The 85,756-nt window shown below is 67.5% G+C and carries 91 protein-coding genes and 1 pseudogene (1 of these 92 running past the window's edge); 55 read left to right on the top strand and 37 right to left on the bottom strand.

All coding sequences use genetic code 11. From position 1 onward, the window contains the following. A protein-coding gene (locus ACRXBZ_RS41120) for a LysR family transcriptional regulator (RefSeq protein ID WP_433884127.1) crosses the window boundary here: on the top strand, nucleotides 1-801 show its 3' portion. The gene continues 114 nt to the left of window position 1, outside the view; 801 of the gene's 915 nt are visible here — the last part of the coding sequence; its start codon lies off the left edge, out of view; it ends in the stop codon at nucleotides 799-801. Nucleotides 802-807: 6 nt separating this feature from the next. On the opposite strand, the gene ACRXBZ_RS41125 is transcribed toward ACRXBZ_RS41120, so the two are convergent. Next, the gene (locus ACRXBZ_RS41125) at nucleotides 808-2,238 is read right to left on the bottom strand and encodes an aldehyde dehydrogenase family protein (RefSeq protein ID WP_433884128.1); all 1,431 of its coding nucleotides are present in this window, start codon (nucleotides 2,236-2,238) and stop codon (nucleotides 808-810) included. Between the two features lie 194 nt (nucleotides 2,239-2,432). Between ACRXBZ_RS41125 and ACRXBZ_RS41130 the strand changes: the two genes are divergently transcribed. After that, nucleotides 2,433-2,633 (top strand): hypothetical protein, encoded by a 201-nt coding sequence (locus tag ACRXBZ_RS41130; RefSeq protein ID WP_433883682.1) that lies wholly within the window; start codon nucleotides 2,433-2,435, stop codon nucleotides 2,631-2,633. A 49-nt stretch (nucleotides 2,634-2,682) separates the two neighbouring features. Here ACRXBZ_RS41130 and ACRXBZ_RS41135 read toward each other — a convergent pair whose 3' ends face one another. Beyond that, nucleotides 2,683-2,823, bottom strand: a complete 141-nt coding sequence (locus ACRXBZ_RS41135; RefSeq protein ID WP_433883683.1) for a hypothetical protein — start codon at nucleotides 2,821-2,823, stop codon at nucleotides 2,683-2,685. Between the two features lie 127 nt (nucleotides 2,824-2,950). On the opposite strand from ACRXBZ_RS41135, the gene ACRXBZ_RS41140 reads away from it, so the two are divergent. The 4 genes from ACRXBZ_RS41140 to ACRXBZ_RS41155 all read left to right on the top strand — a co-directional run bounded on the left by ACRXBZ_RS41140 (nucleotide 2,951) and on the right by ACRXBZ_RS41155 (nucleotide 6,534). Then, complete coding sequence (locus ACRXBZ_RS41140) at nucleotides 2,951-3,661, top strand: GntR family transcriptional regulator (protein ID WP_433883684.1); 711 nt, start codon at nucleotides 2,951-2,953, stop codon at nucleotides 3,659-3,661. A gap of 641 nt (nucleotides 3,662-4,302) precedes the next feature. After that, nucleotides 4,303-4,923, top strand: a complete 621-nt coding sequence (locus tag ACRXBZ_RS41145) for a dihydrofolate reductase family protein (RefSeq protein WP_433883685.1) — start codon at nucleotides 4,303-4,305, stop codon at nucleotides 4,921-4,923. Nucleotides 4,924-4,978: 55 nt separating this feature from the next. Next, nucleotides 4,979-5,302 carry a YciI family protein gene (locus ACRXBZ_RS41150; RefSeq protein ID WP_433883686.1) on the top strand — a complete coding sequence of 108 codons (324 nt, stop codon included), beginning with the start codon at nucleotides 4,979-4,981 and terminating at the stop codon, nucleotides 5,300-5,302. Continuing rightward, nucleotides 5,299-6,534: an RNA polymerase sigma factor gene (locus ACRXBZ_RS41155; protein ID WP_433883687.1), complete on the top strand. Its 1,236-nt coding sequence runs from the start codon at nucleotides 5,299-5,301 to the stop codon at nucleotides 6,532-6,534. The genes ACRXBZ_RS41150 and ACRXBZ_RS41155 overlap by 4 nt, the downstream gene beginning before the upstream one ends. A 478-nt stretch (nucleotides 6,535-7,012) precedes the next feature. Here the strand turns inward: ACRXBZ_RS41155 and ACRXBZ_RS41160 are convergent, their stop codons facing one another. From ACRXBZ_RS41160 to ACRXBZ_RS41170, 3 genes are all read right to left on the bottom strand, one after another. Then, a complete protein-coding gene (locus ACRXBZ_RS41160) occupies nucleotides 7,013-8,161 on the bottom strand; it encodes an SPFH domain-containing protein (RefSeq protein ID WP_168588838.1) in 1,149 nt (382 codons plus the stop codon). A 16-nt stretch (nucleotides 8,162-8,177) separates the two neighbouring features. Beyond that, the gene (locus ACRXBZ_RS41165) at nucleotides 8,178-8,609 is read right to left on the bottom strand and encodes an NfeD family protein (protein WP_433883688.1); all 432 of its coding nucleotides are present in this window, start codon (nucleotides 8,607-8,609) and stop codon (nucleotides 8,178-8,180) included. Between the two features lie 75 nt (nucleotides 8,610-8,684). Beyond that, complete coding sequence (locus ACRXBZ_RS41170) at nucleotides 8,685-9,491, bottom strand: DUF3097 domain-containing protein (protein WP_433883689.1); 807 nt, start codon at nucleotides 9,489-9,491, stop codon at nucleotides 8,685-8,687. Between the two features lie 140 nt (nucleotides 9,492-9,631). Between ACRXBZ_RS41170 and ACRXBZ_RS41175 the strand changes: the two genes are divergently transcribed. Then, nucleotides 9,632-10,405 carry an Rv1486c family protein gene (locus ACRXBZ_RS41175; protein WP_433883690.1) on the top strand — a complete coding sequence of 258 codons (774 nt, stop codon included), beginning with the start codon at nucleotides 9,632-9,634 and terminating at the stop codon, nucleotides 10,403-10,405. A gap of 205 nt (nucleotides 10,406-10,610) precedes the next feature. Here the strand turns inward: ACRXBZ_RS41175 and ACRXBZ_RS41180 are convergent, their stop codons facing one another. The 4 genes from ACRXBZ_RS41180 to fabG all read right to left on the bottom strand — a co-directional run bounded on the left by ACRXBZ_RS41180 (nucleotide 10,611) and on the right by fabG (nucleotide 13,694). Further along, complete coding sequence (locus ACRXBZ_RS41180) at nucleotides 10,611-11,630, bottom strand: ferrochelatase (protein ID WP_433884129.1); 1,020 nt, start codon at nucleotides 11,628-11,630, stop codon at nucleotides 10,611-10,613. A 66-nt stretch (nucleotides 11,631-11,696) separates the two neighbouring features. Continuing rightward, on the bottom strand, nucleotides 11,697-12,464 hold the full coding sequence (fabI, locus tag ACRXBZ_RS41185; protein ID WP_168588842.1) for an enoyl-ACP reductase FabI: 768 nt from the start codon (nucleotides 12,462-12,464) through the stop codon (nucleotides 11,697-11,699). Between the two features lie 35 nt (nucleotides 12,465-12,499). After that, nucleotides 12,500-12,922 carry a zinc ribbon domain-containing protein gene (locus ACRXBZ_RS41190; protein ID WP_433883691.1) on the bottom strand — a complete coding sequence of 141 codons (423 nt, stop codon included), beginning with the start codon at nucleotides 12,920-12,922 and terminating at the stop codon, nucleotides 12,500-12,502. 67 nt (nucleotides 12,923-12,989) lie between these two features. Continuing rightward, nucleotides 12,990-13,694, bottom strand: a complete 705-nt coding sequence (fabG, locus tag ACRXBZ_RS41195; protein WP_433883692.1) for a 3-oxoacyl-ACP reductase FabG — start codon at nucleotides 13,692-13,694, stop codon at nucleotides 12,990-12,992. A 176-nt stretch (nucleotides 13,695-13,870) separates the two neighbouring features. Here fabG and ACRXBZ_RS41200 point away from each other — a divergent pair, with 176 nt between their 5' ends. Together ACRXBZ_RS41200 and trxA are read left to right on the top strand one after the other, a co-directional pair. Next, nucleotides 13,871-16,732, top strand: a complete 2,862-nt coding sequence (locus ACRXBZ_RS41200; RefSeq protein ID WP_433883693.1) for an FAD-binding and (Fe-S)-binding domain-containing protein — start codon at nucleotides 13,871-13,873, stop codon at nucleotides 16,730-16,732. 92 nt (nucleotides 16,733-16,824) lie between these two features. Beyond that, on the top strand, nucleotides 16,825-17,175 hold the full coding sequence (gene trxA, locus ACRXBZ_RS41205) for a thioredoxin (protein ID WP_168588846.1): 351 nt from the start codon (nucleotides 16,825-16,827) through the stop codon (nucleotides 17,173-17,175). A gap of 232 nt (nucleotides 17,176-17,407) precedes the next feature. Here the strand turns inward: trxA and ACRXBZ_RS41210 are convergent, their stop codons facing one another. From ACRXBZ_RS41210 to ACRXBZ_RS41245, 8 genes are all read right to left on the bottom strand, one after another. Next, entirely contained in the window at nucleotides 17,408-18,130 is a 723-nt protein-coding gene (locus ACRXBZ_RS41210; RefSeq protein WP_433883694.1) for an MgtC/SapB family protein, read from the bottom strand. Nucleotides 18,131-18,167: 37 nt separating this feature from the next. Then, nucleotides 18,168-18,767 carry a class I SAM-dependent methyltransferase gene (locus ACRXBZ_RS41215; RefSeq protein WP_433883695.1) on the bottom strand — a complete coding sequence of 200 codons (600 nt, stop codon included), beginning with the start codon at nucleotides 18,765-18,767 and terminating at the stop codon, nucleotides 18,168-18,170. Nucleotides 18,768-18,781: 14 nt separating this feature from the next. Beyond that, a complete protein-coding gene (locus tag ACRXBZ_RS41220) occupies nucleotides 18,782-19,762 on the bottom strand; it encodes a VWA domain-containing protein (RefSeq protein WP_210435788.1) in 981 nt (326 codons plus the stop codon). A 2-nt stretch (nucleotides 19,763-19,764) separates the two neighbouring features. Beyond that, complete coding sequence (locus ACRXBZ_RS41225; protein WP_433883696.1) at nucleotides 19,765-20,718, bottom strand: DUF58 domain-containing protein; 954 nt, start codon at nucleotides 20,716-20,718, stop codon at nucleotides 19,765-19,767. Nucleotides 20,719-20,732: 14 nt separating this feature from the next. Continuing rightward, nucleotides 20,733-21,872, bottom strand: a complete 1,140-nt coding sequence (locus tag ACRXBZ_RS41230; RefSeq protein WP_168588851.1) for an AAA family ATPase — start codon at nucleotides 21,870-21,872, stop codon at nucleotides 20,733-20,735. Nucleotides 21,873-22,412: 540 nt separating this feature from the next. Beyond that, on the bottom strand, nucleotides 22,413-22,997 hold the full coding sequence (gene mobA / locus ACRXBZ_RS41235; protein ID WP_433883697.1) for a molybdenum cofactor guanylyltransferase: 585 nt from the start codon (nucleotides 22,995-22,997) through the stop codon (nucleotides 22,413-22,415). A 57-nt stretch (nucleotides 22,998-23,054) separates the two neighbouring features. Continuing rightward, entirely contained in the window at nucleotides 23,055-24,383 is a 1,329-nt protein-coding gene (locus tag ACRXBZ_RS41240; RefSeq protein WP_433883698.1) for an NlpC/P60 family protein, read from the bottom strand. A 171-nt stretch (nucleotides 24,384-24,554) separates the two neighbouring features. Further along, complete coding sequence (locus tag ACRXBZ_RS41245) at nucleotides 24,555-25,382, bottom strand: SIR2 family NAD-dependent protein deacylase (protein WP_433883699.1); 828 nt, start codon at nucleotides 25,380-25,382, stop codon at nucleotides 24,555-24,557. A 175-nt stretch (nucleotides 25,383-25,557) separates the two neighbouring features. Between ACRXBZ_RS41245 and ACRXBZ_RS41250 the strand changes: the two genes are divergently transcribed. From ACRXBZ_RS41250 to ACRXBZ_RS41260, 3 genes are read left to right on the top strand one after another with little or no spacing between them, the layout of a single operon-like run. After that, nucleotides 25,558-26,958 carry a nitrate/nitrite transporter gene (locus ACRXBZ_RS41250; RefSeq protein ID WP_433883700.1) on the top strand — a complete coding sequence of 467 codons (1,401 nt, stop codon included), beginning with the start codon at nucleotides 25,558-25,560 and terminating at the stop codon, nucleotides 26,956-26,958. Next, nucleotides 26,951-29,026, top strand: a complete 2,076-nt coding sequence (locus ACRXBZ_RS41255; protein WP_433883701.1) for a molybdopterin oxidoreductase family protein — start codon at nucleotides 26,951-26,953, stop codon at nucleotides 29,024-29,026. Before ACRXBZ_RS41250 ends, ACRXBZ_RS41255 begins: the two co-directional genes overlap by 8 nt. Beyond that, the gene (locus ACRXBZ_RS41260; protein WP_433883702.1) at nucleotides 29,023-30,408 is read left to right on the top strand and encodes an FAD-dependent oxidoreductase; all 1,386 of its coding nucleotides are present in this window, start codon (nucleotides 29,023-29,025) and stop codon (nucleotides 30,406-30,408) included. The genes ACRXBZ_RS41255 and ACRXBZ_RS41260 overlap by 4 nt, the downstream gene beginning before the upstream one ends. A gap of 47 nt (nucleotides 30,409-30,455) precedes the next feature. On the opposite strand, the gene ACRXBZ_RS41265 is transcribed toward ACRXBZ_RS41260, so the two are convergent. After that, complete coding sequence (locus tag ACRXBZ_RS41265) at nucleotides 30,456-31,484, bottom strand: RNA-guided endonuclease InsQ/TnpB family protein (RefSeq protein ID WP_433883703.1); 1,029 nt, start codon at nucleotides 31,482-31,484, stop codon at nucleotides 30,456-30,458. Between the two features lie 98 nt (nucleotides 31,485-31,582). Between ACRXBZ_RS41265 and nirB the strand changes: the two genes are divergently transcribed. From nirB to ACRXBZ_RS41290, 5 genes are all read left to right on the top strand, one after another. Continuing rightward, nucleotides 31,583-34,096 carry a nitrite reductase large subunit NirB gene (gene nirB, locus ACRXBZ_RS41270; RefSeq protein ID WP_433883704.1) on the top strand — a complete coding sequence of 838 codons (2,514 nt, stop codon included), beginning with the start codon at nucleotides 31,583-31,585 and terminating at the stop codon, nucleotides 34,094-34,096. After that, the gene (gene nirD / locus ACRXBZ_RS41275) at nucleotides 34,093-34,416 is read left to right on the top strand and encodes a nitrite reductase small subunit NirD (protein ID WP_168588857.1); all 324 of its coding nucleotides are present in this window, start codon (nucleotides 34,093-34,095) and stop codon (nucleotides 34,414-34,416) included. The genes nirB and nirD overlap by 4 nt, the downstream gene beginning before the upstream one ends. Continuing rightward, nucleotides 34,413-35,555 (top strand): uroporphyrinogen-III synthase, encoded by a 1,143-nt coding sequence (locus ACRXBZ_RS41280; protein WP_433883705.1) that lies wholly within the window; start codon nucleotides 34,413-34,415, stop codon nucleotides 35,553-35,555. The genes nirD and ACRXBZ_RS41280 overlap by 4 nt, the downstream gene beginning before the upstream one ends. Next, on the top strand, nucleotides 35,534-36,223 hold the full coding sequence (locus ACRXBZ_RS41285; RefSeq protein WP_433883706.1) for a sirohydrochlorin chelatase: 690 nt from the start codon (nucleotides 35,534-35,536) through the stop codon (nucleotides 36,221-36,223). The genes ACRXBZ_RS41280 and ACRXBZ_RS41285 overlap by 22 nt, the downstream gene beginning before the upstream one ends. A gap of 121 nt (nucleotides 36,224-36,344) precedes the next feature. After that, nucleotides 36,345-36,722 carry a hypothetical protein gene (locus ACRXBZ_RS41290; RefSeq protein ID WP_433883707.1) on the top strand — a complete coding sequence of 126 codons (378 nt, stop codon included), beginning with the start codon at nucleotides 36,345-36,347 and terminating at the stop codon, nucleotides 36,720-36,722. 670 nt (nucleotides 36,723-37,392) lie between these two features. Here the strand turns inward: ACRXBZ_RS41290 and ACRXBZ_RS41295 are convergent. Then, on the bottom strand, nucleotides 37,393-38,325 hold the full coding sequence (locus tag ACRXBZ_RS41295) for an EamA family transporter (RefSeq protein WP_433883708.1): 933 nt from the start codon (nucleotides 38,323-38,325) through the stop codon (nucleotides 37,393-37,395). Nucleotides 38,326-38,575: 250 nt separating this feature from the next. Between ACRXBZ_RS41295 and acnA the strand changes: the two genes are divergently transcribed. After that, nucleotides 38,576-41,392: an aconitate hydratase AcnA gene (gene acnA, locus ACRXBZ_RS41300; RefSeq protein WP_433883709.1), complete on the top strand. Its 2,817-nt coding sequence runs from the start codon at nucleotides 38,576-38,578 to the stop codon at nucleotides 41,390-41,392. Between the two features lie 399 nt (nucleotides 41,393-41,791). On the opposite strand, the gene ACRXBZ_RS41305 is transcribed toward acnA, so the two are convergent. The 9 genes from ACRXBZ_RS41305 to ACRXBZ_RS41345 form a co-directional block, all read right to left on the bottom strand. After that, nucleotides 41,792-43,000, bottom strand: coding sequence for a methyltransferase domain-containing protein (locus ACRXBZ_RS41305; protein WP_433883710.1), 1,209 nt, complete (start codon nucleotides 42,998-43,000; stop codon nucleotides 41,792-41,794). Continuing rightward, the gene (locus ACRXBZ_RS41310) at nucleotides 42,997-43,119 is read right to left on the bottom strand and encodes a hypothetical protein (protein WP_433883711.1); all 123 of its coding nucleotides are present in this window, start codon (nucleotides 43,117-43,119) and stop codon (nucleotides 42,997-42,999) included. The genes ACRXBZ_RS41305 and ACRXBZ_RS41310 overlap by 4 nt, the downstream gene beginning before the upstream one ends. Nucleotides 43,120-43,276: 157 nt before the next feature. Next, nucleotides 43,277-43,693 (bottom strand): hypothetical protein, encoded by a 417-nt coding sequence (locus tag ACRXBZ_RS41315; RefSeq protein WP_433883712.1) that lies wholly within the window; start codon nucleotides 43,691-43,693, stop codon nucleotides 43,277-43,279. Nucleotides 43,694-43,870: 177 nt separating this feature from the next. Beyond that, nucleotides 43,871-45,100 carry a helix-turn-helix domain-containing protein gene (locus ACRXBZ_RS41320; RefSeq protein ID WP_433883713.1) on the bottom strand — a complete coding sequence of 410 codons (1,230 nt, stop codon included), beginning with the start codon at nucleotides 45,098-45,100 and terminating at the stop codon, nucleotides 43,871-43,873. A gap of 367 nt (nucleotides 45,101-45,467) precedes the next feature. Then, nucleotides 45,468-46,025 (bottom strand): class I SAM-dependent methyltransferase, encoded by a 558-nt coding sequence (locus ACRXBZ_RS41325; RefSeq protein WP_433884130.1) that lies wholly within the window; start codon nucleotides 46,023-46,025, stop codon nucleotides 45,468-45,470. Nucleotides 46,026-46,440: 415 nt separating this feature from the next. Next, on the bottom strand, nucleotides 46,441-46,590 hold the full coding sequence (locus ACRXBZ_RS41330) for a hypothetical protein (protein ID WP_168584137.1): 150 nt from the start codon (nucleotides 46,588-46,590) through the stop codon (nucleotides 46,441-46,443). A gap of 265 nt (nucleotides 46,591-46,855) precedes the next feature. After that, the gene (locus ACRXBZ_RS41335) at nucleotides 46,856-46,993 is read right to left on the bottom strand and encodes a hypothetical protein (protein WP_433883714.1); all 138 of its coding nucleotides are present in this window, start codon (nucleotides 46,991-46,993) and stop codon (nucleotides 46,856-46,858) included. Between the two features lie 132 nt (nucleotides 46,994-47,125). Next, on the bottom strand, nucleotides 47,126-47,335 hold the full coding sequence (locus ACRXBZ_RS41340) for a ferredoxin (protein ID WP_168588866.1): 210 nt from the start codon (nucleotides 47,333-47,335) through the stop codon (nucleotides 47,126-47,128). A gap of 11 nt (nucleotides 47,336-47,346) precedes the next feature. Continuing rightward, a complete protein-coding gene (locus ACRXBZ_RS41345) occupies nucleotides 47,347-48,555 on the bottom strand; it encodes a cytochrome P450 (protein WP_433883715.1) in 1,209 nt (402 codons plus the stop codon). 140 nt (nucleotides 48,556-48,695) lie between these two features. On the opposite strand from ACRXBZ_RS41345, the gene ACRXBZ_RS41350 reads away from it, so the two are divergent. Further along, nucleotides 48,696-49,349, top strand: coding sequence for a TetR/AcrR family transcriptional regulator (locus ACRXBZ_RS41350; RefSeq protein ID WP_433883716.1), 654 nt, complete (start codon nucleotides 48,696-48,698; stop codon nucleotides 49,347-49,349). Nucleotides 49,350-49,356: 7 nt separating this feature from the next. On the opposite strand, the gene ACRXBZ_RS41355 is transcribed toward ACRXBZ_RS41350, so the two are convergent. The 5 genes and pseudogenes from ACRXBZ_RS41355 to ACRXBZ_RS41375 all read right to left on the bottom strand — a co-directional run bounded on the left by ACRXBZ_RS41355 (nucleotide 49,357) and on the right by ACRXBZ_RS41375 (nucleotide 54,011). Further along, nucleotides 49,357-49,737, bottom strand: coding sequence for a VOC family protein (locus ACRXBZ_RS41355; RefSeq protein WP_433883717.1), 381 nt, complete (start codon nucleotides 49,735-49,737; stop codon nucleotides 49,357-49,359). A gap of 85 nt (nucleotides 49,738-49,822) precedes the next feature. Next, entirely contained in the window at nucleotides 49,823-51,163 is a 1,341-nt protein-coding gene (locus ACRXBZ_RS41360; RefSeq protein WP_433883718.1) for a uracil-xanthine permease family protein, read from the bottom strand. A gap of 101 nt (nucleotides 51,164-51,264) precedes the next feature. Next, nucleotides 51,265-52,263 (bottom strand): TIGR03842 family LLM class F420-dependent oxidoreductase, encoded by a 999-nt coding sequence (locus tag ACRXBZ_RS41365; RefSeq protein WP_433883719.1) that lies wholly within the window; start codon nucleotides 52,261-52,263, stop codon nucleotides 51,265-51,267. 19 nt (nucleotides 52,264-52,282) lie between these two features. Further along, nucleotides 52,283-53,224: pseudogene (locus tag ACRXBZ_RS41370) on the bottom strand (amidohydrolase family protein); the annotation flags it as partial. 463 nt (nucleotides 53,225-53,687) lie between these two features. Beyond that, nucleotides 53,688-54,011, bottom strand: coding sequence for a helix-turn-helix domain-containing protein (locus ACRXBZ_RS41375; RefSeq protein WP_433883720.1), 324 nt, complete (start codon nucleotides 54,009-54,011; stop codon nucleotides 53,688-53,690). A gap of 380 nt (nucleotides 54,012-54,391) precedes the next feature. Between ACRXBZ_RS41375 and ACRXBZ_RS41380 the strand changes: the two genes are divergently transcribed. The 35 genes from ACRXBZ_RS41380 to ACRXBZ_RS41550 all read left to right on the top strand — a co-directional run bounded on the left by ACRXBZ_RS41380 (nucleotide 54,392) and on the right by ACRXBZ_RS41550 (nucleotide 81,946). Further along, nucleotides 54,392-55,132 carry a hypothetical protein gene (locus tag ACRXBZ_RS41380; RefSeq protein WP_433883721.1) on the top strand — a complete coding sequence of 247 codons (741 nt, stop codon included), beginning with the start codon at nucleotides 54,392-54,394 and terminating at the stop codon, nucleotides 55,130-55,132. Nucleotides 55,133-55,188: 56 nt separating this feature from the next. Next, nucleotides 55,189-55,716 carry a hypothetical protein gene (locus ACRXBZ_RS41385; RefSeq protein ID WP_433883722.1) on the top strand — a complete coding sequence of 176 codons (528 nt, stop codon included), beginning with the start codon at nucleotides 55,189-55,191 and terminating at the stop codon, nucleotides 55,714-55,716. Between the two features lie 96 nt (nucleotides 55,717-55,812). Further along, entirely contained in the window at nucleotides 55,813-58,266 is a 2,454-nt protein-coding gene (locus ACRXBZ_RS41390; RefSeq protein ID WP_433883723.1) for a phage/plasmid primase, P4 family, read from the top strand. A gap of 421 nt (nucleotides 58,267-58,687) precedes the next feature. Next, nucleotides 58,688-59,227: a hypothetical protein gene (locus tag ACRXBZ_RS41395; protein WP_433883724.1), complete on the top strand. Its 540-nt coding sequence runs from the start codon at nucleotides 58,688-58,690 to the stop codon at nucleotides 59,225-59,227. A gap of 103 nt (nucleotides 59,228-59,330) precedes the next feature. Continuing rightward, nucleotides 59,331-59,546, top strand: a complete 216-nt coding sequence (locus tag ACRXBZ_RS41400; RefSeq protein ID WP_433883725.1) for a hypothetical protein — start codon at nucleotides 59,331-59,333, stop codon at nucleotides 59,544-59,546. Between the two features lie 77 nt (nucleotides 59,547-59,623). Then, on the top strand, nucleotides 59,624-59,953 hold the full coding sequence (locus ACRXBZ_RS41405; RefSeq protein ID WP_433883726.1) for a hypothetical protein: 330 nt from the start codon (nucleotides 59,624-59,626) through the stop codon (nucleotides 59,951-59,953). Beyond that, nucleotides 59,950-60,531, top strand: coding sequence for a WhiB family transcriptional regulator (locus ACRXBZ_RS41410; RefSeq protein ID WP_433883727.1), 582 nt, complete (start codon nucleotides 59,950-59,952; stop codon nucleotides 60,529-60,531). Before ACRXBZ_RS41405 ends, ACRXBZ_RS41410 begins: the two co-directional genes overlap by 4 nt. Further along, nucleotides 60,528-61,118, top strand: a complete 591-nt coding sequence (locus ACRXBZ_RS41415) for a hypothetical protein (RefSeq protein WP_433883728.1) — start codon at nucleotides 60,528-60,530, stop codon at nucleotides 61,116-61,118. Before ACRXBZ_RS41410 ends, ACRXBZ_RS41415 begins: the two co-directional genes overlap by 4 nt. Next, nucleotides 61,105-61,791 (top strand): hypothetical protein, encoded by a 687-nt coding sequence (locus ACRXBZ_RS41420; RefSeq protein WP_433883729.1) that lies wholly within the window; start codon nucleotides 61,105-61,107, stop codon nucleotides 61,789-61,791. The genes ACRXBZ_RS41415 and ACRXBZ_RS41420 overlap by 14 nt, the downstream gene beginning before the upstream one ends. Beyond that, the gene (locus tag ACRXBZ_RS41425) at nucleotides 61,788-62,195 is read left to right on the top strand and encodes a hypothetical protein (protein WP_433883730.1); all 408 of its coding nucleotides are present in this window, start codon (nucleotides 61,788-61,790) and stop codon (nucleotides 62,193-62,195) included. Before ACRXBZ_RS41420 ends, ACRXBZ_RS41425 begins: the two co-directional genes overlap by 4 nt. A 119-nt stretch (nucleotides 62,196-62,314) precedes the next feature. After that, nucleotides 62,315-62,971: a DUF6378 domain-containing protein gene (locus ACRXBZ_RS41430; protein ID WP_433883731.1), complete on the top strand. Its 657-nt coding sequence runs from the start codon at nucleotides 62,315-62,317 to the stop codon at nucleotides 62,969-62,971. Continuing rightward, nucleotides 62,968-63,399 (top strand): hypothetical protein, encoded by a 432-nt coding sequence (locus tag ACRXBZ_RS41435; protein ID WP_433883732.1) that lies wholly within the window; start codon nucleotides 62,968-62,970, stop codon nucleotides 63,397-63,399. The genes ACRXBZ_RS41430 and ACRXBZ_RS41435 overlap by 4 nt, the downstream gene beginning before the upstream one ends. After that, nucleotides 63,392-64,207 (top strand): hypothetical protein, encoded by an 816-nt coding sequence (locus tag ACRXBZ_RS41440; RefSeq protein WP_433883733.1) that lies wholly within the window; start codon nucleotides 63,392-63,394, stop codon nucleotides 64,205-64,207. The genes ACRXBZ_RS41435 and ACRXBZ_RS41440 overlap by 8 nt, the downstream gene beginning before the upstream one ends. Then, nucleotides 64,200-64,448 carry a hypothetical protein gene (locus ACRXBZ_RS41445; RefSeq protein ID WP_433883734.1) on the top strand — a complete coding sequence of 83 codons (249 nt, stop codon included), beginning with the start codon at nucleotides 64,200-64,202 and terminating at the stop codon, nucleotides 64,446-64,448. Before ACRXBZ_RS41440 ends, ACRXBZ_RS41445 begins: the two co-directional genes overlap by 8 nt. Continuing rightward, a complete protein-coding gene (locus ACRXBZ_RS41450; RefSeq protein ID WP_433883735.1) occupies nucleotides 64,441-64,806 on the top strand; it encodes a hypothetical protein in 366 nt (121 codons plus the stop codon). Before ACRXBZ_RS41445 ends, ACRXBZ_RS41450 begins: the two co-directional genes overlap by 8 nt. An 857-nt stretch (nucleotides 64,807-65,663) precedes the next feature. Then, on the top strand, nucleotides 65,664-65,939 hold the full coding sequence (locus ACRXBZ_RS41455) for an HNH endonuclease (protein WP_433883736.1): 276 nt from the start codon (nucleotides 65,664-65,666) through the stop codon (nucleotides 65,937-65,939). Between the two features lie 360 nt (nucleotides 65,940-66,299). Next, entirely contained in the window at nucleotides 66,300-67,790 is a 1,491-nt protein-coding gene (locus tag ACRXBZ_RS41460) for a hypothetical protein (RefSeq protein ID WP_433883737.1), read from the top strand. Then, nucleotides 67,787-67,945, top strand: a complete 159-nt coding sequence (locus tag ACRXBZ_RS41465; protein WP_433883738.1) for a hypothetical protein — start codon at nucleotides 67,787-67,789, stop codon at nucleotides 67,943-67,945. The genes ACRXBZ_RS41460 and ACRXBZ_RS41465 overlap by 4 nt, the downstream gene beginning before the upstream one ends. Before the next feature lie 128 nt (nucleotides 67,946-68,073). Beyond that, nucleotides 68,074-69,309 (top strand): phage portal protein, encoded by a 1,236-nt coding sequence (locus ACRXBZ_RS41470; protein WP_433883739.1) that lies wholly within the window; start codon nucleotides 68,074-68,076, stop codon nucleotides 69,307-69,309. After that, nucleotides 69,269-71,353: a phage major capsid protein gene (locus ACRXBZ_RS41475; protein WP_433883740.1), complete on the top strand. Its 2,085-nt coding sequence runs from the start codon at nucleotides 69,269-69,271 to the stop codon at nucleotides 71,351-71,353. Before ACRXBZ_RS41470 ends, ACRXBZ_RS41475 begins: the two co-directional genes overlap by 41 nt. Nucleotides 71,354-71,425: 72 nt before the next feature. Continuing rightward, the gene (locus tag ACRXBZ_RS41480; protein ID WP_433883741.1) at nucleotides 71,426-71,671 is read left to right on the top strand and encodes a hypothetical protein; all 246 of its coding nucleotides are present in this window, start codon (nucleotides 71,426-71,428) and stop codon (nucleotides 71,669-71,671) included. A gap of 3 nt (nucleotides 71,672-71,674) precedes the next feature. Next, nucleotides 71,675-72,235: a phage head-tail connector protein gene (locus tag ACRXBZ_RS41485; protein ID WP_433883742.1), complete on the top strand. Its 561-nt coding sequence runs from the start codon at nucleotides 71,675-71,677 to the stop codon at nucleotides 72,233-72,235. Nucleotides 72,236-72,243: 8 nt separating this feature from the next. Then, on the top strand, nucleotides 72,244-72,657 hold the full coding sequence (locus tag ACRXBZ_RS41490; RefSeq protein WP_433883743.1) for a hypothetical protein: 414 nt from the start codon (nucleotides 72,244-72,246) through the stop codon (nucleotides 72,655-72,657). Further along, nucleotides 72,638-73,360: a hypothetical protein gene (locus tag ACRXBZ_RS41495; RefSeq protein ID WP_433883744.1), complete on the top strand. Its 723-nt coding sequence runs from the start codon at nucleotides 72,638-72,640 to the stop codon at nucleotides 73,358-73,360. The genes ACRXBZ_RS41490 and ACRXBZ_RS41495 overlap by 20 nt, the downstream gene beginning before the upstream one ends. 9 nt (nucleotides 73,361-73,369) lie before the next feature. Next, nucleotides 73,370-73,780 (top strand): hypothetical protein, encoded by a 411-nt coding sequence (locus tag ACRXBZ_RS41500; RefSeq protein ID WP_433883745.1) that lies wholly within the window; start codon nucleotides 73,370-73,372, stop codon nucleotides 73,778-73,780. A 12-nt stretch (nucleotides 73,781-73,792) separates the two neighbouring features. Further along, nucleotides 73,793-74,299 carry a hypothetical protein gene (locus ACRXBZ_RS41505; RefSeq protein ID WP_433883746.1) on the top strand — a complete coding sequence of 169 codons (507 nt, stop codon included), beginning with the start codon at nucleotides 73,793-73,795 and terminating at the stop codon, nucleotides 74,297-74,299. Next, nucleotides 74,296-74,685 carry a hypothetical protein gene (locus tag ACRXBZ_RS41510; protein ID WP_433883747.1) on the top strand — a complete coding sequence of 130 codons (390 nt, stop codon included), beginning with the start codon at nucleotides 74,296-74,298 and terminating at the stop codon, nucleotides 74,683-74,685. Before ACRXBZ_RS41505 ends, ACRXBZ_RS41510 begins: the two co-directional genes overlap by 4 nt. Before the next feature lie 23 nt (nucleotides 74,686-74,708). After that, entirely contained in the window at nucleotides 74,709-74,834 is a 126-nt protein-coding gene (locus ACRXBZ_RS41515; RefSeq protein ID WP_433883748.1) for a hypothetical protein, read from the top strand. Nucleotide 74,835: 1 nt separating this feature from the next. Further along, nucleotides 74,836-76,452, top strand: a complete 1,617-nt coding sequence (locus tag ACRXBZ_RS41520) for a phage tail protein (protein WP_433883749.1) — start codon at nucleotides 74,836-74,838, stop codon at nucleotides 76,450-76,452. Nucleotides 76,453-76,457: 5 nt separating this feature from the next. Further along, nucleotides 76,458-77,291 (top strand): hypothetical protein, encoded by an 834-nt coding sequence (locus ACRXBZ_RS41525; RefSeq protein ID WP_433883750.1) that lies wholly within the window; start codon nucleotides 76,458-76,460, stop codon nucleotides 77,289-77,291. Continuing rightward, on the top strand, nucleotides 77,292-79,787 hold the full coding sequence (locus tag ACRXBZ_RS41530; RefSeq protein WP_433883751.1) for a hypothetical protein: 2,496 nt from the start codon (nucleotides 77,292-77,294) through the stop codon (nucleotides 79,785-79,787). 4 nt (nucleotides 79,788-79,791) lie between these two features. Then, nucleotides 79,792-80,463, top strand: a complete 672-nt coding sequence (locus ACRXBZ_RS41535) for a hypothetical protein (protein ID WP_433883752.1) — start codon at nucleotides 79,792-79,794, stop codon at nucleotides 80,461-80,463. Nucleotides 80,464-80,559: 96 nt separating this feature from the next. Next, complete coding sequence (locus ACRXBZ_RS41540; RefSeq protein ID WP_433883753.1) at nucleotides 80,560-80,883, top strand: hypothetical protein; 324 nt, start codon at nucleotides 80,560-80,562, stop codon at nucleotides 80,881-80,883. Beyond that, entirely contained in the window at nucleotides 80,883-81,665 is a 783-nt protein-coding gene (locus tag ACRXBZ_RS41545) for a hypothetical protein (protein WP_433883754.1), read from the top strand. Before ACRXBZ_RS41540 ends, ACRXBZ_RS41545 begins: the two co-directional genes overlap by 1 nt. Then, on the top strand, nucleotides 81,662-81,946 hold the full coding sequence (locus tag ACRXBZ_RS41550) for a hypothetical protein (protein WP_433883755.1): 285 nt from the start codon (nucleotides 81,662-81,664) through the stop codon (nucleotides 81,944-81,946). The genes ACRXBZ_RS41545 and ACRXBZ_RS41550 overlap by 4 nt, the downstream gene beginning before the upstream one ends. A gap of 109 nt (nucleotides 81,947-82,055) precedes the next feature. On the opposite strand, the gene ACRXBZ_RS41555 is transcribed toward ACRXBZ_RS41550, so the two are convergent. Continuing rightward, nucleotides 82,056-82,529, bottom strand: coding sequence for an NUDIX hydrolase (locus tag ACRXBZ_RS41555; RefSeq protein ID WP_433883756.1), 474 nt, complete (start codon nucleotides 82,527-82,529; stop codon nucleotides 82,056-82,058). A gap of 550 nt (nucleotides 82,530-83,079) precedes the next feature. Between ACRXBZ_RS41555 and ACRXBZ_RS41560 the strand changes: the two genes are divergently transcribed. Next, nucleotides 83,080-83,481 (top strand): hypothetical protein, encoded by a 402-nt coding sequence (locus tag ACRXBZ_RS41560; RefSeq protein ID WP_433883757.1) that lies wholly within the window; start codon nucleotides 83,080-83,082, stop codon nucleotides 83,479-83,481. Between the two features lie 392 nt (nucleotides 83,482-83,873). On the opposite strand, the gene ACRXBZ_RS41565 is transcribed toward ACRXBZ_RS41560, so the two are convergent. The 3 genes from ACRXBZ_RS41565 to ACRXBZ_RS41575 form a co-directional block, all read right to left on the bottom strand. Then, nucleotides 83,874-84,122, bottom strand: coding sequence for a hypothetical protein (locus ACRXBZ_RS41565; protein ID WP_433883758.1), 249 nt, complete (start codon nucleotides 84,120-84,122; stop codon nucleotides 83,874-83,876). Between the two features lie 90 nt (nucleotides 84,123-84,212). Next, nucleotides 84,213-84,686 (bottom strand): hypothetical protein, encoded by a 474-nt coding sequence (locus ACRXBZ_RS41570; protein WP_433883759.1) that lies wholly within the window; start codon nucleotides 84,684-84,686, stop codon nucleotides 84,213-84,215. Between the two features lie 76 nt (nucleotides 84,687-84,762). Continuing rightward, nucleotides 84,763-85,656, bottom strand: a complete 894-nt coding sequence (locus ACRXBZ_RS41575) for a tyrosine-type recombinase/integrase (RefSeq protein ID WP_490885437.1) — start codon at nucleotides 85,654-85,656, stop codon at nucleotides 84,763-84,765. Nucleotides 85,657-85,756 lie beyond the last annotated feature (100 nt).

The following is an 85,756-nucleotide window of genomic DNA, read 5'->3' on the forward strand; positions in this document are numbered from 1 at the left end:
CTCAGCCGGCTGGAGCGCCAACTCGCCCTACCGCTGGTGGAACGCACCCGCCAGGGCTGCACGCTCACCCCTGCCGGGGTCATGGTCTGCGACTGGGCCAAGCAGGTCCTGGCGCACGTCGACGGCCTGATGAACGGCGTGCGCGCGCTGCGTGCCCAGCACGAGGCCAAGCTCCGCGTCGCCGCCAGCATGACCGTCGCCGAATACCTCGTTCCCCGCTGGATCAGCCAGCTGCGCCGCACGCTGCCCGACGTGCACCTGGAGCTCGACGTGGCCAACTCCTTATCCGTGGCCGAAGCCGTCCGCCACGGACACGCCGACCTCGGCTTCATCGAAACCCCGGTCCCGCCCGAAGGCGTCTCGGTGCGGTTCGTGACCCGCGACCGCATGGTCGTCGTCGCGCCGCCAGAGCACCCGTGGGCCCGGCTGCGCCGTCCGCTGACCGCCACCGAACTCGCCGCGACCCCGCTGATCGTGCGCGAACACGGCTCCGGCACCCGCGAAACCCTCTACCGCGCGCTCGCCGGAGTCGGTGCCGACCCGGTCACCCCGCTGCTGGAGCTTCGCTCCACCACAGCTGCCCGCAACGCCGTCGTCGCCGGCGCCGGGCCCGCAGTCCTCAGCGTCCTCGCGGTCGCCACCGACCTCGCCGAGAAACGCCTCGTCGATGTCCCCGTCGCAGCGCTCGACCTGCACCGCCCCCTGCACGCGGTCTGGCGCTGCGGCCTCCAGCTCACCGGCTCCGCCGCGGCCCTGCTGGCCACCGCCATGCGCACGCCTGAGGCGAGCCCCGCCGGGTAAGGACCGCTATTCCTCGTCCCAGGCCGACATCACGTGCTTGATCCGGCTGTACTCCTCCAGGCCGTAGCGGCCGAAGTCGCGAGCAGACGCCGAATGCTTGAACCCGCTGTGCGGCATCTCCGCCGTGAACGGGTGGTGCGTGTTGATCCACACCGTGCCGGCCTGCAACCGCCGCGACACCCGCATCGCCCGCGCGTGGTCGCGCGTCCAGATGCTCGACACCAGCCCGTAACGCACGCCGTTGGCCAGCTCGACAGCCCCCTGCTCGCTGTCGAAGCGCTGCACCGTCAGCACCGGCCCGAGCACCTCGTTCTGCACCAGCTCGTCGTCCTGCTCCACACCGGCGACCACCGTCGCCTCGTAGAAGAAGCCCCGCTCCCCCTTGCGCCGCCCACCGACGACGATCCGCGCGTGCTCCGGCAACCGCTCCAGATGCGCCTGCACGATCTCCAGCTGCCCCAGGCTGTTCAACGGCCCGAACGCCGCGTCCAGATCCTGCGGCGGCCCCGGACGCATCGCCTCGGCCCACTCGGCCAACGCCACCACGAGCTCGTCGAACACCGCCGGACCCGCCAGCACACGGCTTGCCGCCGTGCAGCTCTGCCCCGCGTTGCCGAACGCCGCAGCCGCGATCCGCCGGGCCGCCCGCGGCACGTCCGCGTCGTCGAACACCACCGCCGGGGCCTTGCCGCCGAGTTGCAGGTGCGCCCGCTTGAGGTCGGCGGCCACGGAACCCGCGACCTCCATCCCGGACCGGACCGTGCCGGTGATCGAGAACATCCCGGGCACTTCATGCGCCACCATCGCCCGGCCGCTGTCGCGATCCCCGCAAATCAGGTTCAACGCGCCCGCGGGCAAGAACTGGCCCGCGATCTGCACCAGCAGCGCGGTGCTCACCGGCGTCGTCTCCGCGGGCTTGATCACCACCGTGTTGCCCGCAGCCAGAGCCGGCGCGAACTTCGCCGCGGCCAGCAGCAGCGGATGCGTCCACGACGTGACCTGCGCGCACACCCCGATCGGTTCGCGCCGCGAGAACGACGTGTGCCCCGGCCGGTATTCGCCGCCGGCCCCGTCCTCCTGGACCCGCGCCGCCCCGGCGTAGAAGCGGATCAGGTCCACCGCCGTCGGCAGCTCGTCGTCGCGCACCACCGACCAGGGCTTGCCGGTGTTGCGGCACTCTGCCACCACCAGCTCATCGGCCCTCTCCTCGACGGCGTCGGCGACGTCCAGCAGCACCTGCTGCCGCTGCCGGGGCGTCGTCTGCGACCAGGATTCGAACGCCGACGCGGCCACCGCCATCACCGCGTCGACGTCCATCCAGCGCGTCAGCGGAGCGGTGCCGTACTCCTCGCCGGTACTCGGATCCACCAGCGGTAGCGTCTCGCCGGCCAGGGTGTCGGCGGGCTCGCCGTCGACGAAGTTGTGTAGTTCCAACACCGTGGTCAAAAGACAGGCCTCCATCGCCGGGCCGACCGCCGTTGGCCGACCAGGTGCTACGTCCGCCAACCGACCCTATCCCCACGGCCGAGCGTGTGAAGGCGGCTCGCCGGGGCAGCTCGTCTTCGGCCGCCGCAGCCACTGCAGCACCGCGACGACCAGCAGCTGGAAGCACCGCCGCGCTGAATCCGCCCATGTTCACCACACCCGAGGCGGTTCCGCAGCGGTGCGCCGCGTTGGCCATCCGCGCCCCGTCGAAGGCCAGCATGGCCCCGCCACCGCCAGCGCCGATGAACACCAGCGCCACCACCAGCAGCGGCATCGGCAACGTCCCCGGCCAGAGGACCAGTACCGCCCACACCAGCACCACAGCCGTGGACAACCCCAGGGTGTAGCGCCACCGGTTCGGTCGGCCAGCAGCCCCGACGGCACCTGCAGGACCAATTAGACACCCAGCTGCAGCGCGGAGAACAGCGCCAGGACCGCCGGGCCGGTGTCGAAGCGCCGCAGCGCCTCCGGTGCCGCCACGCCGAGGCTGGCGGGTGGAAAAGCGCCGCGCAATAGCAGAGCGCGCCGACTCGCCACACCAGCCACGCCACCTTCGACGATCTGGGGCGATCGCCCTTCTCCCCGATGAGTGACGCGGTCATGACGGTCTTGGAGAATCTTGTATTCACCATAGATACAAGATGCGCGGAAGTAGGATGACCTCGTGTCGAGCGCAACACCACGCGACCCCGTGTCCTCCGCCACTCCCGCCGTACCCGGGCCGCCCGCCGCGGACCGCGCGTATCAGCACGTCAAGGCCGGCCTGCTGGACGGCAGCTACCCCGACGGCGACCTGCTGTCCGAGGGCGAGGTGGCGAACGCGCTGCAGATGTCGCGCACCCCGGTGCGCGAGGCGTTCCTGCGCCTGCAGACCGAGGGGTTCCTGCGGCTCTACCCGAAGCGGGGTGCGCTGGTCGTGCCGGTGACCCCCACCGAGGCCCGGGCGGTCGTGGAAGCCCGGCTCGCGCTGGAGACTTTCGCCATCGACAAGCTCGCCATGCAGGGCCGGGACGCGATGGCCGCCGTCGGCGAGCAGTTAGCCGCGCACCCCGCGTGCGATGCCGCCGAGCTCAGCGACGCCGGGATGCACGAGGCCGACCGCGCATTCCACGCGACCCTGGTGGCCGCGGCAGGAAACCCGGTGGTCGCCGACCTCTACAACGCCCTGCGCGACAAGCAGATGCGGATCACCGCCACGGCCCGCACCCACGCCGTGCGCCCTCGCATCACCCAGCAGCACGCACACCTCGCGTCGGCGATCCGGGACGGCGACCCGGAGCTGGCCAAGGCCCGGCTGCGCAAGCACCTGCTCGGCACGGTCCGCGCTTTCGGGGTCGCCGGCGGCCCCTATCTCGACCCGGAATCGGACCTCTGAGGCTGTTCGGCTCTCCCCTCAAGCCTTTGCGACGTCGCTGAGGGGGGACTTAATTTCGATCAACACTGAAATAATCGTGATTGCAAAACTGACGAGCTGCGGCAGTTTCGCCGGATTCGCCCCGCTGGTGTTGGACCTGCCGCCTAGCCTCGGGACGTGACCGAGACGCAGTTCGGGGGCGCGACTGGCCGACCTGGTGGGCGAGGTCGGCCAGGCCCTCGGCGTCGGGTCCGGTGCGGGTGGCCATTGCTTGGCTTCGTTGTCGCTCGTCAGCGCAACGAATGATGATCATCATCGTGTCCGTTGTGGACAATGCGTGCGCGGAAGCGGGGTTTTTGGGGGCCGTCGGTGACACGACAGGGGGCTGGTCGCCCTCGCGCCCGAGCCGTTCGATGCCCGCCACCACTGGTCCGGATCTTCGCGATCGATCTGGTCCAAGAGCTTGTCCGCACTGGGCGCGCTTGAGGAAGTGGAGCGCGGTCGCCGCGAAACTGCCGTGCTGCCGGATCGCTGACGACCGGCGTCGGCGGAAAGTTCTCCGAAAGAAATCCGGGAGGCGGTGTCGGATCGGGGCGGAGGTGTTCGTAGCAGGGGTGAGGCCGCCCGCAAAGGGGCGGCGCCAAGGTAAAGGAACCGCGATCATGAAGCTGACGACCATGACTCAGGTCACCCTCGATGGAGTGATGCAAGGAAACGGCGGCGCGTCGGATGAGGACCGCAGGAACGGATTCGAGCGCGGCGGATGGGCCCGGGGGAAGGGCGACCACGAGACCGTGACGTTCATCAACGAGACCTACCAGCGCGCCGACTCGTTCCTGTTCGGCCGGCGGACCTACGAGCTGTTCGCAGGCTCGTGGGGAGCCTGGACGGTCCAGGATGTCCCTGGCTGGGAGCCCGTCATGCGGGCCTTGAACACACGGCCCAAGTACGTGGCATCGACCACACTCACTGACCCGGCGTGGTCGGGCACCACCGTCCTGTCCGACGATCTTGCGACCGCCATCGCGGACCTGAAGGCCAAGCCGGGGGGTGAGCTGCAGGTGCACGGCAGTGGCGCCCTGACCCGGTGGCTGCTGGCGAACGATCTGGTCGACGAGATGACTCTGATCGTGGTCCCGGTGATTCTCGGCCAGGGCGCGCGGTTGTTCCCGGAGACCGGCCCGGATCTCGCGCTCGACCTGGTCGAGTCGCGAGTGGACTCGAAGGGCGTGACGGTCCAGGCCTACCGGCCAGCCGGGCGCCCGCAGTACGCAGGAAACTGACGCACCTGACCGGCACACCACACAGTCTTGACACACCACAGGAGATGATCTTCAGATGCGGTACCTGGTTTCCGTGATCGATGACAAGAGCAATCCCGGCAGCACGGACAGGCAGCCTGCCATCAGCGCGTTCAACGAACGGCTGATCGCCGAGGGCTACTGGGTTTTCGCGGGCGGACTCGCAGACACCACCACGGCCACGGTCATCGACAACCGGGGCGAGCAGGCGGTGTTCAGCGACGGGCCTTTCGTGGAGTCGAAGGAGTACCTTGCCGGCGTCTGGGTGTGGGAGGCCCCCGATCTGGATGTGGCGCTCAAACTCGCCACCGAGGCGTCGAAGGTCTGCGATCGGAAGATCGAGGTGCGGCCGTTCCAGTGAGCGACGTCGAGGAGGCGATCATCCGGGTGCACCACGAGGAGTGGGCCCGGGTGATCGCTGCCCTGACCAGGCGTTTCGGCGATCTCGACATCGCCGAGGAAGCGGCCGCCGAGGCGTTCGCGACCGCCGTCGAGCGGTGGCCGGCCGACGGCGTGCCGCCCAACCCCGGCGCCTGGCTGACCACCACCGCCAACCGCAAGGCCATCGACCGCATCCGGCGCGAGAACAAGCGCGACGACAAGCACAAGGAGGCTCAGATGGTGTACGACGACGACCCGCCCGAGCCTCCCGGCGCCATCGACGACGACCGGCTCCGGCTGATCTTCACCTGCTGCCACCCGGCGCTGGCGACGGAAGCCCGCGTGGCTCTGACGCTGCGCATGGTCGGCGGTCTGACCGTGCCCGAGATCGCCCGCGCCTTCCTGGTCGCCGAGAGTGCCATGGGACAGCGGATCACCCGCGCGAAGGCCAAGATCAAGGCGGCACGCGTCCCGTATCGGGTGCCGTCCAGCGAGGATCTCCCGGCCCGCGTGTCCGGCGTGCTGGCCGTCCTGTTCCTGGTATTTAACGAGGGCTACCTGGCAACCGGCCCGGACACCGATCCGGTGCGGGACGACCTGACCGCCGAGGCGATCCGGCTCACCCGGCTGATCCGTGCCCTGCTGCCGGCGGACGGCGAGGTGGCCGGGCTGCTCGCGCTGATGCTGCTCACCGAGGCCCGCCGCACCGCCCGGGTCTCGGCCGACGGTGAACTGGTCCCGCTCGGCGAGCAGGACCGTGGTGTCTGGGACGCGGCGCTGATCGCCGAGGGACATCGACTGGTGCGCGAACGCCTGGCCGCTGCCGCCGGCGGGGCGGCTCCTGGTCGCTACCAGATCCTCGCCGCGATCAACGCCGTGCACACCTCCGCCCGCGACATCCGCGACACCGACTGGTCGCAGGTCGTCGCCCTCTACGACCAGCTCGTCCGCATCGACCCGTCGCCGATCGTGGCCCTCAACCGGGCCATCGCGGTTGCCGAGCTGGACGGCCCGGAGGTGGCGCTGGTGGCCGTGGACCGTCTCGACGAGAGGTTGGCGGGCTATCACGCCTACCAAGCGACCCGCGCCGACCTGCTGCGCCGGCTGGGCCGCAGCCAGGAGTCGCGCGCGGCCTACGCCAAAGCCATCGGACTGGCCGGCAACACCGCCGAGGCCGCCGCCCTGACCCGCCGCCGCGACCAACTGCGGTAGCGCCCACGGATCCCGATCGAAACCCCGCGGGCAGCGGCGGCCGACCCGGGGCCCCTGCCGATGCATTCCGCAACCTGTCGCGCCAGCGACAGGTTGCGCTTCGTCCGAGCTTCGAATGCCAGGTCGCGAGTACGCATTTCGCGACGCCGAGCGCGCAGACGATGCCCCGGTAATGGCAATCAGATCGGCCTAATACCCGCATGAGGTCGTTCAGCTTCTGACGGTCGGCACCGCACTGTCGTCGGCATGAAAGGACGTCCGACCTGCCGGACAGGGTCGGGGCAGGCTACCCGCCGAGATCGTCCATGAACTCGTGTACCAGGATCACGGCTCGCGGGAGTTCTCTGTCCGGGATCCGGAAGGCGACAGCTGGAGCTTCGGGACATACGCGGGCAGCCGACCCCCCGAACCCCTTCGATGCGGCAACGAAAAGGCTCGGCGGGACGTTCAGTCCCGCCGAGCCTCGGACGAACTCCGCTCAGCCCTGCTGCTGCGGCGGCTCCGGCAGCGCGGTGGGGGGAATGCCCGGGCTGGGCACCTCCTTGCGCGCCACCGCCTCAGCCGCCCGCACCGCTTCCGCGACCTCCGGGGTCGTCGAGGTGTCGAACCAGGACTTCACCGACTCCTCTTCCTCCTCCGGAGCGGCGGTCGGCGGCTCCTCCTTCGGCGGCTCGTAACGGAACACGCCGTCCTCGCCGGGCGCGCCGAGCATCCGCGCGAAGCCCTCCAGGGACTTGCCGAAGTCGCTGGGCACCACCCAGACCTTGTTCGCGTCGCCCTGCGCCATCTGCGGCAGGGTCTGCAGGTACTGGTAGGCCAGCAGCTCCGGGGTCGGCTTGCCGCGCTTGACCGCCGCGAAGACCTTCTCGATGGCCTTGGCCTGCCCCTGCGCCTGCAGGTACCGGCTGGCCCGCTCGCCCTGCGCCCGCAGGATGCTGGACTGCCGGTCGGCCTCGGCGGTTAGGATCGCCGCCTGCTTCTGGCCCTCTGCCGCGAGGATCGCCGCCTGCTTCTGCCCCTCCGCGGTCTTGATCGCCGATTCCCGGGTGCCCTCGGCGTTGAGGATCATCGCGCGCTTCTCCCGGTCGGCGCGCATCTGCTTCTCCATCGAGTCCTGGATGGACGGCGGCGGATCGATGGCCTTGAGCTCGACCCGCGCGACCCGGATGCCCCAGCGACCGGTCTCCTGGTCCAGCACCCCGCGCAGCTGCGTGTTGATCTTGTCGCGGGAGGTCAGCGTCTCCTCGAGGCTCATCGCGCCGACCACGTTGCGCAGCGTCGTGGTGGTCAGCTGCTCCACCGCGATGATGTAGTTGGAGATCTCGTACACCGCAGAGCGCGAATCGGTGACCTGGAAGTACACCACCGTGTCTATGGACACCGTCAGGTTGTCCTGGGTGATCACCGGCTGCGGCGGGAACGAGACGACCTGCTCGCGCAGGTCGATCCGGGCCCGCACCCGGTCGAAGAACGGCACCAGGAAGTTCAGCCCGGGCTCGGCCACCGACCGGAACTTCCCGAGCCGTTCGATCACCGCCGATTGGGCCTGCGGCACCACCATCACCGACTTCACGGCGATGATCAGCACCAGCAGCACCACGACCACTAGCACGATCAGTCCGGTCATGCGTACATCCATCTCCTCACAACTCGGTCCCCACGACGGCGGTCGCGCCCGCGATCTCCACGACGGTGACCGTCTGGCCGACCTCGATAACCTGGGTTTCGTCGAGCGCCCGAGCCGACCAAAGCTCGCCGTTGATGCGAACCTGACCGCCGTGCGCATCCACAGTGGATTCCACCAGTGCATGCCTGCCGACTAGCGCGTCCACATTGGTCTTGAGTTCACCGGGGTGGTGCATCCGTCGCTTCAGCGCCGGTCGCGCCAGGAAGATCAGCCCCAGCCCCAGCACCGCGAACACCACGGCGTCTGCCGGCAGCGGAGCGCCCAGCGCCGAAGCACCCGCCGCGCCCAGAGCCGCGGCGCCCAGCATCACCAGGACGAAGTCCCCGGAGAGCACCTCGGCACCAACGAGCAGCACCCCTGCGATGAGCCACAGCAGCGTGGGTGTCATGTCTCCCATGGTGGCAGACGCGAACAGGCCCCGGCTGGCCGATTCACCGGGCGTGATCAACGCGTGATGTCGGCCTCAGCCGTCCTCGGTGACGAAGTCGATCAGCCGCTCGACCGCGGTCAGCAACGGGGTCTCCACGTCGCGGAAATTCGACACCGACGAGAGGACCCGCCGCCAGCCGTCGGCCGGCTCGGGCCAGCCCAGCTCCGCGCAGACCCCCTGCTTCCAGTCCGTCCCGCGCGGCACCCGCGGCCAGCCCACGATGCCCAGTGCCTGCGGCTTGACCGCCTCCCAGATGTCGACGAACGGGTGGCCGGTGATCAGCACGTGCGGGTCGTCGATGCCCGCCACGAGGCGGGACTCCTTGCTGCCGGGCACCAGGTGGTCCACCAGCACCCCGACCCGCCGCCCCGGCTCGGGGGCGAACTCCGCCAGTAGCCCGGGCAGGTCGTCGACGCCATGCAGCGGCTCCACGACCACGCCCGCCACCCGCAGGTCGTGCCCCCAGATGCGCTCGACCAGCTCGGCGTCGTGCTGGCCCTCCACCCAGATCCGGCTGCCCCGCGCGGTGCGCGCCCGCAGGCCCTCGACCCGCACCGATCCGGACGCCGAGCGCGTCGGCTTCGCCTGGGCAGCGCCGCGCACCGGCACCAGCGTCGCGGGCTTGCCCTCGAACAGGAACGCGGCCGGGCGCATCGGGAACAGCCGCTGCTTGCCGTGCCGGTCCTCCAGCACGACGGTGCCCTTCTCCACCCTCAGCACCGCGCCGCAGAAACCGCTCGCCGGGTCTTCGACCACCAGGCCGGGTTCGGCGGGGATCTCGGGCACCTTCCGCCGTCGCGGGCCCGCGAGGATGTCCTTGCCGTAGTTGACCGAACGCACGAGGCGTCACGGTAATCCGATCGTGGACAACTTTGTGTGCGGCGCGCCGCCGAAGCACAGATCACAGTGGAACGCCCCCGGACGACAAGGCGGCGGTCCGATCCGTACCCTCTTTCGACGTGCCTTGCCCAAGCGCCACGATGGTTGTCTGGACGTCCGCCTGGCTGCACGGTGCAGCCGCTTCGGACGACGTGCTCGATGCCCTGCAGTCCTGGGCCGAGTCGCAGGAGGTGCAAGCCGCCGACGCGGATCTGGCCGCGCGGCTGGACCTTCCCGGCCCGCAGGAGACCCCGGCCGGTCCGGCGCTGCTGCTGGCAGCGCTGCGCAAAGCCGGGGCCGGGAACAGCGAACTAGTGCTGCCGGTGCCCGGCGACGCCCGCGGCCTCGGCGGCTCGAGCCCGTTCGCGAAGCTGGCGATGCGCGTCGGCGAAGCCGTCGTGCTGCCGCAGGCCGGGATCGGGCTGGTCCCGCAGCGCATCGCCGAGGGCGTCCTGCGCTGGACGGCGTTCGAAATCGGCGATCTGCCGCCAACCGAACATTTGCCGATCGGCGAGGCCGAGCACGGCATGGCCTCGGCGATGCGAGAAGCGGCCAGCGCGCTGATCGATCTCGGCGTGGCCAAGCACCGCCCCGGGGTGCGGGAGGAGATCGGCAAAACCGTCGCGTCCCGCCCTGCGCCGCCGTGGCCGGAAGGCGTGCCGCAGCGCACCCTCCGGATCCTGCAGCGAGCCACCGAGGTCGAGGCGATCCTGTGGGTGGCCACCGAGGACGCGCCCGGCGCTGCCATGTCCGCCTCGGCGATCCGCGGCCGCACGGAGGCCCTGCGCCCGCTGTTCGACGCGGTCCGCGCCGCCCGCCGGGCGTCGGTCGCCGAGATGGTCCGTATCCTCGCCGACCGAGCGGAGAAGTCCTGATCCACCCGTTCCGGGAAACGTGACCCCTTTCGCCAAATCACCTGGACAGCCAGGTGCGGCGACGGCATGCGTTAGAACCGGTCCTTCAAGCCGTCGCGCGTCCCGAATGACCAACTGGGCGGGGCCGAGGACGCGCTCCGGGTGATGTTCTCGGCCTCACCGCCCCCTCAAGGCGGAACAGGTGTCCCCACGCGGAACCGGCCCGTCAGCAACCGGGGGCGCAGGGTTCACCGTTGGTGGTGGAACCTGCTGCTGGCATGGCGGAGAGCTTCCGCGGCTCGACGCCGTCGGTGTGCTCGGCGATGAGTTCGACGATCAGCTTCGCGAACCGCGGGTCCGGACCGGCCGTCGCCGCGCGGGCGAAGCCCATGCCCAGCTCTGCGGCCTTGTCCTTGGCCTCGTTGTCCAGGTCCCAGAGCACCTCCAGGTGGTCGGATACGAAGCCGATCGGGCTGACCACCACCGCCTGGACACCCTTGGCGTGCAGGTCTTCGATGTGGTCGCAGACGTCCGGCTCCAGCCACGGCACCTGCGGCGGGCCGGACCGCGACTGCCAAACCACGTCGTAGTCGGCCTCCCCGACCGCCTCGGCGACCAGCCGCGACGCCTCGGCGACCTGACGGGAATACCACTGCGGCGCACCGTCCGGTCCCTCCTGCCCATCGGCCCTCAGCGGGATCGAGTGCGCGGTGAACACCAGGCGCGCCTTCTCGCGCTGCGCCGGGTCCAGCTCGGCGAACGCACGGCGCACCGCGTCGGCGTTGGCCCCGACGAACAGCGGGTGGTCGAAGAACTGCCGCAGCTTCACCAGTTCCGGGGCCCGGTCACCGACTGCGGCGCGGGCCCGCGTGATGTCCTCGTGGTACTGCTTGCAACCCGAGTACCCGCCCCAGGCGGAGGTGGCGAACACCAGTGCGCGGCGCACCCCGTCGTCGGCCATCTTCGCGACGGTTTTCTCGACCATCGGGTGCCAGTTACGGTTGCCGAAGTAGACCGGCAGCTCCCGGCCCTGCGCGGCGAGTTCCGCCTCCAGGGCCGCCATGATGTCTTTGTTGAGCCGGTTGATCGGCGACACCCCGCCGAAGTGGTGGTAGTGCTCGGCGACCTCGTCGAGGCGTTCCGGCGGCACTCCCCTGCCTCTGGTCACGTTCTCCAGGAACGGCCGGACTTCATCCGGGCCTTCGGGGCCCCCGAACGACAGGAACAGCAACGCATCAAAGCTCACCCGACCATGATGCCGCCGCGCGACGAGCGCCCGCAGCCGGGGCACCGGCCGCGGGCGCGTCGCAACTCAGATGCCGAGGGCGTGCACGCCGCCATCGACCATGATCATCGAACCGGTGGTCTTGGGCAGCCAGTCCGACAGCACCGCGCACACCGACTTGGCCACCGGGGTGGGGTCGTTGACGTCCCAGCCCAGCGGGGCGCGGTCGCCCCAGCCGGCCTCCAGGTCGGCGAAGCCCGGGATCGACTTGGCCGCCATCGTCCGCACCGGACCGGCCGACACCAGGTTGACCCGGACGCCCTTCGGCCCCAGCTCGCGCGCCAGGTAGCGGGAGGTCGACTCCAATGCGGCCTTGGCCACGCCCATCCAGTCGTAGGCGGGCCAGGCGACGCGGGCGTCGAAGTCCATGCCGACGATCGAGGCGCCGTCGCTCAGCAGCGGCAGCGTGGCGGTGCTCAGCGACTTGAACGAGTACGCCGAGACCTCTAGCGCGGTCGAGACGTCCGACCACGGCGCCGCCAGGAAGTCCCCGCCCAGGCAGGACGCCGGGGCGAAGCCGATGGAGTGCAGAACGCCGTCGAGGCCGTCGACGTGCTCGCGCACCCGGTCGGCGAGGCTGTCGAGGTGCTCGTCGCTGGTCACATCCAGCTCCAGCACCGGCGCGGGCTTGGGCAACCGGCCGGCGATGCGCTGCACCAGGCTCATCCGGCCGAATCCGGTGAGCACCACCTCGGCGCCCTGTTCCTGGGCGACCTTGGCCGCGTGGAACGCGATCGAGGCGTCCGTGATCACGCCGGTGATCAGAATCCGCTTGCCTTCGAGCAATCCGCTCACGTGTTTCCTGCTTCCTATTCATTGACCACGGTGGATCACTGATGGATGGGTTCGCCCTCCGCGCACACGCATAAAGGCGTTGCGCTGAAGTCCTGGTCCGGCAGTCTGGACCGTTGGCGATCGTTTTCCCGCAAGGTTTGTCTCACCCGCATGTGTGGCGTAAACAAGGCGATGCCGGGGTCACCTACCTTCAGCAGGACATTGATCGCGGCAGCATGATCCGCGTGCCACACGACCCCGCACCGAGTGCAATAAAGGCGGTCCCCGCGACGGTCCCCAACGAAATTCGTCCAGGGCACGACTTGTGCCGTGTAGGCAGCATTGACCAGCCGCAACGCAGAACCTCTGCGCTCACCGCAACCGAGACGAGAACACCGGCACGATCGACGCCGAGTCCGGTCGCGGCTGTCCTGCGCCGCCGGGTGTTGGGCATCTGGCCCCACCAACGCCGCCATCATTGCCAATGAGCATCGGACCAAGGAATGCCTTGTGCCAGGCCACTGCGTCCGTCCAACCGGACCGGACTCAGTGGCCCATCCCGAGGCCGCCGTCGACCGGGATCACCGCGCCGGTGACGTAGGCCGCGGCGTCGGAGGCCAACCACTCCACAGTGGCCGCGATCTCCTCGGCTGCCGCGAACCTGGCCAGCGGGATCTGGCCGAGGATCTCCTTCTTGCGGTCCTCGGGCAGCGCGTCGGTCATGTCCGTGGTGACGAAGCCAGGCGCCACCACGTTGGCCGTGATGCTGCGCGAGCCGAGCTCCCGGGCGATCGAGCGCGCCAGGCCCACCAGGCCCGCCTTGCTCGCCGCGTAGTTGGCCTGCCCGGCGCCCCCGGAGAGCCCGACCACCGATGAGATGAAGATCATCCGGCCCTTGCGGTTGCGCAGCATGCTGCTGGCCGCCCGCTTGGCCACCCGGTACGAACCGGCCAGGTTGGCGTCGATGACCCGGGTGAACTGGTCCTCGCTCATTCGCAGCAGCAGCGTGTCGTCGGTGATGCCCGCGTTGGCCACCAGCACCTCGACCCGGCCGTGCGCGGCTTCCACCTCGTCGAAGGCCGCGGCCACCTGCTCCGGGTCGGTGACGTCGCACTGCACCCCGAACAACCCCTCCGGGGCGCCCGATCCGCGGTGCGTGACCGCGACCTTGTCCCCGGCGGCCTGGAAGGCCTTCGCGATGGCCAACCCGATGCCGCGGTTGCCGCCGGTCACCAGTACGGACCGTGCCACTGTGGATCTCCCCTCGAACGATGCCCAAGATTCGTTTCAGCCGCGACATTATCCGCTCACGATCCCCGGCCGCTCGTCGCCTCCATACAGAAATACCTGCACCGTGTCGTGGTCCCCCTACAGCGACCGGGGCAGGCAGAATGCGCTACAGGAGCCCCGACCCAGGAGGCGTTTTCATGGCCACCTCGTTCGACGGCCTCGCCGCCGAGCTGCGCGGCGCGCTGTCCTGCCCGGTTCGTTTCGACCCCGGCACCCGCGCGCTGTACTCCACCGATGCGTCCAACTACCGCCAGGTCCCGATCGGCGTGGTGCTCCCCCGCTCCGAGGACGACGTGGCCGCGGCGGTCGCAATCGCCCGGCGGCACGGCGTGCCGATCACCGGCCGCGGCGCGGGCACCAGCATCGCCGGGAACGCCGTCGGTCCCGGCCTGGTGCTCGACTTCTCCAGGTACCTCAACCGAATCCTGGACATCGACCCCGAGCGGCGGCTGGCCCGCGTGCAGCCGGGCGTCGTGCTGGATTCGCTGCGGTCCGCGGTCGCCGGTCACGGCCTGACCTTCGGGCCGGATCCCTCCACCCACAGCCGCTGCACGCTCGGCGGCATGATCGGCAACAACTCGTGCGGCACGCATTCGGTCGCCTGGGGCAAGACCGTCGACAACGTGCATTCGCTGGACGTGCTGCTCGCCGACGGCACCCGACTGCAGCTCGGCGCGACCTCGCCGGCCGAACTGGACCGGCTGTGCACGCGCGGCGACCGGACGGGGCGCCTCTACCGGGAGCTGCGGGCGCTGCGCGATGACGCCGGCGACCTGGTTCGCCGCTCGTTCCCGGACCTGACCCGGCGGGTGTCCGGCTACAACCTGGACCAGCTGCTGCCGGAGAACGGGTTCCACCTGGCCCGGGCCCTGGTCGGCACCGAGGGCAGCTGCGCCGTTGTGCTGGGCGCGATGGTCCAGCTGGTGCCCTCCCCGCCGGTCCGGGCGATGACGGTGCTCGGCTTCCCCGACACCTACGCCGCGGCCGACGAGGTGCCCCGGCTGCGCGGGTTGGACGCGCTGGCGATCGAGGGGCTCAGCGCCGAACTAGTGGGCGTCGTGCGCCAGCGCAACCCCGGCTCGCCCGCATTGCCGCTGCTGCCCGGCGGTCGGAGCTGGCTGCTGGTGGAATCCGGCGGAGCCGACCAGGGCGGGGCCGAGGCGGCTGCGAAGCGCATCGCGGAGGCGATGGGTGAACGGGCGGAGAGCGTGATCCACACCGCCCCGGCCCGGATGGCCGCGCTGTGGAAGATCCGCGAGGAAGGCTCCGGCTACTCGACGCGGATGGCCGGTTCCGAGCGGTGGTCCGGGTGGGAAGACGCCGCCGTACCGCCCGAGCGCCTGGGCTCCTACCTGCGGGAATTCGACGCGCTGCTGGCCAGGTTCGGCCGCCACGGGGTGACCTACGGCCACTACGGGGACGGCTGCATCCACGTCCGGATCGACTTCGACCTGCTGTCCTCCCCCGGCGCGACCGAGTACCGGGCCTTCCTGGAGGCGGCGGCGGATCTGGTCGTCGCGCACGGCGGTTCGGTCTCCGGCGAGCACGGCGACGGCCAGGCCCGGTCGGCGCTGCTGACCCGGATGTACCCGCCCGAGGTGATCGATGCGTTCGAGCGGTTCAAGACCGCCTTCGACCCCGACGACCTGCTCAACCCGGGCCAGATCGTGCGCCCGCGCCCGGTTGACGCCGACCTGCGGCTGCTGGTGGCCCCGCCCCGGCTGCCGAGCCGGACCACGCTGGCGCTGCACGCCGACTCCGGCGATCTCGCGGCCGCGACCCGGCGCTGCGTCGGGATGGGCAAATGCCTGAACACCACAGGCGGGGTGATGTGCCCGAGCTACCGGGCCACGAAGGAGGAGAAGCACTCCACTCGGGGTAGGGCGCACCTGCTGTTCGAGATGCTGGCCGGTCGTGTCGTCCGCCGCGGCTGGCGTTCTCCGGAGGTCCGGGACGCGCTGGACCTGTGCTTGTCGTGCAAGGGCTGCAAGTCGGACTGCCCGGTCGATGTCGACATGGCGACGTACAAGGCCGAGTTCCTGCACCACCACTACCGGCACCGCGTCCGCCCAGCCTCGCACTACTCGATGGGTTTCCTGCCGCTGTGGTTGCGCTTGGGGCAACGCGTTCCGAAGCTGGCGAACCGGGTGCTCGCCGGACCGCTGGCCCCAGTGCTCAAGCGGCTCGGCGGCATCGACGCCCGGCGCGCGGTCCCGGAGCTGGCGCCGCAGACACTACAGGCGTGGTGGTCGGGGCGGCGCCCGATCGCCGACGCTACCACCCGCGTAGTGCTGTTCCCGGACACCTTCACCAACCACTTCGATCCGCAGATCGGCCGGGACGCCGTCGCGGCCCTCGAAGCGCTCGGCCACGCTGTGGAGATGCCGCGCGAGCCGGTCTGCTGCGGGCTGACCTGGCATTCGACCGGGCAGCTCGGCATCGCCCGCTCGATGGCCCTCCGCACGGCCCGCCTGCTGCGGCCCCGAGTCGACCAGGGCCTGCCCGTCGTCGGCCTGGAACCCAGTTGCACCGCCTTTCTGCGCAACGACGCGCTGGAACTCGCGCCGCACGACCCGGACGTCGCGGCGCTGGCCGCGGCGACCAAGACATTCGCCGAATGGGTCGAACCGACCTGCCCGCAGTGGCGGCGAGCAGAATCCGGGCCAGAGGCGCTGGTGCAGGTCCACTGTCACCAGCACGCGGAACTGGGCTTCGCCGCCGATCAGGCCACATTGGACGCCACCGGAACCCGCGCGCGGATGCTGGATTCGGGCTGCTGCGGCCTGGCGGGGAACTTCGGCTTCGAACGCGGCCACTACGACGTCTCGATCGCCTGCGCCGAACAAGCCCTGCTCCCGGCCGTGCGAGCGGCCGACCCGGGCACTGAGATCGTCGCCGACGGCTTCAGCTGCCGAACCCAACTCCGCCAGACCAGCGAGACCGAGCCGGTCCACCTCGCCACCCTCGTCGCCCGCGCCCTCGACGTCAGCGGGTCTTGACGCGGGGGATGGATGCGATATCGGGCCGGGAATGCGAGGCCGGTGCCCCGTGTTCCCCCGGGTACGCCCGCAACCAGCCAGGAGGAAATCAGATGGCAACGGTCGAGCTGACCACCGAGAACTTCGACGAGGTCGTCTCCGGCAACGAATTCGTGATCATCGACTTCTGGGCCGATTGGTGCGGCCCGTGCAAGATGTTCGCGCCGGTCTTCGAACGCAGCGCCGAGAAGCACGACGACATCGTCTTCGCCAAGGTGGACACCGAGGCCCAGCCGCAGCTGGCCGGAGCCTTCGAGGTCCGCTCCATCCCGACGCTGGCGATCGTCCGCGACGACGTCCTCGTCTTCCAACAGCCCGGCGCCCTCCCGGAGAACGTCTTCGAAGACCTCATCCGCCAGGCCCGCGAACTCGACATGGAAGAAGTCCGCAATAGCGCAAAGTGAGTATAGGACGTGTTTTATAAGCGGCGGCAGCCGCTTGCGGTGTGGGACTCAACTGGCACCGCCGCGGGTTCTCAGGGGCTGTGCCCGCCGAAGGGCTCTCGGCGAGGCCAGTCCCCGACGCGGTGAATTGGCATTCATGACGTCGGGGGAACATGTGCGCGAGAAGGCCACAGCAACTCCCGCAGGGGGGCCGCTACCCGCGCCGCTACGCAAACCACTTTCGAAACAGGCGCTAGAAGCCCGGTTCGAAGGCCTCCCCGACCGCGGTATGCAGGACGCCTGGCAGCGTGCTGATCTCTTCGACCAGCGCCGCTGCCGGGGCTTTGCCTCGCAGCCTCAGCGCGACCACGGCGGTCCGCTGCTGCTCGTCGTCGGTGTCCTCGCGTTCCACTTCCAGATCCATCACAGTCCACCCGCGGCTGGTGCACAGCGTCAGCACGCTGCGCAGCACGCCGTACCCGTCGAGGTAACCGATGCGCAGCACCTGCGGCTCCCGCAGCGACTTGCGCATCAACCGCAGCAACCGCGGATATCCCATCGCCACGAGGAAGTGCACCGCCGTCACCGCCGCGGCCAGCACCACCAGGCCGCTGCCGCAGGCCATGCCGACCGCGGCAACCACCCACACCGTGGCCGCGGTGGTCAGGCCGCGCACCGCGTCGCGGCGTACGAAGATCAAGCCACCGCCGATGAACCCGATGCCCGAGACGATCTGCGCCGCCACCCGCGACGGGTCGAACGAGACCCGGTCGAGCACCAGCAGATCGCCGAAGCCGTACTTGGACACCAGCATGAACAGCGCCGCGCCGACGCCCACCAGGGCGTGCGTGCGGAGTCCGGCGCTCTTGGCCCGGATCTCCCGCTCCAGCCCGATCAAGCTGGAGAACAGCAGCGCGGTACCCAACTCGACGAGCAGTGGAACCTCGCCCAACCCGGCTACAATCGCACCCGACATCCCTGGAACGTAACGCACCGCCCCGGTTCGGTCACCATCAGTGCGCTCGGCCCGCCTGCCGTGGCCGCCTGGCCAAGTAGGCCACGGCAGGCGGCAGGTTGCGCCAAACCGTCCGGCTGATCACCGTCTCCTCGAATTCGGCCCGCAGGTCGGCCAGCTGCCGACGGGCTGGCGGGGCCCACCTCGTCCAGGTGTAGGCGAACTGCGTGAACGCGCCGCCGGGGACCAACGACCGGGCGATCAGCCGGATCAGCGGCACCCCGTCCACCGGCGCGTGCGCCACCCATGGCAGGCCGCTGACCACGACATCGGCCCGCAACTCGCGCTGCCGCAACAGCTCTGGCAGCTCCCTGGCGTTCGCGCACACCGACTCCACCGCCGGGAACCGCTCCCCCAGCTCGGCCGCCCACCGCGGGTTGAGCTCCAGCGCCAGGTGCCGTCCGCGGCCGCCGAGCCGGCGCTGGATCGCCTCGGTGAACGCGCCGGTGCCCGGTCCCAGCTCGACCACCACCGGATCACCCCGGTGCGGGATGGGCGCCACCATCTGCTCGGCCAGCGACCGCGAGCTGGGACCGACGGCAGCGGTCGTGGTCGGCGATTTCACGAACTCCCACAGAAAACCCGCTGCTGTGCCCACCGGCGCTCCCGTCGCTAAGGCAACCTTCGGCCGGCGAACAGCGAGATTCCGGCCGCGATGATCGCGGCGAGCGTACCCAGCACCAGCCACGGCTTGCTGGCGTCTGTGTGCTTGGTCTCGTACCCGATCTGCTCGCCGAGCGTCGCGTACACCTCGCGCAACTGCTCGGCGCTGGCAGCCTTGTGGAACTCACCACCGGAGAGCCGAGCGATCTCCTGCATCGCCTCGTCGTCGACCTCGACCCACTCCTGCTCGCCCTCGATCTCGATGCTGCCGTGCTTGGTGCCGAAGGAGATCGTGGAGATCGGGATCCCGGCCTGCTTGGCTTCCTTGGCCTTGGTGTAGGCACCGCGCGGCGCGTCCATCTCGCGCGGGATCGTCTGCCCTCCGTCGGCCATCAGCACGATCCGAGCCGGTGGCGCCCCGGCCGGGCCGCCGACCATCTTCCCGAACGAGTCGATGGCCTGCAGCGAGGCGTTGATCCCGTCGCCGGTGGCGGTCGCTTCCGCCAGCTTCAGGCTGTCGATGGCCTGCTTGACGCTGGGCCGGTCGGTCGTCGGCATCACGAGCACCGTCGCGGTGCCCGCGAACGACACCAGCCCGAGGTTGATGCCCGGCGTCAGCTTGTCCGCGAACTCCTTCGCGGCGGCCTTCGCCGCCTCCAAGCGGCTGGGTTCGACGTCGGTGGCCTTCATCGACAGCGACACGTCGATGGTGAGCATCACGGTGGCCCGGTTACGCGGGATCCGCTGCTCGGCGGTCGGTCCGGTCAGTGCCACGGTGAGCAGGACCAGCGCCACTCCGAGCAGCGCCGGAGGCACGTGCTTCCACCAGCCCTGCCGGGTCGATGCGACCCGGTCGAGCACCTCCATGTTGCTGAACCGCAGCGTGTCCCGGCGGCGGCGGCGCAACGCCCACAGGTAGCCGGCGACCAACGCCGCGACCACGAACAGCAGCAGGAACCACCACGGTGTGGTGAATCCCGACAAACTCAACATCAAGCAGCTCCTCCGGACCAACCCCGTTTGCGCGCCACCACGAACCGCACCACGTCGGCGATCCAGTCCGAGTCCGTCCGCAACGACAGGTGCGCGCATCCGGCTCGCCGCAGCACGGCCGCGACCTGGTCGCGGTGCGCCGCAGCGGCGGCGGCGAACTCCTTGCGCAGCACCGGGGTCGTGTGCACCTCCCGCTGCTTGCCCGTTTCCGGGTCCGACAGCAGGACGGTGCCGACATCGGGCAATTCCAGGTCTCGCGGATCCAGCACCTCGATCGCCAGCAGCGAATGGCGGGCCCCCAGCCCGCGCAGCGCGCGTTGCCAATCCGTCGGCCCCAGGAAATCCGAGATGACCACCGCCAGCCCGCGCCGCCGGGGCGGTCGACGCAGCGACTCCAGCAACCGCGCTAGATCACCCCGCGTTCCTTCCTCGGCGCGCGGCGTCTCGGCCACCTTCTTCAGCAACGCCCGCGCATACGCCGCGCCACCGCGCGCCGGCAGCCGGACCGGGCTGGTGCCGTTGTCCACCACCGCGCCGATCCGGTTGCCGCCGCCGCTGGTCAGGAACATCACTGCGGCCAGCGCGGCGACGGCCAGCTCCCGCTTGTCGCAGGCCGCCGAGCCGAAGTCCAGGCTCGGCGACAGGTCCACCGCCACCCAGGTTTCCAGCTCGCGGTCCGCGACCGTCTGCCGGATGTGCGGTTCGGCGGTGCGGGCGGTGACCGCCCAGTCCATCCGCCGCACATCGTCGCCTGGCTGGTAGAACCGCGCCTCGCCCGGCTCGGTGCCCGGACCGGGCACCAGCCCCAGGTGGTTGCCTTGCAGGAGGCCGTCGAGCCGGCCACGCACGTCCAGCTCCAGCGACCGCAGGGCGACCTCCAGCCGTCCGGAGTCCAGGGCGGGCGGTGCCCAGGACGGACGATCGTCGCGGCCGGAATGGGGTGCTGCCGACACCGCTGCGTCACTCCTCACTGGTGCGGGTTGGGCCCGAGGTGCGGCTGCTGCCCGTAACCACCGGGACCACCAGGACCACCGGGGCCGACCGGAGCAGGCGGGCCCGCCTGCGGCCGCGCCGATACCTGCGGCAGCGGCACGGTTTGCAGCACCCGGCTGACGATGTGCTCGACCGGGATTCCGTCGGCCAGCGCGTCGTAGGACAGCACCAGGCGGTGCCGCAGCACATCCGGGACCACGTCGACCACGTCCTGCGGCAGCACGTAGTCCCGGCCGCGCACCAGCGCCAGCGCCCGCGAGGCGGCGATGATGCCCAGGCTGGCGCGCGGTGAGGCGCCGTAGGACACCCAGCCGGCGATGTCGGACAGGCCGTGGTCGTTGGGCAGCCGGGTTGCCACCACCAGCCGCACGGTGTAGTCGACCAGCGCGTGGTGCACGAACACCCCGGCCGCCACGTTCTGCAGGCGGATCAGCTCATCGGGGTTGAGCACCGGGTTGGGTTCCGGAGCGGCCACGCCCATCCGGTAGATGATCTCGCGCTCTTCCTCCGCCGACGGGTATTCGACGGGCAGCTTGAACAAGAACCGGTCCCGCTGCGCTTCCGGTAGCGGGTAGACGCCCTCGTTCTCGATCGGGTTCTGCGTGGCAAGCACCAGGAACGGGGCGGGCATCGGGAAGCTCCGGCCGCCGATGGAGACGTGCCGCTCGGCCATCACTTCCAGCAGCGCCGACTGGACCTTTGCGGGCGCGCGGTTGATCTCGTCGGCGAGCACAAAGTTGGCCAGCACCGGGCCGAGCTCGACGTCGAAGCGTTCGCTGCCCTGCCGGTAGATCCGGGTGCCGAGGATGTCGGCGGGCACCAGGTCGGGGGTGAACTGCAGGCGGGAGAATGAACCGCCGACCACCCGCGCGAAGGTCTCCACGGCCAGCGTCTTGGCCACGCCGGGCACGCCCTCCAGCAGGATGTGACCCTTGGCCAGCAACCCGGTGAGCATTCGCTCGACGAGCCGGTCCTGGCCGACGATCACCCGCTTGACTTCGAAGACGGTGCGCTCCAACAGCTGCGCGTCCCGCGCCGGGGTGCTCACCTGGTCCGCCGGGCGCGCCGCCGCGGCTCCGGCGCCCCCGCTCTCACCGTTGCCGACCTCGGTCACCTGATCTCCAATCGGCGGGTGCCCCGTCCTTCAGGGTGGGGAGGAGCAGATCTCACGTGTCGGTGGCGTAGCGACCGCTGATAGTCTTGATCTCGGTAGGTGAGACCTATCACCCCCACGCGAGTGGGAACACCCGAGCAAGTACGTGGGTACCGCTGGTCGAGCGGGAACCCGGACCACCCCGGTCCGAACGCCTGAGTGAGATCGTGTGAGACCGAACCGCCACGGTGGGGACGCTGCGGTCGTTGAAGCAGGAAACTCAGTCCGCGAGGACTGAATCTCCTTCCTTCAGGGAGGAGAAAAGTCAATTCTCCCAGCCTCCTGTCGTCGTCGTCGATGCGGCCGTCCCGGCCGATCAAGATCCTGACACGCGCCCCTCGTACGCTCGCACTGGGGCAATGCCCCACACACACCCAACCGCACCCCCCGTGTAGCCCCTGTGAAGCACCACCGGAACACTAATTTCATTCGACACTGAAGTTATAGATGCCACAAGCAAAATTAGGGGTGCCCGTTGTCAAGTTTGGCAACGGGCACCCCTCAACCATTACCTTTTCGGGACTGGCGGGCTTGACGGAGGTCTTCCGGAGTGTCCACATCGGATGCCTCTGACCCGGCGGCCGGAACCCGTAGCGGGGCGAGGGGGGCGAAGACGGAGCGGAGAGAACCGTTGCGGATTTCCGCGGGCATCGACACCCGAAGAGCAGCTGTCCGCCACACCCCCACCAGCCATTGTGGATTTCCACCATCGTCCGCCAGCACCGCGCCAGAGGCTTCGGGATCGGCGCGCAACGCCTGCAGCAAGCGCGAGATCGTCGCCGAAGTCAGATGCGGGTGGTCTCCAGCGAGCACCGCCACCAACAGCATCGAAGCGGGCACCTTTAGCAAGCCGGCGTGCACAGCGGCGAGCGGACCTCCACCCGGCGGGTCTTCCAGCGTCCACTCGACCGGCCTGGACGTCGTGCGCGGAGGCCCTACCACCACTACCGGTTCGGCGTCCACGACCGCATCGAGCGTGCGGTCAAGCAGGCTCCTGCCCTCGACCGGAAGCAGGACCTTGTCCACGCCGCCGAGCCGACGTGCGCTGCCACCGGCCAGCACCACTGCCGCGAAGTCCGCTGCCACGAGCGCAATGCTTCCAGCAGACCGAACCGCACGGACAGCCGGTCCGCGTTCGGCGACTCAGAGCTTCCGGACCGCGTACGGGGCGATGCCGCCGTAGCGGACGGCGGTGACCCGGACCCGCGAGCCCGAGTACGGCGCTTCGACCATCTTGCCGCTGCCGAGGTAGAGCGCCACGTGATGGATCCTGCCGCCGTCCTGCCAGAACAGCATGTCGCCGCGCCGCATCTGCGACAGCGGCACCCGCCGGTCGGACTGGTACTGGTAGCCGCTGTAGTGGTCGAGGTCGACGCCCGCACCGGCGAAGGCGTAGATCATCAACCCGGAGCAGTCGAAACCGACCTTGCGGTAGTCGCCGTACGAGTCGGCCACTCCCCCGTCCCGGATGCCCCGCGACGGGCCCTGCGAAGTCCCGCCACCCCAGGCGTACTGCACCCCCAGCTGGGACAGCGCCCGCCCGACGACCACCTCCACCGACCGGCTGTTCGAAGGCCGCGTGTCCACGACCGCCGCCGACGCGGCTTCGCCGCTCGCTGCGGCCTGCAGCGCCGCTTGCGCGGCGGCCTCCTCCTCGCGCTGCTTCGCAGCCTGCCAGCTCTCGTACCGGCCGCGCTGCGCTTCCAGACCCGCTACGCGGGAGCGCGCCAGGGCGAGCTGCGCCTCGACGCCCGCCTTATCGGTCTCCAGCCGGCGCGCCTGCTCCACCTGCGTCGCCTGCGCCGTGATCGCCACCTGCTCCGCGGATTCGGCGGCGCTGCGCGCCTGGTCGGCCGCGATGCGCTTCGCCTCCGCGTCCTGCAGGGCCGCTCGGGTCAGCGAGTCCTTGTTGACCTTCTCGACCCGTGCGCGCTCCAGGTCGTCCAGGGCGTCGAGCTGGGATGCGCTGATCGCGTCCAGCAGGACCGCCCGGTCGAGCACGTCCTGCGGGTTCTTCGAACCGATGTAGGCCGTGACCGAGCCGACCCGGCTGCCCTGCCGGTAGCTGCTGGCCGCGAACTGGTCGAGCCGCTTACGCTGCTCTTCGATCTGCCTGGCGGCCGCATCCGCCTCGGCACCGGCCGCTTCGGCGGCCTTCCGTGCGTCGTCGTAGGCGCGCTCCGCGCGGCCGAGATCGACTCGGGCCTTGTTCGCGTCCTCCATCTTGATCTCGACCTGGGACTGCAGGCCGACCAGCTGTGACTCGGCCTCGGCCAGCCGGTTGGCCAGCTCCCCCACCTGGCCTGCCGTGTACTGCTCCGTCGCTCGGCCGGCGTTCAGCTCGACGTCGCTGGGGTTGGGCGGCGGGGGCGGCACGGCCAGGGCGGTGCCGGACACCGCCAGTCCTACGGCGGTCAGCAGCATGATCGTGGCAATGCTTTGCGTGCGGAGCGCCCCTCGGGATCGCGACACGACCGTCACCTCCAGCTGCTGCGCCCGATCGGAGGTTATCGATCGGCCGAATGGAGTCACACGACGGTAGCAACCTTGCCGCTCCTGTCCCGAATGCACCATTCGAAACGACTACGACACGCGCATCATCAACCACTAGTGTCACACCATGGAAATCCGCTTTCGGACCGGTCAGCCCCAGGTGCCGGGGTCGCCCCAAGTGCTCAGCGGGCGCGGCGGGTCGATCAGCGGCGCGGCGACCAGGGCCGACAGCACCTCGACCAGCGGCTCGCGCAGCACCGCGGCCGCCGCGTCGTCGTACGGGGTCGGCTCGGCGTTGCAGATGATCAGCTCTGCACCCGCCCTGACAGCCAGCTCCGCGAAATCCGCCGCCGGGTGCACCGTCAGCGAGGTGCCCGCCGCGACGAACAGGTCGCAGTTCAGCGCCGCGCGCTGGGCGCTGCGCAGGACGCCGGGGTCCAGAGACTGTCCGAAGGAGACGGTGGCCGACTTCAGGATTCCAGCGCAGGAACGGCAGGGCGGGTCCGCCTCACCCGCGGCCACCCGCTCCAGCGCGGCGCTCATCGGGCCGGTCGCGCCGCAGTCCAGGCACACCGTGCGGAAGATCGTGCCGTGCAACTCCAGGACCCGGTCCGGGTCCAGGCCAGCTCGTTGGTGCAGCTCGTCGATGTTCTGGGTCAGCAGCGCACCCAGCCGCCCGGAGCGGTCGAGGTCGACGAACGCGCGGTGGGCGGCGTTGGGTTCGGCGCGCCACGCCGGGTGCTCGGCGCGGCTGCGCCACGCCTGCTCGCGGACCTGCGGGTCGGCGACGTAGCTGTCGATGTCGCTGAGCCGCTGGGCCGCTGGGTTCTTGGTCCACACCCCGTTGGGGCCGCGGAAGTCCGGGATCCCGGAGGCCGTGGACACCCCTGCGCCGGTGAGGGCGGTGATCCGGCGCGCGCCGCCGAACAAGTCGCGAGCGCGCTGCCAGTCCGCGCCGTGGCCCGTGCCTCGCTGCATCACGACTCCACGGTGCCACGGACCGCCCGCCGGGAGTGTCCTCGGGCGCCGTTCCGCTGCTCACACCGCCTGGACCAGGGCAGGTGAACGCCTGTTTGCATCGTGGTAACGATCGATGAGCCCGCACGAAACACCCGGTTCCTACCTTCGGGGGAACCCGACGAGAGGAGCCGAGTTGACCACGAGAGCTCTGGCCGGCAGAGGCCACTGGATCGAGGGCTGGGACCCGGAGGACGAGCGGTTCTGGGAGTCCACCGGCAAGCGGGTGGCGCGCCGGAACCTGATCTTCTCGATCCTGTCGGAGCACATCGGCTTCTCCATCTGGAGCATCTGGTCGGTGCTGGTGCTGTTCATGTCCCCGAGCATCGGCCTGCCGTTCACCGCGGCGGAGAAGTTCCTGCTGGTCGTCACCCCGAACCTGGTGGGCGCGGTGCTGCGGCTGCCCTACGCCGCGGCAGTGACCCGCTTCGGCGGCCGCAACTGGACGATCTTCAGCTCGGCGGTCCTGCTGGTGCCGACCGCGCTGGCGTTCTACTTCGTGCAGCAGCCGGGCACGCCGCTGTGGGTGTTCATGCTGATCGGCGCCGCGGCCGGGGTCGGTGGCGGCAACTTCGCCTCGTCGATGACGAACATCACGACCTTCTACCCGCAGCGCCACCAAGGCTGGGCGCTGGGGCTCAACGCCGGCGGCGGCAACCTCGGCGTGGCGGCGATCCAGTTGGCCGGCCTCCTAGTGATCGCCACGGCCGGCAACACCCACCCGTCCTACGTGGCGGCGATCTACCTGCCGCTGATCGTGGTCGCCGTCCTGTGCGCGGCGCTGTTCATGGACAACGTGGACGCGGTGCGGGCCCGCCCCGGTGCGTTGCGGGAGGCCGCCGCGAACAAGCACACGTGGTGGATCTCGTTCCTCTACATCGGAACGTTCGGCTCGTTCATCGGCTACAGCTTCGCCTTCGGCCTGGTGCTGCAGACCGAGTTCGACTTCACCCCGCTGCAGGCCGCGAGCTGGACGTTCCTCGGCCCGTTGATGGGCTCGATCGCCCGGCCTTTCGGGGGCTGGCTCTCCGACCGCCTGGGCGGTGCCCGGGTCACGCTCTGGGCCTTCGCCGGCATGACCGCGGGCACCGGGGCTCTGCTGTTCGCGTCGTCGCAGGGCTCCTTCGCGCTCTACGTCGCGGCGTTCATCGTGCTGTTCGTGCTGACCGGCATCGGCAACGGCTCGACCTACAAGATGATCCCGGCGATCTTCGCCAAGGAGGCCGAGGACGACGTGACCGACGGCGGTGAGGCCGTCGCGGCCTTCGCCCGGACCCGGCGGATGTCCGGTGCGGTGATCGGCATCGCCGGTGCGATCGGCGCGCTCGGCGGCGTGGGCATCAACCTCGCCTTCCGCTCCTCCTACGGCGGCGAGGCCGCTAACGGCGACGCCGCCCTGATCACGTTCCTCGTCTACTACGTGGTTTGCGGCATCGTCACCTGGGCGGTGTACCTGCGCGGGGCGCTCAAGAACACCGCCGCGCCGCGGCCGCTCCCGGCCCAGCAGTCGTCGAAGGCCGAGGCCGGTCGTGCCTGACATTCGGACCGTGGCCACGCACTGCCCCTACTGCGCCCTGCAGTGCGGTACCCAGCTCACGCGGGAACGGCGCGGGGTGTCGGTGCGGCCGACGGATTTCCCGGTCAACCGGGGCGGGTTGTGCCAGAAGGGCTGGACCGCGCCGGCCCTGCTGGACGTCCCGGACCGGTTGCGGCACCCGCTGGTGCGCCGTGGCGGCGAGCTCACGCCTGTCGACTGGGACACCGCGCTGGGCACCGTCGCCGCCGGCATCGACCGGATCCGGCGCGAGCACGGACCGGACGCGGTTGGCGTGTTCGGCGGCGGCGGGCTGACCAACGAGAAAGCCTACCTGCTCGGCAAGTTCGCCCGGCTGGCGCTGGGCACCAGCCAGATCGACTACAACGGCCGGTTCTGCATGTCCTCGGCCGCGGCCGCGGGCAACGCCGCCTTCGGGGTCGACCGGGGGCTGCCGTTCCCGGTCACCGATCTCGGCGGAGCCGACGTGGTGCTGCTGGCCGGGGCGAACCCGGCCGAGACCATGCCACCGTTGATGCAGCACCTGCGCGACGCGCAGCTGGTGGTCATCGACCCGCGCCGGACCGCGACCGCCGAGAGCGCCGCGCTGCACCTGCGGCCCGCTCCCGGCACCGACCTGGCCCTGGCGCTGGGGCTGCTGCACATCGCGGTGGTCGACGGCTGGACCGACGCCGCCTACATCCAGGACCGGACCACCGGTTTCGACGCCGCGTGGCAGCGGGCGACGGCCTGGTGGCCGGAGCGCGTCGAGCGCGTCACCGGGGTTCCGGTGACCGCACAGCGACAGGCGGTGCGGATGCTCGCCGAGGCCGAAAGTGCTTACGTGCTCACCGGTCGCGGCGCCGAGCAGCACAGCAAGGGCGTCGACACCGTGGCCGGGTTCATCAACCTCGCCCTTTCGCTCGGCCTGCCGGGCCGCCCCGGTCGCGGCTACGGCTGCCTGACCGGGCAGGGCAACGGGCAGGGCGGGCGCGAGCACGGCCAGAAGGCCGACCAGCTGCCCGGTTACCGGATGATCACCGATCCGGCAGCGCGAGCGCACGTGGCCGAGACCTGGGGCGTGCTGCCGGACGTGCTGCCAGGCCCGGGGCGCAGCGCGTACGAGCTGCTCGACGCGCTGGGCACCGCCGACGGCCCCCGGGCGCTGCTGGTCTTCGGCTCCAACCCGGTGGTTTCGGCCCCGAACGCCAACCACATCGGGAAGCGCCTGTCCGCTTTGGACTTGCTGGTGGTGGCCGATTTCGTGCCGTCGGAGACCACCAGCCTGGCCGATGTGGTGCTGCCGGTGACGCAGTGGGCCGAAGAGGATGGCACCATGACCAACCTCGAAGGCCGCATCCTGCGCCGCCGCCGATTGCAGGTCCCGCCCGGCCATGCGCGCAGCGATCTCGAAGTGCTGCACGGCCTGGCGGTCCGGCTCGGCGAGCCCGGCCACCGCTACCCCACCTCGCCTCGCGAGGTCTTCGAAGAGCTGCGCCGTGCATCGGCCGGCGGCAAGGCCGATTACGCCGGGATCACCTACGACCGCCTCGACGCCGGCGAGGCCCTGCACTGGCCGTGCCCGCACCCGGAACATCCCGGCACGCCGCGGTTGTTCCTCGACGGGTTCGCGCATCCCGGGGGGCTGGCCCGGTTCGCCGCCGTGGACCACCGCGATCCAGCCGAAACGCCGCAGGAAGCGTTCCCGCTGACCGCCACCACCGGTCGCGTGCTGGCCCAGTACCAGTCCGGGGCGCAGACGCGTCGGGTCGCCGAGCTCAACGAGGCGTCGCCCGAGGCATTCGTCGAGATTCACCCGGACACCGCCGACCGCGCCGGTCTCGCCGACGGGGCCATGGCCAAGGTGACGTCCCCGCGCGGCAGCGCACTGGCGCGCGTGCGGGTGGTCGCCACGATGCGCACCGACACCGTGTTCCTGCCGTTCCACTTCCCCGGCGTGGCGCGGGCGAACCTGCTCACCGGCGACGCGCTGGACCCGCGCAGCCGGATGCCGGAGTTCAAGGTCAGCGCCGTCCGGATCGAACCCGCCGAGGAGGTTCACGCCCGATGAGCCGCATCGTTATCGTCGGCAACGGGCCCGCCGCGCACCGGCTGGTCGAGCGGCTGCGCGCGCACGACCACACCGGTCCGATCACGGTGCTGGGCCGCGAGGAACACCCCGCCTACAACCGGGTCCTGCTCGGCGCGGTGCTGGACCGCACGCTGACTCCGTCCACTGTGGCACTGCCCGCTTTGGACGCCGAGGTGCGCCTGCGGGTCACCGCCACCGACATCGACCGCGCCCGGCGCGTGGTGCGCACCGACGCCGGTGACGAACACCCGTACGACGTCCTTGTAGTGGCCACTGGCTCGCGGCCGAGGATGCCGGAAATCCCCGGGTTGGGCGGAGATCGCCTCCAGCCGTTGCGCACGCTCGCCGACTGCGCACGTATCGGCTCCGCGGCGGGCCCGGTCGCGGTGCTGGGCGGTGGAATCCTCGGTGTCGAGACAGCGCGGGCCCTGCTGGCCCGTGGCCACGACGTGACGCTGGTGCACCCGAATCCGCACCTGATGCACCGGCAGCTCGACGAGCCCGGGGGGCGGTTGCTCGCCGAGCGGCTCGGAAAGCTCGGCGTGGACCTGCATCTGGGCCGCCGGGCGATGGCCTATCGGCGCGGTCGGCTCATCCTGGACAGCAGCGACGTCGTGCCGGCCAGCGTGGTCGTGGCGTGCACCGGGGTGACCGCTGAGACCGGACTGGCGGTGCGGGCCGGGTTGCCGGTGCAGCGCGGGATCGTCGTCGACGACCAGTTGCGCACCAGCGATCCGCGGATTCACGCCATCGGCGACTGCGCCGAGCATGACGGCGACACGCCCGGCCTGATCTCTTCGGCCTGGGAACAGGCCGACGCGCTGGCAGTGCTGCTCACCGGCGGCGACGCCTGCTACCGCGGCACCCGCAGCGTCACCCGGCTCAAGGCCCGCGGCATCGACCTCGTCTCGATCGGCTCGGTCGACTGCCTCAAGAGCGCGGACGCCGAGGTCGTGACGCTGTCGGACCCGGCCCGCGGTCGCTACGCGAAGCTCGCGCTGCGGGACGAGCGGATCACCGGCGCGGTGCTGTTCGGCTTCCCGGAGGCGATCGCGTCGGTCAGCCAGCTGCACGACCGCGACCTGCCGGTGCCCAGCGACCGCCTCGCGCTGCTGCTGGGCACCCCGGCCGCGGTGTCCGGCAGACCTGTCGAACTGCCCGACGACGCGGTGATCTGCCGCTGCAACAACGTCACCAAGAAGTCCCTGACCGTCGCCTGGCAAGGCGGCGCCCGCTCGGTGCCCGAGCTGGCCAGGGCAACGCGGGCGACCACCGGCTGCGGAGGCTGCGTCGACGACGTCGGCCGCATCTGCGGCGCGCTGGCCGACCGCATCGAACACCAGAAGGAGGGCGCGGCTTGACGTGCTCCCCGCAATGAATTCCGGGGATTCCAACCCAACCAACCAAGCTAAGCAGTGGAGGTAGCGAGTTGAGGTTCACGGTTCGCAGACCGCCCAACGGCGAGGTCTCCCCGTGCTGTCACCGCCCGCCCGGCGGCGATGTTGCATGCCGCGTTCACATCGGCATTGCAGCTGAACCCGCAGCTCACGCACCGAAACACCGCTTGGCTCTTGCGGCTTTCCGATGCGACATGGCCACAGTCCGAACACTGCTGCGATGTGTACCCGGCTTTGACCTTCTCCACCCGACCGACAGCTTTTTCAGCCAAACGAGCAACCAGCATCCCCCACCGGTGGGCGAGGATTCCGCGGTTCAGCCCTGCCTTCTGCCGGACCTTGGAACCGGGCCGATCGGCCGTGCCCTTGGCGGAACGCGTCAGACGTCTTTGGAGCGCCCGAAGTCGCCGCTCTTCCCCGATCGTCGACCCGGGACACCGAAGCATCTCCCCGGTGGACAACGCCGCCGATACCATCACTCCACGATCCACTCCAACCACTCGCCCGTTACCGGGCGAAGGAATTGGATCCGGCTTGGCGGCAAAGGCGATATGCCACCGCCCCGATACGTCCTTGGTGACCCGGTAGGAGCTTACGCTGTCCGGAACATTTCGGGACCTTCTGAATCTCACCCAACCAATTTTCGGAACCGACACCTGCCCGAGACGGCGGTTCAGCTTCTGGACGTGCTCAGGTCTAACGCCTACCTGACGGAAACCTTCATTCCGCCCAGCCTTGCGCCACATCGGACGACGGTGGGTGCCGGCGTAGAAGTTGGCCAGCGCTTGATGAAAATCTCGCAACGCCTGTTGCTGCACCGTCACCGAACCGGCGCGCAGCCACGCGAACTCCGCTCGCGCCTCCGTCAGTTGACGAGCTTGTTCGTTGTAACCAGGTGCCGAAAGCCGCCCTGGCCGCCAGTGGGCATGCTGCTCAACCGCGAGGTTCCAAACGAATCTCGCGTGCGCGCAATGCGTCAACAGCACAGCTTCTTGGGCGCCTGTAGGCAACAACCGATGCCGAGACATCGCGATCAACATACCGGCCGCAACCGACAATGCTGCGCGCGCGGCTCGAATGCTGAACCGAGCTTGCCCGCCACCTTCGACAAAAGCCTCCCCCGACGATTGGAGTACCTATGACCCGCACGCTCGTCGTCGTCGGCCACGGGATGGTCGGACACCGGCTCGTCGAAACGCTCCGGGAGCGCGACGCGGACAACACCTGGCGGATCGTCGTCCTCGGCGAGGAGCCCCGGGCCGCCTACGACCGGGTGGCGCTGTCGTCCTACCTGGACGGCAAGAGCGCCGAGGACCTCAGCCTGGCCAGCCACGAGCTGCTGGACGACCCGATGGTCGACCTGCGGCTGAGCACGGCCGCGACCGGCATCGACCGGGCCGCCCGCACGGTGTCCACATCGGACGGTTCAGAGCTGCCCTACGACGCGCTGGTGCTGGCCACCGGCTCGCGGCCGTTCGTGCCGCCGGTGCCCGGCCACGACCTCGACGGCTGCTTCGTCTACCGCACCATCGAGGATCTCGACGCCCTCCGCGCCGCCGCGATCGAGGGCAAGCCCGGGGTGGTCATCGGCGGCGGTCTGCTCGGTCTGGAGGCCGCCAACGCCCTGCGGCTGCTGGGCATGCGCGCGCACGTCGTGGAGATGGCTCCGCGGCTGATGCCGTTGCAGGTCGACGAGGGCGGCGGTCAGGTCCTCAGCCGGTTGGTCGGCGACCTCGGCTTGGCGATCCACTGCGGCGCCGCCACGAAGTCCATCGACGGCGAGGACCGCGTCCGCAGCGTCACGCTGGCCGACGGCACCGTGATCGACACCGATGTGGTGGTGTTCTCCGCCGGGGTCCGGCCGCGCGACGAGCTCGCCGAACTCGCTGGGCTCGAGCGTGCGGAACGCGGTGGTTTCCTGGTCGACGAAGGTTGTCGCACCAGCGATGAGAACATCTGGGCCATCGGCGAATGCGCCGCGGTGGACGGCCGCTGCTACGGCCTCGTCGCGCCCGGCTACAGCATGGCCGAGGGCGTCGCCGAGCAACTGCTCTCCCTCGGCGAGGGGACCTTCCCCGGCGCGGACCTGTCCACCAAGCTCAAGCTGCTCGGCGTCGACGTCGCCAGCTTCGGCGACGCCCACGGGCAGACGGAAGGGGCCCTGGAGGTCGTCTACGCCAACAACGCCGCCGGGACCTACGCCAAGCTCGTGCTCAGCGACGACGCGGGGATCCTGCTCGGTGGCGTGCTGGTCGGCGACGCCAGCGCGTATTCGGTGCTGCGGCCGCTGATCGACCGCGAACTGCCCGCCCCGCCGGAACAACTGCTGCTGCCCGCCGGCTCCGGTGTCGACGCCGGCGCGCTACCCGCCGACGCCACGGTCTGCTCGTGCAACAACGTGTCCAAAGAGGACATCACCACGGCGATCGCCGAGCAGGGGCTCACCGACGTGCCCGGCATCAAGGGCTGCACCAAGGCCGGCACCAGCTGTGGGTCGTGCGTGCCGATGCTGAAGAACCTGCTCGCCGAGTGCGGTGTCAGCACCTCCAAGGCGCTGTGCGAGCACTTCCCCCAGTCCCGCACGGAACTGTTCGAGATCGTCCAGGCGACCGCGATCGGCTCGTTCTCCGAGCTGATCGGCAAGCACGGCACCGGCCGCGGCTGCGACATCTGCAAGCCCGCCGTCGCGTCCATCCTCGCCAGCCTCGGCCACGGCCACATCCTCGACGGCGAGCAGGCCGGGCTGCAGGACACCAACGACCGGTTCCTGGCCAACATGCAGCGCAACGGCACGTACTCGGTGGTGCCCCGGGTGCCCGGTGGCGAGATCACCCCGGACAAGCTGATCGTGCTCGGCGAGGTCGCCAAGGAGTTCGGCCTCTACACCAAGATCACCGGCGGGCAGCGCATCGACCTGTTCGGGGCCCGGGTGGAGCAGCTGCCGCTGATCTGGCGGCGGCTGGTCGACGCCGGGTTCGAATCCGGCCATGCCTACGGCAAGGCGCTGCGCACCGTGAAGTCCTGCGTCGGCAACGACTGGTGCCGCTACGGCGTGCAGGACTCGGTGAGCATGGCCATCCGGCTGGAGCTGCGCTACCGGGGCCTGCGGGCGCCGCACAAGATCAAGGCCGGGGTTTCCGGCTGCGCCCGCGAATGCGCCGAGGCGCGCGGCAAGGACTTCGGCGTGATCGCCACCGACAAGGGCTGGAACCTCTACGTCGGCGGCAACGGCGGCTTCACCCCGCGGCACGCCGAGCTGCTGGCCGCCGACCTCGACGACGAGCAGCTGATCAGGCTCGTGGACCGGTTCCTGATGTTCTACGTGCGCACCGCCGACCGGCTGCAGCGCACCTCGGCATGGCTGGAGTCGCTGGACGGCGGGCTGGACCACCTGCGGGAGGTGGTCGTCGAGGATTCCCTGGGCATCGGCGCCGAACTGGAGGCCGCGATGCGGCGCCACGTCGACAACTACGCCGACGAGTGGGCCGGGGTGCTGGCCGATCCCGGCAAGCTCGCCCGCTTCGTGTCCTTCGTCAACGCTCCCGACGCGCCGGACCCGACGATCCGCTTCGTCCAGGAGCGCGGCCAGATCCGGCCGGGCCCGGTCGCCCTGCCGATGCCCGCCATTCCGAACCAGAAGGTGCTCACATGAACTGGCAACAGATCTGCGGACTCGACCTGCTGCGGCCCGAGTACGGGCTGCCCGCGCTGGTCCGGGACCACCCGGTGGCGCTGTTCCGCACCCGCGACGACGAGCTGTTCGCGGTCGGCAACGTGGACCCGTTCTGCGGGGCGGGTGTGATGAGCCGCGGGATCGTCGGCGACCGCGACGGCGAGCCCACGGTCGCCTCGCCGATGCTCAAGCAGGTCTTCTCGTTGCGGACCGGGCAGTGCCTGGACGACCCGGACGCGCGGCTGCCGGTGTATCCGGTGCGCCGCCGGGCCGACGTGGTGGAGGTCGCTGTCCCTTGACCGACGAACTCGCTGGTTACACCGTCGCCGTGACCGCGGCGCGGCGGGCCGACGAGCTCGGTTCCCTGCTGGAGCGCCGCGGCGCGCGGGTCGTGCACGGCCCCGCGCTGCGGATCCTCCCGCTGGCCGACGATACCGAGCTGCGCCGGGCGAGCCACGACTGCATCACCGACCCGCCCGACGTGGTCGTGGCGACCACCGGCATCGGCTTCCGCGGCTGGATCGAGGCGGCCGAGGGCTGGGGCATGGGCACCGAGCTGCTCGAGGCGTTGCGCCCCGCGCAGCTGCTGGCCCGCGGGCCGAAGGCGCGCGGTGCGGTCCGCGCCGCCGGGTTGCCCGACCCATGGTCGCCTACCTCGGAATCCTCCGCAGAGCTGCTGGAACACCTGCTCGACCGGCCGCTGGCCGGTGTTCGGGTCGCGGTGCAGCTGCACGGCCAGCCGCTGCCGGACTTCGTCGAGGCGCTGCACTGCGCGGGTGCGAAGGTCATCGAGATCCCGGTCTACCGGTGGACCGCGCCCGCCGACATCACCGCGCTGGACAGCCTGCTGACCTCGGTGTGCGCGCGGGAGATCGACGCGGTGACGTTCACCAGCGCGCCCGCGGCGGCCAGCATGCTGTCGCTGGCCGCCCAGCGGCGCTGCCGGGACGAGCTGCTCGCCGCCCTTCGCGGGCCAGTAATGGTCGCCTGCGTCGGGCCGGTGACGCATGCGCCGCTGGCCGATCACGGCGTGCCTGCGGTGATCCCGCAGCGGTTCCGCATCGGCGCGCTGGTGCGCTCGCTGTGCGACGCGCTGCCGAGCCGCTCGCCGATGTTGCCGGTCAGCGGCCGGGAACTCCAGGTCCGCGGGCACGCCGCGGTCGTCGACGGAGTGGTGAAACCGCTTTCTCCGCAGGGCAGAACGCTGCTCCAGACGCTCGCGGAGCGGCCTGGTCGGGTGGTCTCGCGGCGCAGCCTGGCCGAGGCGCTCAGCGGCGCCGGGAATGTGCCCGACGAGCACGCCGTGGAACAGGCCGTCGCCCGGTTGCGGGCCGCGCTGGGCGCGCCCGAGCTGGTGCAGACCGTGATCAAGCGCGGATACCGACTTCCGCTGGAACCGATGAGGGATGCCCCGCGATGCGTCGATCCGCAACCCTGACTCCCCCGCTGCTGTTGGTCGCCCATGGCACCCGCGATCCCGCCGGGCCGAGGGTGGTCGAACGCCTCGCCGACGCTGCGGCCGACCGCCTACGAGTGCCGGTGCACGTTGCGTACGTGGACGTCATCGGCCCGACCGTCGCAGCGGCCCTGAGCGGGGTCGACGGACCGGTGGTCGCGCTGCCCGCGTTCCTCGCGGCCGGTTACCACGTGCGCACCGACTTGCCGGAGCAGATCGCCGCCAGCGGGCGCGAGGACGTGGTGGTCAGCGCCCCGCTCGGGCCGGCCCCGGAGATCATCGAGGCGATGCTGCGGCGGCTGGTCGCCGCCGGTTGGCAACCTGGGGACAGGGTCGTGTTAGCGGCGGCCGGGTCGTCGGACGAGCGGGCGCTGTCCGACGTGCGCGCCGCGGCGCGCCTGCTCGGCCGCCGCGTCGGCCGGTGGTTGACCCCGAGCTACGTCACTACCGCCTCGCCCGCGACCGCCGACATCTGCGGCCCGGCGGACTACATCGCTCCGTACCTGCTGGCACCGGGGCTGTTCCACCGCCGGCTCGCGGAACTGCCGACGGCTGGCGTCGCCGAGCCGATCGGCGTGCACCCGGAGGTGATCGACCTGATCGCCCGCCGCTACCGGCTGGCGGTGCGCGACCGCGTTTCCGCCGCCTGAGCGCACGCCTCCGAGATTCATCTGCGCCGGTCGGGGTACTTCAACAGGATCGAACAGCTTAGTAGGAATCTGACGTTCGGCGTAACCTTAATTGATTGCAGTCCCGGAGGAGGGGGTCCCAATGCCCACCACGACAAGCTCGAGCACCTCGACGAGCTCGGGCTCGCAGCGCACGCGCAGGCAGCCCGCGACCCAGCCCGCGACCAAGCCCAGCCGGGCGCGTGGCGGCACGGCGATCACCCTGCCCTACGTCACGGCGGAACTCCACACCACCAAGGTCCAGCTGCCCGGGCTCCAGGGGATGCCCGGCCGCAAGGAACTGGCGTCCGCTGTCGAGACCGTGCGCCGTCAGCTGCCCTCCCGCGACCAGGCGTTGTTCTACGGTGGGCTGACCGCAGCCGCCGCGTTCAGCCTGATCGAGTGGCCGGTAGCCGCGGCGATCGGCATCGGGAACGCACTCGTCCAGCGCAGCGTGCACCAGGAGATCAGCGAGGCCTGATCGCGAAGGATCCCCGATACCGCTGGCTTGGCTCCTGTCGAAAGCCGCGGATGTCGTCGCGCCAGTGGTTTGCGCGGCCCGCACGGCGGCCGCCTACCGGTCGATCGGCGGGTGTGGGTCGGCCGCCGTGATCGCAAACACCTGGAGATGCGGGGGTGCACCGGCCCGGCAAGCCCGGCACGGAGTGGCCGCGCAGCTGGCGCAGGCGTTTGTGGTGCGCGGCGGCTGCGCGCCGCTGGTCCTCCCCGCTGGCGCGAGCGCTGGTCCTCGTCGGGCTGGTGTAGGTCCCTGGCATCAGCCAGTTCTTCGGCAGCGGCCCGCTCCTGCCGCACCACAGCAGCCCGCTCCTGCCGCAGCACTGGTTGTCGCGCTCGGCACTTCGATCGTGGCGGCACTGGCGGTGCTGCTGTGGCAGAAGTGGTCGTCGACGACCTCCTGACCTGCACTGTTCTGGCTCGATTCACCTGCACGTCATCTCCAGCGCAACCGCGGCTAACCCGGCCGGCGCACAGTCGGGGCGTAACAACGGAGCAACGTTGGAGAAAGCAGACCGATGCCCCAGTTCCTCACCACCGTCCTCGCCGGCGTGGCCATCGCCCTCATCGAGACCTTGTTGATTCACCTGGTGAAGTCGGCCATCCGCACGGCCTGACCCGCAACGCGCCCCGACCTAAACTCCCGTGAGCTCGGAGCCCTGGGTCTTCGCCGGTGCCGCACGCTGCGCGATGAATGCGCCGGCGAGGATCAGCGCCCCACCGACCAGCTGGATCGGCCCCAACGCCTCGGCGAGCAGCGCCCACGCCAGCACCGTGGCGACCACTGGCTCCAGGAACGCGACCGCACCGGCCACCTGCGGCGACAGGCGGCGCACCGCGATGATCCCGGTCAGGTACGCCAGGACCGTGCTCAGCACCACGATCCAGCCGACCGCGAACAGCGCGGGGAACTCGTGCCCGGCCAGCTGGACCTGGCCGAGCAGCAGCGCCCAGTCCAGCTCCCACGGCTGCGCGAGCAGCGTGACGATCACGGCACCCAGCAGCAGCCCGAAACCCGCGAGGGCGAGCGGGTTGACCTCGGGCCCGCTGTCCGACAACAGGAAGTAGGTGGCCTGGCAGCCCGCCGCGCCCAGCGCGAGCAGCAGGCCGATCGGGTCGAAGCTCAACCCCGACCACAGCTCCACCACGCACCCCAGGCCGACCATCGCGACGGCCACGCCGATGGCCGCCGAGCGGGTCACCGGCTTCCGGCGGACGAACCGGATCCAGCCCAGCACCATCACCGGGCCGAGGAACTCGATCAGCAGCGCCACCCCGACCGGCACGGTGGCGATCGCGGCGAAGTAGAAAACCTGCACCCCGGCGATGGCGAACAGGCCGTACCCGACGAGCAGCTTCGGCACCCGGCGCACGGCCGGCGCGTAGCGGATCACGAACGGGAGCATCAGCAGCGCGCCCCCAGCCAACCTCAACCAAGCCACCTGCAGCGGGGTGAACCCCGCGGTGATCAGCGGCTTCGCGAACGGTCCGGAACCGCCGAAGCAGAAGGCGGAGACGATCGCGATCGCCACGCCGGCGGACTTCGCGTTGTCGGTCGGTTTGCGCATCCGCCAATCGAATCACGCCACCCCGTCGGCCCTGAAGCCAGTTTCGGTACCACCGTTCCAGTCCATGGAAAGCACGGAAATTCCGCGGTTATGCACGCAGTGATATATGTGATCGAGAGTTTGCCGACCCTTAGTTGAGGGCGAATACAGGACAAGCGTACTGTTAGTGGTGAAGAGAGCGGGTTCTCGCGCACGCTCGGCCGACGTGCGCGAGACTCGCAATCGTTCCCGAACTTGCGCCCGTCGCGAGATGGAGTTGAACGTGACTGCACCTGCGAGCAAGGACAGCTTCGGCGCCCGCGGCACGCTGAACGTCGGTGACGCCTCTTACGAGGTGTTCCGGCTCAGCGCGGTCGACGGCGCGCAGCGGCTGCCCTACAGCCTCAAGATCCTCCTGGAAAACCTGCTGCGCACCGAGGACGGCGCGAACACCACCGCCGACCACGTGCGCGCCCTCGCCAACTGGGACGCCAAGGCCGAGCCCGCCACCGAAATCCAGTTCACCCCGGCCCGGGTGATCATGCAGGACTTCACCGGCGTGCCCTGCGTGGTCGACCTGGCCACCATGCGCGAGGCGGTGTCCGACCTCGGCGGCGACACCTCCAAGGTCAACCCGCTGGCCCCGGCCGAGCTGGTGATCGACCACTCGGTGATCATCGACGTGTTCGGCAGGCCGGACGCCTTCGAGCGCAACGTCGAATTCGAGTACGGCCGCAACAAGGAACGCTACCAGTTCCTGCGCTGGGGCCAGGGCGCCTTCGACGAGTTCAAGGTCGTCCCCCCGGGCACCGGCATCGTGCACCAGGTCAACATCGAGCACCTGGCCCGCACCGTGATGGCCCGGGGCGGCCAGGCCTACCCGGACAGCTGCGTGGGCACCGACTCGCACACCACCATGGTCAACGGCCTGGGCGTGCTGGGCTGGGGCGTCGGCGGCATCGAGGCCGAGGCCGCGATGCTCGGCCAGCCGGTGTCGATGCTCATCCCGCGCGTCGTCGGCTTCAAGCTCACCGGCGAGATTCCGGCCGGCGCCACCGCCACCGACGTGGTGCTGACGATCACCGAGATGCTGCGCAAGCACGGCGTCGTCGGCAAGTTCGTCGAATTTTACGGTTCCGGCGTCGCCTCGGTGCCGCTGGCCAACCGCGCCACCATCGGCAACATGAGCCCGGAGTTCGGCTCCACCTGCGCGATCTTCCCGATCGACGACGAGACCGTCCGCTACCTCAAGCTCACCGGTCGCTCCGCCGAGCAGGTCGCCCTGGTCGAGGCCTACGCCAAGGAACAGGACCTCTGGCACGACCCGGGCCACGAGCCGGAGTACTCCGAGTACCTGGAGCTCGACCTGTCCACTGTGGTCCCGTCCATCGCCGGGCCGAAGCGCCCGCAGGACCGGATCGTGCTGGCCGAGGCCAAGCAGTCGTTCCGCACCACGCTGACCGACTACGCCAAGGTCGAGACCGCCGACGACAAGGCGCTCGACGAGGCCGGTGAGGAGTCCTTCCCCGCCAGCGACGCCCCGGCACTCACCCACCACGAGTCCGCGCCGCAGATCGTCTCGGCCGCCAACGGCTCGAACGGCCGGATCTCCAAGCCGGTCAACGTCGCCTCGGAGGAGCTCGGCGAGTTCGAGCTGGACCACGGCGCCGTGGTGATCGCCTCGATCACATCCTGCACCAACACCTCCAACCCGTCGGTGATGCTGGGCGCGGCGCTGCTGGCCCGCAACGCCGTCGACAAGGGTCTGACCCGCAAGCCGTGGGTGAAGACCTCGATGGCCCCCGGCTCGCAGGTCGTCACCGACTACTACGAGAAGGCCGGTCTCTGGCCCTACCTGGAGAAGCTGGGCTTCCACCTGGTTGGCTACGGCTGCACCACCTGCATCGGCAACTCCGGCCCGCTGCCGGAGGAGATCTCCGCCGCGGTGCAGGACAACGACCTGTCGGTGGTCTCCGTGCTGTCGGGCAACCGGAACTTCGAGGGCCGGATCAACCCCGACGTCAAGATGAACTACCTGGCCTCGCCGCCGCTGGTGATCGCCTACGCGCTCGCGGGCTCGATGGACTTCGACTTCGAGAACGACCCGCTAGGCACCGACACCGAGGGCAAGCCCGTCTACCTGCGCGACATCTGGCCGTTGCCGCATGAGGTCCAGGACGTCATGGACTCGGCGATCACCAACGAGATGTTCACCAAGTCCTACGAGGACGTCTTCAAGGGCGACGAGCGGTGGAGGTCGCTGCCCACTCCGGAGGGCCAGACCTTCGAGTGGGACGCCGACTCAACCTACGTGCGCAAGCCCCCGTACTTCGAGGGCATGGCGATGGAACCGGCTCCGGTCACCGACATCTCCGGTGCCCGCGTGCTCGCGCTGCTCGGCGACTCGGTCACCACCGACCACATCTCGCCGGCTGGCGCGATCAAGCCGGACTCGCCTGCGGGCAAGTACCTCACGGACCACGGCATCGACCGCAAGGACTTCAACTCCTACGGTTCCCGCCGCGGCAACCACGAGGTGATGATCCGGGGCACCTTCGCCAACATCCGGCTGCGCAACCTGCTGCTGGACGACGTGCAGGGCGGCTACACCCGGGACTTCACCCAGGACGGCGCCCCGCAGGCATTCATCTACGACGCCGCGCAGAACTACGCCGCCCAGGACATCCCGCTGGTGGTGCTCGGCGGCAAGGAGTACGGCTCCGGTTCGTCCCGCGACTGGGCCGCCAAGGGCACCCGGCTGCTCGGGGTCCGCGCCGTCATCGCCGAGTCCTTCGAGCGCATCCACCGCTCGAACCTGATCGGCATGGGCGTCATCCCGCTGCAGTTCCCGGAGGGTCGGTCCGCCAAGTCCCTGAGTCTGGACGGCACCGAGACCTTCGACTTCGCGGGCATCACCAAGCTCAACGAGGGCGAGACCCCGGAGACCGTGAAGGTGACCGCGACCAAGGCCGACGGCTCCACCGTGAAGTTCGACGCCAAGGTCCGCATCGACACCCCCGGTGAGGCGGACTACTTCCGCGACGGCGGCATCCTGCAGTACGTGCTGCGCAAGATGATCCGCTCGTAACTCAAGCACGCGGCGTGGTGGGGTCCGGAACTCCACCACGCCGCTGCACTATCGCCTGTCAATGCGGGGGCCGGTCAATGCGAGCCAGCCACCGGAACGGCCGCAGATGCTCGTCCCGCGACCGCCAATCCACATCAGACCTCAGTGCTCAGTGGACAAGGACCCGCATGCTTTGACTTCTCTCCTCCTTGAAGGAAGGAGATTCAGTCCTCGCGGACTGAGTTTCCTGCTTCAACGACCGCAGCGTCCCCACCGTGGCGGTTCGGTCTCACACGATCTCACTCAGGCGTTCGGACCGGGGTGGTCCGGGTTCCCGCTCGACCAGCGGTACCCACGTACTTGCTCGGGTGTTCCCACTTGCGTGGGGGTGGTAGGTCTCACCTACCGAGATCAAGACTATCAGCGGTCGCTACGCGACCGACACGCGGGATCTGCTCCTCCCCACCCTGAAGGACGGGGCATCCGCAGATTGGAGATCAGGTGATCCGGGTCGTCGAGCCACAGCCATTGCCGCCCGTCGGAACGGCATGTGGTGATCCCGAAGCGATCCATTCCCGGCTGGTCATGGTCGTGCCACCAGGTCAGCGCGGCCTCGACCTCGTCCCACAACCGGCGGGGGCCATGCTGTCGGACCTCGTAGGGTTCGCCGGAGTCCATGTGCGCGGCGAGCTGCGCCCACGACTTCGTTGCCCAGTCGTCGAGTTCGATCGAATGGTGGCGGTCGCCGAATAGATCCCACGCGATGGTGAGCCCGATGTCCGGCACGCGGGTGGAGATGGCGAACCGCGCCCGGCTTGGATCGAGGACTGCATCGAGCGTCTCGGTCCCGATGTGGCTGGTGGTCTCCCACGGCGCGGAGCGTTTGACCTCGATAGCGGGTTCGTAGTCGTAGAACGCGTGCAACTGTGATCGAGCGCGCATGAACGCAAGATCACCCGAAAACCGGCCCGTCACACTGCCTTCGTCGTCGGCGTCGGCTGTCAGCATGCAACCAGTGAAGAACTCCGTTCCCCACGGCGCGATGATCCGCCCGCCCGGTGTGAGCTGCTCGAGCCACGCTAGGGGGATTCGTTCCCGGATCGCGCACGTGGCGATGATCCGCTCATACGGTGCGTGCTCGGCGCACCCCTGGAGCCCGTCGGCGGTGACTACGCACGCCGTTGAGCCGAACTCTGCGAGATTTTTCCGCGCCGTTTCAGCCAGTTCCGGGTCCACCTCGACGGTGACGACGTGGCCGCCTCCCCCGACGCGGACGGCGAGGCGCGCGGCGTTCCACCCGGTTCCGGCCCCGATCTCCAGTATGCCGTCGCCGGGCTGGGGACCGAGGGCATCCACCATGTCGGTTACGAGCGACGGCATGGAGCAGGATGACGTGGGGACCAGGGTTTCGCCGGGCTCGATCGGCTTGCCCATGTTGACCTGGGTGATGATCGGGACGTTCGCGGCGACCTCGGCGGACCAGCGCTCCGGGTCAGTGACCCGATCGATCTCGATGAGGTCGCGGCCACCGTTCGGCTCGCTGTAAACCCAAATCCGGTCCGGGATGAACGGTTCCCGGGGTACCTCGCTCGTCCACGGGTCTGTGGGCAGGTACCTGCGGGAGCTCATTCGCCACCCTTGTCATCACTGGAATGTGTTCCCTCCAAGGACTCCTCAACCGGCTTGGTTTTCGTGTGGTCGTATTCGCCATGACCGTCACGCTCGGCGTTGGTGTCGTGCTTACCCATCCTGATCTGCCTCCCTTGCGGTTCCGTAATAACCATCGGTGTGCGATGGTCGGGCATGTACCTCCACGCGAGTGGAATCCGCCGGGGGTGGTGCTCCGCGGTCGCAGCATCCCGACGGTGTCAGGGCCCACACACGACACTAGACACTGTGGAAAGTTCACCCAGGAGCCAGCACCAGAGCGGTCCGCCCCGGCAACCGCAGATGGTCATGGTTCACCTTCCGCTCGCCGCAAAGCCGCGCCTCGAACAGGTCCACGCACCTCTCCACCACCGCCAGAAGTTCCTCCCGCCACTGCCAATCCGCAGCACACGTCAGCTCATGCGTCGACGCGTTTTCCAGCGCGGCCCGATAAGCCGAAAAATAGTCGAGCTGACGGCGAACATCGGTGTCCTGGACAAGCCGCCACACGTAAACATTCAAGAAATGCCGCACCACATTACAGAAACTGGCATTCGTCGGCCAGGGCCGCACCAACCACCGCCCCGGATCACCAGGATCCGGAATACCATTCATATTGATTGCTTCTCTGCCTATGGCCGAGGATTCGGTGCCGTTGAAGACTCCGGACCGCATGATTGTGATCTCCTCACCTGCTGCTTTTCAGGAGCAGTTTGACCTTGGCAGGTAAGAGGCAATCTCTGAAGCGACGCCGATTGCGATATCTACGCGGTCTTTCATCCCGACAAGGACAAGATGTCCCAGTCCGCGGTGCTGATATGCCGAAGCTGGGCCGAAATGTGCGATAAAGGCTCAGTCGAGGATGTCGAGCCGGTCGGCTAGTTCCTGGATCGGTGTTCGGCGTCGCTTGGCACGCTCGGCAAGCTCGTACACGGTCTGGCGCGTCAGTGTGTGGTAGCGCATCCACTCGGGTGCCAACTGCTCGGCCTTGAGAAGCTGCACTGTTGCCTCATGGTCCTGGTCCAGACCGCTGTAGGCGATGGTCAGATCAAGCAGGTAGCGAGCCTTCCACGTCGGGGAGAGGGAATCGTTGTCGGGAAGCGAGACCGAGCGGGCCAGGGTAAGGGCGTTTTCGAAGCGTTCGCTCTCGACCGCGGCGTTCACACCGGCGATTCCGACATTGGCGGGGCCAAACGGTGTCGCGCAGATCGTCTGGTCGCTGCCGATCCGTGCCGCCGCGGTGCGAGCGAGGCTCAGGTATTCCTCCGCACCATCCGGCTTCTTGTTGCGGACGGCCGCGCTTGCCGCCCGAAGCATGAGTATTCCCCAGACACCAAGCTTTCTCGCGCTATCGTGGATGAAGTCCGGCCGCAGTTGCTCGGCTTTGCGAACCGCTGCCTCCTCGGCATCCTTAAGACGCCCTTGCTTGAACAAGACCCAAGACAACGACGACACATTCATCGCCTGAAGCAGATCGTCCCCGGCACGCTGTGCCGCCTCCTGCGCCCGGATCAGGCCGATATAGCCGATGTTGGTCTGCCCGAGCGCCGCCATCATGGTCGAGGCGATCTGGAACGCCTCGCTGAGTACCCCGAAGGCCGCAGCCTGGTCATCGCCGGTCAGCTCACGCGTCGCACCATGCGCCTCGGCGATGAGACCGGGAAGTATCGCGCCGAGCTGAGCGAATGAGCCCTGCTTTCTGATTCTCTCGCAGTGCGCTAGAGCGGATCGCAGGTGCGCGACCGTCGGAGGCTCATCCGCTACGATCTCCGAGCTGCCCAGGCCGGGAAAATAAGCAAGAGAGGTCAGCGCGTCCCGGATGGCAAGGACTCCGGTTGCCTCCGTGTCCACGGTCGGCTCGACGGTGGATGACTGGCCGAGCAGCTGGGCCACCTCGACATCAAGGGCGGTTGCCATGCGGGTAAGGGAACTCATGCTGGCGGTGTGGCGGACCCCTTGTTCCAGCTTTCGCACCAGGTCAACGCTGACATCTGCCTTCTCGGCGAACTTTTCCTGGGTGAGCTGGCGTCTCGTGCGGATGCGCTTGATCCGCTCGCCGAGGCTCATCGTGTCGCCGGACATGTGATCGCCTCCCGTCCGCTGGTTACGAGCGTACGCGCGTGGTTGCGGGACAGTATGCCAAGCCGGACTCCCCGGCGGGTCAGTTCTCGCCGGAAGATCCCATGTCAGGTGGGCAGCGTTTAGCTACGACGGGGCGTCATCCCGTTGCAGTTCTTGGAAGCAGGTCGGCCAAGTCGCTGGAGTTGGACGGCACCGAGACCTTCGACCTCGGGCATCACCAAACTCAACGAGGGCGAGACCCCGCAGCCGGTGAAGGTGATCGCAACCAAGGCCGAGGACTCCACTGTGTAGTTCAACACCAAAATCCGCGTTCCTCGTTGGGCCAGGTGCAACCCGACGTGGTCGGTGCCGACTCCGCTCCTGGGGATCAGATCTGGCGTGGGCGGCGGCAGACGTAGATTCGGGCGGGCGGGATGTTGCGCCACACCGTGTGCGAGGTCAGCACCTCGTCGAAGCTCAGGTCCAGACGGCGGCGGAACTGCCGGGCGCCGGCCATGCCCAGGGCGTGCACGTAGGCGAAGGTCGTGAAGGCGCCGCCGGGCGCGAGGACCCCGCCGACCTGGTCCAGGATGTCCTGCTGCAGCTTGGCCGGGAAGATCGACCACGGCAGGCCGCTGACCACCGCGTCGACCTTGTCGATGCCCGCATCGGCCAGCAGGTCGCCGAGCCGGGAAGCGTCGCCCTGGATCACCTCCAGCCACGGCAGTTCCGCGCGCAGATACTCGACCATGCCGGAGTCCACCTCGATCGCCACCTGGCGGCCGCCAACGGGCAGCCGCTGGGCGATCCCGCTGCTGAGCGCGCCGGTACCGGGGCCCAGCTCCACGACCACTGGACTGCCAGCGGTCGGCACCACGGCCGCCATCTCGCGAGCGAGGTTCGGCGAGCTGGGCGCGACCGCACCGACTAGGTTCGGCTTGCGCACCGCGCGCTCGAAGAACGTCCGGTAGTTCGTCAGCACCGAATTGGAGCCCGAACTCGGCAGCACCGGACCACCCGGCTGCGGACCACTGGACTGTTCGACTGGACTCACGGATGCCCTTCCCGATCGGCGTGCGGACCTCGTTCGGCCCACCCTATCGGTCGCCGCACCTGCCGCGACCGACATGTGCGGCATCACATGCCGATCACGCATGCCTGGACAACCGCGACACTAGTTACCTTTGCAAATAACCGGGTCGGGAAAATCGCGGAATCGACGCGTGCGGCACCTCAGTCAAAAAGACACCCGGAATTGTAACGAAAACCGGCCGGGCGGCGATTGAATTCACCGCACCATGGCCGGTTCGAGGTTCGGGGCTCGTTCCCGACTGCGGGGGCAAGCCCGACTGCGCGCTTCCTCAGGCGACGCGCTCGGACGCTGGGCCGATCGGCTCGATCACCTGGTCAGGGGTGCCCGGCTGCAGCCGCTGCGCCCACTTGGTCATCGCTCCCGCTACCGCCAGCAGCACAACCGACTCGACCGCCAGGGCCACCCACACCGTTGTCACTTCTTGCCTCCCTTCTGCAAACCTCCCCGTCTTCCGCACGCACACGCCAGGCACCGCCGACAAAGGGCAGGACGAACGGAAGAAGGTTTGGGAAACCATCGCTTACGTAATCAATCGTAGGGCGTTGTTTCGGTGGGATTAAAGGCACAGCCTGTCCCGGGACCTAATGCCCTGTGACCGCGGCGTCACAGGGCAGCAAGCTGCCGGATGGCGGCTCAACCGCGCCAGCGGCGCCATCTCCGGGAGAGGGGGAGGTGGCGCCGCTTCATGCGCCGCTAGCGCTTCCGGCCGACCCCGCCGGGGCCGGTCCAGGGCTTGCCGCCGGGCGGCATTTCCGGGAATCCGGCCGCCATTCCGTCAGGTCCACCAGGCCCGGTTCGAGCATCTCCAGGTCGCCGAACATCGCCGCGATCTGCGTTCGGCCGCATGTGGAAGCCGCCGATGCGCTCGCTGTACATCTCCGCCGCCTCCCGGGTGGATGTCGGTGGCCCACCACCACATCGGATGTGGAAGCAGTCCGCAATCCCCTGGTCGACTACCGGTCGTCGACCAACGACAGCGCACCCGACGGGCAGACGTGCACCGCCTCCCGCACTGCGGTCACCGCGCTGTCGTTGCCTTCGTCGACCTCGGTCGCCCGCAGCACCACCCGGCCGTCCTCGTCGTTCTGGTCGAACAGCGCGGGCGCGGTCAGCACGCACTGGCCGGCGCCCACGCAGCGGTCCAGATCCGCCTTGATCCGCATGATCATTCCTCTCACCAGGTCACTGGCATTTCGTAGATCCCGTAGACGTTCGCGTCGGACTTGAACGGCAAGTCGTCGACGCCAACGGCCAGCCGCAGCCCTGGCAGCCTGCGGAACAACGTGTCGAAGACGATCTGCAGTTCCAGCCTCGCCAGGTTCTGCCCGAGGCACTGGTGCGGGCCGAAGCCGAACGCCACGTGGCCACGGGCGTTGCGTTTGATGTCCAGTTCGTCGGGCCGGTCGAAGACCTCCGGGTCCCGGTTGGCCGCGGTGCCCAGCGCGACGACGCCCTCCCCCGCCCGGATCAGCACGCTGCCGATCTCGACGTCCTCCAGAGCGGTGCGCGAGGTCGCCGCCTCGACGATGGTGAAGTACCGCAGCAGTTCCTCGACGGCGGGCAGGGTCTTGGCCGGGTCTGCGACGAGCTCCGCCAGCTGATCGGGGTTCTCCAGCAGCGCCAGGGTGCCCAGCGAGATCATGTTGGCGGTCGTCTCGTGCCCGGCGATCAGCAGCAGGAACGCCATCCGCACGAGCGCGTCGTGGTCGACCGCGCCGGCATCGCGCTGCTTGCGGATCTGCCTGCCGATCAGGTCGTCGGCGAGCTCGCGCTCCTTGCCCGCGACGAGTTCGTCCAGGTACTTCCGGATGTCCTCGACCGCGGCCCTGCGGCTCTCGGCGGAGACCGTCTTCCGCAGCATCAGGCTGCTGCGCTCCTGGAAGAAATCGTGGTCGGCGTAGGGCACGCCCAGCAGCTCGCAGATCACCAGCGACGGCACCGGCAGCGACAGCGACCGCACCAGGTCGACCGGGCGGGGCCCGGCGAGCATCTCGTCGATGCAGTCGTCGACGATCTCCTGGATGCGCGGCCGCATCGCCTCGATCCGCCGAACGGTGAATTCGCCCAGCACGGCGCGTCGGGCCTCGGAATGCTCCGGCGGGTCCATCCCGATCAGCGACGGGGCCATGTCGGTGACGACGGCCCGCTGGTCGGGCGAGAGCTGCGGGAATCCGGGGCGGCGCCGGTCGGAGCTCATCCGCGGATCGCCGAGGACCTGGCGGACGAAGTCATGCCGGGTCACCAGCCAGGCGTTGCCGCCGCCCACCATCGGGACCTTGGCGATCGGCGTTTCGGCACGCAGTTTGGCGTATTCCGGTTCGGGCGCGAACGGACAGACGCGGACCTTCGGGTAGGCCGCTGGGTCAACGGCTTCGTCGGACATCGTGACTCCCTGATCACTGAGCGGACAAGTGGATGACTCCCTTCCGGTTATAGTCAATCGGAAGAATTTCGTCCACCTACTTTCGGCCCGGAACATGCGACAATCCGCCCAACCCAGCACCCGGCACGCGAGCGAGGACCATGACGACCGACGCCACGCCACGGCTGCGGGCCGATGCCCGCCGCAACCGAGACCGGATCATCGCGGCGGCGCGGACCGTCTTCACCGAGCGCGGCACCGAGGTTCCGATGGAGGAGATCGCGCGCGCCGCCGGCGTCGGGATCGGCACCCTGTACCGGCGCTTCCCGGACCGCGATTCGCTGATCGGCGCCGTGGGCCGGGACGCGTTCCAGCGGGTCCTCGACGAAGCCCGCACGATCAGCGACCGCGAGTCCGATCCGTGGCGCGCGCTGACCGGTTTCCTGCTGCGCGCGGTGGACCTGCGCACGGTGATCCGGTTCTCCATGCTCTCCCCACGCGCCCGGGGAATCCTGGGCGCGGACCCGGAAGTCGAGCAGGCCCGCAACGAACTGCTGGAAATCCTGGACGGGCTGGTGCGCGCCGCGCAGGCCAACGGCTCGCTGCGACCGGACGTCAGCAGCGGCGACCTGGGCGTGATCCTTTCCCTCGTGCTGCAAGGCGTGCACGGCGCCCCCGACGACATCCGCCACGAAGCCCCGGCTCGCTACTTGACGCTGATGCTCGACGGCCTGCAGGCCCGGCCCGGCACACCGCTGCCCGGCCGCCCGGTGACCGCGGCCGACATCGCGATGGTGCGGGGCGTGCCCGGGTGAACCGAGGTCAGCTCGCCAGGTCATCGGCCTGGAACATGCCGAAGATGTTGCCTTCTGTGTCACGGCAGTAGGCCACCCAGCCCATGCCGGTCAGGGCGGTCTTGGGCATCGCCACCCGGCCGCCCGCGGTTTCCACGATCGATAGCATGGATTCGACGTCGTCCACTTCCACGGTCGTCGCGAACGCCGCGATCGGGGTCTCACCGGAGGGCTCGGGGCCCTTGCGGGGCAGCAAGCCGCCGTCGATGCCCGGGCCCTCACCGGTCAAGACCAACCAGTACTGCTCGTCGCCCCCCTGCTGGAACCGCCAGCCGAACACGGTCGAGTAGAACGTGCGGGCGCGGTCCACGTCTCCCGCGTGGATCTCGAAGTGCACGGGACGCAGCATGGCGGCCTCCTCGACGCCGGTGGTCGTCTGCGAACCTAAGGCCTGCCAGCCGCACCCGCACTGACGATCAGAGACTGGGAGGCGGTCACCTGCGGGCGGGCACCAGCAACCGCAGCACGTGGTAGCCCAGCAGCGTCACGACGGTGCCCAGCGCGATGCCGCTGAGGCTGAACTGCGGGGTGATCTGCAGCGACACCCCGCCGATGCCAGCGACCAGCCCGGCGGCCAGCGGCATCAGGTTGACCGGGTCGCCGAAGTCGACGCGGTTCTCCGTCCAGATCTTCGCGCCCAGCAGGCCGATCATGCCGTAGAGCACGACGGTGATGCCTCCGAGCACGCCACCCGGGGTCGCCGCGATCACCGCGCCGAACTTCGGGCACAACCCGAAGAGGATCGCCACTATCGCCGCCACCCAGTAGGCCGCCGTGGAATACACCCGGGTGGCGGCCATGACTCCGATGTTCTCGGCGTAGGTGGTCGTGGGTGGGCCGCCGACAGCGCTGGAGAGGGTGCTGGCGAGGCCGTCGGCGAAGATCGCGCGCCCGAGGCTGCCGTCCAGCTTCGTGCCGGTCATCTCCTCGACGGCCTTGACGTGCCCGGTGTTCTCCGCGATCAGCGCGATCACCACGGGAAGCACGACGATGATCGCCGCTGCATCGAACGACGGCGCGTGCAGCGTCGGCAGGCCGAACCAGCTGGCTTCCGCGACGCCGCTGAGGTCGAGCCGGAAGTGCGTGCTGACCACGCCGCTGGCGTTCGGCGCGGTGATCGGTCCGAAGCCCAGGTCGAACAGCCACGACAGGGCGTAGCCGACGACCAGTCCGATCAGCACCGCGATGCGGGACCAGAATCCGCGCAGCAGCACGCTGCAGCCGAGCACGACGATCATGGTGATCAGCGCGATCCACTGGTCCTGCGGCCAGTACGACTCGGCGACCACCGGGGCGAGGTTGAAGCCGATCAGCATCACCACCGCGCCGGAGACCGCGGGCGGCAACAGCCGGTGCACCACCTGCGGGCCGACGAAGTGGATGACCACCCCGAGCACGGACAGCACCAGGCCGAGCACCAGGATCGCGCCGGTGACCGTCGAGCTGTCCCCGCCGCCGGCCCGGATCACCGTCACCACGCCCACGAACGACGCGCTGCTGCCCAGGTAGCTGGGGATCTTGCCCTGCACGATCAGCAGGAAGAGGATGGTCGCCACGCCCGAGACCATGATCGCGAGGTTCGGGTCCAGGCCCATCAGAACCGGGAAGACGAAGGTGGCGCCGAACATGGCCACCACGTGCTGCGCGCCGAGCCCGACGGTGCGCCCCCAGGACAGCCGCTCGTCCGGGGCCACCGCCTCGCCGGGGCGCGGCGTGGAGCCGTCCCCGTGCAGCTTCCAGCCGATGCCCAGCTTCGCGCCGAGTCCCTGCCGCATGGCGCCCCTCCCCGTTTCACCCCGCCGATCGGGGCTGCCACTTCGGGCGGAACTCTACAAACCGGTTGCCGTGTGACCGCCGCCGCAGGGGCCGTGGGGCGTCAGGACATGGCCGGGATGACGCTCTCGCCGTAGGCGTCCACAGTGGCGTCCAGGGCGTCGTGCATGGCGTAGATCGCGAACTGGTCGACGCCCGCGTCGCGGAGTTCCCGCAGCTTGGCCACGTGCGCTTGGGCAGGGCCGAGCAGGCAGAAGCGGTCCACGATCTCGTCCGGCACGAACTCGGTGCTCGGGTTGTCGGCCCGGCCGTGGTGCGAGTAGTCGTAGCCGTCCCGGCCCTTGACGTAGTCGGTGAGCGCGGCGGGCACCGCCCCAGTCGTGTCGCCGTAGCGGGCAACGAGGTCGGCGACGTGGTTGCCGACCATGCCGCCGAACCAGCGGCATTGCTCGCGGGCGTGGTCGAGGTCGTCGCCGACGTAGGCCGGGGCTGCGACGCAGACGGTGATCGACGCCGGGTCGCGGCCCGCGTCGCGGGCGGCCTGCCGGACGTGGTCGACCATCCACGTCGTCAGGTACGGGTCGGCGAGCTGCAGGATGAAGCCGTCGGCCTGCCGCCCGGCGAGCTCCAGGGCCTTCGGCCCGTAAGCACCCATCCAGATCGGCAGCCGACCATCGCGCACCCACGGCAGGCGCACCGGGGTGCCGCGCAGCTGCACCTCCCGGCCCTCGGCGAGTTCCTTGATCACGTGCATGGCGTGTTCGAGCGTCGCGAGAGTGGTCGGCTTGCCCCCGGTGACACGCACCGCGGAGTCGCCCCTGCCGATGCCGCACACCGTGCGCGGCCCGAACATGTCGTTGAGCGTGGCGAAGGTCGAGGCGGTGACCGTCCAGTCGCGGGTGGCCGGGTTGGTGACCATCGGGCCGACGGTCAGCCGCTCGGTGGCGGCCAGGATCTGGCTGTGGATGACGAACGGTTCCTGCCACAGCACGCAGGAGTCGAACGTCCAGCCGTGGCTGAAGCCGAGCCGCTCGGCCCGGCGCATCCGGTCCACTACCGACCAGGCCGGCGGATCGGTCTGCAGAACAAGCCCGAAGTCCATGCTGTAACCCCCAAGCTGGTCAGATCAGGTACTGGCAGGTGTCGCGCGGTAGGAACCGGCCGCGCCCGGCCCGGCCGGTGTAGGTGCCGGTGTCGACGACGACCTCGCCGCGGGACAGCACGGTGCGGACCTGTCCGGTGATCCGCTTGCCCTCGTAGGCGTTGTAGTCGACGTTCATGTGGTGCGTCTTGGCCGATAGCACCTGCTCGGCGCGCGGGTCGTAGATCACGATGTCCGCGTCGCCACCGGGCGCGATGGTGCCCTTGCGCGGGTGCAGGCCGAACATCCGGGCCGGGGTGGTGCAGGCCAGCTCGATCCACCGGCGGCGGCTGATGCGCCCCTCCACCACGGCCTGGTGCAGCAGGTCGATCCGGTTCTCCACGCCCGGGATGCCGTTGGGGATCTTCGAGAAGTCGCCGCGGCCGAGTTCCTTCTGGTCCTTGAGGCAGAACGGGCAGTGGTCGGTCGACACCACGGAGAGGTCGTTGGTGCGCAGCGCCTGCCAGAGGTCCGCCTGGTGTTCGACCGGCCGCAGCGGTGTCGAGCAGACGTACTTCGCGCCTTCGAACTCCGGCCGCGCCAGGTCGTCGGTGGTGAGGAACAGGTACTGCGGGCAGGTTTCGCCGAAGACGTTGAGCCCGTTGTCGCGGGCCCGGGTGATCTCCGCGACTGCCTCGGCCGCGGAGACGTGCACGACGTACAGCGGCGCACCGGCGACTCTGGACAGCTGGATCGCCCGGTGCGTCGCTTCGGCCTCCAGCAGCGGGTGCCGGACCTGCCCGTGGAACTTCGGGTCGGTGCGCCCAGCTGCCAGCGCCTGCTGCACCAGCACGTCGATGGCGATGCCGTTCTCGGCGTGCATCATCGTCAGCGCGCCGTTGTCGGCGGCCTGCTGCATGGCGCGCAGGATCCGCCCGTCGTCGCTGTAGAACACGCCGGGATAGGCCATAATTATTACGTACCGTGAGCTGTGCGAATCGGCAAATCCGCAGGAACGCGGGGCGCGCCGTGCTCGAACTATCCTGGGTATAGAAGTGGCCCCGCCTCCACTGTGGACATGCACAGCGGCGACGGGGCCTACAACTGGTTGTTACGCGGACTGAATCTCGGCGACTTGCAGCGGCCGAGCACTCGCAATTGCGAGGATGCGCCGCACCCTCGCAATGGCGGACACGGGGAGCTCAATCGGGTCTGCACCTGGACTGCCGAACGTGACGTACCGGCCCTGATCGTCCTCGCGGATAGTGATTAGCAGGCTATCCCCGTGCCTGCCGTCGATGGTGTCGGAAACCAACGCATCGCTCCGAATGCCCGCGCCGATCATTGCCACGCTTGACCCCGTTCATTGAAGCTTAAAATGTCCTTTGTGTAATGAACATATCTCGCGTATGACCATTTGTTACGTTGCTCCAATGTGATGCGCATCACTTGCGACGGGGGCGAACCAACCGGCGCCTCACTTCCTCCGCTAGTTCCTCATCGGACACCTCGGACAGCGACCGCGCGCGGCTGTACATCAGCGCCTCGGCCACGCTCAACTGCTCCGACTCAACCAGGATCTCTAGCAGCGGCACGCCGAGCGCTTCCGCCGCGGCACGGGCGTTCGGGATGTTCGGCTGGTATCCTTCGTTGATCCACCGCGACACAGCCGAGCGGCCGATGCCCGCCTGATCCGCCAGGTCTGCCGGCCTCCACCCCTTCCGGTCAAGCTGCTTATTAATCCACTTCGCGAATCGGTACTCGCTCATGCAACGGAAGCGTACTTGCGCGCAAGCGACACGCAAGAGCGGGCGGGCGATTTAAGTAGATCCCACTAGTTGCGTATACGCATCATTTAGTTGCGTATGCGCGACGCTACCTATAGCCTGATCAGCAGAAACACCGAAACCGGCAACGCGAAACGAGCATCGATGAAGCGATCGACAGCCGCGCGGGTAGCTGCCCTGACCAGGTGGGCGCTTGAACCCGATCGGACCACCGCCACTACTCCAGCGCGAACCGCTGCGTTTGCGCGATTCGAACAACAGGTAGACCCGGATGGAGTCTTGCCGCCGGAGGAACGTCACAAGCGGGCGAAGAAACTCGAGCGCGCCCACATGATCCGTTTGCGCGATCGGCAGGCAAATTGATGAACCTCGAAACATTCGAGGGTGGCGAGCATCCGATTATGCGGGAAATCCGCGATGTGATCATTGCTCGAGATCAGGGCCGGCCACGTTCCCGGCAATCGCTTGTTGGCCCGTCCGAGGTTGGGCAAGAATGCGCACGGCGACTCGCCTACCGGATGATGCGGGAACCGAAACCACCACAGCCCGCCTATGATCCCTGGGCTGCGATCACCGGAACCGCGGTGCACACGTGGCTAGCAGAGGCTTTCGCGGAGGCTAACGAGCGACTCGGTCGCGTCCGGTACCTGATCGAAAAGACCGTCGAGATCCGCCCCGGGCTCTCGGGAAGCTGCGACCTGTACGACGCCGACCGGGCAATTGTGATCGACCATAAGAACGTCGGAACCACGATGGCCAAGAAGTACCGGGAAGACGGGCCGAGCGAGCAATACCGGGTACAGGCGCACCTGTACGGGCGCGGATTCCGGAACCTCGGATTGCCGGTTAAAGAAGTGGCGATCGTGTTCTTCCCCAAAGCGGGGAACCTTGGGGGCACGTTCATTTGGTCCGAGCCGTATTCCGATGAGGTTGTGGACCAGGCGCTAGCGCGCCATGACACGATCCTCGAGGCGTCCATTGCGCTGGACGTGACGGAGAGCCCGGAGAATTACGAGCGACTCCCCAAGAGCGTTAGTCGGCTCTGCCGGTACTGCCCGTGGTTCCAGCCCGGCGGCAGTGGGCGCACCTGCCCCGGCGAATGACATTCAAACGCTGCCCAGCAGCCGAAGAATCGAAACGAGAAACGAGGAATCGAGTAATGGAACTGTCTGGTTACGAGGCCCCGTCGCGCCCCAACGGCGATGGACTGCCCGCCAAGGAAGCCGTTGATAAGCCGTTGATTGTGGTTGTGCGTGAGCACCGGCAGGGCATCGTCACCAAGTTCAGCCCGGACGGGAAGGACGGCATCACCGTTGACGTCGCCGACCTGACCACGGATTCGACCTTCCTTGATGTCTTGTGGATGAACGGCGCGATCGTTGACGGGCTAGCTCCGCACGTCGGCAAGGCCATGCCGGTCAAGCTGGTGTGGACGCCGGGCAAGTCCGGTTACCCGTACCTGTCGGTTGCCCCGTTGGAAGGTGCTGAGCTCCAGTTGGCCGCCGCGTGGGCAACCAAGAACGGCGACCGGATCGAGCGCGAGCGGGCCGAGCGTGGTTTCGGCAAGCGCGAACAGGCCGGCGCGCTCCCCGGTCACGGCGTGCCCCCGGCCGACGCTCCCATTGCCGCCGGCGCATCCGACGATGCCGACGTTCAGGCGCTGCTAGCGAAGCTCAGCGGCAAGTAACCCCGAGCCACTCACGCTTGCGCCCACGCGATCACTTGTTGCGTGGGCGCAAGCGCGTTTAGGATGCGTGTACGCAACTCCCCGAAGTGAGGTCACGTGGAACAACCATCAGTTCTGTCCGCTGCGGTTGCGTGGGCGCAAGCAGGGGCGTCGGTCGTGCAAGCGCGCGCCGATGGCACCAAGGGGCCAGTTGCCGACCGGCGCGACCCAGAAACCGGCCGCTGGACGTGGAAGCACTACCAGCACGAGCGCCCCGAGCGCGCCACCCTTGAAGCCTGGTTCGCTGACGGGCACCCCGGCATCGGCGTGGTCTGCGGCGCCGTGTCCGGCAACCTCGAAATGCTCGAGCTCGAGGGACGCGCCTACGCGCGCGGGTGGGACGAGCGTCTACACGATGCGATGCAGTCGGCCGGGGTGCTCGGCATTTGGGCGCGGATCACGGGCGGCTACTACGAGTTCAGCCCGTCCGGCGGCGCGCACTTCTATTGGCGCGTGGCCGATGAGGTGCCCGCGCGCAACACCAAGCTTGCCCGCGACGCTGCCGGCGATGTGATGATCGAGACCCGCGGCGAAGGTGGTTTCGTCGTGGTCGCCCCCTCACACGGTCCGGTGCACCCGTCCGGACGCGCGTGGACTGTCGGCAACGGCACGCCCGGAGTGGTCGCCACGATCACCGCGGCCGAGCGTGACGAACTGTTCCGGGCGTGCATGTCACTCGACGAGTCGCCGATGCCGGAACCAATCCCCGACATCCGGGAACGCCAGGTGCGCGCCCACGGGGACGGGAGCGCGCCCGGCGCGGATTTCAACGAGCGCGGGACGTGGGATTTCCTGCGGGACCACGGGTGGACTCCCCTACACACTGCCGGAGCCCGAACGTTCTGGAACCGGCCCGGAGCGAAGAACCGGCGCGGCGTGGACGCGGTGACCGGTGGCGAACGCGGCGACTACCTGTGCGTGTGGTCAACCTCGGTGCCAGAGTTCACCCCGGAAACCGCGTACAGCAAGTGGCGCGCGTACGCGATCCTCGCGCACGCCGGCGACTTCCCGGCGGCGGCTACCGCCCTTGCCGCCGATGGCTACGGAACCCCCAAGGTTGAACGCCCGCACCTCACCTCGATACCGCTCGGTTCCACCGTGGAAGGTGCGACCGTGACCGCCGGCGCCCCCGAGCCGATCGGCGACGCCGACTCTGCGCCGCTCGGTGACCCGCTCGCCCAAACCGACGACGGAAACGCACTGCTACTGATCGACACGTTCGGGGACCGGATCCGCTACTGCTCCGAACGCGGCAAGTGGCTGCACTGGACCGGGAAGCGGTGGGAATGGTGCAACAGCGACGCGGCCACCGTTCGGGAGTACGCGAAACGGGTAGCCCGGTGCCTGCCGGAAACCGACAAGGACGAGATCAAATGGAAGCGGACCAGTCTCGGACTCAAGGGCATCGTCGCAATGGTGTCTCTCGCCGCGTCAGATCCTCGCGTGGCGGTTTCCGTCGATGATCTCGACGCACGACCCCGCGAGCTGAACACGCCCGGCGGCATCGTCGATTTGGTGACCGGACGCCTGATGCCGCACGACCCGAGCCGGATGCACACGCGCATCACGAGCGTTGCCCCGGACTTCGACGCTGACACGGCCACGTGGGACAAGTTCATCGGCGACACGTTCGGCGACGACAACGAGCTAGTCACCTACGTACAGCGGCTACTCGGGTACATGGCGACCGGCGAAGTCCGCGACCACATCCTCCCTTTCGCGTTCGGCGCAGGCGGCAACGGCAAAGGCGTGCTACTCGAGTCGCTGCTACACGTGCTCGGCGACTACGGGCGCAAGGTCTCGAAGAAACTCCTGTTGTCCCACAACGGCAGCGACCACCCAACCATCCTCGCCCAGCTGCAAGGCGTCCGGTTCGCCCTAGCCTCGGAGGTGAACGACGGCGACAAGTTCGACGAGGGACAAGTCAAGGAGTTGACCGGCGGCGACCGGCTGTCGGCCCGGTTCATGGGCAAGGACTTTTTCGACTTCGACCCGTCCCACAAGATCATGCTCATGGGCAACGCGCAGCCGGACGTTTCCAGCGGCGGCGGGCATTCGTTCTGGCGACGCTTGCGGCTGATCCCGTTCACCCGAACCGTGTCCGAAGAAAACCGCATCGATGATCTACAGGGCATCCTCGCCCGCGAGCACGGCGGGGCGGTGCTCGCGTGGGTGATCCGGGGCGCGGTCGACTACTACGCGGGTGGACTCACCAAGCCGGAAAGCATGGTCAAGGCGACCGAAACCTACTCCCAAGCGGAGGACTCGGTTGGCTCGTTCGTCGCCGACATGTGCACCACGGGTCCGGCCGGCGGCCGGATCCCGATGTCCAAGCTGCGCCAGGCGTACGAGACGTGGTGCAAGAGCGCGGGCATGCAGCCGGTGACGAACAAGCGTTTCGGCATGGACCTGGTGAGCCGGTTCGGCGTCGGCAAGGACCGGGACAAGTCGGCCCGCTACTACACGGGCATCACGTGTGAAGAACCGGACGGTGACCGGAGCATGTGGTGACCTGCACCGCGATGTTCGCGGTGCAGACCCCCGAGGAAGTGAGGAACCACCCCGTGACCGGTACGGGTGGTGACCGGTGACGGGTGGCGCGATCCGTCACCGGGTGACCGGTTATCGGCCGGGGCGTGGCGACCAGTCACCCCCGGCCGTTGCCGTTTCGTGACAATGACGGGTTCCGGTGACCGATGATCGGTCACCAGGTGACGAGTCACCGGCGAATGAGTCACCAAGATCAAAAACTACTTTGACCAGCCAAAATACTAGGAACAGATAACAAAGGTGACCGATGTGACAGGTTTTTTCACAGTCACGCATATAAGAACTCGTCTTAACACCCTTCTTTCCTCGCGCCTTACGTGTATAGCGCTACGACTAAAAACGATCGGTCACCCGTCATCGGTCACCCTCGGAGGCTGCAAGCATGAGCCACTTCCTCACCACTCCCCCGGCCGTTCAGCCGTGCCCCAGCTGTGGCCGGTTGGTAGCGACCGGGCACGCCGAAGGGCTGCCGTACCGCACCGACCTTGTGCCCCTCACGCTCGCCGCGGAGTTGCGTGCACGCAATGAGGGACTCCGCGTGTGGCAACTGGTCGGTGACGGCCGATTCGCGTACCGGTCGGCGAGGCTCGTCAAGGCAACGCCACACGCCCCGGTGTTCGCCCAGCACCGTTGCAAGCGTGTTCCGGGTCCGGATGATGTGCACCGAGGTTTCATCGCGGCAGCGGCGAATCTGGCAGCCAAATACACGGCTCCCAATGGGGAACCTGCCCCGGCCGATGAGGCGGAGCGGCGCGCGGTGGGCCTGTTCGTCGCCGAGCTGGACGCGCGGGTGGTCGCGGTGGGCGTGGTCGCGGAGTCGAACACGGACGTTGCCCGCCAGGCGCGAGCGGACCGGACGCGGGGGCACCGGGTGCGCGAGCGTGGCGAGGCCGATCAGGCGCAGGAGCCAATCCCGTTCTAACGTGACGTGCGTCACTGCAATTGTCTGTTGCGTGCGCGCAAGCGACGATTTAGATTCATGTACGCAACACCGACCGGGAGGGACCAGCCCAATGGATAACAAGTTGACCGAACTTGTCGAGGGCGTGAAGGCCCACGCGCGGGAGCACTACAGCACTGGGGGCTGGGACGTTGTCGTGGAGTGCTACACGGATGACGAAATCCGGGAAGTACTAACCGAAGAGAACGCTTCCACGGTCGGGGAAGCCATCGAGGCGTTCCGCTTTCGCGTGGATGTTTGGGCAGATCGTCAGGCTGACACCCGCAATTCCGCGTTCTGACCTGAACGAAACGTGGCGCGTCCCGGCGACGGGGCAGCGCCCGGCCTGACAAGTTCCAAGCGGGAGGACCAACCCCAATGACTAACACCAAGCCACTGCGGTTCCGCCGCCTAGCCGCAGGCATGTACCGGGCGACGAACACAGGTGGAACGCTGCGCTACGAACTGGAGCGGCTGCGCCCCGGGACATGGCATCTGCGGATCTACAACCTGTCCAACCTGATCATTCCGGTGGGCTTGCGGGACATGTCGGCGCAGGCGTCTAAGGCGGACGCGGTGGCCGCGGCGAACGCGTACGAGCGGATCCACGACGGCTACAAGGCTGCGAAGTACGGCAACTACTCGCTGATGTCGGCGGCGTCGTTCATCGCTAAGGGCCTGATGTCCGAGGAAGGCGACACAAAGTGACTGCTGCTGCTTCTGCCCCCGACATGTGCGGGAAGGGCTTGCACGAAATGACGGGCGACAACGTCCGGTGGAAGTCCGCCGATCACGGGCTACGGAAGATCCGGTACTGCCGGGAGTGCAACAGGGCCAGTCGGCGCGAATATCGGAGGGTGCACGGCGAAGCCATCAACGAGAAGCGGCGCCGCGAGTATGCGCGCGGGGTTGGCCGGCGCAAGCGCCCGGCGGCCCCCGAGTTCCCGGAGTACATGCGGTTGAGCGCGTACGAAACCGAGTATCGGGGTCGCCGCGCTGGTGGTTTGGCCACTGAGTGGCCGGGTGTTCGGGGTGAGGTTGCGTGCAAGGGCATCCCGGTGGATGGGTTCTTTTCGCTCGATGGTGAGCCGGGCCAGGTGCCGCAGCGCCGGCATCTGGCGAATGCGTACCGGTTGTGTGGCGGGTGCCCGCTGGCGAGCATCTGCGACGAGCGGGCTACCGAGAGTCAGGAAGTTGGGTTGTGGGGCGGCAAGTGGCGTTACCGGCGCCCCAGGAACAGCCGATACGTGGTGGTTGATCTACTACACGAGGAGTACCCGGCATGAGCCGCAATATCTCGATCGTTGGCATTGATCCGAGTCTCACGGGCACGGGTGTTGCCGAGCTGGTGTTGTCGCCCCGGGACACGTGGGACGTGTTCCGGTGGCACTGCCCGACTAAGGGCACTCGTCGGGACTCGTTGGACATGCGGTGCGCACGTATCGCACAGATCACGGCAGACGTGATGAGTTGGTCTGACGGCGCCGACCTGGTGGTGATCGAGGGCCCGGCGTACGCCTCGACGGTCGGCAGCCTGTTGGACCGGTACGGGTTGTGGTGGCGCGTCGTTCACCGGCTGTTGCTGCAAGACGTTCCGGTGGCCGTGTGCCCGCCTACCGTGTTGAAGAAGTTCATCACCGGCGACGGCAGGGCGCATAAGGACACAGTCATGGCTTCCGTGAACGCGTTGTGGGCGCCGGATGTGCCGGTCATCAACGACAACGAGGCGGACGCGTTGGGGCTGGCGACAGTCGGCGCGGCCGGGCTCGGGTTGCCGATGCCGATCGGATTTGAAATGCCGCGTGTTGACGCGATGTTCTTGGGTGTCGAGTGGCCGGAGGACTTTCAGGCGGTGCGTGATGCAGTCGCATAAGTCCGGGGTCGAACGCCTCGAGCATTTGAAGCAGCCGTGCATCGTGCGCGGGTGCTCCCGGTCCGCCACCTATTCCGTTTTCGTGTGCTCCGATTGCGTCCACGCAACATCTGAACGCCTCCGCGAAATCGGCGAACTGTGGCTCGAGCTCTCGGCGTCGCCGACCAGTGGGCGGGGCGATGGGCAGCCGACGGCACGGGGCAAGCGGATGCCCGCGCCGGCGCGTCTGGACGTGATCGCGGCAATGGATCGGCGGTCGGTGCCGTACGCGATCGGCCCGGACGATGTGGACGGCGACGTCCGCTCGGTTCCCGGGACGCTGTCGGCGTTGGTGGCATGGATTAACGAGGAAATCGACTACGAGCCGTATAAGCCGATTACGCATCCGATCCGGTACCTGATGATCCGTCTTCCGTTGGCGGCGGGTCGGCAGTGGTTCGACGAGTTGGCCGCGGATATCGACGAGTTGCATGCGCAGTTGCTGCGGTTGACGGGCCGCGCGGAGCGGCGGACGAGCCTGGCGCCGTGTCCGCTGTGTGACGGGCCGCTGCATCACGTCGGAACGGGCGTTGTGGTGGCCGCTGAGTGCCGCGTGTGCGGCAAACGCTACGAGGGTCTGCAACTGATCGAGTTGGGTCGTCAACGAGCAAATGAGGGACTGGAAACCAAGTGAGCGAGAACGGAAACGGTGACCTGGTGGAGCGGGTGGCGCGGGCGATCCGAGATGCCTACGAGGAACTGCCTGATGGTTCCTACCCCGAGCTAACCGGCGTGCACGACTGGCACGGCGAAGCCCGGGCCGCGCTTGCTGAGGTGAACGCGGTCAGCGGCGTTGAGTCCGAGTACGAGTACCGCCTCCTCCACCGCGCCAAGGGCAGCGACGACGCTTGGTCCCCCGTCTACACCAACCGTGGCGCTGGCCGCCCGTACCGCACCGTCGGGGCTGCCCGTGGGGTGATGTCGCGGGAGAAGCGCGAGGACGAGAGGCGGCACCGGACCAACCCGAAGTACTGGCCGTTGCAGGAGTACAAAATCCAGCGCCGCCCCGTGACGGCCGGGTGGGAAGACGTCCAATGACGCGCAGGTGCCGGCCGGATCTGGTGATCCGGTTCGCGACGACGGTAGCTATCACGTTGGTGTGGGTGGCGGCTGTGATGGCCCCGTGCCTGCCCTCGATCCTTTGGGGAGTCTGAACAATGGCAACCGAGATCCGGATTGATCGCGACGGTGACACGTGGTTTCAGCACCCGTGCGGGTTCTTCTTCCGCGTCAAGCCGAGCGGAGACACGTGCCACTGCGGCAACGGTGAGCACCCCGGCGGCGCTGGCTACTTGCTACGTGACCTTAAGCGCGAATGGGGTCCGCTGCGCAACCCGAACGGGACGGACCGCCGGGAAGCGGACGAGGATGCCGCCGCGCCGGCCAGTCCGGCGGGTACGCCCGTGCCGGACGACTACTTGGGTGTTCGGATTCCTGACACCCTGCGCCCCAACTGGAATGACAACAGGGTCGAGGTCGGTTGGTGGGTGCGTGGCGTTCGCTCGGCCGTTGATCAGTCCAAGCCGGCCGCCGACACACCCCGCGCCAGGGTGCTGGCGGAAGCGTCCAAGCTGATCCACGGCGATCGGAACGACACGTACGGGCCGCCGGCGGCGAACTTCGAGCGGATCGCGGCCATGTGGAGTGTCCTACTCGGCCCGCAGCTTTCCGCGCCGATCCAGCCGCGGCAGGTCGCCGACATGATGATTGCTCTCAAGTTGACGCGGTCCGTGGTGGCGCCGAAGCGGGACAACTATGTGGACATTGCCGGGTACGCGGCGTGTGGGCAAGAGATTGCGGAGGGCGAGAAGTGACGCAGAACCAATCGGCCGAGATGTGGGCCAAGGCAGCAAAGATCGCGTGCATCGAGCGCGTGGCGAACGCCGCCGATCCCAACCGCGCCATTGCCGCCGACAAGTACCTTCGCATCCTTGCCGAGGTTGCCGAGGCTGCGGGATGGGATCGAGGCGCGACGATGCAGGGTCTCGCTGAGTTCGTGGGCGCCCTCTGCGAACGCGCCAACCAAGACTCGGCGGAACTGACGTACTGGAAGCGCATGTGCACCATCTTCGGGGAGGTCGCCGGTCGCAACGCGGAAAAGGCGCGGAAGCGGATCGCCGAGCTGGAACGGCGCGACCGGGAACTAGCGGCACTGGAAGCGCACGGGGTCGACAACTGGGAAGGCTACGGCGACGCCGTGAACTGCGGCGAACTCGGGGAAGGGTGCGATATCTGTGTCTGAGATTCACGAGTCCATCTGGGCTAAGGCGGCCGAGGTTGCCAGCCCTCAGCGCGTATGGGATGTCAAGGGAAGCGCGTGGGACATCACGAGCCTGATTGAGGAAGTGGTGCGGGCCGTGGTGCCGTTGGCGGTGGAGAACGAGCTTCGCGCATCACTCCTCCGCGGGCTCGCTGACACCGCCGCCGGCCACGTCACCCGCCGCGACGACTACTTGGAAGGCGACGACGACGCCGAGTGGAAGAAGCTCGCAGATTGGCGGTTCGGGGCGCTGACTGACATGCGTGCCCGCGCCGAAAAGGCCGAGGCCGAGCTTGCAACCGCGCGGCATAACCTCACCCAAGAGCGGTACGAGTTCCAGGAAATCGCTGAGCTGGTGGGAGCTAAGGGGGCCGGTCCCGCGTTCACGACCGCGTACGTCCGCAACGTCGTAGACGAACTGGCGGAGCTCCGGGAGGCGCACAAGGCGATGTACTCGCGCGCTTTCGACGCGGAAGCCAACGCGGAGAACCAACTCGTCCGCGCCGAGAAGGCAGAGGCCGAACTGGAGCGGGAACGCCGTCGCGCGGAGGGCCGAGAGCTCCGCGAGTACCGCCCCCAGCGCGCACGCGTGGTGTGGGAGGACATCGACTCCCCGACCCCGCCGGTAGAGGATGACTCGGCAACGGTCGAGAAGGTGGCGCGAGCGATCTACAACGGGCACGGAGGCGTCCTTCCGGAGCAGGAGAGCCACTACCAGATGTGGGCCAATGGCTACCGCGACATGGCGCGTACCGCTCTCGCCGCGCTCAAGGAGGACACCGATGCCTGACCTCGACGCCCGGATTCGGGCCGAGCTGGATAACCCGCAGATCGAAAATGCCGATGATCTGGAGTACCTGAAAGACGACTACGCCGCCGCCCTCCGCGCCGTGCTGGACCTCCACACGGGGATCAAGGTGCACGGACAGGACGTGTGCGAAGAGTGCTCCACGGGCGCTGGCTATTTCCAGCACCCGTGCAACACCGTGACGCGCATCGCCCGTGCCCTGGGGGTGGAAACCGATGGCTGACTCAACTTGGCAGTACTTCCAGAACCCGGAGAACCGCCGGCGCATCCTCGCCCGGACAACCGACCAGGACGCGGCCGACGCATTGGACATCGCAGCTCTGCGGGCCGCCCCTGACGCACCTGAACCGGCAACCGCTACCAACCTCGATGCCCAGATTCGGGAACGGATCGAGTGGGCATATGAAGAGCCGCACGCCTGGGGGCACGGCATGTTCGATGCCCTCCGCGCCGTCCTGGACCTTCACCGGCCCGATCACGGGTCCTGCCGCGAATGTGGCGTGGACGCGTACGAGAACGAGATCCCGTGGCCCTGCACCACCGTGCGCGCCATCTCCAAAACCATCGGAGTAGAGCCGTGATCGACCAGTACGACTCGGGTGCGCACACTCGGCGCGACCAACACCGGGGAAGAGCGAGACAGGGCACGGCGTTTGTTGGGACTACGGGAAGGGGCAGGCATGCCGGCACGGGGGCCGATCGTTCAGCACGGCAAGGGCACGACGCTCGTTGACCGGGCATCGCTGGCGAAGCTCACGGGCCGCTCCGTGAACACCATTCGCACGTTGCCCGTAGACGGCAGGGACAGCAGCGGGCGACCGTTGTACGACGTTCAGTCGGCAATGAGCTCTCTTGCTGCCCGGCGAGTGCGTCCACGCAACGGCTAGTTGCGCGCCCGCCGAAGCTCGCCTAATATCACCTTTGTTGGGGCGGAGCATTACCCAAATCGCCTCACGACCCATCTAGACTGCCCCCCACTCCGGCATTTCAAACTCGCTCAAGCCGGAGCTGGGGGGCTCCCTGCACCTGGGGGTTTCCGCGTGAAAGCGTGCTCGCGATGCTCCCGAGAGAAACCACTGGACCAGTTCCACAGGAGCCGACGGGCAAAGGACGGACGGCAACACTACTGCAAGACATGTCGGGCCGAGACTGACCGTGGTCGCCACGAGGCCGGAAGCCGCTGGCTCGCCGAATACCTACTCAAACATCCCTGCGTGGACTGCGGGGAAACGAACATCGACCTTTTAGAGTTCGACCACGTGGAGCCGCTCCGCTCCCCTGGTGGCCGGATCAATTCCTACGCCATTCACGGCCCTACAGCCCTTGCGCGCGAGGCCGAACGGTGCGAAGTGCGCTGTTCTAACTGCCATACGCTGCGGACTAGGGCACAGCTAGGGCAACGCTCCCGGTATGAATGGGTTGAATCTGGGGGGATTCGATGCATAGTCCGGGGTCCAGAACGGGCCGCCCTTGGAAGAGGGTAGTGCAGCAGCTTAAGGCACTGTCCAATATATGCTGGATATGTGGAAAGCAAATCAATTTAGACTTGCCACCTAATCACCGGATGTCATTCACAGCAGATCATATAGTGCCGTTGTCATTAGGTGGCAGCAATACCCTGGACAATGCGAGACCTGCTCATCGTTCATGCAATTCGAAGAGAAGCAATCGCATTGACTACATACCGCCGTCGGTTACGTCGCGTGACTGGTGACTGGGGGTGATGGGGGGCAGGGTCGGCACGGATTCACAGGGGCGGCCGACCCCACGCCCTTACCTGGCCGTTTCTCTCTCCCAGACGCTACGCGGCGTGACGCTGGGCGATGTCACGTTGTGTAGTCACGGAATGAATTGCGAAATGGGGGTAATTGCGAAATGGAATTGTCCTCGTTTGCAGTTGTTTCGGACGTGGTGAAAAAGGGCGACCGACGCGAGTCTCTAATTGCGATTCGCGATTATCTCGCGGTGCGGCTTGACAATTGCCCGCCGCGTGAGGTTGCACCAATCGCGAAACAACTTACTGAGGTTATTCGCGAAATCGAAGAATTGCCCGTGCCGAAGGAGGCGAGTTTAATTGACCAGCTCGCCCGGAAGCGCGAGGGTCGCCGGACAGGAACCTAGGATCTGTGTCTACCCGGAAGCGCCCACAAGCGCGGGCAGTGAGGCTATCGAGCTTGCCGCCGCTGCTGGCCTGAATCTGGACCCGTGGCAGCAGGACGTTTTACGCCGGTCCCTGGGCGAACAGCCGAACGGGAAATGGTCCGCGTTCGAGGTGGGCGCGATCGTGTCTCGGCAGAACGGCAAGGGTGCGCTTCTCGAGGCGCGGGAACTCGCGGGCATGGTGCTTTTCGGCGAGAAGCTAATTATGCACACGGCGCACGAAATGAAAACCAGCTTGGAAGCTTTTCGGCGGGTCGAGTCCCTGTTCGAGAACAACGACGAGTTGCGCAAGATGGTGAAGCGCGTCATCAACAACAACGGCTCGGAAGGTATCGAGCTGAAGAACGGCGCGCGGCTCCGATTCGTTGCCCGCTCGAAAGGGTCGGGCCGTGGCTTCTCGGGTGACGTGATCATCCTGGATGAGGCGTACGCGCTGACGGATGAGCAGATTGAAGCACTCATGCCGACGATGAGCGCCCGGCCAAACCCGCAAATCTGGTACACGTCGTCTCCACCGCTGGATGCGGTTAGCGGGCTGCCCCTGTGGCGCATGCGGAAGCGCGCACTACAGGGCGGAGACGCGGCGCTGGGCCTGGCGTACTTCGACTGGGGCCAGGCGTGGGACGACGACTTGGACGATCCGGCCGTGTGGGCTGCGGCCAACCCGGCTATGGGCATCCGGATCACAGCGGACTACGTGGCCCGTGAACGCGCGTCGATGTCCGACGCGGGTTTTGCCCGTGAACGTTTGGGAATCTGGCCGAGCGAAGAGGACGAGTCGGGGCCGATCAATCGGCGCGCGTGGCGTCAGCTGGTGGACGTGGACTCGGCGGCCGGCGACGATGTGGCGTTCGCGGTGGACGTGACGCCGGACCGGACGCAGGCGAGCATCTGCGCGTACGGGTTGCGCGCCGACGGGTTGGGCCATGTCGAGGTGATCGACCGGCGGGCCGGTACTGATTGGCTCGTTGCCCGCCTGGGTGAGCTGGTGGCGAAGTGGCGGCCGGTCGCGGTCGCCTTGGACACCAAGGGGCCCGCAGGCTCCCTGTTGCTCGAACTACAGCAGGCGGGACTGGCTACCCCGGGAGACGCGGAACGGCCCGCACGGGGCAATCTGGCCATCCCTACGGCTACCGAATACGCGGCTGCCTGCGGACAGTTCGCCGACTCGGTGACACAAGGGACGCTGCGGCACCTGGGCGACAAGCAACCGATCCTGACGGCCGCGGTTGACGGCGTCAAAACACGTCCGCTCGGCGACGCGTGGGCGTGGGGCCGGAAGCATTCCACCGTGGACATTTCCCCGTTGGTGGCTGCGACGCTCGCCCGATGGGCGTACGTGTCGCGGATTGACCTTATCGACTCGGTGCGGCCGGCACCGCTGGCCTTGTGGGGTGGACGGTGACGAAAGAGGCTCTATCGCTGCTGATCGTGGCCGTGTGCCTGATCGGTGCTGCGTTGCTGTTGTGGGGTGGCGTTCCGCTGCTGTTGCTGTGGTTGGGGATCTGTGCCGCTGGTGGCGCGGTCGCGAATCTTGAGATTGGGGGCGACGACACGTGAGACTGTGGCAAGCCGCGATGCGTTCCGCGTCTCGCCCTGTTCCGGCGCGCACGGAGCAGCGGTACAACGGATGGGCCGATGCGATTGCCGCCGCGTTGGCAGCGTCGGAATCCGGCATGCAGACGAGCATGAACACCATCCGCGACGAGAAAGTGTTGACGACGAGCTTCGACGCCTACCAGGGCAACTCGATCGTCTATTCGCTGATTGCCGCACGGTTGCAGGTGTTCTCGCAAGCTCGGTTCCAGTGGACGCGGTTCACGGGCGGAAAGCCTGGTGACTTGTTCGGCTCACCGGAACTCGGGCTACTTGAGAACCCTTGGCCGGGTGGGACTACGGCCGACCTACTGGCAGCGATGGAAGTTGACGTTTCCACCGCGGGCAACGCCTATGTCTGGCGGAACGGAAACCGGCTGCATCGGCTCCGGCCGCAGTACGTGACGATCGTGATTGGCTCGCACTTTGACGCCGAGCACCCGTCAGAAGCCCCGGATGCAACGCTGCTGGGTTACGTGTACGAGCGACCCGGCGGTTCGCCGCTGGTGCTGGATCCGTCCGTGGTGGCGCATTACGCGCCGATGCCTGACCCTAAGTCGGTTTTCCTTGGCATGTCTTGGATTACTCCGGCGATTGAGGATGTGGGCGCGGACAACGCGAGCACGATCCACAAGCGAGCGTTCTTCCAGAACGCGGCTACTCCGAACCTGGCGTTCCGGTTTGATCCGTCCGTGACGATCGAACAGATTGAAGCCTTCCGAGATGTTATCGAGTCGGGGCACGTGGGCGCCTGGAACGCTTATAAGACGCTCTACTTGGGTGGTGGCGCTGACCCGGTCACGATTGGCAAGGACTTCCGGGAACTGGAGTTTTCAGCGACGCAGGGCAAGGGTGAGTCTCGGCTTGCTTCTGCCGCAGGCGTTCCGCCGAGCTGGGTTGGATTCTCGGAGGGGCTGCAAGGTTCAGCGTTGAACGCGGGCAACTTCACCGCGGCTCGGCGCCGGTTCGGCGACGGCACCATGCGGCATCTGTGGCAGTCTGCGTGCTCGGCGCTCGAGCAGATCCTTTCGAAGCCCGACGGCGCGTCTCTGTGGTACTCGGACCGCGTCGCATTCTTTGCCGATGATGCCAAGGACGCAGCGGACACTCAGAGGCAAGAGGCGGCCACGATCACGTCACTGGTCCGCGACGGCTTCACCCCAGGGTCAGCGATCGACGCCGTGACCAACTCGGATTGGTCGCTGCTGGAACACACCGGCATGTTGTCGGTTCAGTTGCAAGAGCCCGGCGCCAAACAAGGACCGGTCTCTGCGGAAGGGGGAACCGTTGGCGGACAAGGAGCTTCGCCCGCCGAATCTGACGGTTAGGGAGGTCGAGTTCCGCGCGGCGGACGAGTCGGGCGACGGCCGGACGCTCGAGGGTTACGCGGCCGTGTTCAACGAGTCAACCGAGATTCGTTCCTGGGAGGGCATGTTCTCGGAGACGATCGCGCCTGGCGCGTTCACTCGGTCGCTCGGCGAGCGGATGCCGGTGATTCAGTTCGACCACGGCAACGATGTACGCACCGGGTCCGTTCCGATCGGCGCGTTCGAGGATTTGCGCGAGGACGAGCACGGCTTGTTCGTGCGCGCACGCCTTTTTGACAACCCTGTGGTAGAGCCGATCCGGCAGGCAATCGAGGGCCGGGCGATCACGGGGATGTCGTTCGCGTTCCGGGTCACGTCGGAAGAGTGGTTAGACGGCAACGGAAAGCGGATCGCGGACCGAGACTTGCCGGGGCTGCTGTTCGACGCACGCGACCGCGGGCCGATCCAGCGCGTCATTCGTGACGTTGACCTGTACGAGGCTGGGCCGGTTGTGTTCCCGGCCTATGAGGCGACATCGGTTGGTGTTCGCTCCCAAGATGTTCCGGGCGCAAGTGGCGTTCCGGCCGCTAAAGATGAAGGGATTGCCGCTGTGAATGAGCAGCGTTTGACCCTGGCCGAGTGCCGGTCCCGGGTCACTGAGATTGAGGCCGAGCTTCACCAGCTCGCCGACGAGTTCGAGGGTCGCGCGATGGACGAGGGCGCCCGGTCCAACTGGGACAAGCTCACTGTCGAGCTGGACACGCACAAGGCTGCGATCCGGGAGACGGAGGAGCGCGCGGCGCTGCTGTCGAATCTGAAGGTTGGCGAGCGTACCGCGCTGCCTAACGGCATGGTTGCCGAGCGGGTTGCCCCGAAGGGGCCGGGAGTGGTGGTCAACAAGGGCGTTCAGACCGTTGACGAGATCCGGCAGGCGTCTTACTCCCGCGATGACTACGCCGAGAAGCTGCGGGACAACGCTTTCCGCGCGGTGGGCGCTGCCCGCTTCGGAGCTGGCGTCAAGGCTGACGCGGCGCGCGAACAGGTGGATCACCTGCTGCGCAACGTTGACGGCAAGAACGGCACCCTTGCCGAGCGGATCACCGCCACTGCGAACCCTGTCTACGAGCGTGCGTTTGGCCGGGCTGTGATGGCCGGCACCGCGGGTGTCCTGATGGGCGAGGAGGCGCGGGCGCTGTCTACTGGGGTGGACGCGAACGGCGGTTACGCGGTTCCGTTCGCTCTTGACCCGACCGTGATTCTCGCGAACGCTGGCAGCGTCAACCCGCTGCGCCAGATTGCCCGGGTCATTCAGATCACCGGCAACACCTGGCAGGGTGTGACCTCTGCGGGTGTCACGGTGTCGCGCGCTGCGGAAGCTGCGGAAGCGACCGACAACAGCCCGACTGTGGCGCAGCCGGAGATCACGCCGACTCGCGTTCATGGGTTCGTTCCGTTCTCGATCGAGGTTGACGGCGACTGGCCGCAGCTGCGTAGCGAGATCGCGATGATGCTCGCTGACGCGAAGGACCAGGAAGAGGCGACCAGCTTCGTTACTGGCACTGGCACGGGGACCGCTCCGCAGGGTGTTGTGACCGGTGTGGCCGCGGTTGCTGGCTCCCGCGTGGATGGTGGGGCTACGTTCGACGCTTCCGACGTGTATGCGCTGGAGTCAGCTCTTGGTCCGCGCTACCGGTCGAACGGCCGTTACCTGGCGAACAAGGCGATTTACAACCTGATTCGCCAGTTCGACACGCAGGGTGGCGCGCAGCTGTGGGAGCGGATCGGTGCGGGTCAGCCGTCGGAGCTGGTGGGCTACCCGGCGCACGAGGCATCCGCAATGGATGGCGTGATCAACACGGGCACGAACGACATCCTGTTGTTCGGTGATTTCTCGAAGTTCGCCATTGTTGACCGGGTTGGTATGTCCGTTGAGCTGGTGCCGCACCTGTTCGGCACCACCGCTAACTACCCGACGGGGCAGCGTGGTCTGTACGCGATTTGGCGCAACACGTCCAAGGTTCTCGTCCCGGACGCGTTCCGCCTGCTGCGTGTGACCGCCGCCTGATAAGCGGATTGGACGGGGCCACGGTTGGGGGTGGCCGTGGCCCCGTTCTTCCTTGTGCCGATTGGATTTGTGATGGACATCTACGTTGCTCGCGCCTCCGCTGTGTTCGTGCATGATGGGCGGATGGTCCGTGTTGGCGCCGGGGAAACGGCCCGTGCCGGGCATCCGTACGTGGTCGCGCACCCGGAGCTTTTCGCGCCGTTGGAGGTTGTCTACGACGTGGCGACGACCGAACCGGCACCCGATCCGGAGCCCGAGCCGGAGCCAATTCCTGTGCCGGTGAAGCGCGGTCCGGGGCGTCCACGAAAGAACGGGTAAGTCATGGCGCTTGGCGACAGTTACGCGACGCTGACAGACCTCAAAGCGCGTTTCAGCATCGCGGATTCCGTGGACGATGCGCAGCTGTCGGCGGCGCTCGATGCCGCGTCCCGTTCGGTCGAGTCGTTCTGCGATCGGCAGTTCAACGATGCGTTCACCGCGTCAGTCCGCCAGTTCAGGGCAACAACGCCGGTGCTGCTGGTGGTTGATGATTTCAGTACGGCGGACGGCCTCACGGTCACCGTGAGCGGCACCGTGTTGGAGGCGGGCGCATACACCGCCGAGCCGTTCGGCCCCGGGCCGTTCTGGAAACTGCGGACGGTTGGCGTCGGCCGGTGGCCCGTCGGCAGCGTTGTTGAGGTTTCTGCCCGTTGGGGTTGGGCCGCGGTTCCGGCGCCCGTGAAGGAAGCCACGTTGATTATCGCGGCGGAGCTGTTCAAGTTGAAAGATGCCCCGTTCGGTGTTGCTGGCTTCGGTGAGTTCGGTGTGGTGCGTGTGCGCGATAACCCGAAGGCTGCGAGCCTGCTCTACCCGTATCGGCCGACTGGGCCGCGAGTGCTGTAGGGGGAAGCGTGGACATCATCGCCGTGCGGGCCGGTTTGGCCGGCAACGCTACTCGTATCCCGAACCTGCGGACGTTCGCTTACACGCCAGATTCCATTGCGCCGCCAACGTTTTTCGTTGGTGAGGTGACCGGTGATTTCGATGGGGCGTTTGGCCGGGGCATGGACACGTTGACGGTTGTCTGCCGTGTACTGGTGGCGTGGGCGGACGATCGGAGCGGGCAACGGCAGCTAGACGAGTTCCTGTCGGGTTCCGGTGAGCAGTCGCTTAAGGCGGCGCTCGAATGGGATTCGACGCTGGGCGGCGCGTGTCACGATCTCCGCGTAACCGGTTGGTCCGGGTATGGGCTCTACGAGCACGCGGGGAACCAGTACTACGGCGCGGAGTTCAGTGTCACAGTGATTGGAGACGGCAATGCCTAAGTTCGCGCTTACCGACGCGCGAATCGTCGCCGGTGGCGCGGATCTTTCCAGCCACAGCAACACGGTTGAACTGTCCGCCGAAGTGGACGACCAGGAAGCAACCAGCTTCACGTCCGGTGGTTGGGCCGAAGTTATCGGCGGCTTGTCGTCGGCAACGGTGTCAGCTGGCGGGCAGTGGGAAGCAGGCGACGCGTCCAAGGTGGATGACGCGACGTGGTCCCAGATAAACGGCGGCGTGGCCGTGCCGTGGACGGTTTCGCCGAGCCTGCTTGAGGCTGGCTCACTCGCATACAGCCTGACCGCTTTGCCGACCAGCTACACGGTTCTCGGCGACGTGGGCGCGGTGGCCCCGTGGGAAGCTGAGGCGGCCGGTTCCGGTGCACTGGTGCGTGCTGTCGTTGAGGTGGCACCTACAGCGCTTGTCGCGTCGGGCGCTTCGACTGGTCGGCAACTCACGGTTCCGGCGGGCAAAGCCTTGGTTGCTACGGTCCACGTGTTGGCGTTGGCCGGCACATTGTCGATCGACATCGAGTCAGCACCGGACGGCACGTGGACTGATACAGAGGTGCGCAGCACGTACGCGCCGACCGGTCCCGGTGCAACGGTAATCCGGGTTGCGGGTCCGGTGGCTGACTCGTATTGGCGGGCTGCGTGGACGCTCGCAGGTACCGCGCAAGTTGTTGTCACGCTTGGCGTTGCATAGGGGGTTACCGTGGCCAAGTTGGTTCTCAAGAACACCTTTGTAAAGATCAACGGTGTGGATCTGTCCGATTGGGCGAGCTCGTGTGAGTTGTCGCTCGAGGTTGACGACCAGGACGCGACGACGTTCGGATCTGGTGGCTGGTCGGAATTTCTCGGCGGACTCAAGTCCGGGTCTCTGTCGATCACGTTCAAGCAAGATTTCGCCGCGGGCGCGGTGGACGAGACGCTTTGGCCCCTGTTCGGGACGTTGGTCCCGTTCGCGGTGCGCGCAACGTCCGACCCTGCGTCGGCCACCAACCCGGAGTACCGGGGCACTGTCCTCGTGAACGGGCACTCGCCGGTTGCTGGCGACGTGGGCGCTATCGCTGAGTCTGAGGTGGAATGGACTACGAGCGGAGCGATCACCCGCGCCACCGCGTAAAAAGGCGGGAAAATGGCTAGGTCTTCCATAGACCTTGACCTGTCGGGACCTGAGCGTGAGCTTAAGAGGCTCGGCGCAGCGCTGCGGAAAGCCGAAGATGGTAAGGAGTTGCGGCGCGAACTTGTGCGCAACATCCGCAGCGCTGCCGGTCCGGCACGGCAGGAAGCAAGGCAGGCGATTAAGTCGATGCCGTCGCGAACGCCTCACAAAGGCCGTTCGCTGCGGTCGGCGATCGCACAGAAAGTCCGCATCGAGGCGAGGCCAGCCGGTAAGTCCGTTGGTGCGCGCATCGTCGTTGGGACAACGGAATCCGTGCGCGGGTTCAAGGACGCACCACGTCGGACGAACGCGCGCAAGTGGCGGCATCCGAGGTTCGGGAACCGGCAGAAGTGGGCGGACCAGACGGGTAAACCGGGTTGGTTTGACGACACGATGAAAAACAACCGGCGCAAGTTCCGGCGCGCCGTGGTGAAGGCAATGGACGAAACGGCAGACAAGATAGCGAGGTTAGTCAGATGATCGTCACCTACACCCCCGGTGGCGGCGCGGAACGCGTCATCGAGTTTAAACCGTCTGATGTGGACGTGGAAACCGCCGAGTTGATCGAGACCCACGCGGATCAAGGGTTCACGCAGTGGGTGCAGGCAGCGATGCAGGGGCGGGCACGTGCGCTCCGCGTGATGCTGTGGTTCATGCTGCGACAGGATCTCCCGGCGTTGAAGTTCGCGGACACACCCAAGTTCCGCATGGGCGAAGTGAAGATCGACCTCGACCATGAGGAACTGCTGGAAGCGAAGGCGAACATCGCGACGGTTCAGGACTCGACTGCGCGAGCGAAGGCCGAAGCGCTCATTGACGCGAGCCTTGCCAAGTACGAGGGCAAGACCCTGGGAAAAGAGAGCTAGCGGCGAAACGCGCACGCTACGCGATGGCGATTTCCGAGCTGCTGCATATCCGCCCGTGGGAGCAGCGGGAGCGGTTGACGGTCGCCGAGTTCGAGGCGGCGTGCGCGTACGTCGATCAGATGAACGAGCGAGCTAAGGGGGGTCGCTGACATGGCGGACACGTCGTTGCTGTTCAACATCTTGGGCCGTGATGGCGTGTCCAAAGTGTTTGCCGGGATCCGGCGGGAAGCCGTCGAAACCGCGGCGACCTTGGCGCTTGTCGGCCGGGAGAGTGCGGGTGGTCTCGGTGTTGCATCTAAGGCTATGGCCGGGCTTGCGGCGGCGGCGTCCGCTGGTGGCGTTGCCGCCGCTGCCGGCCTGGCCGCGCTGCCGCTTGCGTTCGGCGCGCTCGGCGTTGCCGCTGCGGCGCAGAGTCAGCAGGTGCAGACGGCTTTCACGCAGATGAAAGATCACGTGTGGGGGCAGCTGCAACAGCTAGCCGCCCCACTCGTTCCCGTGCTGACTAACGTGGCCGGCGAACTGACCAAGACCTTTGATCAGATCGCCCCGATGATCGGTCAAGCGTTTGGGGCCATTGGCCCGTACATCACAACTCTCACGGAGGGCGTGACCGGGTTCGCGGCTCGTGCTATGCCTGGCTTCCTGACGGCGATCGAGGCGGCCGGGCCGGTGATGGATGGACTAGCCGATTTCATGACGTCGCTCGGTGACGGGCTAGGCGCGATGTTCGCGAACCTGTCCGTTGCGGCCGGGCCTATGGGGGACGTGTTCTCGGTGTTGGGTACGGCTATCGGTGATCTGCTGCCGATCGTCGGGTCGCTGCTGGCAGCGTTTGCGGAGTTGGCAGGCCCTTTGCTGGCCGCGCTGCTGCCGATGATCACGGATCTCGTCGGCGTCTTGGTTGCCGCGCTGCTGCCGGTATTCCAGCAGCTAGCACCGATCTTCGTGCAGATCGTTACGGCGCTAGCTCCGCTGATCGGCATGGTGGGGCAGCTTGTTGCAGCAGTGCTTCCGCTGATCCCGCCGATTGTTCAGCTGGTGGCCGAGCTGGTGTCCGGTTTGGCTCCGGTCCTGACGGAGATCATTGCCGCGCTCATCCCAGTGATCTCGCTGATTGTCCAGTTGTCGACGGACATCCTGAATCTGGCGATGCCGATCATTCGGCAGCTCATCGGCGTTGTCAGCGAGCTTGTTGTTTGGCTGGTTCAAAAGCTCGGCGGCGCTCTGTCCACCGTGGTGGATTTCATGCGGACCGCTTGGGACAAGGTGAAGGGCATCATGCAGACCGCGGTTGATGCGATCGTTGGGTTCATTGACCGCGCGATCGGTTGGGGCCGTGACCTGATGCAGGGATTGATCAACGGCATTGGGCAGATGGGAGGCGCCATCTACAACAAGCTGATTGGAATCGTCAAGGGCGCGTGGGACGGCGTGCTCTCGTTCTTCGGTATCCACTCGCCGAGCCGCGAGGCTGCGTGGGCCGGTCGGATGGTTGGGCAGGGTCTTATCCGGGGCCTGACTTCGATGGAGGGCGGTGTGTCCGCCGCGGCTAACCGGCTCTCGGAAGCTGGGCTTCCCGCTCCGAGTTTCGCCGCGACTGGCGGGCAGGTGTACGCGGGTGGCGCGAGTGCGGGCGCGGGTGGCGGTGTGTCGATCGATGATCTCCGGGCCGCGCTTGAGGGCATGGCGTTCACGATTGACGAAACCGGCGGCCGGGTGCTGGCTCGTGTTGTCCGCAAGCAAGACATGGCTTTCAACCGGAGGTAGTAGCCGTGCCCATGTTCCTGGGGCCGCTCGGCGGCTTGGTGGAGATCAACCCGTTGTACGAGTTCGATATGCCATCCGAGCGGTTCGGTGGCACGCATGTGTCAATCAGCGGCCGGCGCACGGTGGACGTGTTGGGGCATCGGGCAACGTTCACTCTGCGGTGGGTGAAGCGGGACCAGGACCAAATGGAATTCTTGGAAGCGATCCATCATCGTTTGGTTCCTGGTCCGCTCCGCGTCGTTTTCCCGTCTCAGTTCCGCCGTAACAGGCTTTCACGGTCTGCCGCCGCTGCCGGTTACGGTTCGCGGGATACGTCCGGCATCGTGGCATCCGGGGGCGCGCTTACGGGACCTGCCGACTGGCAGCCCGCTAGCGCGTTCCCGGCGCGCGGTTTGACGTGGAGCAGCTGGACGCCAGGCAACGAAACCACCTTCGACGCTGCGGCGCCTGCTCCAGTCGCAGCAGGCGAGGCACTAACGGCAACGCTGTGGGTCAAATCGACGGCAGCACCCGGCGTTGCCCTGGTTGTGCGCCACGTGAACGCGGCCGGGGCGACAGTCGCCGAGACGAGTAGCGGAACGGTGACGCTCACAGCCGGCACGTGGGCGCGCCTCGAGGTTCCGGTTACGCCGGTCGCCGGCGCTGCCGGGCTCGTACCTGCACTCAAGGCTGTTTCGGGCAGCGGTGACATCACGATCGGTGGCGCGCAGGTAGAGCTGGGCGCGGCAACGCAGTGGACGCGGGGCGGTGGTGCTCCGCTGGTGGCCGTGGACCAGTTGAACGAGACGGCTCTTTGGTCGCCTTACACGAATCCCGAGCTGACTCTTTTGGAGCTGTGAATGCAGACGCACGGTGGCGCGGCGGCAGAGGCGGCTATCACTGGTCGCGAACGGTATTTCTCGGCGCGGCTGGTTGTCGATTGGGACAATGATGGCCAGTTCTCGCATGAACTGTCCGACCTGTCCGGCTACGCGCTTGAGATCGAAACAGACCGGAGCCTCAAGGGAACCGCGCCGGATGAGGTGATGTTGCTCGATGGCGCGGCGGCGGCGCAGCTTGACGCGACGCTGGCAGGCGAGGTCAATGGGCAGTCTCTCGCGTCCGCGTTCAGCCTCTACAACGGGCGCTCTCCGCTGTACCGGTTGCCGCTGGTCGGTGCCCGGGTTGAGTACGACGTGATCGTGCATACCGCGGTCGGTGCGGTGTCCTACCCGCAGTTCCGGGGGATTGTGCGTGAGGTGACGCCAGACCGGGCGGCAGGCACGGTGCGGTTGTCGTGCCTCGATTACGTCGAGTTGATGCGCGCCCCGGTTTTCGTTCCGCCTTACGGCATCAATGCGGTGGCGTTGAGTGACGGCTGGAAGCGTGGGCAGCTGGGCGACTCGTCGGCGCTGGTTGATTTCGCGGCGCGTGCTGGTGGCTTCACGATGGGGCCGCGGGGAATGTCGTGGCCGGCGTACATGGACGGCCCCGATTACGAGGCTGGTTGTGTGCTGTCGGTTCCGTTCCACGGCTCGATCCTTCCCGAGGTTGGGACGCTGGACGGCGCGCAAGGCGTACACAAGACAGAGCTTTGGGGAACGGGCGACGCGAACCACCGGGCACGCGCGGAGGCATACACCGCCGGCCCGCATGGCTACCTTGCTCGCCAGGCGTTCCCGCAGGGAGAGCCGGGAGCGTACAGCCGGTTCTGGATTGATGATCTGGGACGCGATATCGCTGCGAACGCGAGCACGACGTTTGCCATTGGCGGCTGGTTCTACTGGGCAGGCCCGGACGTGGACGCGGACGCGGTCGGCATCGAGATCGAGATCCGGTCGCATCGTATCCAGCTGGGGCTAGAATCGTCGGACGGCCGGTGCCAAGTCAAGTTTTTGTATTGCACGTCGTACAACAACAACGCTTTCCGTACCGGCACGTGGGAGACCATCAACGGGCCGTATTCGTCAGCACCGACCGCGGCAGGCTGGCATTACTATGAGGTTCTGTTCAAGTGGTACAGCGGCGCCGGTTCAGATTCCGGTGATATCTGGGTGCAGGCGAACCGGGACGGAATCAAGGGCGCCCCGCAGCTGGTTGCTAACCGCTCGTTCGTCAACAGGAACGACCGGTTCTCGGGGCTGGTTGAGGTCCAGAATGTTTGGTCAGTGTCGGACGTGCAGATTTTCAATGTGCGCAACAAGCCGCCGCTCGAGGATTTCACTTACGACGTGACGCCGGTCGGAAATGCTGCGGTTTCGTGGGGCAGGAACAGGTTCACGTACACGCTCCGCGAGAATGGGTTAGAGGCGTGGGGGCTTGCTACGGAAGTCGCTGCCGCCGAGTTCGGTGCAGTGTTCTTTGACGAGCTCGGCCGGTTCACGTTCTGGACGTATCAGGACGTGTTAGATCGGCAAGGCACCTTCGTGCGCACCTTGACCGTTGACGACCTTAGCTCGCTGTCCGCTAGCTACAACTCGGACAGTGTCCGCAACGTGTGGGTTGTGACGACTCGGGCGGGCAAGGCGGCCGAGAGCATTCTTTACGACTTGGCGCGTGATGGTGTTCCGCTGCGTAAGCAGGGCGACGAATACATTCCGGCTGTGTTCATCATTCCCGCCGCTGCCCCGCCGAGCGCGAAGGAGTTCTTCTTCCTTCCGCCTCCGGAGGCTATCGCGGTCAGCCCTTGGACTATCCCGACGATCCAGACCGGCGGGACAGACCCACACTTTCCGGGGTACTGGGATCAGTACACCCCGCGCCACGGGCGGCAGATGTACACCGGACCCAACTTCATCCAACGGCAGGACGGATCTACGGATCCGTTGACGGAGCAGAAGTTCACCTCTCGGGAACTGCTCCGTATCTTCGTAGAGAACGCATGGAGCGACGCGTTCGGTTTCGTCAACCCGGATGGTTCTGCCCGTTTCCGCGTTGAGGGCCTGTCCGTTGTCGAGGAGGAGCCGAAGACGTGGATCATTCGCGACACGGACTCGATCGACCAGTTCGGCGAACGTGTCATTGAGCTGCGCGGAAACCGTTGGTTGCAGGACGAGTGGCAGACGCGGGCGATGCTGGCGGCGCTGGTAGATCGCACCGCGTCACCGATTCCGGTCACTGACTCTATTGAGGTTCCGGGCGACCCGCGCTTGCAGCTGGGCGACGCGATGGAGATCCAGGATTCCGCCGGTTTCGGCGAGTCGATCCCGGTGCAGATCCTCGGTGTTAGGAACCGGCTCACGTCGGATGGTGGGTTCTCGGGGACGTTGACCGTTGAGGCGCAGCGCCCGGCAGGTGTTGGTATCTGGAACTCGTCGCAGTATGGCCGCTGGGACGAGACTTTCGTTTGGAGCTGAGCAGATGGCAATTCCACACGTTGTAGCGGGCAGCGTTGCCGAGTCGGCGGCGCAGAATGATTTGATCGATCAGTGCAACAGCACGGTTACCCGCTTGAACTCTTACGACGCGGTGTCGAGTGCGCTCGTTCCGACCACCAACAATGATTTCCTGTTGTACGGAGATCAGGTCAGCAACGCGCCGCGTAATCTCGCGACGTACGCCGAGGATCTGTCGAACGGTTTCTTGTCTGCGTCGGCTACTCGTGTCGGCCGGGCCGGGGTGGTGAACTCGGTCCGGGTTTGCACGCTCACGGCTGCAACTGGTTCGGGCACGTTCGACATTTCCCTTTACCGCGGTTCGTCGCTGTCGAACATGTCGCTTGTGCAAAACTTGTTCGGCGGCGGGAACGTGACGAGTACGGGCGTGAAGACGCTCAACCTGTCCGCTGCTCTGACGCTGAATTACAACGAGTACGTAGGCGTCGCGTTGATCGTTACTGGTTGGACGACTGTTCCTTACCTGGCGAGCACCTATAACAACGCGCCTGCCTCTGCGGCGAACTTCATCAACCAGGGCACCAACACGTACTCGGTTTACCGGAGCGGGCAAACCTTCCCGCCGCCGACGACACTTAACATGACTGACGTTGTCTACACCAAGTCGTCGTCTGAATTCTGGTTCGCGCTGGTGTAGCGGGTCGCCCGGTCCGCGTATCGATTCGTCGTCGTTGCGCGGGCCGTTCTCCGCGTGGGATCATTGATCTGATCCTTTCAGTTTGGGGAAGTGGAAATGGCAGAGGCATCGGATCTGGTAATCCAGGTCATTCGCGGGGAGCTTGGGAACGTGCGAGAAGAAATTGCGGGCATCCGCAATGATGTCGCGCAGGTAGCAGCCCAAGTTCACGCGATGTCAGCCGAGCAAGGGCCGAAACTCGCGGTACTCGACCACCGCGTTACCGAGGTTGAGCAAGACGTCAAGGCGATGCACGCGGATAATCAAGCGGATAAGGCCCGGGCGCAATCGCAGATGTGGACACTCAAAGTGTCTGCCACCGTTGCCGTGTTGAGCGCCGTTCTTTCGGTTGGCTCGCAGATCATCACCGGGGGGAACTAGTGGCCACCTGGCGCGTTGCGCGCAGCCTCGAGACTCTGCTAGCACAGTTCAACGCCCGGTACCCGAGTCGCAGCAAGGCCAGCGATGGCGGTATCGGAGACGCGGCGCACGCCTCGCGGGCGAGTGACCACAACCCGTGGTTTGGTCCGGCGACCGATGGCCTGATGCTGGTGACGGCGCGGGACTTCACGCATGATCCGGCGGCCGGCATGGACATTGACCGGCTGACGGATGAGCTTGCAGCGTCGCGGGATCCGCGCATCAAGTACATCATCGCCAACGGGTACATCATGGACTCCCGTCCGGGCACCAACCCGTGGCGATGGGTGAAGTACACGGGAAGCAACCCGCACCGCAAGCACTTTCACTTGTCGGTGCTGGACGATGTGGCGTTGGCCGACGATCGGAGCCCGTGGAATCTGCCGAGCTTCAACGCGGCAACCGTGCCGCTCGTACAGGAAGGTGATGATTTGACCCCGGAACAGGATGCGATCCTGCGGCGCATCGAAAACGAGTTGCTCGGCCCGCGCGGCGACCGTGGCCAGATTGCCGGTTGGGGAACCGTGAACGGTCCCCGGACTGTGGTTGCGATGCTCGTTGACGTGGTGAACAAGGTGTACGGCGGGCAACCTCCGCAGGTGGACGCGGCGGCCGTGGTCGAGGGGCTGAAGCCCGCGATCCATGACGCGGTGCTCGATGTGCTCGGCGGCCAGGCGTACGCGGATGTTGCGCAGCGGGTTGCCGCCGAGTTCGGCCGGCGGTTGGCGGGTGGTAGCAAGTGAGCGACCGTGTTGTGTCCCTGCTCCGTACCGCCGTGCCTGCCGTGTGGTCGGCGCTGCTGGCGTACCTGGTGACCCTTGGGACTCCTCCGGCGGTCACGGACGTGGTGGGTGGCTTGTATGAGCCGCTCGTTTGGCCGCTGGTTCTCGCCGGTTACTACGCGCTGCTGCGGTTCATCGAGCCGAGGTTGCCGGCTTGGTTGACGCGCGTACTGCTGGGAAGCACCCGGGCGCCGAGTTATGGGGGCGGGTCAATCGCGGCGGCCGAGTACGATAAGCGGTAACGGATTGGTCCTCCGTTCCTCTCGGGTAGTGCAGCGAAACGGCCCCGGTCGGAATCCCTTAGGTGGGAACCGGCTGGGGCCGTTTCGTCGTTGCAGTCCGGCTAGCGAGCTATCGCCGAAGCATCAGGGGCGCGCGAAGCTCACCCCTGAGCAGGCTTGAAACAAGGTCAGGAAGGTTCGGCGGTAGGAACCGAGCGGAGCTGTGGGTCATCTCGTCCAGCGTCCACCACCGGGATTCGATCAAGTTAGCCTGCTCGTTGGCCGTGTGCGTGGGCTCATGCGTGGGGGTCGTGTCCTCGACCCGGGCAAGAAACACACTGTCTCTCCGGTGGTACCTCTTACCCCGGTACACGAACCGCACTTCGCGGTCCCACAGGTGAGGGCCTAGCTCGTCGGCAACGATCCCCGTCTCTTCCAGCAACTCCCGCTTGGCCGCGTCGTTCACGGACTCCTTGGGGAACGTCTTCCCTCCCGGAAGGTCCCACCAACGACGCTCGGGGAAGTCAGGGTCGATGGACAGTAGGAGCAGCACGCGGTCATCAGGGGCCATAGCTAGGACACGAGCGCCGATCTCAGGGGCCACAACACCAGCGTAGACGCTCTTTCGTTCCTGACCGTACCCTCTGTCCCATGCGCCACTCGAAGCCCACTGCACACGGCACACGAGACGAGCTGGTGAGTCAGCTCAAGGACACGGCCCTGGGATGGGACCACCTAGGCAAGCCCAAGCAGGCTGCCGATGCGGTAGCCGCCGTCATTGAACTGGAATCAGGTGCATCATCCGTTCGGGCGGGACACACCACATACATTGTGACCGACCAGACACCATAGGTTACCCTCGTCACACACGCCCCGGCCAAAGGGGCCGGGCACGTCTCTAGGACAACTACATGATTACCCAAGCGGACAGCGTGGATCCGGCCTTGGCCGGGGAGTTGAGAATGTCGCTTGATCGACAGCCCGTTTCTGGGCCTTGGTCAAGCTCACAAGGTCCAGTAGACGGGCTGATTCATGGCTAGCCCGCGAGTGATGCTGTGGCGCTGGCAAGAGCGCCGGAAGAAGCAGCGGGCAAGAGAAGCCATGCGGAAGCGCGTGGACCTCCGGGACTGGCCAACCCCGTGGGGGTGGCTGCGGTGACTGCGACCCTTTCTCTTGAGCTGAAGGACCTCTTGAGCGAACTCCGACGGCGCAACTGGACTCTGATTCGTTGGGGGCCGGAGGATTCACCTCAGCTCTGGGCGGCCATGTTCAAATGGCTGGACTGTGCCGATGTCTTCATTCTCCGCAGCGAGGCGAAGGCGAATGCCTATCGCGTTCCTACGCCGGACGGAGATGGGATTTTCAACCCGGGCAGAGTTTTCTATCAGTACCACGCCAGCCCGCTATGGACGCTGCGCGCAATCCTCGCGTTGCCTGAACCTAGGCACCCGGAGGCACCGACCGGGATCGAGGGTGCAGCTCCCGAATGTCTCCTTCCTGAACGGCTTTCGAAACCGGTCGTGCTCCGGCCTCTGTCGCCTTACAGGGGAGCGTGACGACTTGGCTACCCTTCCCTGTGTCTGGCTTTTTCTGGGCGGCTGTACGTTCCGTTGGCGACGTGGTGATACGGCAATCGACGTTCTAGGAGGTAATACCGGACCCGTTCACGGGGGCGAGCTAATCGACACGATCCCGGTAGATGGCCCTTGGGTCGATACCCGAGACATCGATCACCGGGCGCGTGCGTGGCTTAAGGCCACGAACGAGAAACGAGCGGCTTGGAGTAAGCGCCCCTAGGGAACCGCGTTCGATGCACCGCCCCTCGTTGCATCGACACGCTCCGATCGAGAAGCCTATTGCGAACCGGCCCTCAGATTGTATCTGAGGGCCGGTTTCGTCGTGACTGGCTACTGACCTCAGCGGCCGGTGATCGTGGCCGGTGGCTTGTCTATCGCTGACTCCCCTGACTCTGCGCCCACAAGGCGTACTCGCGCTGATAGTTCGTCATTTCCGCCGCGTACCTTGCCTGAGCAGACTTGTTCTTGGACGAGACCGAAAACGCGACGAACGGCCACACGAACAGCCAGAACCCGCACGTGACAAGCGACAGGATCAGGTGCAACGTGTGGTTGCATTCCCGCGGCATCGGGGCGATCGGCGGGATGGGTGCGGGGGAGAACGGAACGGGCGCGTTCATCGGGGGTAATCCTCTCGGGACTCATCGGGCCGGTCACGATTCCGGCGACGCCCGACGCCTCCCGGCGTGGTGGGCGTTTCGTCCAGTGGTTCAGACTCGGCCGTTCGCGCCGGCCCCCACCTCATCGTGATGGCGCTGAGCTTCGTTACCGTTCTCGTCCGCGTAGCGCTTCGCCCACGCGGCAATGTCGAGTTCCGTGAAGGCCGGGCCCATTCGCATGATCCCGCGCATCACCTTCCGAGCGTGCTCGATACCGTCTTCCGCCAGTTCAGAGAACGTGTCGTAAGCCAAGGCGTCCTGTTCGTCGGTCAAGTCGCGCGGCTGCGGCGACTCGGCGTAGGACTTCCGCCCGCTGAACTTGCGTTCCGTCGCGAGGTTCTGCCAAGGGACCTGCGCATCCTGGCTGCCCCGGTAGCGGACCTCAAAGAAACTGTCGGCGTCGTGCTCCGCGGCAAGCTTGGCCTCTACCTGCTCGCGCTCTCCCTCGGTGAACTCGCCGACTACAGCATGGTCCCGCCAAATGCCGGACGCGGTAGACTTGACGATCACGTAGGTGGCGGTCATTCCTGGTCCCCTTGGTCTTTCGGCCTGTTGCGTGCGGAGCCTAACCCGTTGCGTGCGCGCAATCAAGTGCTCTCGATCACAGGCTTGGAAGCTGCAATCGGCGCGCCTCGGCAACGGCGCGTTTGCTAGCCGTTGCGGCAACGTAGCGATCCAGCATTTGGCGGCTTGACCAGCCCGCCAGCGCCACCAATCCCCCCTCCGATCCCCCAGCTTCAAGCCATCGGGTCGCCCCGGTGTGCCGGAACCGGTGCGGGTACGCGTCCGGAATCCCGGCCTGTCGTGCGCGCCTCTTGACCATCGAATACAGCGCATCATAGCCAAAACCGTTACCGCGGTAGCCGAGCCACAGATTCGGCAGGTGAGCGCGCGAATGCCCGCGCCGGAGTCTCAGGTACCGGTCTAGCGCTAGCGCCGTGTCCGGGCCGAACGCCACGAACCGGCCCTTGCCGCCCTTGCCCCGCTCGATGAGCGCCACCCCATGATGCACGTCGGTGCCCTCAACAGTCATGGCACACACTTCCGACGCGCGACCCATTGACTCCACCATGAACCGGACAGCCGCCTCGTCTCGCCGACTGGTGAAGTCCCTGCCTTTACAGGTGGCGATGAGGGCGCGTAACTCGTCCTCCGTGTACGGGTCTATCGGGTCCCTGTCCTTTCGGGCGAGCGGCAACCCTGCTAGCTGATCGTCTGTATCAAGCTCGGCGGCTATCCACCGGCTGAACGCCTTTAGTGCCTGCTGCCGGATATGGACGGTAGAACCGGATCGGCCGAGCTCGATCAGGTATTCGCTGAATTGCCCGTAACCGGTGCGGTCGAGTGCCGGCGGCCGCTGCTCTTGCTCGCACCACCCCAGGTACGCGGTCACCCCGGCAAGGTAGGTGCGGATGGTCCGCGGGGACCTGCGGGCCGCAGTCAAGTGCAGCCGCCACGACTCGGCGAGGTCCGATAAATCTTCGGGTTCGGTCACGCTAGATATCTTGACAGATTACGCTGAGCGTCGACTATCGACGACGACCACCCACTAAAACGCCTGGTCAGAGCACGTTACCGGCGTCGCTGAGCTTCAA

It is taken from the genome of Saccharopolyspora hattusasensis (assembly GCF_050972075.1).
Lineage (GTDB): Bacteria > Actinomycetota > Actinomycetes > Mycobacteriales > Pseudonocardiaceae > Saccharopolyspora > Saccharopolyspora hattusasensis.

What these genes read in the sequence shown, in the direction of transcription:
- ACRXBZ_RS41130 (WP_433883682.1), top strand. Translation starts at nt 2,433, where the DNA reads ATGTTCACCACACCCGAGGCGGTTCCGCAGCGGTGCGCCGCGTTGGCC.
- ACRXBZ_RS41145 (WP_433883685.1), top strand. Translation starts at nt 4,303, where the DNA reads ATGAAGCTGACGACCATGACTCAGGTCACCCTCGATGGAGTGATGCAA.
- ACRXBZ_RS41150 (WP_433883686.1), top strand. Translation starts at nt 4,979, where the DNA reads ATGCGGTACCTGGTTTCCGTGATCGATGACAAGAGCAATCCCGGCAGC.
- ACRXBZ_RS41160 (WP_168588838.1), bottom strand. Translation starts at nt 8,161, where the DNA reads ATGACCGGACTGATCGTGCTAGTGGTCGTGGTGCTGCTGGTGCTGATC.
- ACRXBZ_RS41165 (WP_433883688.1), bottom strand. Translation starts at nt 8,609, where the DNA reads ATGACACCCACGCTGCTGTGGCTCATCGCAGGGGTGCTGCTCGTTGGT.
- ACRXBZ_RS41175 (WP_433883690.1), top strand. Translation starts at nt 9,632, where the DNA reads ATGGTTGTCTGGACGTCCGCCTGGCTGCACGGTGCAGCCGCTTCGGAC.
- ACRXBZ_RS41190 (WP_433883691.1), bottom strand. Translation starts at nt 12,922, where the DNA reads ATGATGGCGGCGTTGGTGGGGCCAGATGCCCAACACCCGGCGGCGCAG.
- ACRXBZ_RS41200 (WP_433883693.1), top strand. Translation starts at nt 13,871, where the DNA reads ATGGCCACCTCGTTCGACGGCCTCGCCGCCGAGCTGCGCGGCGCGCTG.
- trxA (WP_168588846.1), top strand. Translation starts at nt 16,825, where the DNA reads ATGGCAACGGTCGAGCTGACCACCGAGAACTTCGACGAGGTCGTCTCC.
- ACRXBZ_RS41210 (WP_433883694.1), bottom strand. Translation starts at nt 18,130, where the DNA reads ATGTCGGGTGCGATTGTAGCCGGGTTGGGCGAGGTTCCACTGCTCGTC.
- ACRXBZ_RS41245 (WP_433883699.1), bottom strand. Translation starts at nt 25,382, where the DNA reads ATGCAGCGAGGCACGGGCCACGGCGCGGACTGGCAGCGCGCTCGCGAC.
- ACRXBZ_RS41260 (WP_433883702.1), top strand. Translation starts at nt 29,023, where the DNA reads ATGAGCCGCATCGTTATCGTCGGCAACGGGCCCGCCGCGCACCGGCTG.
- ACRXBZ_RS41265 (WP_433883703.1), bottom strand. Translation starts at nt 31,484, where the DNA reads ATGTTGATCGCGATGTCTCGGCATCGGTTGTTGCCTACAGGCGCCCAA.
- nirB (WP_433883704.1), top strand. Translation starts at nt 31,583, where the DNA reads ATGACCCGCACGCTCGTCGTCGTCGGCCACGGGATGGTCGGACACCGG.
- nirD (WP_168588857.1), top strand. Translation starts at nt 34,093, where the DNA reads ATGAACTGGCAACAGATCTGCGGACTCGACCTGCTGCGGCCCGAGTAC.
- ACRXBZ_RS41285 (WP_433883706.1), top strand. Translation starts at nt 35,534, where the DNA reads ATGCGTCGATCCGCAACCCTGACTCCCCCGCTGCTGTTGGTCGCCCAT.
- ACRXBZ_RS41290 (WP_433883707.1), top strand. Translation starts at nt 36,345, where the DNA reads ATGCCCACCACGACAAGCTCGAGCACCTCGACGAGCTCGGGCTCGCAG.
- ACRXBZ_RS41295 (WP_433883708.1), bottom strand. Translation starts at nt 38,325, where the DNA reads ATGCGCAAACCGACCGACAACGCGAAGTCCGCCGGCGTGGCGATCGCG.
- acnA (WP_433883709.1), top strand. Translation starts at nt 38,576, where the DNA reads ATGGAGTTGAACGTGACTGCACCTGCGAGCAAGGACAGCTTCGGCGCC.
- ACRXBZ_RS41305 (WP_433883710.1), bottom strand. Translation starts at nt 43,000, where the DNA reads ATGAGCTCCCGCAGGTACCTGCCCACAGACCCGTGGACGAGCGAGGTA.
- ACRXBZ_RS41310 (WP_433883711.1), bottom strand. Translation starts at nt 43,119, where the DNA reads ATGGGTAAGCACGACACCAACGCCGAGCGTGACGGTCATGGCGAATAC.
- ACRXBZ_RS41315 (WP_433883712.1), bottom strand. Translation starts at nt 43,693, where the DNA reads ATGCGGTCCGGAGTCTTCAACGGCACCGAATCCTCGGCCATAGGCAGA.
- ACRXBZ_RS41320 (WP_433883713.1), bottom strand. Translation starts at nt 45,100, where the DNA reads ATGTCCGGCGACACGATGAGCCTCGGCGAGCGGATCAAGCGCATCCGC.
- ACRXBZ_RS41335 (WP_433883714.1), bottom strand. Translation starts at nt 46,993, where the DNA reads ATGTTCGGCGACCTGGAGATGCTCGAACCGGGCCTGGTGGACCTGACG.
- ACRXBZ_RS41340 (WP_168588866.1), bottom strand. Translation starts at nt 47,335, where the DNA reads ATGCGGATCAAGGCGGATCTGGACCGCTGCGTGGGCGCCGGCCAGTGC.
- ACRXBZ_RS41345 (WP_433883715.1), bottom strand. Translation starts at nt 48,555, where the DNA reads ATGTCCGACGAAGCCGTTGACCCAGCGGCCTACCCGAAGGTCCGCGTC.
- ACRXBZ_RS41350 (WP_433883716.1), top strand. Translation starts at nt 48,696, where the DNA reads ATGACGACCGACGCCACGCCACGGCTGCGGGCCGATGCCCGCCGCAAC.
- ACRXBZ_RS41355 (WP_433883717.1), bottom strand. Translation starts at nt 49,737, where the DNA reads ATGCTGCGTCCCGTGCACTTCGAGATCCACGCGGGAGACGTGGACCGC.
- ACRXBZ_RS41360 (WP_433883718.1), bottom strand. Translation starts at nt 51,163, where the DNA reads ATGCGGCAGGGACTCGGCGCGAAGCTGGGCATCGGCTGGAAGCTGCAC.
- ACRXBZ_RS41365 (WP_433883719.1), bottom strand. Translation starts at nt 52,263, where the DNA reads ATGGACTTCGGGCTTGTTCTGCAGACCGATCCGCCGGCCTGGTCGGTA.
- ACRXBZ_RS41375 (WP_433883720.1), bottom strand. Translation starts at nt 54,011, where the DNA reads ATGAGCGAGTACCGATTCGCGAAGTGGATTAATAAGCAGCTTGACCGG.
- ACRXBZ_RS41380 (WP_433883721.1), top strand. Translation starts at nt 54,392, where the DNA reads ATGAACCTCGAAACATTCGAGGGTGGCGAGCATCCGATTATGCGGGAA.
- ACRXBZ_RS41385 (WP_433883722.1), top strand. Translation starts at nt 55,189, where the DNA reads ATGGAACTGTCTGGTTACGAGGCCCCGTCGCGCCCCAACGGCGATGGA.
- ACRXBZ_RS41395 (WP_433883724.1), top strand. Translation starts at nt 58,688, where the DNA reads ATGAGCCACTTCCTCACCACTCCCCCGGCCGTTCAGCCGTGCCCCAGC.
- ACRXBZ_RS41405 (WP_433883726.1), top strand. Translation starts at nt 59,624, where the DNA reads ATGACTAACACCAAGCCACTGCGGTTCCGCCGCCTAGCCGCAGGCATG.
- ACRXBZ_RS41415 (WP_433883728.1), top strand. Translation starts at nt 60,528, where the DNA reads ATGAGCCGCAATATCTCGATCGTTGGCATTGATCCGAGTCTCACGGGC.
- ACRXBZ_RS41420 (WP_433883729.1), top strand. Translation starts at nt 61,105, where the DNA reads ATGCAGTCGCATAAGTCCGGGGTCGAACGCCTCGAGCATTTGAAGCAG.
- ACRXBZ_RS41430 (WP_433883731.1), top strand. Translation starts at nt 62,315, where the DNA reads ATGGCAACCGAGATCCGGATTGATCGCGACGGTGACACGTGGTTTCAG.
- ACRXBZ_RS41445 (WP_433883734.1), top strand. Translation starts at nt 64,200, where the DNA reads ATGCCTGACCTCGACGCCCGGATTCGGGCCGAGCTGGATAACCCGCAG.
- ACRXBZ_RS41450 (WP_433883735.1), top strand. Translation starts at nt 64,441, where the DNA reads ATGGCTGACTCAACTTGGCAGTACTTCCAGAACCCGGAGAACCGCCGG.
- ACRXBZ_RS41455 (WP_433883736.1), top strand. Translation starts at nt 65,664, where the DNA reads ATGCATAGTCCGGGGTCCAGAACGGGCCGCCCTTGGAAGAGGGTAGTG.
- ACRXBZ_RS41470 (WP_433883739.1), top strand. Translation starts at nt 68,074, where the DNA reads ATGAACACCATCCGCGACGAGAAAGTGTTGACGACGAGCTTCGACGCC.
- ACRXBZ_RS41480 (WP_433883741.1), top strand. Translation starts at nt 71,426, where the DNA reads ATGGACATCTACGTTGCTCGCGCCTCCGCTGTGTTCGTGCATGATGGG.
- ACRXBZ_RS41485 (WP_433883742.1), top strand. Translation starts at nt 71,675, where the DNA reads ATGGCGCTTGGCGACAGTTACGCGACGCTGACAGACCTCAAAGCGCGT.
- ACRXBZ_RS41505 (WP_433883746.1), top strand. Translation starts at nt 73,793, where the DNA reads ATGGCTAGGTCTTCCATAGACCTTGACCTGTCGGGACCTGAGCGTGAG.
- ACRXBZ_RS41510 (WP_433883747.1), top strand. Translation starts at nt 74,296, where the DNA reads ATGATCGTCACCTACACCCCCGGTGGCGGCGCGGAACGCGTCATCGAG.
- ACRXBZ_RS41515 (WP_433883748.1), top strand. Translation starts at nt 74,709, where the DNA reads ATGGCGATTTCCGAGCTGCTGCATATCCGCCCGTGGGAGCAGCGGGAG.
- ACRXBZ_RS41520 (WP_433883749.1), top strand. Translation starts at nt 74,836, where the DNA reads ATGGCGGACACGTCGTTGCTGTTCAACATCTTGGGCCGTGATGGCGTG.
- ACRXBZ_RS41530 (WP_433883751.1), top strand. Translation starts at nt 77,292, where the DNA reads ATGCAGACGCACGGTGGCGCGGCGGCAGAGGCGGCTATCACTGGTCGC.
- ACRXBZ_RS41535 (WP_433883752.1), top strand. Translation starts at nt 79,792, where the DNA reads ATGGCAATTCCACACGTTGTAGCGGGCAGCGTTGCCGAGTCGGCGGCG.
- ACRXBZ_RS41540 (WP_433883753.1), top strand. Translation starts at nt 80,560, where the DNA reads ATGGCAGAGGCATCGGATCTGGTAATCCAGGTCATTCGCGGGGAGCTT.
- ACRXBZ_RS41565 (WP_433883758.1), bottom strand. Translation starts at nt 84,122, where the DNA reads ATGAACGCGCCCGTTCCGTTCTCCCCCGCACCCATCCCGCCGATCGCC.
- ACRXBZ_RS41570 (WP_433883759.1), bottom strand. Translation starts at nt 84,686, where the DNA reads ATGACCGCCACCTACGTGATCGTCAAGTCTACCGCGTCCGGCATTTGG.